Annotated in this window: 107 protein-coding genes and 3 pseudogenes (1 of these 110 only partly in view); 45 read left to right on the top strand and 65 right to left on the bottom strand. The window is 61.5% G+C overall.

What is annotated here, in order from left to right; translation table 11 throughout:
• The 4 genes from ACEN83_RS18490 to ACEN83_RS18475 form a co-directional block, all read left to right on the top strand.
• Positions 1-115 carry the 3' portion of a DHA2 family efflux MFS transporter permease subunit gene (locus ACEN83_RS18490; RefSeq protein WP_495578001.1) on the top strand. The gene continues 1382 nt to the left of window position 1, outside the view, so only the last 115 of its 1497 coding nucleotides appear in the window; the start codon falls outside the window, past its left edge; its stop codon occupies positions 113-115.
• Positions 116-134: 19 nt separating this feature from the next.
• Positions 135-1613 (top strand): efflux transporter outer membrane subunit, encoded by a 1479-nt coding sequence (locus ACEN83_RS18485; RefSeq protein WP_495578000.1) that lies wholly within the window; start codon positions 135-137, stop codon positions 1611-1613.
• Between the two features lie 23 nt (positions 1614-1636).
• Positions 1637-2587, top strand: a complete 951-nt coding sequence (locus tag ACEN83_RS18480) for an aldo/keto reductase (RefSeq protein ID WP_495577999.1) — start codon at positions 1637-1639, stop codon at positions 2585-2587.
• A 64-nt stretch (positions 2588-2651) separates the two neighbouring features.
• A complete protein-coding gene (locus ACEN83_RS18475; protein ID WP_495577998.1) occupies positions 2652-3584 on the top strand; it encodes a LysR family transcriptional regulator in 933 nt (310 codons plus the stop codon).
• A 48-nt stretch (positions 3585-3632) separates the two neighbouring features.
• Here ACEN83_RS18475 and ACEN83_RS18470 read toward each other — a convergent pair whose 3' ends face one another.
• Complete coding sequence (locus tag ACEN83_RS18470) at positions 3633-3905, bottom strand: DUF2790 domain-containing protein (RefSeq protein ID WP_495577997.1); 273 nt, start codon at positions 3903-3905, stop codon at positions 3633-3635.
• A gap of 598 nt (positions 3906-4503) precedes the next feature.
• On the opposite strand from ACEN83_RS18470, the pseudogene ACEN83_RS18465 reads away from it, so the two are divergent.
• The 4 genes and pseudogenes from ACEN83_RS18465 to ACEN83_RS18450 all read left to right on the top strand — a co-directional run.
• A pseudogene (locus ACEN83_RS18465) lies at positions 4504-4593 on the top strand (polar amino acid ABC transporter ATP-binding protein); the annotation flags it as partial.
• A 304-nt stretch (positions 4594-4897) separates the two neighbouring features.
• Positions 4898-6262: an OprD family porin gene (locus ACEN83_RS18460; RefSeq protein ID WP_495577996.1), complete on the top strand. Its 1365-nt coding sequence runs from the start codon at positions 4898-4900 to the stop codon at positions 6260-6262.
• 78 nt (positions 6263-6340) lie between these two features.
• The gene (locus ACEN83_RS18455) at positions 6341-6874 is read left to right on the top strand and encodes a molybdopterin-dependent oxidoreductase (protein WP_495577995.1); all 534 of its coding nucleotides are present in this window, start codon (positions 6341-6343) and stop codon (positions 6872-6874) included.
• A 33-nt stretch (positions 6875-6907) separates the two neighbouring features.
• Positions 6908-7204: a hypothetical protein gene (locus ACEN83_RS18450; RefSeq protein ID WP_116583333.1), complete on the top strand. Its 297-nt coding sequence runs from the start codon at positions 6908-6910 to the stop codon at positions 7202-7204.
• Between the two features lie 12 nt (positions 7205-7216).
• Here ACEN83_RS18450 and ACEN83_RS18445 read toward each other — a convergent pair whose 3' ends face one another.
• Positions 7217-7975 carry a DUF899 domain-containing protein gene (locus tag ACEN83_RS18445; protein ID WP_495577994.1) on the bottom strand — a complete coding sequence of 253 codons (759 nt, stop codon included), beginning with the start codon at positions 7973-7975 and terminating at the stop codon, positions 7217-7219.
• Between the two features lie 84 nt (positions 7976-8059).
• Here ACEN83_RS18445 and ACEN83_RS18440 point away from each other — a divergent pair, with 84 nt between their 5' ends.
• Together ACEN83_RS18440 and ACEN83_RS18435 are read left to right on the top strand one after the other, a co-directional pair.
• The gene (locus ACEN83_RS18440) at positions 8060-9280 is read left to right on the top strand and encodes a helix-turn-helix domain-containing protein (protein ID WP_495577993.1); all 1221 of its coding nucleotides are present in this window, start codon (positions 8060-8062) and stop codon (positions 9278-9280) included.
• A 37-nt stretch (positions 9281-9317) separates the two neighbouring features.
• Positions 9318-9950, top strand: coding sequence for a Vgb family protein (locus ACEN83_RS18435; RefSeq protein WP_116583336.1), 633 nt, complete (start codon positions 9318-9320; stop codon positions 9948-9950).
• Between the two features lie 159 nt (positions 9951-10109).
• Here the strand turns inward: ACEN83_RS18435 and ACEN83_RS18430 are convergent, their stop codons facing one another.
• The 10 genes and pseudogenes from ACEN83_RS18430 to ACEN83_RS18385 all read right to left on the bottom strand — a co-directional run bounded on the left by ACEN83_RS18430 (position 10110) and on the right by ACEN83_RS18385 (position 19877).
• Positions 10110-10511: a GFA family protein gene (locus ACEN83_RS18430; RefSeq protein ID WP_495577992.1), complete on the bottom strand. Its 402-nt coding sequence runs from the start codon at positions 10509-10511 to the stop codon at positions 10110-10112.
• Between the two features lie 800 nt (positions 10512-11311).
• Complete coding sequence (locus ACEN83_RS18425; protein WP_495577991.1) at positions 11312-12172, bottom strand: CAP domain-containing protein; 861 nt, start codon at positions 12170-12172, stop codon at positions 11312-11314.
• Between the two features lie 285 nt (positions 12173-12457).
• Positions 12458-12553, bottom strand: a pseudogene (locus tag ACEN83_RS18420) (RidA family protein); the annotation flags it as partial.
• A 129-nt stretch (positions 12554-12682) separates the two neighbouring features.
• Positions 12683-12778: pseudogene (locus ACEN83_RS18415) on the bottom strand (RidA family protein); the annotation flags it as partial.
• Positions 12779-12907: 129 nt separating this feature from the next.
• Positions 12908-13282, bottom strand: coding sequence for a RidA family protein (locus ACEN83_RS18410; RefSeq protein WP_495577990.1), 375 nt, complete (start codon positions 13280-13282; stop codon positions 12908-12910).
• A gap of 29 nt (positions 13283-13311) precedes the next feature.
• On the bottom strand, positions 13312-14034 hold the full coding sequence (locus ACEN83_RS18405) for a DUF3726 domain-containing protein (protein WP_495577989.1): 723 nt from the start codon (positions 14032-14034) through the stop codon (positions 13312-13314).
• A 1-nt stretch (position 14035) separates the two neighbouring features.
• On the bottom strand, positions 14036-15751 hold the full coding sequence (locus tag ACEN83_RS18400; RefSeq protein ID WP_495577988.1) for a hypothetical protein: 1716 nt from the start codon (positions 15749-15751) through the stop codon (positions 14036-14038).
• A gap of 23 nt (positions 15752-15774) precedes the next feature.
• Positions 15775-17328, bottom strand: a complete 1554-nt coding sequence (locus tag ACEN83_RS18395) for a BCCT family transporter (RefSeq protein ID WP_116583079.1) — start codon at positions 17326-17328, stop codon at positions 15775-15777.
• Positions 17329-17434: 106 nt separating this feature from the next.
• Positions 17435-18421: a dipeptidase gene (locus ACEN83_RS18390; RefSeq protein ID WP_495577987.1), complete on the bottom strand. Its 987-nt coding sequence runs from the start codon at positions 18419-18421 to the stop codon at positions 17435-17437.
• A gap of 13 nt (positions 18422-18434) precedes the next feature.
• On the bottom strand, positions 18435-19877 hold the full coding sequence (locus ACEN83_RS18385) for an aldehyde dehydrogenase family protein (protein WP_495577986.1): 1443 nt from the start codon (positions 19875-19877) through the stop codon (positions 18435-18437).
• Positions 19878-19968: 91 nt separating this feature from the next.
• Between ACEN83_RS18385 and ACEN83_RS18380 the strand changes: the two genes are divergently transcribed.
• A complete protein-coding gene (locus ACEN83_RS18380; RefSeq protein ID WP_495577985.1) occupies positions 19969-20856 on the top strand; it encodes a LysR family transcriptional regulator in 888 nt (295 codons plus the stop codon).
• Positions 20857-20858: 2 nt separating this feature from the next.
• Here ACEN83_RS18380 and ACEN83_RS18375 read toward each other — a convergent pair whose 3' ends face one another.
• From ACEN83_RS18375 to ACEN83_RS18365, 3 genes are all read right to left on the bottom strand, one after another.
• Positions 20859-21497, bottom strand: a complete 639-nt coding sequence (locus tag ACEN83_RS18375) for a helix-turn-helix transcriptional regulator (protein WP_116583076.1) — start codon at positions 21495-21497, stop codon at positions 20859-20861.
• 19 nt (positions 21498-21516) lie between these two features.
• Complete coding sequence (locus ACEN83_RS18370; RefSeq protein ID WP_007975236.1) at positions 21517-22146, bottom strand: hypothetical protein; 630 nt, start codon at positions 22144-22146, stop codon at positions 21517-21519.
• 280 nt (positions 22147-22426) lie between these two features.
• Positions 22427-23329 (bottom strand): LysR family transcriptional regulator, encoded by a 903-nt coding sequence (locus tag ACEN83_RS18365; protein ID WP_495577984.1) that lies wholly within the window; start codon positions 23327-23329, stop codon positions 22427-22429.
• Positions 23330-23483: 154 nt separating this feature from the next.
• On the opposite strand from ACEN83_RS18365, the gene ACEN83_RS18360 reads away from it, so the two are divergent.
• Positions 23484-24881, top strand: coding sequence for an MFS transporter (locus ACEN83_RS18360; RefSeq protein ID WP_495577983.1), 1398 nt, complete (start codon positions 23484-23486; stop codon positions 24879-24881).
• Positions 24878-26152, top strand: coding sequence for a glucarate dehydratase family protein (locus tag ACEN83_RS18355; RefSeq protein ID WP_495577982.1), 1275 nt, complete (start codon positions 24878-24880; stop codon positions 26150-26152). Before ACEN83_RS18360 ends, ACEN83_RS18355 begins: the two co-directional genes overlap by 4 nt.
• 203 nt (positions 26153-26355) lie before the next feature.
• Here ACEN83_RS18355 and ACEN83_RS18350 read toward each other — a convergent pair whose 3' ends face one another.
• Positions 26356-27144, bottom strand: coding sequence for an alpha/beta hydrolase (locus ACEN83_RS18350; protein WP_495577981.1), 789 nt, complete (start codon positions 27142-27144; stop codon positions 26356-26358).
• 129 nt (positions 27145-27273) lie between these two features.
• On the opposite strand from ACEN83_RS18350, the gene ACEN83_RS18345 reads away from it, so the two are divergent.
• Together ACEN83_RS18345 and ACEN83_RS18340 are read left to right on the top strand one after the other, a co-directional pair.
• On the top strand, positions 27274-28218 hold the full coding sequence (locus ACEN83_RS18345) for an aldo/keto reductase (RefSeq protein ID WP_495577980.1): 945 nt from the start codon (positions 27274-27276) through the stop codon (positions 28216-28218).
• A gap of 110 nt (positions 28219-28328) precedes the next feature.
• Positions 28329-28982, top strand: coding sequence for a peroxiredoxin (locus ACEN83_RS18340; RefSeq protein ID WP_495577979.1), 654 nt, complete (start codon positions 28329-28331; stop codon positions 28980-28982).
• Positions 28983-29120: 138 nt separating this feature from the next.
• Here ACEN83_RS18340 and yghX read toward each other — a convergent pair whose 3' ends face one another.
• The 6 genes from yghX to ACEN83_RS18310 form a co-directional block, all read right to left on the bottom strand.
• Positions 29121-30008, bottom strand: a complete 888-nt coding sequence (gene yghX, locus ACEN83_RS18335; protein ID WP_495577978.1) for a YghX family hydrolase — start codon at positions 30006-30008, stop codon at positions 29121-29123.
• A gap of 151 nt (positions 30009-30159) precedes the next feature.
• Entirely contained in the window at positions 30160-30561 is a 402-nt protein-coding gene (locus tag ACEN83_RS18330; protein ID WP_495577977.1) for a heme-binding protein, read from the bottom strand.
• Between the two features lie 19 nt (positions 30562-30580).
• Positions 30581-31798 (bottom strand): glycolate oxidase subunit GlcF, encoded by a 1218-nt coding sequence (gene glcF / locus ACEN83_RS18325; RefSeq protein ID WP_495577976.1) that lies wholly within the window; start codon positions 31796-31798, stop codon positions 30581-30583.
• A gap of 3 nt (positions 31799-31801) precedes the next feature.
• Complete coding sequence (gene glcE, locus ACEN83_RS18320) at positions 31802-32866, bottom strand: glycolate oxidase subunit GlcE (RefSeq protein ID WP_495577975.1); 1065 nt, start codon at positions 32864-32866, stop codon at positions 31802-31804.
• On the bottom strand, positions 32866-34365 hold the full coding sequence (gene glcD / locus ACEN83_RS18315; protein WP_495577974.1) for a glycolate oxidase subunit GlcD: 1500 nt from the start codon (positions 34363-34365) through the stop codon (positions 32866-32868). The genes glcE and glcD overlap by 1 nt, the downstream gene beginning before the upstream one ends.
• Before the next feature lie 242 nt (positions 34366-34607).
• Positions 34608-36371, bottom strand: coding sequence for an L-lactate permease (locus tag ACEN83_RS18310; protein WP_495577973.1), 1764 nt, complete (start codon positions 36369-36371; stop codon positions 34608-34610).
• A gap of 180 nt (positions 36372-36551) precedes the next feature.
• Between ACEN83_RS18310 and ACEN83_RS18305 the strand changes: the two genes are divergently transcribed.
• A complete protein-coding gene (locus tag ACEN83_RS18305; RefSeq protein ID WP_007975246.1) occupies positions 36552-36788 on the top strand; it encodes a hypothetical protein in 237 nt (78 codons plus the stop codon).
• Positions 36789-36826: 38 nt separating this feature from the next.
• Here ACEN83_RS18305 and ACEN83_RS18300 read toward each other — a convergent pair whose 3' ends face one another.
• Positions 36827-37087, bottom strand: a complete 261-nt coding sequence (locus ACEN83_RS18300; protein ID WP_116583065.1) for a hypothetical protein — start codon at positions 37085-37087, stop codon at positions 36827-36829.
• Positions 37088-37521: 434 nt separating this feature from the next.
• Between ACEN83_RS18300 and ACEN83_RS18295 the strand changes: the two genes are divergently transcribed.
• Positions 37522-38586: a hypothetical protein gene (locus ACEN83_RS18295; RefSeq protein WP_116583064.1), complete on the top strand. Its 1065-nt coding sequence runs from the start codon at positions 37522-37524 to the stop codon at positions 38584-38586.
• 17 nt (positions 38587-38603) lie between these two features.
• Positions 38604-38957, top strand: a complete 354-nt coding sequence (locus ACEN83_RS18290) for a DUF1428 domain-containing protein (RefSeq protein WP_495577972.1) — start codon at positions 38604-38606, stop codon at positions 38955-38957.
• Between the two features lie 14 nt (positions 38958-38971).
• Here the strand turns inward: ACEN83_RS18290 and ACEN83_RS18285 are convergent, their stop codons facing one another.
• The gene (locus ACEN83_RS18285; RefSeq protein ID WP_495577971.1) at positions 38972-39166 is read right to left on the bottom strand and encodes a hypothetical protein; all 195 of its coding nucleotides are present in this window, start codon (positions 39164-39166) and stop codon (positions 38972-38974) included.
• A gap of 122 nt (positions 39167-39288) precedes the next feature.
• On the opposite strand from ACEN83_RS18285, the gene thpR reads away from it, so the two are divergent.
• Positions 39289-39837 carry an RNA 2',3'-cyclic phosphodiesterase gene (gene thpR / locus ACEN83_RS18280; RefSeq protein ID WP_495577970.1) on the top strand — a complete coding sequence of 183 codons (549 nt, stop codon included), beginning with the start codon at positions 39289-39291 and terminating at the stop codon, positions 39835-39837.
• A gap of 415 nt (positions 39838-40252) precedes the next feature.
• Here the strand turns inward: thpR and ACEN83_RS18275 are convergent, their stop codons facing one another.
• From ACEN83_RS18275 to ACEN83_RS18255, 5 genes are all read right to left on the bottom strand, one after another.
• On the bottom strand, positions 40253-41350 hold the full coding sequence (locus tag ACEN83_RS18275; RefSeq protein WP_116583060.1) for a polyamine ABC transporter substrate-binding protein: 1098 nt from the start codon (positions 41348-41350) through the stop codon (positions 40253-40255).
• A 206-nt stretch (positions 41351-41556) separates the two neighbouring features.
• Positions 41557-42441 (bottom strand): ABC transporter permease subunit, encoded by an 885-nt coding sequence (locus tag ACEN83_RS18270; RefSeq protein WP_104447517.1) that lies wholly within the window; start codon positions 42439-42441, stop codon positions 41557-41559.
• Positions 42438-43352 (bottom strand): ABC transporter permease subunit, encoded by a 915-nt coding sequence (locus ACEN83_RS18265; RefSeq protein ID WP_007982156.1) that lies wholly within the window; start codon positions 43350-43352, stop codon positions 42438-42440. Before ACEN83_RS18265 ends, ACEN83_RS18270 begins: the two co-directional genes overlap by 4 nt.
• A complete protein-coding gene (potA, locus tag ACEN83_RS18260) occupies positions 43349-44491 on the bottom strand; it encodes a polyamine ABC transporter ATP-binding protein (RefSeq protein WP_007975257.1) in 1143 nt (380 codons plus the stop codon). Before potA ends, ACEN83_RS18265 begins: the two co-directional genes overlap by 4 nt.
• Before the next feature lie 366 nt (positions 44492-44857).
• Complete coding sequence (locus ACEN83_RS18255) at positions 44858-45619, bottom strand: gamma-glutamyl-gamma-aminobutyrate hydrolase family protein (protein ID WP_495577969.1); 762 nt, start codon at positions 45617-45619, stop codon at positions 44858-44860.
• Positions 45620-45902: 283 nt separating this feature from the next.
• Here ACEN83_RS18255 and ACEN83_RS18250 point away from each other — a divergent pair, with 283 nt between their 5' ends.
• The 4 genes from ACEN83_RS18250 (at position 45903) to ACEN83_RS18235 (ending at position 51114) form a co-directional block, all read left to right on the top strand.
• A complete protein-coding gene (locus tag ACEN83_RS18250; RefSeq protein WP_104447513.1) occupies positions 45903-47279 on the top strand; it encodes a glutamine synthetase family protein in 1377 nt (458 codons plus the stop codon).
• A 184-nt stretch (positions 47280-47463) separates the two neighbouring features.
• On the top strand, positions 47464-48954 hold the full coding sequence (locus tag ACEN83_RS18245) for an aldehyde dehydrogenase (protein ID WP_495577968.1): 1491 nt from the start codon (positions 47464-47466) through the stop codon (positions 48952-48954).
• Between the two features lie 52 nt (positions 48955-49006).
• Positions 49007-50305 carry an NAD(P)/FAD-dependent oxidoreductase gene (locus ACEN83_RS18240; protein ID WP_116583057.1) on the top strand — a complete coding sequence of 433 codons (1299 nt, stop codon included), beginning with the start codon at positions 49007-49009 and terminating at the stop codon, positions 50303-50305.
• Between the two features lie 260 nt (positions 50306-50565).
• Complete coding sequence (locus ACEN83_RS18235; RefSeq protein ID WP_007975263.1) at positions 50566-51114, top strand: cupin domain-containing protein; 549 nt, start codon at positions 50566-50568, stop codon at positions 51112-51114.
• Positions 51115-51190: 76 nt separating this feature from the next.
• Here the strand turns inward: ACEN83_RS18235 and ACEN83_RS18230 are convergent, their stop codons facing one another.
• The 4 genes from ACEN83_RS18230 to ACEN83_RS18215 all read right to left on the bottom strand — a co-directional run bounded on the left by ACEN83_RS18230 (position 51191) and on the right by ACEN83_RS18215 (position 55177).
• Positions 51191-52330, bottom strand: a complete 1140-nt coding sequence (locus ACEN83_RS18230; protein WP_116583056.1) for a merozoite surface protein 3b — start codon at positions 52328-52330, stop codon at positions 51191-51193.
• Positions 52331-52411: 81 nt separating this feature from the next.
• The gene (locus tag ACEN83_RS18225) at positions 52412-52732 is read right to left on the bottom strand and encodes a hypothetical protein (protein WP_116583055.1); all 321 of its coding nucleotides are present in this window, start codon (positions 52730-52732) and stop codon (positions 52412-52414) included.
• A gap of 58 nt (positions 52733-52790) precedes the next feature.
• Positions 52791-53918 carry a DUF6384 family protein gene (locus ACEN83_RS18220; RefSeq protein ID WP_495577967.1) on the bottom strand — a complete coding sequence of 376 codons (1128 nt, stop codon included), beginning with the start codon at positions 53916-53918 and terminating at the stop codon, positions 52791-52793.
• A 74-nt stretch (positions 53919-53992) separates the two neighbouring features.
• Positions 53993-55177, bottom strand: a complete 1185-nt coding sequence (locus tag ACEN83_RS18215) for a DUF6384 family protein (RefSeq protein WP_495577966.1) — start codon at positions 55175-55177, stop codon at positions 53993-53995.
• Positions 55178-55516: 339 nt separating this feature from the next.
• On the opposite strand from ACEN83_RS18215, the gene ACEN83_RS18210 reads away from it, so the two are divergent.
• Positions 55517-55948, top strand: a complete 432-nt coding sequence (locus tag ACEN83_RS18210) for a hypothetical protein (RefSeq protein ID WP_495577965.1) — start codon at positions 55517-55519, stop codon at positions 55946-55948.
• A gap of 77 nt (positions 55949-56025) precedes the next feature.
• Here the strand turns inward: ACEN83_RS18210 and ACEN83_RS18205 are convergent, their stop codons facing one another.
• Positions 56026-56319, bottom strand: a complete 294-nt coding sequence (locus ACEN83_RS18205; RefSeq protein ID WP_495577964.1) for a fructose-bisphosphate aldolase — start codon at positions 56317-56319, stop codon at positions 56026-56028.
• A 648-nt stretch (positions 56320-56967) separates the two neighbouring features.
• On the opposite strand from ACEN83_RS18205, the gene ACEN83_RS18200 reads away from it, so the two are divergent.
• Positions 56968-57771, top strand: coding sequence for a hypothetical protein (locus ACEN83_RS18200; protein WP_495577963.1), 804 nt, complete (start codon positions 56968-56970; stop codon positions 57769-57771).
• 33 nt (positions 57772-57804) lie between these two features.
• On the opposite strand, the gene ACEN83_RS18195 is transcribed toward ACEN83_RS18200, so the two are convergent.
• Positions 57805-58542: a hypothetical protein gene (locus tag ACEN83_RS18195; RefSeq protein ID WP_495577962.1), complete on the bottom strand. Its 738-nt coding sequence runs from the start codon at positions 58540-58542 to the stop codon at positions 57805-57807.
• Positions 58543-58732: 190 nt separating this feature from the next.
• Positions 58733-58969 (bottom strand): hypothetical protein, encoded by a 237-nt coding sequence (locus ACEN83_RS18190; RefSeq protein WP_495577961.1) that lies wholly within the window; start codon positions 58967-58969, stop codon positions 58733-58735.
• A 278-nt stretch (positions 58970-59247) separates the two neighbouring features.
• Between ACEN83_RS18190 and ACEN83_RS18185 the strand changes: the two genes are divergently transcribed.
• The 3 genes from ACEN83_RS18185 to ACEN83_RS18175 all read left to right on the top strand — a co-directional run bounded on the left by ACEN83_RS18185 (position 59248) and on the right by ACEN83_RS18175 (position 62520).
• Complete coding sequence (locus tag ACEN83_RS18185) at positions 59248-59694, top strand: anti-virulence regulator CigR family protein (RefSeq protein WP_495577960.1); 447 nt, start codon at positions 59248-59250, stop codon at positions 59692-59694.
• 98 nt (positions 59695-59792) lie between these two features.
• Positions 59793-60317, top strand: coding sequence for a hypothetical protein (locus tag ACEN83_RS18180; protein ID WP_495577959.1), 525 nt, complete (start codon positions 59793-59795; stop codon positions 60315-60317).
• Positions 60318-60600: 283 nt separating this feature from the next.
• The gene (locus ACEN83_RS18175; RefSeq protein ID WP_495577958.1) at positions 60601-62520 is read left to right on the top strand and encodes a tyrosine-protein phosphatase; all 1920 of its coding nucleotides are present in this window, start codon (positions 60601-60603) and stop codon (positions 62518-62520) included.
• A gap of 252 nt (positions 62521-62772) precedes the next feature.
• On the opposite strand, the gene ACEN83_RS18170 is transcribed toward ACEN83_RS18175, so the two are convergent.
• Positions 62773-63720, bottom strand: coding sequence for a helix-turn-helix transcriptional regulator (locus ACEN83_RS18170; protein ID WP_495577957.1), 948 nt, complete (start codon positions 63718-63720; stop codon positions 62773-62775).
• 289 nt (positions 63721-64009) lie between these two features.
• Positions 64010-64462: a hypothetical protein gene (locus ACEN83_RS18165; RefSeq protein ID WP_116583042.1), complete on the bottom strand. Its 453-nt coding sequence runs from the start codon at positions 64460-64462 to the stop codon at positions 64010-64012.
• Positions 64463-64780: 318 nt separating this feature from the next.
• Here ACEN83_RS18165 and ACEN83_RS18160 point away from each other — a divergent pair, with 318 nt between their 5' ends.
• Both ACEN83_RS18160 and ppk2 read left to right on the top strand, forming a co-directional pair.
• Positions 64781-66502, top strand: a complete 1722-nt coding sequence (locus tag ACEN83_RS18160; RefSeq protein WP_495577956.1) for a SulP family inorganic anion transporter — start codon at positions 64781-64783, stop codon at positions 66500-66502.
• 58 nt (positions 66503-66560) lie between these two features.
• Positions 66561-67379 (top strand): polyphosphate kinase 2, encoded by an 819-nt coding sequence (ppk2, locus tag ACEN83_RS18155; RefSeq protein WP_495577955.1) that lies wholly within the window; start codon positions 66561-66563, stop codon positions 67377-67379.
• A 50-nt stretch (positions 67380-67429) separates the two neighbouring features.
• On the opposite strand, the gene speF is transcribed toward ppk2, so the two are convergent.
• On the bottom strand, positions 67430-69613 hold the full coding sequence (speF, locus tag ACEN83_RS18150; protein WP_495577954.1) for an ornithine decarboxylase SpeF: 2184 nt from the start codon (positions 69611-69613) through the stop codon (positions 67430-67432).
• A 426-nt stretch (positions 69614-70039) separates the two neighbouring features.
• Between speF and ACEN83_RS18145 the strand changes: the two genes are divergently transcribed.
• Positions 70040-70822, top strand: a complete 783-nt coding sequence (locus ACEN83_RS18145; protein ID WP_495577953.1) for a DeoR/GlpR family DNA-binding transcription regulator — start codon at positions 70040-70042, stop codon at positions 70820-70822.
• A 177-nt stretch (positions 70823-70999) separates the two neighbouring features.
• Here ACEN83_RS18145 and ACEN83_RS18140 read toward each other — a convergent pair whose 3' ends face one another.
• The 7 genes from ACEN83_RS18140 to ACEN83_RS18110 form a co-directional block, all read right to left on the bottom strand.
• The gene (locus ACEN83_RS18140) at positions 71000-72295 is read right to left on the bottom strand and encodes an NAD(P)/FAD-dependent oxidoreductase (RefSeq protein ID WP_495577952.1); all 1296 of its coding nucleotides are present in this window, start codon (positions 72293-72295) and stop codon (positions 71000-71002) included.
• A 456-nt stretch (positions 72296-72751) separates the two neighbouring features.
• On the bottom strand, positions 72752-74110 hold the full coding sequence (chrA, locus tag ACEN83_RS18135) for a chromate efflux transporter (RefSeq protein ID WP_495577951.1): 1359 nt from the start codon (positions 74108-74110) through the stop codon (positions 72752-72754).
• Positions 74111-74154: 44 nt separating this feature from the next.
• Entirely contained in the window at positions 74155-74643 is a 489-nt protein-coding gene (gene moaE, locus ACEN83_RS18130; protein ID WP_495577950.1) for a molybdopterin synthase catalytic subunit MoaE, read from the bottom strand.
• A 3-nt stretch (positions 74644-74646) separates the two neighbouring features.
• Positions 74647-74898 (bottom strand): molybdopterin converting factor subunit 1, encoded by a 252-nt coding sequence (moaD, locus tag ACEN83_RS18125; RefSeq protein ID WP_095967284.1) that lies wholly within the window; start codon positions 74896-74898, stop codon positions 74647-74649.
• A complete protein-coding gene (gene moaC / locus ACEN83_RS18120; RefSeq protein ID WP_116583034.1) occupies positions 74895-75401 on the bottom strand; it encodes a cyclic pyranopterin monophosphate synthase MoaC in 507 nt (168 codons plus the stop codon). The genes moaD and moaC overlap by 4 nt, the downstream gene beginning before the upstream one ends.
• A 43-nt stretch (positions 75402-75444) precedes the next feature.
• Positions 75445-76272, bottom strand: a complete 828-nt coding sequence (gene fdhD / locus ACEN83_RS18115; RefSeq protein WP_495577949.1) for a formate dehydrogenase accessory sulfurtransferase FdhD — start codon at positions 76270-76272, stop codon at positions 75445-75447.
• A 146-nt stretch (positions 76273-76418) separates the two neighbouring features.
• On the bottom strand, positions 76419-77309 hold the full coding sequence (locus tag ACEN83_RS18110) for a LysR family transcriptional regulator (RefSeq protein WP_218486096.1): 891 nt from the start codon (positions 77307-77309) through the stop codon (positions 76419-76421).
• A gap of 299 nt (positions 77310-77608) precedes the next feature.
• Between ACEN83_RS18110 and moaB the strand changes: the two genes are divergently transcribed.
• A complete protein-coding gene (moaB, locus tag ACEN83_RS18105; RefSeq protein ID WP_007976036.1) occupies positions 77609-78148 on the top strand; it encodes a molybdenum cofactor biosynthesis protein B in 540 nt (179 codons plus the stop codon).
• Positions 78145-79350: a molybdopterin molybdotransferase MoeA gene (locus tag ACEN83_RS18100; RefSeq protein WP_495577948.1), complete on the top strand. Its 1206-nt coding sequence runs from the start codon at positions 78145-78147 to the stop codon at positions 79348-79350. Before moaB ends, ACEN83_RS18100 begins: the two co-directional genes overlap by 4 nt.
• A 127-nt stretch (positions 79351-79477) precedes the next feature.
• On the opposite strand, the gene ACEN83_RS18095 is transcribed toward ACEN83_RS18100, so the two are convergent.
• A complete protein-coding gene (locus ACEN83_RS18095; RefSeq protein WP_015095535.1) occupies positions 79478-80377 on the bottom strand; it encodes a bestrophin family protein in 900 nt (299 codons plus the stop codon).
• A 5-nt stretch (positions 80378-80382) separates the two neighbouring features.
• Complete coding sequence (gene moaA, locus ACEN83_RS18090; protein ID WP_495577947.1) at positions 80383-81381, bottom strand: GTP 3',8-cyclase MoaA; 999 nt, start codon at positions 81379-81381, stop codon at positions 80383-80385.
• A 564-nt stretch (positions 81382-81945) separates the two neighbouring features.
• On the opposite strand from moaA, the gene ACEN83_RS18085 reads away from it, so the two are divergent.
• From ACEN83_RS18085 to ACEN83_RS18070, 4 genes are all read left to right on the top strand, one after another.
• Positions 81946-84270, top strand: a complete 2325-nt coding sequence (locus tag ACEN83_RS18085) for an FdhF/YdeP family oxidoreductase (protein WP_495577946.1) — start codon at positions 81946-81948, stop codon at positions 84268-84270.
• 155 nt (positions 84271-84425) lie between these two features.
• Positions 84426-85847 (top strand): cytochrome ubiquinol oxidase subunit I, encoded by a 1422-nt coding sequence (locus ACEN83_RS18080; protein WP_495577945.1) that lies wholly within the window; start codon positions 84426-84428, stop codon positions 85845-85847.
• A gap of 17 nt (positions 85848-85864) precedes the next feature.
• Positions 85865-86881, top strand: a complete 1017-nt coding sequence (cydB, locus tag ACEN83_RS18075; protein WP_495577944.1) for a cytochrome d ubiquinol oxidase subunit II — start codon at positions 85865-85867, stop codon at positions 86879-86881.
• On the top strand, positions 86868-87023 hold the full coding sequence (locus tag ACEN83_RS18070) for a DUF2474 domain-containing protein (RefSeq protein WP_495577943.1): 156 nt from the start codon (positions 86868-86870) through the stop codon (positions 87021-87023). Before cydB ends, ACEN83_RS18070 begins: the two co-directional genes overlap by 14 nt.
• Positions 87024-87129: 106 nt before the next feature.
• Here ACEN83_RS18070 and ACEN83_RS18065 read toward each other — a convergent pair whose 3' ends face one another.
• Both ACEN83_RS18065 and ACEN83_RS18060 read right to left on the bottom strand, forming a co-directional pair.
• Positions 87130-87510 (bottom strand): hypothetical protein, encoded by a 381-nt coding sequence (locus tag ACEN83_RS18065; RefSeq protein WP_495577942.1) that lies wholly within the window; start codon positions 87508-87510, stop codon positions 87130-87132.
• A 148-nt stretch (positions 87511-87658) separates the two neighbouring features.
• A complete protein-coding gene (locus tag ACEN83_RS18060) occupies positions 87659-88510 on the bottom strand; it encodes a CAP domain-containing protein (RefSeq protein ID WP_495577941.1) in 852 nt (283 codons plus the stop codon).
• A 142-nt stretch (positions 88511-88652) separates the two neighbouring features.
• On the opposite strand from ACEN83_RS18060, the gene ACEN83_RS18055 reads away from it, so the two are divergent.
• The 5 genes from ACEN83_RS18055 to ACEN83_RS18035 all read left to right on the top strand — a co-directional run bounded on the left by ACEN83_RS18055 (position 88653) and on the right by ACEN83_RS18035 (position 93069).
• Positions 88653-89273: a cell wall hydrolase gene (locus tag ACEN83_RS18055; protein WP_495577940.1), complete on the top strand. Its 621-nt coding sequence runs from the start codon at positions 88653-88655 to the stop codon at positions 89271-89273.
• Positions 89274-89472: 199 nt separating this feature from the next.
• Positions 89473-90450: an NAD-dependent epimerase gene (locus ACEN83_RS18050; RefSeq protein ID WP_116582758.1), complete on the top strand. Its 978-nt coding sequence runs from the start codon at positions 89473-89475 to the stop codon at positions 90448-90450.
• Between the two features lie 49 nt (positions 90451-90499).
• Positions 90500-91240, top strand: coding sequence for a glycosyltransferase family 2 protein (locus ACEN83_RS18045; protein WP_104447479.1), 741 nt, complete (start codon positions 90500-90502; stop codon positions 91238-91240).
• On the top strand, positions 91237-91515 hold the full coding sequence (locus tag ACEN83_RS18040; protein WP_116582759.1) for a lipid-A-disaccharide synthase N-terminal domain-containing protein: 279 nt from the start codon (positions 91237-91239) through the stop codon (positions 91513-91515). Before ACEN83_RS18045 ends, ACEN83_RS18040 begins: the two co-directional genes overlap by 4 nt.
• A 3-nt stretch (positions 91516-91518) precedes the next feature.
• Positions 91519-93069, top strand: a complete 1551-nt coding sequence (locus ACEN83_RS18035; RefSeq protein WP_495577939.1) for an ArnT family glycosyltransferase — start codon at positions 91519-91521, stop codon at positions 93067-93069.
• Positions 93070-93420: 351 nt separating this feature from the next.
• Here ACEN83_RS18035 and ahr read toward each other — a convergent pair whose 3' ends face one another.
• Complete coding sequence (ahr, locus tag ACEN83_RS18030; RefSeq protein ID WP_495577938.1) at positions 93421-94452, bottom strand: NADPH-dependent aldehyde reductase Ahr; 1032 nt, start codon at positions 94450-94452, stop codon at positions 93421-93423.
• 199 nt (positions 94453-94651) lie between these two features.
• Between ahr and ACEN83_RS18025 the strand changes: the two genes are divergently transcribed.
• A complete protein-coding gene (locus ACEN83_RS18025) occupies positions 94652-94852 on the top strand; it encodes a YbdD/YjiX family protein (RefSeq protein WP_007981151.1) in 201 nt (66 codons plus the stop codon).
• Positions 94853-94865: 13 nt separating this feature from the next.
• Here the strand turns inward: ACEN83_RS18025 and ACEN83_RS18020 are convergent, their stop codons facing one another.
• From ACEN83_RS18020 to ACEN83_RS17990, 7 genes are all read right to left on the bottom strand, one after another.
• Positions 94866-95633, bottom strand: a complete 768-nt coding sequence (locus ACEN83_RS18020) for a metallophosphoesterase (protein ID WP_495577937.1) — start codon at positions 95631-95633, stop codon at positions 94866-94868.
• A gap of 1499 nt (positions 95634-97132) precedes the next feature.
• Positions 97133-98605, bottom strand: a complete 1473-nt coding sequence (locus ACEN83_RS18015) for an aldehyde dehydrogenase family protein (RefSeq protein WP_495577936.1) — start codon at positions 98603-98605, stop codon at positions 97133-97135.
• Complete coding sequence (locus ACEN83_RS18010) at positions 98598-99425, bottom strand: ABC transporter permease (RefSeq protein WP_495577935.1); 828 nt, start codon at positions 99423-99425, stop codon at positions 98598-98600. Before ACEN83_RS18010 ends, ACEN83_RS18015 begins: the two co-directional genes overlap by 8 nt.
• A 1-nt stretch (position 99426) precedes the next feature.
• Positions 99427-100344: an ABC transporter permease gene (locus ACEN83_RS18005; RefSeq protein WP_046037379.1), complete on the bottom strand. Its 918-nt coding sequence runs from the start codon at positions 100342-100344 to the stop codon at positions 99427-99429.
• A gap of 31 nt (positions 100345-100375) precedes the next feature.
• Complete coding sequence (locus ACEN83_RS18000; protein WP_102702570.1) at positions 100376-101518, bottom strand: ABC transporter substrate-binding protein; 1143 nt, start codon at positions 101516-101518, stop codon at positions 100376-100378.
• A 39-nt stretch (positions 101519-101557) separates the two neighbouring features.
• Positions 101558-102673: an ABC transporter ATP-binding protein gene (locus tag ACEN83_RS17995; protein WP_495577934.1), complete on the bottom strand. Its 1116-nt coding sequence runs from the start codon at positions 102671-102673 to the stop codon at positions 101558-101560.
• 144 nt (positions 102674-102817) lie between these two features.
• Complete coding sequence (locus ACEN83_RS17990; RefSeq protein ID WP_495577933.1) at positions 102818-103054, bottom strand: antitoxin Xre/MbcA/ParS toxin-binding domain-containing protein; 237 nt, start codon at positions 103052-103054, stop codon at positions 102818-102820.
• A 480-nt stretch (positions 103055-103534) separates the two neighbouring features.
• Here ACEN83_RS17990 and ACEN83_RS17985 point away from each other — a divergent pair, with 480 nt between their 5' ends.
• The gene (locus tag ACEN83_RS17985) at positions 103535-103885 is read left to right on the top strand and encodes a DUF6124 family protein (protein ID WP_495577932.1); all 351 of its coding nucleotides are present in this window, start codon (positions 103535-103537) and stop codon (positions 103883-103885) included.
• Positions 103886-104580: 695 nt separating this feature from the next.
• Here the strand turns inward: ACEN83_RS17985 and ACEN83_RS17980 are convergent.
• The 3 genes from ACEN83_RS17980 to ACEN83_RS17970 all read right to left on the bottom strand — a co-directional run bounded on the left by ACEN83_RS17980 (position 104581) and on the right by ACEN83_RS17970 (position 107212).
• Positions 104581-105405 (bottom strand): response regulator transcription factor, encoded by an 825-nt coding sequence (locus ACEN83_RS17980; protein WP_429389787.1) that lies wholly within the window; start codon positions 105403-105405, stop codon positions 104581-104583.
• 158 nt (positions 105406-105563) lie between these two features.
• Positions 105564-105959, bottom strand: coding sequence for a VOC family protein (locus ACEN83_RS17975; protein WP_495577931.1), 396 nt, complete (start codon positions 105957-105959; stop codon positions 105564-105566).
• A gap of 23 nt (positions 105960-105982) precedes the next feature.
• On the bottom strand, positions 105983-107212 hold the full coding sequence (locus ACEN83_RS17970) for an MFS transporter (RefSeq protein ID WP_218504351.1): 1230 nt from the start codon (positions 107210-107212) through the stop codon (positions 105983-105985).
• Positions 107213-107345: 133 nt separating this feature from the next.
• On the opposite strand from ACEN83_RS17970, the gene ACEN83_RS17965 reads away from it, so the two are divergent.
• On the top strand, positions 107346-108119 hold the full coding sequence (locus tag ACEN83_RS17965) for an AraC family transcriptional regulator (RefSeq protein WP_495577930.1): 774 nt from the start codon (positions 107346-107348) through the stop codon (positions 108117-108119).
• A 41-nt stretch (positions 108120-108160) separates the two neighbouring features.
• Here the strand turns inward: ACEN83_RS17965 and phnX are convergent, their stop codons facing one another.
• From phnX to psrA, 4 genes are all read right to left on the bottom strand, one after another.
• A complete protein-coding gene (phnX, locus tag ACEN83_RS17960; protein WP_495577929.1) occupies positions 108161-108988 on the bottom strand; it encodes a phosphonoacetaldehyde hydrolase in 828 nt (275 codons plus the stop codon).
• A gap of 86 nt (positions 108989-109074) precedes the next feature.
• Complete coding sequence (locus ACEN83_RS17955) at positions 109075-109947, bottom strand: LysR substrate-binding domain-containing protein (RefSeq protein ID WP_007980564.1); 873 nt, start codon at positions 109945-109947, stop codon at positions 109075-109077.
• Positions 109948-110001: 54 nt separating this feature from the next.
• Entirely contained in the window at positions 110002-111297 is a 1296-nt protein-coding gene (locus ACEN83_RS17950; protein WP_495577928.1) for an MFS transporter, read from the bottom strand.
• A 129-nt stretch (positions 111298-111426) separates the two neighbouring features.
• A complete protein-coding gene (psrA, locus tag ACEN83_RS17945) occupies positions 111427-112518 on the bottom strand; it encodes an iron-containing alcohol dehydrogenase PsrA (protein WP_493727539.1) in 1092 nt (363 codons plus the stop codon).
• Positions 112519-112725 lie beyond the last annotated feature (207 nt).

The following is a 112725-nucleotide window of genomic DNA, read 5'->3' as shown; positions in this document are numbered from 1 at the left end:
CACCGGCCAGGCCGCGTTCATCGCCGTGGTCGATCAGTTCAAAATCCTGATGGTGGTGATGCTGGTGGTGAGCCCGCTGGTGTTGTTTCTTCGCAAGCCTGTTGCGGCCAATTAGTTTTCGTGGAGTTCGCCAAATGAAATCCTGTGCGCTGGTCATCACCCGATACGTGCTGCAAACGAAGATCGCGGCGCTGTCGCTGCTTTTCTTGCTGACGGCTTGCACCGTTGGCCCCGACTATCAAACACCGCCGGCGAGTACATCGCAGCACTACGACACACAGGCCGAGCAGCGTCTTGCCCAGGGTGCAGCCCCTCGCATCGACCTTGGCAAGAAGGTCAGTGGCGATTGGTGGACGGCCTTTCGCTCGCAGAAACTCGACAACGTGGTGCGTCGTGCCATCGACGGCAACCTGGACCTGGTGGCCGCCGACGCAACGATCCGCCAGGCCGCTTCGTCTGTCGCTGCGGCCCAGGGGGCGTTGTATCCGCAGGTCGATTTCGGCGCCGTGGCCGGTCGTCAACGGGTGCACAACACCAAGGAACCCTCCATTTCCAACTTCTATGCGATCGGACCGCGAGTGGGCTTCGACCTTGATGTGTTCGGCGGCAACCAGCGTCTGGTTGAGCAGCAGCAGGCGTTTGCCGCACTGCAAAAACACCGCTACGAAGCGGCGTACCTGACATTGACCGGCAACGTTGCCAGCCAGGCCTTGCTGTTGGCCTCGGCCAACGCGCAGATGCAGGCCGTGGAAAAACTGCTCGCCAACGATGCGAAAAACCTGGAACTGGTGCGCATGGCGCACCTCAACGGCAGCACCACGCAGATCGATGTGTCGCTGGCCGAGACCCGGCTCGCCCAGGATCGCACGCTGTTGCCGCCCCTCGCTCAGCAGCGCGATGCGGCCCGCCATGCGCTGTCGATCCTGACAGGGAAGGGGCCGGCGGACTGGATCGCTCCCGACTTCGACTTGAGCGAGTTCGCCCTGCCGTCGAACCTGCCGGTCAGCCTGCCTTCGGAAATGGCCCATGACCGCCCGGATGTGCTGCAGGCCGAGGCGCAACTGCACATGGCCAGCGCGGCGGTGGGCGTGGCGACGGCGAACCGCTATCCCCATGTCACGTTGTCGGCCTCTCTGGCGCAGGCGGCCTCGGGCAACGGCGGCGCGGCACTCTGGGGTTTCGCTGCCGGGCTGGCCGGGCCGATCTTCGATGGCGGCACGCTCAAGGCACAGCAGCAGGCCGCCGTCGACGGCTACAAGGCGACGCTCGCCGGATACCAACAGACGGTCATCAACTCGTTCGGGCAGGTCGCCGACACCTTGCAGGCGATCAACCATGACGCCGAAGAACACCTGGCCCAGACCGACGCCTTGCGCGCGGCCGAAAACAGTTTGCAGTTGAACCAGCAGGCCTTCGCGCAAGGCGAGAACAGCATCCTCCAGGTCCTGGAAGCGGAGCGTGCCTATGAGCAGGCACTGCTGGGACAGATCCGCGTGAATACCGCGCAGTACCTCGACACCGTGCAGCTGTTTGTTGCCCTGGGCGGTAACGCTGTCGGGACCTTCGAGCAACGCGTTGCCTCTGGCGACGGGCAGACACCTTCGTATCAATAATGGCTGCGGCCTGGAGTAGACACATGACCTATGAAGCCTTTCACGACGGACTGCGCGATACCCGGTTTGCGCTCAACCATGGAGCGGTCGAGATGCCGGCGGTTGGATTCGGAACCTTGTTCCGTGATCTCGCCACCACGACTGACGCGGTGAAGGAAGCGCTGGCCGCCGGTTTCCGCCATTTCGATTGCGCTGAGCGTTATAGCAACGAAGCCCAGGTCGGTGTGGCGCTGGCGCAGGTGCTGGCCGCCGGCAACGTCCGCCGCGAAGACCTGTTCATCACCACCAAGCTGTGGAACACCAACCATCGCCCCGAGCGCGTCGAGCCCGCGTTCGCAGCCAGTTGCCAACGCCTGCAAGTGGACTACATCGACTGCTACTTGATCCACACGCCGTTTGCCTTTCAACCCGGCGACAACCAGGACCCGAGGGACGCGCAGGGCAACGTCATCTACGACCACGGCGTGACGCTGATGGAAACCTGGCGGGCGCTCGAGCGCCTGGTGGATGAGGGGCGGGCGAGGTCCATCGGGGTGTCGGATATCACGCTGGACGCGCTGAAGGCGCTGGTCGCCGAAGCCCGGATAAAACCCGCCGTGGTGCAGGTCGAGGCCCACCCTTATTTGCCGGAGTGGGAACTGCTTGAGTTCTGCAAGGCGCACGGGATTATCGTGCTGGCGTTTGCGCCATTGGGGCACGGCATGCAGCCCAATGTGCTGGCAGACCCGGTGCTCACCGGCATCGCCCGGCGTCTGCAGAAAACTCCGGCCCAGGTCGCGCTGGCCTGGTCGGTGCAACGCGGGGTGGCGTTCCTGACCACCTCGGCAACGCCGAGCCATATCCGGGAAAACATCGATATCTCGACCTTGCCGCACAGGGCCATGATCGAGATTCAACAAGACATCACCACCCGTATACGCTTCAACTCGGTGGTTGAAACCGGTGTTCCCGGATTCATTGCGCGCAAGCCGTAGTGCCTGAGATCAGGACGGTGCGTCACGGGACCGCCCTGTTCACCTAACCCTTGAGGTGAAACCGATGGATGTTTTCCAGACCCTGCGCTGTTTCGCGGCGGTGGCCCAAAGCGGCAGCTTCACCGCGGCGGCCGCGATGTTGGACACCACCACGACCCACGTATCAAAAGCCGTTTCCAGCCTGGAGGCCAGGCTGCAGACGCGCTTGATCAACCGCACCACCCGGCGCCTGGCATTGACCGAAGCCGGTGTGCGCTATTTGCAGCGCTGCGAGCGGATCCTGGAGGACATGCGTGAGGCCGATGCAGAGGCGGGCACGGCCCAGGTCATGCCCGCAGGCCGACTGAAAATCCACGCCATGTCCGCCATCGGCAACCACTACGTGATCGGCGCCATCGCCCGCTACCGGCAAACCTGGCCTTCGGTGCTGTTTGACCTGACCGTGACCAATCGCCTGCCGGACTTGCTCGAGGAGGGCTACGACATGTCGATCGTGCTGGCGCGGGACCTGCCCGATTCCGGCTTTGTCGCCCAGCGGCTGGGCATCACCTACAGCATTCTCTGCGCCTCGCCCGAGTACCTGAGCCAACGCGGGATTCCCGACTCGCCGGGTGAACTCGCCGGCCATGACTGCCTGCGAATCGTCAACACGGTCATGCCGGCCGAGCACTGGGTATTTGAAGGCCCGCAGGGGACAGAGACATTCAGCACGCCGGTGTCGCCCTTTCACGTCAACACGGCTGACGCCATGACCTTCGCGATCAAGAACGGGATGGGGATTGGCATTCAACCGATTGCATCGGCCGTCGAGGGCCTGCGGGCGGGGACGTTGGTGCGCGTATTGCCGGCGTATCGGCTTGAAGAGTTGAACCTGTTTGCGATCTACCCTTCACGCAAGTTCGTGGATGCAAAAATAAAAACCTGGGTGGAATTTCTCAAGCATTCCATTCCGGGGTTGCTGGCGTCTGATGAAAAAATTGTCGGTGCATCGGTGTAACTGGCGCTGTACCCATGGAGTGTCGACCCTCCATCGTCCATACAGTGCTCACCCGTTCGAACAGCCGGTGCCCATCACTTGATATTCGACGGTACGGCGTTGACCCCGGGAATCTTCATAGGTCATGCGCGCCGGCACCGGTCCGCATTCATTGGCGATTTCCGATACTTCGATGACGCGTTTGATATCGAGCCGGGTGCCGTAGGTGTAGGTTTCAACTGGCGGTGGGCTGGCGGCAGCAGTCGAGTGGCTGTCGTCTGCCAAGGCCTGGGTGCCGGCGCTGGCCAGCGCAAGCAAGAGTGCGATGTTCAACAGTTTCATGATCTTTACCTCGTGGTTTAAACGTTATCCCGGGGATTATTCACTTGGGTGAAGTCGATGTTAGGCGTTTGGCGGGGGCGCAAAAATCGGTCGGTGGGATAAACACTGTTGCTGGATTGATCATGAATCGAGGGGACTTTCAGCGTGGACACAGCCCCCTGTAGGAGCTGGCTTGCCAGCGATGGTCGTTAACGATAACGCGGGCGAACTGGATGAACGCGGCGCACTGGAGTCCATCGCCAGCAAGCTGGCTCCTACAGTTTCAGCATGGGCATGGCGCCTGTAGGAGCTGGCCTGCCAGCGATGGTCGTTAACGATAACGCGGGTGATTTGGATGAACGCGGCGCACTTGAGTCCATCGCCAGCAGGCTGGCTCCTACAGTTTCAGCGTGGGCATGGCGCCTGTGGGAGCTGGCTTGCCAGCGAGGGGCGTTAACGATAACGCGGGCGAACTGGATAAACGCGGCGCACTGGAGTCCATCGCCAGCAAGCTGGCTCCTACAGTTTCAGCGTGGGCGCGGTCCTGTGTGGGAGCTGGCTTGCCAGCGATGGTCGTTAACGATAACGCGTGGAAGCTGGATAAACGCGGCGTACTGGAGTCGAGGAGGGGGCACCCGAAGAGATCCTGCAAAACCCTGTACAGGAGCGAACCCGGTCGTTCTTGAGAAAGCATCTGCACGATAGATAAGGTGCGCTTTCGCTTCTGAACCCGGCAGAGGGCGTGATTTGACGCCCTGTTGGGTTGCCAATCCCGTCAGTTAAATTTATTGACTTAAAAGTCAGCTTCTAGAAAGATGCAGGCCGCCAGACCTGTTTCGATCTTTTCCCAGCCTCAATCACGTAGCACTGACAGCGCCTGCAGACTCGCAGGCGGTAAATTTCGCCTATCGCTATATACAAAAATATATAGCGATAGGCGAAAACGTCAGGTCACGAGGGAATCAGGACCATGGGCACCAAAAAAACAAGAGACCCGCACCGGAGTAAACACAATGAAGCTGCAACCCCTGGCCCTGGCCATCACCCTCGGTGGCTTGACCCACCAGGCCATCGCCGCCGGTTTTATCGATGACAGCAAGGCCTCGCTGAATCTGCGCAATTTCTATTTCAACTCTGACAACCGCGAAAGCCAGGGCAACGTGGGCAATGCCGCCTATGCCAGCCAGGCCAAGGAGTGGGGGCAGGGGCTGCAACTCAATGTGATTTCCGGGTTCACCCAGGGCACCGTCGGCTTTGGCCTGGATGCCATCGCCATGACCGGGCTGAAGCTGGACAGCGGCGGTCGCGTGGGCAAGGCCGGTATCGACCGCACGCCGGGGGCGCTGTTTCCCGTGGACAGCGATGGTCATGCGGTCGATGAATATTCCAAGGGCGGCGTGACCGGCAAGGTGCGCATTTCCAAAACCGAAGCACGTCTGGGCACCCTGCAGCCCAAGCTGCCGGTGATCAACTTCAACGACGGTCGCCTGCTGCCGCAAACCTTCGAAGGCGGGCAGGTCACCTCCAGCGAAATCGACGGCCTGACCCTCACCGCCGGCCAACTGCAAAGCACCAAGACCCGCAGTTCCACCGACGATGTCGACCTGCGCATCAGCGGCGCGACGCGTCCCGCCGGTACGCCGGCCAGCACTGCGTTGGCGGACTCGGACAGCTTCGTCTTCGCGGGTGGCGACTACAAGATCAGCAAGGACCTGACCGCCCAGTACTACTACGGCAGTCTCGAAGATTTCTACCAGCAGCACTTCCTCGGACTGATCCACACCCTGGCCATCGGCCCCGGCGCGTTGAAGACTGACCTGCGCTATTTCAACAGCAGCGCCGATGGCAAGAACGGCAATGCGGCCGGGCGTGCCCAAGGCTATAAAAGCAGCGGCTTCTGGCGAGCGGGGGACACTCACGTCGGTGAGGTGGACAACAACACCTGGAGCGCCCTGTTCACTTACAGCCTGAGTGGCCATGCCTTCAGCGCGGGCTACCAGCAAGTCTCCGGCGACAGCGCGTTCCCGTTCGTCAACCAGGGTGACGGCGCCACCGCGTACCTGATCACCGACCGGCAGATCGGCAAGTTCCTCAGTGCCGGCGAGCGCACCTGGCTGGCCGAGTACGGCTATGACTTCGTCGTGCTTGGCGTGCCGGGTCTCAAGACCGTGGTCACTTATCTCAGCGGCGACAACATCGACTCCGCTGCCGGTGATCGCAAAGAGTGGGAGCGCGACCTGCGCATCGACTACGCACTGCAAAGCGGCCCGCTCAAGGGGCTGGGCATTTCCTGGCGTAACGCCAGCTTGCGTGGCAATGCCAGCAGCGACCTGGATGAAAACCGCCTGATCCTCAGCTACAGCCTGCCGCTGCTTTAAGCACGGCAGAGCGGTCCTTGGCTGCCATTGCGCAGCCCGGGTCCACGGTGATTGGTCAACCACGACAGGAGCATCGTCATGCGTTCCATTTTTTCCACTGTGCAAAGCCTTGTTCGCCCCGGCACCAAACCCCTGCCGTTGCCCGGCACCGCCATCGATGTGGCGCAACAGACACTGGAGGTGGTGGGGCAGGTGCACAATCCCCTGTGCCTGAGCGTGGCCGACCTGCAAGCCATGCCGGGTTACGACTGGGTGAGACTGACCAGCAACACCTGCGAGGGCAATGCGCAAAAAGCCCAGAAAAAGGGCTATCGCGGGGTGCTGCTGCGGGAAATCGTGCTCAAGGCCGGGCTCAGGAGCGACGACCCCAAGGGCTGGAAGCGCGCCTATGTGGTGGCGCGCGCCAGTGACGGCTACGTCGCGTTGTTCAGTTGGAATGAACTGATCAATACCGACGTGGGCGATGCAGTGCTGGTGGTGTACCGACAACATGCCCACGGGCAGACGGCGGCCGGCGAACACCTTTCATTGGTCTCGGGAAGCGATCGCCATTCCGGGGCCCGTCAGGTGAAGTGGTTGCGCAGCATTGAACTGTGCAGCATCTTCGGCTGACTCTCGTACAACACAGCGCCGAGGAAAATGCCGATGCCTGTCTGCAATTCGCTGGGTTGTGATCGACGCCCTTCGGTCGAACAGCTGTTGGCCGGCGAAAAGTGGCCGCCCGAATGCGAAGTGGCCCTGAGGGATTTGCTCGAGCAAATGGCCAACGCCGGCCATGACGTCACGCTGCACAACCTCGGCCGGTTCCTCGGCGACTTTGTGCCGCGCTACACCCTGGACCGTGCCGAGGAATGGCAGGAATGGGCGACCCGACGCTGGGTCTCGCAGACCAAACCTGCGCTGGTGGACAAGCTGGCGGATGTCTTCATCGGCGGTCAGTGACAGCGCCGGCGCTCACCGGTACTCATCATGCCGACGCCACCAGGGCCCCGTTTCATTGCGTCCCCTGGGTGCGCGGTCGAGCCATTGGTACATGCTCCACAACCCGTCCAGGCCCCGCGCGTAGGTGGAGTAGGTGTGATAGATCTCGCCGTCCTCCAGCACAAAGGTACTCAGTCCCGGCCGGTCGCGGGTATAGGTCGGTGCGTCGGTGCCACAGGTCGCGGCGAACTGTTTCACCGGTTCCGGAATGTCACTGGCGTCCATGGCATGGCCGCCGCGCTGGTAGTTGTATTCGACCAGGCCTTCGCGCTGCTGCGCTTCGGTGAAGTAGACGTTGAAGTCGGCGGTGAAATCGCTGTCGGCGGCCGAGGCCCAGGGGAAGGTCCAGCCCATCCGGCGCTTGTAGGCCTGCAGTTGCGCCAACGGTGCGCGGGATATCGCCATCAGGGTCACGTCGTGATTGGCCAGGTGGATGACCACGGGGTCGAAGCCATCGGCAATGGCTGAGCAGGAAGGGCAGCCGGCGGTGTAGTCGGGGCCGAACATGAAGTGATAGACCAGCAGTTGCGAGCGCCCTTGAAAGAGTTCGGCCAGGGTGGCGCTACCGTTGTCGGTAGCGAAACGGTACGTCTTGTCGAGGCGAACCCACGGCAAGGCCTGGCGTTGCCTGGCCAGTTCATCGCTGCGTCGGGTCAGGGCCTTTTCCGCTTCGAGCAGTTGCAGGCGTGCCGCCAGCCATTGGTCCCGGGTCGCGGTTGTGTGCGTGTTCATCGCTGTACGCTCCTGGTGAAAGGTCGTGAATTAGACTAAACCCGGGTATCGAATGATGGGAGTGACAAGCGTGGCGGGATTTCGATGGACTCGATGATCACGGCCGCCGCTCAGGCGCTGGCGGCGGGCAATCCACTGGGGGCACTGGACCGCGTGGCCTTGCGCGACGATGCGCCGGCGCTGGCCCTGCGCGGCATCGCCATGGCGCAACTGGGCGATCTGGTGCGCGCCCGGGCGCTGGTCAAGCGCGCGCAGCGAGCCTTTTCGCCCAGGGAAGTGCTGGCCCGTGCCCGATGCGTGGTGGCCGAGGCCGAAATCGCCCTGGCGTCGCGAGAACTCGGCTGGCCGGTCAAGGCGCTCGAAACGGCGCGGGTCACCCTTGAACACCACGGTGACCGGGTCAATGCCGCTCATGCGCGGTATCTGCAAATCCGCCGTTTGCTGTTGATCGGCCAACTCGATGAGGCGCAGCAGTTGCTGGCCAGTCTCGACCCCGGCCCCTTGCCGCCGGCCTTGCGCGCAACCCATGAACTGGTGCTGGCGGGAATCGCCATTCGCCGCCTGCAATCGAACGCGGCGCGGGAGGCGTTGACGCGAGCCGGGCAGGCTGCCGCTCAGACGGGGATTGCCGCGCTGATCGCTGAAGTCGAACAGGCTGCGCGCCTGCTCGACGCACCCGCGGCACGCCTGATTGCCCGGGGTGAGGAACGCGCACTGCTGCTCGATGAAGTCGAAGCCTTGCTCGGTTCAACGGCGCTGGTGGTGGACGCCTGCCGGTACGTTGTGCGGGGCTGCGGCATGTCGGTGTCGCTGGCGACGCGGCCGATCCTGTTCGTGCTCGCCCGCGCATTGGCCGAAGCCTGGCCCGCCGATGTTGCGCGGGAAACGCTGATCGCCCGGGCGTTCCGTCTGAAGCTCTCGGATGAGTCCCATCGTGCCCGGCTTCGCGTGGAAATCGGCCGCCTGCGTAAGGCACTCAAGCCGTTGGCCGGCGTCATCGCGACGTCCCGTGGTTTTGCCCTGCAAACGTCCGTGTGCACGGAGGTGGTGACACTGGCGCAACCGGTCGAGGAAAAATTTGCCGCGGTATTTGCCTGCCTCGCCGATGGCGAGTCGTGGTCGAGTTCCGCCCTGGCCCTGGCGCTGGGTACCAGCCAGCGCACGGTGCAGCGTGCACTCGATACGCTGGCGGAGCAGGGCAAGGTGCAGTGGTTTGGCCGAGGCCGCGCGCGGCGCTGGATGACGCCGCCCGTGCCGGGATTCGCGACGACCTTGTTACTCCCGGCGCCGCTGCCCGGTGGCTAGGATGAACGCCACCACCCCCCCCATCGAGGAATGCCAGATGAAACACGCAACTGCTGAAGTCATTCGTGAATATGGCCCGTTTGCCGAGGTCGATCATGTGTGCGGCGTCACCTGGGACGGCGAAAAGGTCTGGTTCGCCAGCAACAGCAAAATCAACGCCCTCGACCCGGAAAGCGGCAAGCTGCTGGACTCGATCGATGTCGCTGCCCATGCCGGCACCGCATTCGATGGCGAGCATCTGTTCCAGATCGCCGACGACCGCATCCACAAGATCGACCCCCGCACCGGCCGCATCCTCTCGACGATTCCGGCCCCCGGCGCCGGCACCGATTCGGGCCTGACCTGGGCCGAAGGGACGTTGTGGGTGGGCCAGTACCGCGAACGCAAGATCCACCAGATCGACCCCGAGACCGGCAAGATCCTGCGCACCCTCGAATCCAACCGTTTCGTTACCGGCGTGACCTGGGTGCAAGGTTCGCTGTGGCATGGCACCTGGGAGGGCGACGAGAGTGAGTTGCGGCGCATCGACGCGCAAACCGGTGAAGTACTCGAGAGCCTCAGGATGCCCGAAGGCGTCGGCGTGTCGGGACTGGAGTCCGATGGCGGCGAGCGGTTGTTCTGCGGTGGCGGCGAAAGCGGCAAGGTGAGGGTGGTGCGTCGGCCTTCGTGATGCACGGAACTGTGTACACCCACTTACCCTGTGGGAGCGGGCTTGCTCGCGAAGGCGGTGGATCAGCTAGCATCAATGTCGTCTGATACGCCGCTTTCGCGAGCAAGCCCGCTCCCACAGGGGGCAGTGGGTGTATGCAAAATCTGCAAGCAACCTCACTCAGTCCGCTTGTGGATGCTGATCGTTGATCTCGTACCAATCCGCTTTCGAGCCGACACAAACATGTTTTTGCTTGCCCGTCCGTAGCGGCGTATCCAGCGAGCCGAGGGCAATCGAAACCCACTCGGAAAACGCGCCTGTCGAGTCAGTCCAGAACAGCGAAGATCCGCAGCGGGAACAGAACTGCCGCGTGACACCTTTGGACGATTCATAGGCCTGCAGCGAATCTGCACCGCTCATGATCGACAGCGACGAGGCGGGCGCGCTCGCGTAGGTCGCAAACGCAGCCCCATGGCTCTTTCGGCACTGGCTGCAATGGCAATGGGTGATGGCTTTCAGCTCGCTCGACAGGCGATATTTGACGGCGCCGCAGAGGCAGCTGCCCTGGTGAAACTCATCCATGTAAAGTCATCCCTGTATCAATAGTATTTTTCCGTCCTGCCATGTTTTCTGCTGGTCGAAATCGGTCTAAAAGCGCGGTTGGCAATCGTCCCTGTTTTGCTATCCTCAACTTTGTAGGTGAAGACGCAGACTGATGCGCAAAAGGATAGCAAGGAGACGTGGGGCGCGTTCCGAAGGGTACACGGTTAGAAAGATCCCCGCGCTGGGATCCAGCCCTTATGCCGTGTGAAGCAGAAGAGTTCCATTACGGTTTTACGACTCTTTTGTGGGAGGCCTGATAAACCTTGTAAGCCGGAGACCAGCACCGGCCACCTACTTGTACTCACCCACGAAGCCCGCTCAGTGCGGGCTTTTTAATGCCTTGGTTTTTTCACGATGTGGAGCCAGCGTGGGCATGACCCCCTGTGGGAGCTGGCTTGCCAGCGATGGTCGTTAACGATAACGCGTGTGAACGGGATGAACGCGGCGCACTCGAGTCCATCGCCAGCAGGCTGGCTCCTACAGTTTCAGCGTGGGCATGACCCCTTGTGGGAGCTGGCCTGCCAGCGATGGTCGTTAACGATTACGCGGGTGAGCTGGATGAACGCGGCGAACTGGAGTCCATCGCCAGCAGGCTGGCTCCTACAGTTTCAGCGTGGGCATGGCCCCTTGTGGGAGCTGGCTTGCCAGCGATGGTCGTTAACGATAACGCGGGTGAACAGGATGAACGCGGCGCACTTGAGTCCATCGCCAGCAAGCTGGCTCCTACAGTTTCCCGTCGAGACCTTTTCAATGCCCGCAAGGTGGGGCTGGCCGGCCGCTCAAGGCGCGCCGAACAGCATCGTCCAGTAAACACCGTTGTCACTGCGGGCGTTGGCGGCGTACGCGGCACCGACCTGGGTGAACATCGGGTTCATCAGGTTGGCGCAGTGCCCGGGACTGGCGAGCCAACCGGCCATGGCCTTGCTCGGCGAGCCTTGCCCGGCGGCGATGTTTTCACCGATCTGGCGGCCACGGTAGCCGGCAGCCCTGGCGCGGTCGGCGGGCATGTCACCGTCGGGGTCCTGGTGGGCGAAATAGTTGCCGTAGGCCATGTCCTTGCTGTGATGTTGTGCGGCGGAACCCAAGGCAGCACTCCAGGACAGCGGCCGCGCGGCGGCGAAGCGCTGGCGACCACACAGGCGTGGCTTGGCCCGGGCAGCGTTGACCTGCGCCAGCAACGCCTGGGCGGCGCTACGGGGATCGGCGGTTTGCCGGTCGAGCACCGGCCGCGCCAGCACCACTTGCCACTCGCTCCCGGCGCGGCTGACGCCGATGTCGGCGTATTGGTTGTCGAGCAGTGCGGCGCAGTGCTCGTCCTGGAACATATCGAAGGCTTCTTCGGCATCCCGTGCACCCACCACGCGGATAGAGCGCACCATGGTCGCCTGATAGCCGGAAGCCTTTAACCGGTCCCGCAACCCACCGCCATAGCCAACGGGCAGGGCCAGGTTCGATTTCAGCGTCAGGGGTGACAAGCGTTGCGCGGGGCGCCGATCGCAACGTTGCGGATGGGCGCGATAGTCGTTGATGGCGTCGACCAGTTGCCGTTGCCCATCGGCGTGGGCGGGGCTGGCAAAAACGGGGAGCAGGGGAAGCAGGCACAGCGAAGCAAAGCGCAAGGCAACGACGGTTTGGCGCATGAACGGACAACTCGAATGAGATGACGACGAAAGGAGTGGGGGAAAAACGCAGGGTATGACTGGTGTCTCGACACAAGGTTCACGGCGCGAGCGAACCTGTTTGTGGCCGGAGCCGAATGTCCGACGAAGGGTAGGACTTCTGTGGGAGCGGGCTTGCTCCGGGCGGCGTTCCGACGAAGGCGGCGTGTCAGACGACATGGAGGCTACCTGACACACCGCTTTCGCGAGCAAGCCCGCTCCCACAGGTTTTGTGTACACCAGTAACCCGCAGCGGTCCTGAATCGATCAATCCATGCAGGCGTACAACAACAGCTCCACCAGCATTTCTTCCCGGGCCAGACCCGCCACGACCATGGCGGCGCGGTTAGGGTAGGACTTCTGTGGGAGCGGGCTTGCTCGCGAAGGCGGCGTGTCAGACGACATGGAGGCTACCTGACACACCGCCTTCGCGAGCAAGCCCGCTCCCACAGGTTTTGTGTACACCAGTAACCCGCTGCGGTCCTGAATCGATCAATCCACGCAGGCGTACACCACCAGCTCCACCAGTATTTCTTCCCGGGCCAGACCCGCCACGACCATGGCGGCGCGGTTAGGGTAGGACTTCTGTGGGAGCGGGCTTGCTCGCGAAGGTGGCGTGTCAGACGACATGGAGGCTACCTGACACACCGCCTTCGCGAGCAAGCCCGCTCCCACAGGTTTTGTGTACACCAGTAACCCGCTGCGGTCCTGAATCGATCAATCCACGCAGGCGTACACCACCAGCTCCACCAGCATTTCTTCCCGGGCCAGGCCTGCCACGACCATGGCGGCGCGGTTAGGGTAGGGCGCCTGGAAGTATTCGGCGTAGACCGCATTCACGGTTGCCAGGTAGCTGCGGTCAGTGACGTAGATCAACACCTGGGTGACCGCGTCCAGCGAGCTGCCGGCGGCTTGCAGGGTGTGGCGCAGGTTGTCCAGGGTCTGCCGGGTCTGCGCTTCGATGCCGCCGTTCACCACCTGGCCCTGGCGGTCGATGGGGATTTGCGCGGTGTACAGCGTGCCGTTGCCGACAATCGCCCATTCCAGTGGCGCGCGCGAGGCAAAGAGGTCGGTCTTGATCACCTGTTTCATTGATGCTTCCTGATGCGGGTTTGAGGGGTTTAACGGGCGTCGCTGCCTTCGCCGGCTCCACGGCGACGGGATTCTTCGGTGCTTTCCACCAGCACCCGTTCACCCAGTTTCTTCAACTGGGCCCAGACTTCATCATCGACCTGCAGCCCGCCCGCGGGTGTTGGCTGACTGTGTTCAAAGGACGGGGCCGCGTCTTCGGCACTCAGGCGTGGCAGGAGCGCGAAGTTCCGAGACATCAGCACGTTGATGCTTTGCTCGTCGCCCTGCGCCGGTTGCGGCAGGTCATACACGCGCAAGGACGGGCCGTTGCTCCCGGCGCTGAAGGTGGCCACCAGTTCCTGCCGGGCATCGCGCCAGTACACACAAAAATTCAAACCTTCACCGGCACAGCGCGCCAGGTAGCCCAGCAGCAGAACGCGGTTGTGGCAATGGCGGATGCGGATCAGCGCACTGCCGCCGCGCAAGGCCTTGGCCACCCCCAGTTCGATGGCCTGGGCGGCGCAGCGCAATACGCTCTGGCCATGGGCATCGAGGATCAGTTGCGTGGCGTCTTCGTAGCAGGTTTCGATGGGGCGATCGACTTCATCGTGAAGGAAGTCCAACGCCTTTTTCAGCGCACCGACACCGTCGAGGCCTTGCTGCTGCAGCCTGGCAATCATCTCGGCGGCGTCGTCGCAATCACCGGGTGCAAAACCGATGCCTTCGAAGGCCTTGCGGCAGATCACCTGGATTTCATTGAGCGATACACGCATTTCAGAGTGCTCCGGCAGCGTTGGTCAGTTCAGGCATGACGGCAAAATTCCAGTCGTCGGCGAACGGCTGGCCGATCTCGCTGACCAGCGGTGCCCCCTGGAACAGGGTGATGCGCACCCAGCGGCTGGACTTGGGGTCGAACTTGCCGGCGCCGAAGAACGCCAGCTTGCAGCGCAGCAAGTGGATCGGCAGCATGCTGCGGTCCATCAGGTTGGCGCGGATCTCCCCAAAGGCGCAGCGGGCCATGCCCTGCAGGCGACAGACCGTGCCTTTGAACTGCGGCAGCGCCAGCAGAAAGTGCGCGGTCAATTGCCGTGGGTGTTGCTCGCGATAGGTCAGCAGGGCCCGATGACAACGTTGAATGTTGTGCGCGATCCCCAACTGCATTTCTTTCTCGGCGCCTGGCTCCATGGCCCGTTCACCCAGGCGTGGTTCTTCCTTTTCCGCCGAGCGATACCAGAAAAAGTGGTTGGCCTCGGCGCCGCTCAAGTCGTAATCGAGCGCCCAGCGGTACTGGGTCTCGATGAGATCGCACAGCTCATCCAAGGGCATCTCGGCGTTCAGGCGAAACCCCTCGTTGACCGACATCTGCTCGGCCAGCGGATCGACCTGTTCGGGGTACAACTCCAACAGCAGACTGACCAGCAGTTCCTGGCAACCGGCGCCGACGCTCACTTCGGCCCAGGCTTGCAGGCGCGACCACAAACCCGCGTTGACGGACTGCTCTGCGAACCACCCGGCCAGTTGTTCGAGATCGACCAGTGTCTGCTGGTCGATGGTGCTTTGCCGTTGGTCCTCGGTGCTGGTTTGCTGCAAGTGCCGGCGGGCCCGTAGCAGCAACGCCTGAAAGCGCTGGGCATGAGGCAGGTCAGCCGCTTGCGCCACAACGTTCGCCAGTGCGGTTTCCCTGGCCCACAGCCATTGGTTGACCAGTTGCGGGTGATTGATCAGAAACGGCGCCATGCCTAACCCCGTGGAATTGCCGACCCCAAGGTAACGCTGCAGGGCAGGGTCCAGACCCACCGCCCGCTGCGGGTTGCGCGCCCGGGCCATGTGTTCGATCTGCTCGATGCTGAAATGCCGCAACAGGTACACGGTAAACATCTGGGCGCTGAAGGGTTGCGTGAAGTCTGCCGTGCCTTGCAGGCAACTGAAGTCGGCGATGCCGAACTTGCCGTTGCCGTACACCGCGGTGGTGCGATACAGGTAACCGACCTCGGCCAGTTGCCGCGGGTCTGGCTGACAGCCTTCGGCCAGCGCCTCGAGGAAACGCTCGAAGTTGCGCAGGCTGCGGTTGGCCCGCGACAGCACCAGCACTCGCGAATCAAAACGCCCGGCTTCCTGTAGCGGTACATTGCGTCGCAAGTCGGCCAACTGCTGTTCGTCGACATCACCGGCAAGCAGGACAAAACTGACGTCCCATTGATCGGCGATGACCCGGTCGCTGCGTTTTTCCGGCGGCAGGTACATCGAGAAAATCACGCAGTGATAGTGGGCACTGGCGGTGTCGATGCGGTAGATCGCCGTGCCGAAGCCCTCGGCATCCAGGTCGAAGCAGGTGCGCTGGATGCGCCACTGCTCGTTCATCATCCGCCGCATGCTGCTGCGCACGAAACTCAAGCGGCTTTGAAAGTGGCTGCCCAGCCGCTCCAGGTCCATGACCCGAGCGGCGGGCCGCAAGGCCGAGGTGGTGTCTGTGTCGGTGTGCGACATCATTGCGATTCCTGAACTGTTCATCTTCAGACTGCCTGTTCGCGAGCCATCTGCCGGGCGATGCGCAGTGCATCCCAGAGCGACGGCAGGATCAGCAGCGAAACCGGTACGGCAGTAATCACGATAAAGGATTGCAGCGCCGTGACCCCGCCCGAACCGATGGTGATCAACACCACCGCGGCCAGGCCCATGCCGATCGCCCAGAAGGCCCTCAGCCATGGTTTCGGCTTGTCATTACTGGACATTGCCATTGCCACGGTGAACGCCATCGCATCACCGTTGGTGGCCACGGAAATGAAGCTCAGGAACAGGAACAGCGCCGAGATCAGTCCACCCAGGGGCAGGTTCTGGGTCACGCCCAGCAGCAAGTCTTCGGGCTGCGCGCCGTGGGCGGTGACGATGCCCGGCGTCTGCAACTCCATGCCGATGCCGGCGCCGCCGACGATGGTGAACCAGAACATGGTCACCAGCGGTGCGATGATCGACAGGGTCATGATCACTTCGCGGATGGTCCGGCCACGGGAAATCTTCGCCACATACAGGGCGACCATCGGCGCGTAGCCAATGAACCAGCCCCAGTAGAACACCGTCCACCAGTCGAGCCATTTCGGGTCGGCGCGGAACAGGGTCATCGGAATGAACTGCTCCAGGTGCAAGGCGAACGCGGTGGGAAAGCCGCCGAGAATGAAAGCGGTGGGCCCCAGCAGCACCATGAACACCGCCAGGCCGATCATCAGCCAGACGTTGATCCCGCTGACGAACCGGATCCCCTCCAGCCCGACCAGGCAGGAGATGGTGTACATCACGGTGACCAGCACGATGGTGATGGACTGCACCACCAGGTCATTGGGAATGCCCCACACCGAGTGCAACGCACTGCTGATTTGCAGGCCGAGGAAACCGATCGGGCCGATGGTGCCGGCGACGACGGCGATGATCGAGGTGGCGTCCGCCAGGGTGCCGATCGGACCCTTGAGCGCGCGTTCACCGAACAACGGATAGAGCAGGGTACGCGGCGCCAGCGGCAGGCCTTTGTCGTAATGCAAATGCATCAGCACGATGGCCAGCAGGCTGCCCAGTACCGCCCAGGCGAGAAAGCCCCAGTGCACGAACGATTGCGCGAGCGCAACGTGTGCGGCGGCTTCGGTGTGCGGTTGCACCCCGGCGAACAGCGGTGGCGGACTGGCGAAGTGCATCATCGGTTCCGCTGCCGCCCAGAAGGCACCGCCCCCGGCGAGCAGGGCGCACATGATCACGGCGATCCAGTTGAAGGTGCTGGTATCGGGGCGCTGGTCGACGCCGCCCAGGCGTACCCGTCCGCATTTGCTGAAGCAGATGAACAGGCTCATGGCGAAGGTCGCCAGCATCAGGATCTGCCAGTACAAGCCGAAGAACTTCGTCGACCAGGCGAACAGCGTGTTCACCAGCAGCGATACACCATCGATGTCGATCAGTGCCGCGATCAGAAAGGCGCCGAGGAAGCCGCCGCTGATCAAGAACAGCGGCCAGTCGATGTCTTTTTTCGGCGGTGCAAGGTCCAGTGGCTGGACGTCGGCTTGCAGGGAGTCGGATATTTTCATGATGCCTCCAAAATACGCGCCTGGGGCTGTGCATCGCCGGTCGGGGAGATGAACGGGAGGCTATTGTTGTTATTTTTCATGCTGTCCTCACGGTGTCGATCAAGAGTCAGTTTTGCGCCGTCGTAGCGTTTTCCAGCAGGCGCAACCAGTTGAGTCCCATGATGTTGCGTACCTCGTCCTCGGCGAATCCCCGGTCGCGCAGGCCCTGGGCGATGACCGGGAAATCCCGGCTGTCGCGGAACCATTGCAACGGTGCCGGCCAGTTGGCGTTGTCCTTTGATCCTTCGCCGTAATCCTTGTCTTTGCTCCAGCGCCCGTTGCGCATCCATTCGAGCACTTGCAGGGGTTGTTGCTGGCACAGGTCGGTGCCGATGCCGATGTGTTCGACGCCCATCAATTCCGCGGTACTGGCGACCATGTCGCAGAACGATTCCAGGGTGCAGGCCGACGCTCCCTTGAGATGGAAGGGGTACGTGCTGAATCCCAGCAGGCCGCCGGACTCGGCGATACCGCGCAATACCGCGTTGGACTTGTTGCGTTTGGCCGCGTGGAAACTCGACGGGTTGGCGTGGGAGACGATCACCGGCCGGCTCGACAGTTCGATGGCTTCCAGGGTGCTGCGCTCGGCGCTGTGGGACATATCGATCAGCATCCCGACGCGGTTCATCTCACGGATCACCTGGCGGCCGAAACGGCTGATGCCATTGTCTTCGGCCTCGTAGCAACCGCTGGCCAGCAGGCTCTGGTTGTTGTAGGTGAGCTGCATGATCAGCACGCCGAGCTGGCGGAAAACCTCCACCAGGCTGATGTCGTCTTCAATCGGCGAGCAGTTCTGGAAACCGAAGAAAATCCCGACGCGGCCTTCCTGATGCGCCAGGCGAATGTCCGAAGCCTCGCGGACCGGACGAATCAGCTCGGGCCAGGTTTCGAAGCGGCGGTTCCACTCGCCGATTCGCGACAGGGTTTCCCGGGCGTTCTCGTGGTAGGCGATGGTGGCGTGCACCGCGCTCAGGCCACCTTCCTGCATCTGGCGAAAGATCGCTTCGTTCCAGTGGGAATATTGCAGGCCGTCGATCATCAATAAGTCGTGCATGCCGATCTCCCGTTCAAGGTCGCACGTAGGTGGTCTTGACCACGGTGTAGAACTCGCGGGCGTATTGCCCTTGCTCGCGTGGCCCGAAGCTGGAGGCTTTGCGGCCGCCGAACGGCACGTGGTAGTCGGTGCCGGCGGTGGGCAGGTTGACCATGACGCAACCGGTGCGGGCCCGGCGCTTGAAGTCGCTGGCATAACGCAGTGACTGGGTGATGATCCCGGCGGTGAGGCCGTATTCGGTGTCGTTCAACACGGCGAGGGCTTCTTCGTAATCGCTGACCCGGATCACACAGGCAATCGGCCCGAAGACTTCCTCGCGGTTGATGCGCATGTTGTTGTGACTGTTGATGAACAGGGCGGGGCGCATGTAGTGCCCGGCCGGTTGCAGGTTCAGCAATTGGCCGCCCTCGACCAGGGTCGCGCCTTCGTCTTCGGCCAGTTGCAGGTAATGGAGGTTCTGTTCCAGTTGTCGGGCTTCGGCCACCGGGCCGATCTGCGTGCCTTGTTGCAGGGCATGACCGACCTTCAATTGACGCATGCGCGCCACCAGCGCTTCGACGAAACGGTCATGGATGCCGTCGCAGACGATCAATCGCGAAGAGGCCGTGCACTTTTGCCCGGTGCCGAAGAAGGCGCCGTTCAACGCGCATTCCACGGCGATTTCAAGGTCGGCGTCATCGAGCACCACCAAGGCGTTCTTGCTGCCCATTTCCAGTTGGCAACGCACCAGATTACTGGCGGTGGCAACCGCGACGCGGCGACCGGTCTGCAGGGAACCGGTGAAGGTCAACGCGTCGATGTCGGCGGACTGGATCAGGCTTTCGCCGACTACTGCGCCACTGCCCATGACCAGGTTGAAGGTGCCGGCGGGCAAGGCCTGGCGGCTGATGATTTCAGTCAGGGCCCAGGCGCTGGCCGGCACCAGGTTGGCCGGCTTGAACACCACGGCGTTGCCGAAGGCCAGGGCCGGGGCAATCTTCCACGCGGCGGTGGCCATGGGGAAATTCCATGGCGTGATGATGCCGACCACGCCCACCGGTTCACGCTGGACTTCGATCTCGATGCCGGGGCGTACCGACGCGGCTGTCTCGCCCATCTGGCGCAGCACTTCAGCGGCGTAGTAGTGGAAGAACTGCGCGGAGCGATTGACCTCGCCAATGCCCTCGGCCAGCGGCTTGCCTTCTTCCCGAGAGAGCAGTTCGCCGAGTTCTTCCTTGCGCTCCATCAACTCGTTGCCGATGGCCATCAACACCTGCTGGCGCTGTTCCAGGCCGCTGGCGGCCCATTGCGGCTGGGCGTCGCGGGCGGCGGCGATGGCATCCAGCGTCTGTTCGGTGCTGGCCTGATGGTAATGGCCAATGAGGTCTTGAACATCCGAAGGGCTGTGATTGGCGATGACGCCTTGGCCTTCGCACCAGTTACCGCCGATGTAGTTTTTGCAGGGTTGCAGTGCCATGGGAACCTCCGATTGCGTTGGCCCCATCTTGAGAGTATTACTCTGCAAATAAAAATTAATAATAAATATGAAATGATAAGGAAAACTAACCGTGCTGCCTGAGCTGAAGATTACCCAACTGCGCTATTTCGTCCTGGTTGCCCAGCTGAAAAGCTTTCACGGCGCAGCAAGGCAGGCCTATCGCACGCAACCGGCGCTGTCCCTGGCTGTGCGCGAGCTGGAGCAGAAGCTCGGCCAGCCATTATTCGAAAAGGGCGGTAAAACCGAACTGACGCCATTCGGCGAGCATTGCTTGCCGCTGTTCCAGGATTTGCTGGCGCATCATGACCGCATCGCCCGCGAAGTCATCTTGCTGGCGCGGCATGAAATCGGTCAGGTGAGCATCGCGACGGTGCCGTCGGTGGCCAGTCGGTTGTTGCCGCATCTGCTCGCACGGTTTGTTGGCGAGCACCCGAAAATGCAGATCAGCATGCAGGATGGCAATGCCGACAGCGTCCAGCAGTTGTTGGCCCAGGGGCAGGTAGATTTTGCGATCAGCAGCGTGTGGACGGCGGACGAAAACATTGAGTTCGTGCCGATTCTGAGTGATCGTGTGGGCGTGGTCTGCCGTCACGATCATCCATTGGTGGCCAATGGCGAGGCCTTGCATTGGTCGAGCCTGCAAGCCTACCCACTGGTGCGCAATGGCACCTCGCGCTTGCTCGCAGGCACGGACGCGGCGGGCTTGCTGGACAGCAGTCTGCTGTTCGTCTCCAACATGATTTCGCTGATCGCGATGCTGGAAGAGGGCATCGGCATCACGACGCTGCCGTCCCTGGCGTTCCCGCAGGGCAACGAGAAACTGGTGTTCCTGCCACTGTCCGAACCACGGGTGGAGCGCCAGATCGGCATCCTGTGCCGCAAGGGGCACAGCCTGTCGCCGGCGGCAGCCGAGTTGATGGGGTTTCTCAAAGCGAACATGCAGATGGTCGAGCTGTAAGGTCAGTCTCCGAGTGGCGGCTCCGGGCTTTCTGTCGGTCGCAGCCTGAAGCGACAGACATGCCCGCCACGCACCATGCACTCGCTGTGCTCGACTTCACCGCCGCCCAATGCGCCGATCAAGGCCAGGTCCAGTTCGCAGACCACCGGATGCTCGGCGGCCAGGCGATGGAACACGCAGTTATGCGCGACGATTTCCGGCGTGTCGCCTGAGCGAAAAAACACCTCGGCTTCGTAGCCCGCCTGGTTCATGTGCTGCACGATCCTGGCTTCGTCCACGACTTGTTGCTCACGGTCCAGCGCCAGTTTGCGGCCCATGCTGCGCATCAGCGAGGCCAGGGCTTCGGGGCCGATGATGGCGGCGACTTCATCAATCAGGACGCTGGCCAGTAGCTGATAGTGGCGAGGGAATTGCTCCCGTGCGTGGTCGGTGAGCCGATACAGCTGCTCCGGGCGACGCCCCGTCGGGCGGGTATCGCCACGCAGCACCAGGCCGTCACGCTCCAGCGCCGCCAGGTGTTGGCGGATCGCCGTGCGCGTGACGGCCAGGTGTTCAGCCAGTTCGTCAATGCTCATGCCACCGGCATGGTGCAGCAGCGCATTGAGCAGGTCTTGCTGTGTTCGGCCCAGTCCTTCCAGCATGGGATGTCCTCGCGCGATATCAGAACTTGTCCGGGAATTGCTTGACCAGCGCGCCGGTCAAGGCGTCGGCCAGGGCCAGGATGTGCGTGCGCATCATCGCCCAGGTACGGGCTTCGCCCGCGTAATCATGTGCCGCGAACTCATCGATCTGGGTGATGTGGTGACCGCCATGGGCTGACAACATCGTCACCAGTGTCGCCTCAGGCAGATTGGGGTTCGCCGTGGCCAGGAACGCCGCAATCGCCTTGGCATTGCTGGTCAGCTCGGTGACGGCGGCCTGCTTGCCCTTGGCGTCCTTGGCAACGGTGGCATCGCTGTAGTGTTTCACCGCGCCCCAATGGCCGGCAAGCAACTTGAGCAGTTGATCCGCCGCCGGTTGGCCGTAGAGCGGGGCGATGCTGTTGGCGATTTTCGTGGCGTTGTCGACCACCTGATCGGCCGCGACTTTGGCCTGTTTCTGATCGGCGGATTGATTGGCCAGTGCGTAGTTTCTGATCCAGAAAATGTGTTCGACCCAAAGGTCACGCTCGGCCAGGCGCGTGGTCAGCGCGGGGCTGTCGGCAGCGGCGGGTGAAGCGGCAGGCGTCTGGCTCCAGACCGGTTGCGCACAGAAAGCCAGCAGGAGCAAAGCCAGGGTTTTGATATTCATGACGGCACCCTCTGAGAGTGGGAACGTTCGACAATATCAATATAGGCATAAAAATATGTTTTTATTGGTCGTTGGCGAATTCTCGGATTAACGGTCATATAACCTTGCACGTCTGTTCAGCTCTGAAAGGGCGCTTTTCTGTGGCGAGGGAGCTTGCTCCCGTTGGGTTGCGAAGCGACCCCAGCTCTTTATCCGAAAAGCAGGGCCTGCTGCGCAGTCCAGCGGGAGCAAGCTCCCTCGCCACAGGTGTGTGTCTGATAGAGGGTTGTTCAAGGCTGATCTACACCCCCCATCCGTCCCGCACCGCGCGCCGAATTCCGTCCAGCAACATCGCAAACGCCGGGTTGTCGTTGTTCTCACGCCAGATCAGGTGCAACTCGCTCTGCACGCCTTCGCCCAGATCGATATCGCGGAACACCACGTTCCTGAACACCACGCTGGTCGCGCAACGTGGCACCAGGGCCAGGCCCATGGCGGCGTTGACCAGTGCCAGGATGGTCAATGACGAGCCGAGCCACTGCACGTAATCCGGGGCGACGCGGGCCGAGCGCAGCATGCCGGTCAGCAGTTCGTTGAACGGCGGGTAAGCCGCGTGGGAGTACATCAGGAACGGTTGCCCATCGAGGTCCTGGACGGATACCGATTCGGCACTGGCCAGGCGGTGCGTACTCGGCACCGCCAGCACGAACGGCTCGCGCACCAGGCATTCGGTGGAGTAGCCCGGTTCCAGCAGCGGCGCCCGGGCGATGCCGAGGTCGATGCGGCGGGCGCGCAGGGCTTCGTGTTGCTGGTAGGTGTTCATCTCCGACAGGTCGATTTTGACGTGGGGCTGTTTGAGTCGCGCCTCGGCGATGACCTTGGGCAGGAACTCGTAGACCGCGCTACCGACGAAACCGATATTGACCGAACCGATGTCGCCCTCGGCGAATCGCCGGGCCGTCACGGCCGCTTGCTGGGCGCGCTCCAGCAGGTTCTGGGCTTCGATGAAGAAGGCCCGGCCGGCGGCGGTGAGCGCGACGCTGCGGGTGCTGCGGGTGAAGAGTTCGACGCCCAGGTGATGTTCCAGCAGCTGAATCTGTCGGCTGAGAGGCGGTTGGGTCATGTTCAGCCGTTCGGCGGCGCGGCGGAAATTCAGTTCGGTTGCCACGGTGGTGAAACATCGCAGTTGAGTCAGTTCGAACATTGATCTAATCCAGGTATCAATCGAATGCCAAGTTAGATTAGACGGGATCAATACTCGCGTCCATGATCGGGCCACGTCTCACGCAATGCCCAACGTCATCCCCAAAGCTATCCCTAGAGCTATCCCCAAAAAAACAATGATCGGGAGTCGCCCCTTGAATACCCTCCAGAGTCCGCCAGACCCGAATGTGCTCGCCCGCGCCGCCGCCAAGGTCAAGCGCCATGTACTGCCGCTGTTCGTGGTGATGTTCATCGTCAACTACATCGACCGGGTCAATATCGGCTTCGTGCGCAGCCACCTGGAAACCGACCTGGGCATTGGCGCCGCCGCCTACGGCCTGGGTGCAGGGCTGTTCTTTATCGGGTACGCCATCTTCGAAGTGCCGTCCAACCTGCTGCTGCAACGCTACGGTGCCCGCGCCTGGCTGACGCGCATCATGTTCACCTGGGGCGCCGCCGCGATGGCCATGGCGTTTGTCCGTGGCGAAACCAGTTTCTACGTGCTGCGCTTCATACTCGGCGCCGCCGAAGCGGGTTTTTTCCCCGGCATCATTTACTACTTCACCCAATGGCTACCGTCGACCGAGCGCGGCAAGGCGATGGCGATTTTCCTCAGCGGTTCGGCCATTGCCTCGGTGATTTCCGGTCCGGTGTCCGGTGCACTGCTCAACGTCAGCGGCTTGAGCCTGCACGGTTGGCAGTGGATGTTCCTGATCGAAGGCTTTGCATCCATCGTGCTCTGCGGGTTCGTCTGGTTCTGGCTGCAATCCCACCCACGGCAAGCCAAGTGGCTGAGCGACGAAGAGCAAACCGCGCTGATCGACGCGATCGCTCAGGAGCAACAGGCTCGCGAAGCCACGCAGGGGGTCAAACCCTCGATCTTCAAACTGCTGGCCGATCGACAGATCCTGCTGTTCTGCTTCATCTACTTTTCCATCGCCCTGACCATCTACGGTGCCACGTTCTGGCTGCCGAGCATGATCAAGAAAATGGGCAACCTCGGCGACTTCCAGGTCGGCCTGTTCAACTCGATTCCGTGGATCATTTCCATCGTCGCGATGTATGGCTTCGCGGCCATGGCCAGCAAATGGAAGCACCAACAGGCCTGGGTCGCGGTGACGCTGGTGATCGCGGCGTTCGGCATGTTCATGTCCACCACTGGCGGTCCGGTCTTTGCCTTCGTCGCCATCTGTTTTGCCGCCATCGGCTTCAAGGCCGCCTCGGCGTTGTTCTGGCCGATTCCCCAGGGCTATCTCGATGCCCGGATCGCCGCGGCGGTGATCGCCCTGATCAACTCCATCGGTAACCTCGGCGGCTTCGTCGCGCCGACCACCTTCGGGTTCCTGGAGCAGACCACCGGCTCCATCGAAGGCGGGCTCTACGGCCTGGCCGCCACTTCGCTGGTCGCCGCCATCGTGATTTTTTTCGCCCGCACCGCCCCCCGTGGCGATGCCCTCCGTGCGTTGACCGGCCAAGCGGCCGAAGGCACACCGGCAAAAAAGCCCAACAGTCATCCAGCCCTGAAAACTGATCCAGCGGGAGCCGCTTCTTGAAAATCAAACGAGTCACTGTCACGCCCATCGCCTTCCGTGATCCGCCCTTGCTCAATGCCAGCGGCATCCACGAACCCTTCGCGCTGCGCTCGATCATCGAGATCGAGAGCGACAACGGCTACATCGGCCTGGGTGAAAGTTATGGCGACGCTCCGGCGCTGGCGATCCAGCAGCAACTGCAAACGCAATTGATCGGCCTTGACCCGTTCAACCTCAATCAGTTGCGTGCCATCGTCCAGGCCACAGTGGCGGCGAACAAACCGGCGAGTATTGCCGGTGCCGAACTGGCGCCGGGCTCCCATGCCAGCAAAGCCGTGAGCAATGCTTATTCGGCTTTCGAAGTGGCGTTCCTGGATTTGCAGGCGCACTCCCTGAATGTGCCCTTGGTGGACTTGCTGGGCGGGGCCATTCGCGAGGAGATTCCGTTCAGCGCCTACCTGTTCTTCAAGTACGCGCAGCACGTCGATTCACCCTACAAGCCCGACAGTTGGGGCGAGGCCCTGACCGAAGAGCAGATCGTTGCCCAGGCGCGGCGGATGATCGAGGCCTACGGCTTCAAGAGCATCAAGCTCAAGGCCGGCACCTTGCCGCCCGAGCATGAGGTTTCGTGCATCAAGGCACTGAAGAAGGCCTTCCCCGGTTACCCGCTGCGTATTGATCCGAACGGCAACTGGTCATTGGAAACCTCGATCCGCATGGCCGAACTGCTCGGTGATGACCTGCAGTATTACGAAGACCCGACGCCGGGCCTGGAGGGCATGGCCGAACTGCACAAGCGCACCGGTTTGCCCCTGGCAACCAACATGGTGGTCACCGATTTCGACGAGTTCCGCCGCAGCGTGGCACAGAACAGCGTGCAGATTGTCCTCGCCGACCACCATTATTGGGGTGGCCTGCGCGACACGCAGGCGTTGGCGAAAATGTGCGAAACCTTTGGTCTTGGGGTGTCGATGCATTCCAATTCGCACCTGGGCATCAGCCTGATGGCCATGGCGCATGTCGCCGCTGCGGTGCCGAACCTGGATTTCGCCTGCGACACCCATTACCCCTGGCAGGAGCCCGACGAAGAAGTGATCAAGGGCGGCAAGCTGCCGATTGTCGATGGCTGCGTGAAAATCACCCGCGCCCCGGGCCTGGGGCTGGAACTTGACCACGACCAGTTGGGCAAGCTGCATGACCAATACCTGACGTGCGGCATTCGCCAACGCAATGACGTGAAGCAGATGCAGCGCTACAAACCGGAGTGGAAGGCGGTCAAACCGCGTTTTTGATCTGCAAGTCGCTCGATAACCGGTGTCGAGGGGGGCTGTTGTGGTGAGGGGGCTTGTCGGAACGCCGCATCGCCCCGTTGGGTCGCGCAGCGGCCCCAAAACCTGCAATCGCGGTTACTCAGGCAAACCGCATTGTTCGGGTTTACGACTGCTGCGCAGTCGAGCGGGGGCAAGCCCCCTCGCCACAAAGATGGGTGTTGCCGTTACAGCCCTTCACGCAGACGTTTGAGGTATTCAGGGCTTTCACTGATCGAGTTATGCCCCGTCCCCGGTATCACCTGCAACGACGCCACGCCTTTGGTGAAATGACTCAACAGGCGCTCGGTACTCGAACGCGGAATCACCTCATCATGCTCGGCCGCTATCAAGACCGTCGGCACCGTGATGCGGGCGGCGTACTGCCAGGACGGGTATTTGTCCTTCAGCAACCAGCGCACCGGAAACCAGCGAAACTGACGAGCGGCCAGCCCTTCGAGGCTGTTGTAAGGCGTGATCAACACCAGGCGCGCGGCCGGGCGCTGGCTGGCCAGACGCACGGCAACCCCGGAACCCAGGCTGCGTCCGACCACCGCCACATGCGAGTGGCTGGCATACACCTGGTCGAACAAGGTCAAGGCGTCGCGGGCGATGGCCTCTTCGGAAGGCGACCCGGAACTGCCGCCAAAGCCACGGTAATGCAGCAGATACAGCGCGTAGTCAGGGAACGCCTGGGTGAACCCGGGCAAGTTGCGCGAGACGTCTTCGGCGTTGCCGCCAAAGTAGATCAGCGCATTCGGGCCTTCGTGAGGCCGGATGGACACCAGCACCCGTGCGTCGGCAATCGGCAGGGTGAGCAGCGTCCCGACTGTCCCGATGGCGCGCGGTTGCGGGTAATAGATCAGCGCCCGCTGAAACACGAACAACGCCAGGCACAGCGCCAGGTACAACGCAGCGACGATGACAACGAGTAACACCAGGGTGCGCGACATTCGACTAACGTTAGTGGGCGGCATTGACGGCTCGGGGTTTGAAAGTGGCTGGTGCCGCAGGGCCTTGTGAGTGTAGTCAATCGACCCCTGGCGCGGGTTATCCGCCGTGTCGGTGCAACAGGCCGGACCCGAACGACTGGTGAGAAGCGTTTTATGAGCCATCCTGAGGGTTACACCCGTAGAGCAATACTCACGCTGGCTGCCGGTGCTTCGGCGGTCTTCACGTTCGGTCCGGTGGGTGCGCAACCCGCGCCGTCGACGGGAACAGGAGGCAAGACCATGCAGACTCGCGCCATTCCTTCCAGCAACGAGTCCTTGCCGATCGTAGGCTTGGGCACTTACCGCGGATTCGACGTCGAGCCTTCGCAACCGGCCTACAAGGACTTGCCCGCGGTACTGGATGCGTTGTTCGACAAGGGTGGCAAGCTGATCGACAGCTCGCCGATGTACGGTCGCGCCGAACAGACCACCGGCGAATTGCTGTCGATCCATGAACCGCGCTCGCCGGCGTTCCTGGCCACCAAGGTGTGGACCCGCGGGCGCGAAGAAGGCATCGCGCAGATGGAGCAATCCTTCGCCCTGTTGCAGACCGACCGGATCGACCTGATGCAGATTCACAACCTGCTGGACTGGCAGACGCACTTGCCGACCCTGCGCCACTGGAAAGAACAGGGGCGCATCCGCTACATCGGCATCACCCATTACACGGCGTCGGCCTACGATGAAGTGGAAGCGGTACTCAAGGCCGAGCCGCTGGATTTCCTGCAGATCAACTACGCCCTGGATGATCGCGGCGCCGAGAAACGCTTGCTGCCGCTGTGCCGCGAACGGGGCGTGGCGGTGATCTGCAATCGGCCGTTCGGCGGTGGCGGCCTGCTGGCCAGACTGAAAGACAAACCTCTACCAGGCTGGGCGGCGCAAGTCGGGGTCAAGAGCTGGCCGCAACTGGCACTGAAGTTCCTGCTGTCGCATTCGGCGGTGACCTGCGTGATTCCGGGCACCGGCAACCCGCGCTACATGGCGGAAAATGCCCGGGCCGGTTTCGGCCCGATGCTGACCGATGCCCAGCGTCAGCAACTGATTGCGCTGGTGGACTAGCGCAGCGCGGCGAGTCCCGCAACCTCTCCTATACTGTCCGCGTCCATGCCGTTGAAAGCGCATTCGTTGCCCTGACGGCGTCCCTGTCCATCACTGCAAGGAGATCGAACATGGCTATCCGCATTGGCGACGAAGCACCGGATTTCACCGCCGAAACCACCGAAGGCACGCTCAATTTTCACCAATGGATCGGCGACGGGTGGGCCATCCTGTTTTCCCACCCCAAGGATTTCACCCCGGTGTGCACCACTGAACTGGGCTACCTGGCCAAACTCAAGCCCGAATTCGACAAGCGCAACACCAAGGTCATCGGCCTCAGCGTCGACCCGGTCAGCGACCACAACCGTTGGGTCGGCGACATCGCCGAGACTCAGGGCTGCGCGGTCAACTATCCGCTGATCGGCGATGAAAACCTGGTGGTGGCCAAGCTCTACGACATGATCCACCCCAATGCCAGCGGCGGCGCGCGTACGGCGGTGGACAACGCCACGGTGCGCTCGGTGTTCATCGTCGGCTCGGACAAGAAGGTCAAGGCCATGCTGATCTACCCGATGAGCGCCGGGCGCAATTTCGATGAAGTGCTGCGTTTGCTCGATTCTCTGCAACTGAATGCCAGGCACACCGTTGCCACGCCGGTGAACTGGCGGCCGGGTGAGGATGTGATCATCCCGACTTCGGTGTCTGATGAAGATGCGAAGAAGAAATACCCGGATGGCTTCAAGACACTGAAGCCGTATTTGCGGACGGTGGCTCAGCCGAAGTAACCTCGGCAGCCCTGAAGCCGCCTTCGCGAGCAAGCCCGCTCCCACAGGGGCCGAGTCGAAGCACATTTCTGTGAACGACTCAGGACCCTGTGGGAGCGGGCTTGCCCGCGAAGGGGCCGGCCCTGCTGGCCCAGGACTTCAAACCAGATACTTTCTAAACCACCCCAACGTCCGCTCCCACGCCAGCTTCGCCGCCGCCTCGTCATAACGCGGCGTCGAGTCGTTGTGGAAACCATGATTGCAGCCCGGATAAATGTAGGCCTCATAGGTCTTGCCCCCGGCCTTCAACGCTTTCTCATAGGCCGGCCAACCCTCGTTGATCCGCGTATCCAGTTCGCCGTAGTGCAGCATCACCGGTGCCTTGATCCGGGGCACTTCCTCGGCTGTTGGCTGACGGCCATAAAACGACACGGCGGCGCCCAGTTCCGGATAGGCCACGGCGGCGGCGTTGGTCACGCCACCGCCGTAGCAGAACCCGGTGATGCCGACTTTTCCGGTGGCGGCAGGGTGTTTCATCATCCACTCGACGGCGGCGAAAAAGTCGTTCATCAGCTTTTCCGGGTCGACCGTGGCCTGAAGCTCGCGGCCCTTGTCGTCATTGCCGGGATAACCGCCGACCGAGGTCAGGCCGTCCGGGGCCAGGGCGATGAAACCGGCCTTGGCCACACGCCGGGCCACGTCTTCGATGTAGGGGTTGAGCCCGCGGTTTTCATGCACGACCACCACCGCCGGCACCTTGCCGGTGGCCTTGGCCGGGCGCACCAGATAAGCCCGTACCTGGCCGTTGCCCTTGGGCGAAGGGTAGGTGACGTACTCGGCAATGATGTCCGGGTCGGTGAACTCGACTTGCTCGGCCAGCGCGTAGTTGGGGCTTAGCGCGGCGAGCAGGGCACCGGCGGTCATGCTGCCGAAGGTGAACAACGCCGCGCGGTCGAGAAACTCCCGGCGATTGATCTTGCCGTGGGCGTAGTAGTCGTAGAGTTCCAGCAGTTGCGGGGAAAAGTCTTTGGCAGTTAGACGGGTCATCGGTGCAACTCCTCTCGGCTGTTTGAACACGGCCCTTGTGGGAGCGGGCTTGCTCGCGAAAGCGGTGTGTCAGTCGAAGACATTGCCGTCTGACACACCGCTTTCGCGAGCAAGCCCGCTCCCACAGGGGTTAAAGGGTGAGGCTGAAACCTCATTTCAGGCACTGCGCCCCAGCCTTCGCCACTTGCGCATCCTGCCCGGGCTTGACGCCCGACACCCCGACAGCCCCAATCACCTGGCCATCGAAAACAATCGGCACGCCACCCTCGAGCGAAGTCAGCAACGGTGCTGACAGAAAAGCGTAGCGCCCTGCGTTGACCATGTCCTCATAGCTTTTCGATTCGCGCCGCCCGAGGGCGGCGGTGCGGGCCTTTTCGGTGGCGATATACGCACTGCTGGGTGCGCAACCGTCGAGGCGTTCGAGGGCCAGCGGGTGGCCGCCATCATCGACCACCACTATGGTCACGGCCCATTGATTGGCCTGTGCTTCGGCACGGGCGGCTTTGATGATCTGCTGGACTTCGGTCTGGCTCAGCACGGCTTTGCGGTTCATGGGCATCTCCGGGAATCGGTTAAGGCAGGGCGGCTTCGACCAGTTCGATCCAGTGCCGCACCGGGGTCCGGCCCGCACCGTCGAGGTGCGACTGACAGCCGATGTTGGCCGTGACGATGACCTCGGGATGGCCGCTTTCCAGGGCATTGAGCTTGTTGTCGCGCAGTTGTCGCGACAGCTCGGGCTGGGTCAGCGAATAGGTGCCCGCCGAGCCGCAGCACAGGTGCCCGTCGGGCACGGACGTCAGATTGAAACCGAGCCCGCTCAGCAGCGCTTCCACGGCGCCGCCGAGTTTCTGCCCGTGCTGCAAGGTGCAGGGGCAATGGAAGGCCAGGCGCTGCGAGGCGTGGATCCCGAGTTTTTCCAGCGGCTCGTCGCGCAACACCTCCACCAGGTCCCGGGCCAGTTCGCTGACCTTTTTCGCCTTGTCGGCATAGGCCGGGTCGCTGGCGAGCAGATGGCCGTAGTCCTTGATGAAGGCGCCGCAACCGCTGGCGGTCTGCACAATCGCCTCGGCGCCTTTTTCGATGCCCGGCCACCACGCGTCGATGTTGCGCCGGGCGCGATCGAGGCCGGCGGCCTGGGCGTCCAGGTGGTAGTCCACGGCACCGCAGCAACCGGCTTCGCGGGTCGCGATGACGCTGATCCCCAACCGGTCCAGCAACCGCGCCGCCGCGGCATTGGTGTTGGGCGACAGGCCCGGCTGCACGCAGCCTTCGAGCATCAGCACCTGACGCTCGCGCAGGGTCATGGGCCGCGGCTTGGCCGGGTAGATACTGCGCGGTAACTTGCTTTGCAGCGGGCCGGGCAGCAGCGCACGGAATACCTGGCCGCCACTGACCAGGCTCTTGAACAGGTCCGGATGCGGCACGGTCTGGCGCAACCCTTCGCGCAACAGGCGCTGGCCAAGCGGACGCGGCACCGCCGCATCGACCACCGCCCGACCGATGTCCAGCAGGTTGTGGTAGTCGACGCCCGACGGGCAGGTGGTTTCGCAGTTGCGGCACGACAGGCAGCGATCCAGGTGTTGCTGGGTCTTTTGCGTGACGTCGTTGCCCTCCAGCACTTGCTTGATCAGGTAGATGCGGCCCCGGGGTCCGTCCAGTTCATCGCCGAGCAATTGATAGGTCGGACAGGTCGCATTGCAGAAACCGCAGTGCACGCAGGTGCGCAGGATGCTTTCGGCTTCTGCGGCGCGGGGCAGATGGCGGGCGCTTTCACTCAGGGTCGTCTGCATGGTTCAAAGCTCCGCGTACAGGCGTCCGGGGTTGAAGATGCCCCGTGGATCGAGTTGTTGTTTCAGGTTGCGGTGATAGCGCATCAGGGCCGGGGGCAGGGGCTGGAACGGGGTGTCGGTGAGGCCGTGGCTGAAGCAGGTGACATGGCCGCCGACCTCGTCGACGACCTGGCGGATGAACGCCGCTTCGGCATCGGATTTCAACCAGCGCTGGGCGCCGCCCCAGTCGATCAACTGGCGCCCCGGCAGCGACAGGCGCGGTGTGTTGTGCGGCAGTGACAGGCGCCAAAGCGGCTGGTCTTCATCGAAGAAACTCAAGCGCTGTTCGTTGAGATCTTCCCAGTACGAAGCGTCCAGCCGTTCGCCACCGAGGCGCTCGTGGGCCGCCGCCACCGAACCTTCACCGCCCTCGAGCCGCAGGTGCAGGCGTGTACCGTCGTGACAGGCCGCGCTGATCGGCAACGGTTGCTGGCCCCACTCCGCCAGGCGCAGCAAGGCGCGTTCAGGGTCCATTTCCAGGCTGATGCTCAGGACTTTCCGGGGTTTTGGCAGCACTTTCAGCGAGACTTCGGTGATCAGCCCGAGGCAGCCGTAACTGCCGGTCATCAGGCGTGACAGGTCGTAGCCGGCGACGTTTTTCATCACTTCGCCACCGAAGCGCAACAGCTTGCCATGCCCGGTGATGACCCGCGTGCCGAGGACGAAATCGCGCACCGAGCCGGACCACGGGCGCCGTGGTCCGGACAGTCCGCAGGCGATCATGCCGCCGACCGTGGCGCCCTCGCCAAAGGACGGCGGTTCGCAGGGCAGCATCTGTTGCGCGGCATCCAGCGCCTGCGTCAGCTCCGACAACGGCGTGCCGCAACGGGCGGTGATCACCAGCTCTGTCGGGTCGTAACTGACGATGCCCCGGTGCGCGCGGGTATCGAGAATTTCCCCGGCCGTGGTGCGGCCAAGAAACCCCTTGCTGTTGGAACCCTGGATGCGCAACGGCGTAGCGTTTTCCAGCGCCTGATTGACCTGCTCCAGGAGCAGTTGGCTGTCATCGAAATCTGCAGGGCCGTGCATCAGAAACGCTCCAGCTCGGGGAAGGGCAATTGACCGCCATGTATGTGCATGGCGCCGAATTCGGCGCAGCGGTGCAGGGTCGGAATGTTCTTGCCGGGGTTGAGCAGGCCGCTCGGGTCGAAGGCGGCCTTGATGGCATGGAACAGGGTCAGCTCATCGCTGTTGAATTGCGCGCACATCTGATTGATCTTCTCGCGACCCACGCCGTGCTCACCGGTGATGCTGCCGCCGACCTTCATGCACAGCTCCAGAATCTTGCCGCCCAGGTTTTCCGCACGCTCGAGTTCACCGGGTTGATTGGCGTCGAACAGAATCAACGGATGCATGTTGCCGTCGCCGGCGTGGAATACGTTGGCCACCCGCAGGCCGTATTCGTTCGAGAGCTCGGCGATGGCGTGCAGCACGCCGGGCAGTTCGCGACGGGGGATGGTGCCGTCCATGCAGTAATAATCCGGCGAGAGACGGCCTACTGCCGGGAAGGCGTTCTTGCGCCCGGCCCAGAAACGTACGCGCTCGGCTTCGTCCTTTGCCTGGCGCACCTCGGTCGCACCGGCCTGTTGCAGCACCTGGCGCACCCGGTCGCAGTCATCCGAGACATCGGCTTCAACACCATCGAGTTCGCACAGCAGAATCGCCTGGGCCTCCACCGGATATCCGGCGTGAATGAAGTCCTCGGCGGCGCGGATGGCCAGGTTGTCCATCATTTCCAGGCCTCCGGGGATGATGCCGGCGGCAATGATGTCGCCGACGGCGCGCCCGGCTTTTTCCACGGAATCGAACGCCGCCAGCAAGACTTTGGCGGTCTGCGGTTTGGGCAGCAACTTGACCGTGACCTCGGTGATCACCCCGAGCAGGCCTTCGGAGCCGGTGAACAGTGCCAGCAGATCGAAACCGGGGGCGTCGAGGGCGTTGGAGCCCAGGCTCAAATGCTCGCCGTCGACCGTGAGGATGTCGACCTTGAGCACGTTGTGCACGGTCAGGCCGTACTTCAGGCAATGCACGCCACCGGCATTTTCCGCGACGTTGCCGCCGATCGAACAGGCAATTTGCGAGGACGGATCCGGCGCGTAATACAGGCCGAACGGTGCCGCCGCCTGGGAAATCGCCAGGTTGCGCACACCCGGCTGGACCCGCGCGGTACGGGCAGCGGGGTCGATGCCCAGGATGTTGTTGAAACGCGCCATCACCAGCAGCACGCCTTTTTCAAGGGGCAGCGCACCGCCGGACAAACCGGTGCCGGCGCCACGGGCGACGACCGGGACGTGCAGCTCATGACAGACCCGCAGCACCCCTTGCACTTCGTCGATGTGCCGGGGCAGCACCACCAGCATCGGCGTGGTGCGATAGGCCGACAGTCCGTCGCATTCGTAGGGCTTGAGTTCCTCCTGCTGATGCAGGATTTCCAGGCCCGGCAAGCGGCTCTGCAGGGCCTGCAACAGTGCCTGTCTGTCGACGTCGGGCAAGGCGCCGTCAACGCGTTCATCGTAGAGAATGTTCATGGGATCACGATTCTCGCTGGAGACCACTGACCTTCATCATTGGCCTGAGACGGCCGGCTGTCCATGGGATGTTTGTCCGCACGACGGACCAATCATTCAAAAAAACCACTCGCCACTGTGGGAGCGGGCTTGCTCGCGAAGGCGGTGTGTCAGACGGCAATGTCTTCGACTGACACACCGCCTTCGCGAGCAAGCCCGCTCCCACAAGGATGAGGCTTAAGCAGAATTGCCTGGTATTCGATTCAATGCCCGCCCACCACCATATGGCTGAACGGCGCGACGTAGGCCTGCAGCGTCACCAGCCCGCCGACCAGAATCGCCAGCACAATCGAGTGGAAGAACACGTAGCGCAGGATTTCCCCTTCATGGCCGTACCAGCGGGTGGCGGTGGAGGCGACCACGATCGACTGGGCGTCGACCATCTTGCCCATGACCCCGCCGGAACTGTTGGCGGCGGCCATCAACACCGGGCTGATGCCCAGTTGCTCGGACGTCACCCGTTGCAGGCCGCCAAACAGCACGTTGGACGCGGTGTCCGAGCCGGTCAGCGCCACGCCGAGCCAGCCGAGCAGGGTGCCGAACATCGGGTAGAAAATGCCCGTCGCGGCGAAGGCCAGGCCCATGGTCGCATCCAGGCCGGAGTAGCGTGTGAGGAAGCCCAGGGCGAGCATCGCGGCAATGGTGATCAGCGAGTAACGCACCACCCACAGGGTGCGCAGGTATTGGCGAATCAATTGCGGGATCGAGTAACCCATCAACAAGCCGCCGACGATTGCCGCCAGCAGAATGCCGCTGCCGGTGGCGGTGAACCAGGTGAACTTGTACACCGCCTCTTCGGTTTTCGGCGCCGGCACCACGGGCGGGACTTTTTCGACTTGCAGGTGCAGGGTGGTGAAGGTCACGACCGGCGCGAACACCGGGTTCGCCTCGCGCATCGGCTTGCCCTGCGGATCGAGCTTGGCGGCACTGGTTTGCGGGTCGATGGCCGGGCGGGTATCGAAGGTGTTCTTGAAGCCTTGCGTACCCCAGATGAACACGAAGATCGTGAGGATGATCCACGGCATCCACGCCCGCATCACCGCCGGTTTCGCCTCGTTGGCAAAGGTGGCGGTCGGTACGGGCTTTTCGTCGTGCTCGGCGTCGATCTTCGAGTTGTCGACCCGGCCGGACAGGGCGGCGGAGGTATGCACCGTGGCCGGTTTCCAGACCTTGAGGAAACCGGTCAGGCAGGCCATGGAAATCAGCGCGGCGATCACATCCACCAGCATGGGCCCGTGATAGTTCGACACGAGGAACTGCGGAACGGCAAAACTGACCCCGGCCACCAGGATCGCCGGCCAGATCTCCAGCATCTTGCGCCAGCCGGCGAAGGCCCAGATCAGCCAGAACGGCACCAGCACCGAGAAGAAGGGCAACTGCCGGCCGACCATCATCGACAGCTCCATCTCATCCAGCCCGGTGACCTTGGCCAGGGTGATGATCGGCGTGCCAAGGGCGCCGAATGCCACCGGCGCGGTGTTGGCGATCAGCGCCAGCCCCGAGGCGGCAAGCGGCGAAAAACCGAGCCCGATGAGAATCGCCCCGGTCACTGCCACCGGCGTACCGAAACCGGCCGCGCCTTCGAAAAACGCACCGAAGCAGAAGGCGATCAGGAGCAATTGCAGGCGCCGGTCATCGGTGATGCGCGCCAGGGAATCTTGCAGCACCTTGAACGAACCGTTCTCGGTGGTCAGGCGGTGCAGGAAGATGATGTTCAACACGATCCAGCCAATCGGCAGCAAACCGTTGGCTGCACCGAACAGCGCCGCGGAACCGGCCATGTTCGCCGGCATGCCGAAGGCGAAGATCGCAATCAGCAAGGCCGAGGCCAGGGCGAGCAGCGCCGCCAGGTGCGCCTTGACATGAAAAAACGCGAGGGACGCCAGCATCACCACCACCGGCACAGCCGCCATGAGCGTTGAAAGCACCGGGTTACCGAACGGATCGTAGACTTGCTGCCAGACCATGTTCCACCTCTGCTTTTTATTGTTGGACGTGCAGATCCCCTGGGGGGAGGTGGCCTTGAGTATAGGTGGCATTGCGCCGCTGTCAGGCCAGGCCCTCCGGTCCAGCGGGGCGGCGCAGTTCCGGGGCCTGAGCTAGCATGGCCAGTAGGGTTTGAATCCAGTCAGGGGAGCAATGCAGTCATGACCGAGCGCCACATTGAACACAAGGAGACGTTATCGAATGGATGCAAAATCAAAGTCACCGCCGAGATATTGAAAGACGGTTCGTTGGGCATGTTTATCGGTGTCTACAAGCCGGACGGCTCGGTCATCGACGAAAACCACGACCCACGGCCGCACATGCTGGACATGGAGGCGGCGATGGATTGGGGAATCGATATTGCGAGGGGCACTGGCAATAGTCAGCGTACATTGTGAGCGGTTCGCGTCCATGCCCGGTTGACCGGTGGTCGCCGTCAGAATCCGAACGCGCGGGCCGAGCTTTTTGCCAGCTCGACATCCAATAGATGCTCGGCCAGCACGTCATTCAAAAAGCGGAACTGATCATTGAGCCCGACCACTTCATTGCTGAAGTGATGATCGGCCGAAGGGATCAGCAATGCTTCGAACTTCTCGTCGAACAGCAGAGTCAACTCTTTACGTGATTCGAATTTCTGCGCGTAGAAATTGCTGCCGAACAGCGGAAAACGCACGGCGAGGGAGACGGTGTGCATCATGATGTTTGCTCCTCGCTCAGGACGTACCAGGCAAACACACTCAATGTGAACGCCGTCAGGGCCAGGCAGGTCAGCAGATGGATCAGCATGAGGTTTCCCTCCGATTCGGGATTTCGTGTTGGCTTGGGATCGATCCTACGCTGACGGTGTGCAAGCGGAAGGCAATCGCGGCGATGGTGAATATCGACGCCAGTGATGGTGGTTTTTTTGCTGTCTGCTCTGGCCCCTTCGCGAGCAAGCCCGCTCCCACACTGTTTTGTGCTTGCCACATGATCCGGGCACGACACGCAACCTGTGGGAGCGGGCTTGCCCGCGAAGAGGGCACTCAAAAGTGCCGCCGACCGTCGGCCAGGCACATGCCGCGACCTATACTTGAATCATGGTTTTCGAGTGCTGGACATCCCGCCCGGTGCACACTTCTGGAAGCCGCCATCTTGAACCTGCGTTCGCTGATCATTGCCGTGCTGGTGGTGTTGGCAGGGTGCGCCACGCCGCCCCGTGCGCCGGTGGAAGTGGCCCCGGTCATCGTTCCCGCCAGTACCTGGCAACAGGTGGACCGGGAGATCGTCGCCGCGTCGCAGTCGGCCACCGAACAGACCCGAATCTACGCCCGTGGCGCCATGGAATACTGGCGCACGCGGGTCTATGAACTGACCGAAGAAAATTTCATTCCGTGGTTCAGCAGCTACTGGACCCAGGAATGGCTGTCGATGAAGGTCAGCTGGTACACCATCAGCGCCAAGGGTGAGCAGGATGCCTCGGCCAAGCGCCTGGCGGCGTACCTGCTCGAGGCCTATCAGGAGAAGGTCCTGGCCCCGGTGGCGGCGGAAATCGATCCCGATGCGATTCTTGGCCTGGCAGCGGCATTCTACGTCGACATCCTCAAGGAAGAACTACAGAAAATCTCCACCCGCCACGGCGTGCCGATGGCCCAGCTCAACGGGCGCATCCAGAAAATCCCGGCCATTGCCCTCGGGCCACCGCCGGCGCGGGACGCCTCGTTGTACCAGGTCGTGCACACTGAATCATTGACCACATTGCCGGCCTACGCCGCGTTGCTCGACAAAATCCACAAGGCCGGCGGTGACCGGGGCGTGGGGTCGACCGACACCGCGATGGCGCCGGTGGCCAAGCGTGCCAGCCAGCGCATGGAAGCCGAGATGGCCCCGCGCGGGGCCGCCAGTGCCGTGGCCGCCGCTGCCGGGAAACTCGCTGGCGGATTGATCACCGTCGGTGTGGCGGGCATTCGCGCGATCATTCAGGCCAATGACAGGCCCGACAGCGAGGCACTGATCCGCAGCAGCCTGGGCAACACCTTCGACAAGGCCTGGATCAAGCTGGTGCAGAACCCGACCACCGGCGTCATGGCTGGCACGCTTTACATGGCGGGGCAGATCGAAGGGAGTCTGGGCGGCGGCGCACAACCGCCGGTCGGTTTGAGTGCCGGCACTGTCGATTTGACGCCGGTGCAACCGACTACCCAGCAGAACACCCCATGACCCAAGGAGAATCACTCATGTCTTATGTCGATGGTTTTATCGCTGCCGTACCCACCGCCAACCGTGGGCAATACCTCAAACACGCCGAAGTCGCCGCCTCGGTCTTCAAGGAAAACGGCGCCTTGAGCGTGGTCGAATGCTGGGGCGAGGACGTGCCGGAAGGCAAGGTCACCTCGTTCCCGATGTCAGTGAAGCTCAAGGAGGGCGAAACCGTTGCCTTTGGCTGGATCATCTGGCCGGACAAGGCCACCCGCAATGCCGGGATGGACAAGATGATGCAGGACCCGCGCATGAAGCCGGACGTCAATCCGATGCCCTTCGATGGCCAGCGCATGGTGTACGGCGGGTTTGAAGTACTTCTCACGGCTTGATGCCGGACACGGGATCACTCCGGCGTCGGGGTGATCCTGCAACTCTTGCGCTGGCGGATCTCGTCATCCGTCGGCCGCTCGTGGATGAACTCGAAGCGCGGCTCACCTTCGCTGTAATGCACCAGCCAGCCCCACTCCAGCTGGAGTTCATCCTGACCAGGCACGGGCGGTCTGGCCCACCATGGCTCTTTGCTGATGATCTGTCGCATGGTCCCCCTCCGGTCTGCAGGATGCCAAAACTATAACGCGCCTGCCGGACGTTGCCAGAAATCCGCTGGCCGGCAGGCGGCTGTTGAGTACACTCAGACAGTCTTCCCACAAGGAGTGCGGCATGAACGACGAAACCCGCGAGCCGATCAAGCGACTGTTCTTTGCGCTGGACTGCGCCCCGGCCCAGCGCCGGGAGATCGCCCAGTGGCGCAGCGCGCTGCAGCTGCGCAACGGACGACCGGTGCCGGCGGACAACTTTCACCTGACGCTGAAGTTTTTGGGCGCGGTGGGTGTGGCGCAGATCGCCGAGCTCTGCACCGCAGCGGGGGCCATCCGCATGCCGGGCGAGCGCTTGACGGTGGTGCTTGACCGGCTGGACGTATGGCGCAGGGCAGGGGCGTTGGTGCTCGCGCCGCAGCAGGCGCCCCCGGCATTGCTGCGTCTGGTCTATGCCCTGGAACAGGCGATGTTGCCGTTCGGGCTGGAGGAGGCCCCAAAGGAATATCGACCGCACCTGACCCTGGCGCGGGACTATCGGGCGCCAGTGCCGGAGTCCCCGACCGCGCCGCAATTCTTCCTGCGTGCCGAGCGCTTCACCCTGTTCGAATCCCACAAGGGCCGTTATCGGGCGTTGGCCGAATGGCCGTTGATTGATCCCGACCGCCGATAAAAAAGTCCTTCACGCAATCCCGGAAACTGTAGGAGCCAGCTTGCTGGCGATGGACTCAAGTGCGCCGCGTTTGTCCAGCTCACACGCGTTATCGTTAACGACCATCGCTGGCAAGCCAGCTCCTACAGGGGACCTTGCCCACGCTGAAAAAAACCAGTGAAGGCCCCATAAAAAAAGGCGCCCGAGGGCGCCAAATTCACCTGAACCGAGGGAGCCAGGTGAGGCCGTTCTACTTGCAGGAGAGGCAGCGGTGGTAAGGCGCTGCGTGAACGGAAAAGGTTTGAACATCCAACACATCAATCTGTGTAGGAGCTGCCGAAGGCTGCGATCTTTTGACCTTGCTCTTCAAAATCAAGATCAAAAGATCGTCCGAACGCGGCCCGAGCCTGCGGCAGCTCCTACAAAAGCGGGTGGATTACTGGCCGAGTTTCACCTTGGTCCAGCCACGGGTCATGATTCGCTGGATGGCGATCGGCTGGTCCGGTACGGCATAGAGCGTGGCCATCACCGCTTCCGACGGGTAGGAACCCGGATCGTTGCGGATCGCTTCATCGACCAGTGGCGTGGCCGCCGCGTTGGCGTTGCTGTAGCCGATGTTGTTGGTGATGTCGGCGATCACGTCGGGGCGCATCAGGAAGTTCATGAACAGGTACGCGTTCTCGACGTTGGCGGCATCGCGCGGGATCGCGAGCATGTCGTAGAAACTGGCGGCGCCTTCTTTCGGGATGCTGTAGTCGATCTTCACCTTGTCCCCGGCTTCCTGAGCGCGGGCCTTGGCCTGCAGCACGTCGCCGGAGTAACCGACGGCCACGCAGATGTTGCCGTTGGCCAGGTCCGAGATGTATTTCGACGAATGGAAGTACGCCACGTTCGGGCGAATCTTCATGAACAGCGCCTCGGCTTGGGCGATGTGCTGTTTGTCCTGATCGTTCACCGGGTAGCCCAGGTAGTGCAGGGCGGTCGGGATCATTTCGGTCGGCGAGTCGAGGAAGCTGATGCCGCAGGCCTTGAGCTTCTCGGCGTTTTCCGGTTTGAACAGCAGGTCCCAGGAGTTGGTCGGGGCGTTGGCGCCGAGTACTTCCTTGACCTTGGCCGGGTTGAAACCGATGCCGATCGAGCCCCACATGTACGGGATGGCGTGAGCGTTGTCGGGATCGCTCGCGGAGGCGTTTTTCAGCAGCACCGCATTGAGGTTGTTCCAGTTCGGCAGCTTCGACTTGTCCAGCGTCTGGTAGACGCCGGCCTTGATCTGCTTGGCCAGGAAGCTGTTGGACGGCACGACGATGTCGTAGCCGGATTTGCCCGCCAGCAGGCGCGCCTCTAGGGTTTCGTTGCTGTCGAACACATCGTAGGTCACCTGGATGCCGGTCTCGTCTTCGAACTTCTTGACGGTGTCCGGGCCAATGTAATCCGACCAGTTGTAGACGCGCAGAACCTTGTCATTGGCCTGGGCGCCAGTGGCGATCGCGCCCAATAAGGACAGTGTCAGCAGAGTCCTGCCAAACATTTTCATCGGTACAACTCCATTTCTTTTTTATTCAAAAACACAAAACAAAATCACAGTGAATCTGTGGCGAGGGGGCTTGCCCCCGTTCGGCTGCGCAGCAGTCGTAAAACCAGCGAGTGCGGTGAAACTGAAACACCGCGGTTTCCGGTTTTGGGGCCGCTTCGCGACCCAACGGGGGCAAGCCCCCTCGCCACAGTTAATTCAGCAGCGGCTTAGGCGGTGGCCGCCGCCATCTGCTTTTTCGGTTGTTGCCAGGATTCGCTGGCGGTCTGGTCCATGGCTTCCTGGATCGCGCGTTTGCGGGTGGCTTCGGCACGGCGGCTGAAGTACCAGACCATGAAGGTCACGATCGACACGGCCAACAGGATCAGGCTGGCCACGGCGTTGATCTCGGGCTTGACCCCCAGACGTACCGCCGAGAACACTTCCATCGGCAGGGTCGTGGAACCCGGGCCGGAGACGAAGCTCGCCAGCACCAGGTCATCCAGCGACAGGGCGAACGACATCATGCCGCCGGCCGCCAGCGACGGCGCGATCATCGGGATGGTGATCAGGAAAAACACCTTGAACGGTTTCGCACCCAGGTCCATGGCCGCTTCCTCGATGGACAGGTCCAGCTCGCGAAGGCGGGCGGAGACTACCACCGCAACATAAGCGGCACAAAACGTGGTGTGGGCGATCCAGATGGTGACGATGCCGCGTTCCTGCGGCCAGCCGATCAACTGCGCCATGGCCACGAACAGCAGCAACAGCGACAGACCGGTGATCACCTCAGGCATCACCAACGGCGCGGTGACCAGGCCACCGAACAGGGTGCGACCCTTGAAGCGGGTAACGCGGGTCAGCACGAACGCTGCCAGGGTACCCAGCGCCACCGCCGCGATGGCGGTGTAGCAGGCGATTTCCAGCGAGCGCACCACCGAGCCCATCAGTTGCGAGTTGTCGAGCAGGCCGGCGTACCACTTGAACGACCAGCCACCCCACACCGTCACCAGCTTCGAGGCGTTGAACGAGTAGATCACCAGGATCAGCATCGGCAGGTAGATAAACGACAGGCCGAAAATCAGCATGAACTTTGAAAATCCGAAGCGTTTCATCCCCGTGCCTCCATCTCTTTGGCCTGACTGCGGTTGAACAGCAGAATCGGCACAATCAGGATCAACAGCATCACCACCGCCAGGGCAGACGCCACCGGCCAGTCGCGGTTGTTGAAGAACTCTTGCCACAACACACGGCCGATCATCAGGGTTTCCGGGCCGCCCAGCAGTTCCGGAATCACGAACTCACCGACCACCGGAATGAACACCAGCATGCAGCCGGCGATGATGCCGTTCTTGGCCAGCGGCACGGTGATTTTCCAGAAGCTGTTGAAGGTGCTCGAACCCAGGTCCGACGCGGCTTCCAGCAGGCTCTGGTCATGCTTGACCAGGTTGGCGTACAGCGGCAGCACCATGAACGGCAGGTACGCATACACCACGCCGATATAAACAGCGGTGTTGGTGTTGAGGATCTCGATCGGTGCCGACGTCAATCCGGTCCACATCAGGAACGCGTTGAGCAGGCCGTTGTTGCTGAGGATGCCCATCCACGCATACACGCGGATCAGGATCGCGGTCCAGGTCGGCATCATGATCAGCAGCATCAGCACGTTCTGCGCTTCCTTGCTGGCCTTGGTGATGGCGTAGGCCATCGGGAAACCGATCACCAGGCACATCAGGGTGCTGAACAGCGCGACCTTCAACGAACCGAGATAAGCCGAGAGGTACAGCTCGTCCTGGCCCAGCAAGGTGTAGTTGCCGATGTTGAGCAACAACTGGAATTTCTGCTCGGCGTAGGTGTAGATCTCCGAGTAGGGCGGAATGGCCAGGGCTGCTTCCGAGAAGCTGATCTTCATCACCAGGAAGAACGGCAGCATGAAGAACAGGAACAGCCAGATGAATGGAATCCCGATGACGAACTTGCGCCCGCTGGGGACCAGTCTCAGAAATTGCTGATTGAAGGTTTTCATGCGCGCAGTACCACGCCGCTGTCGTCTTCCCACCACACGTAGACCTGATCGTCCCAGGTCGGACGTGCACCACGGCGTTCGGCGTTGGCCATGAACGACTGGACGATCTTGCCGCCAGGCAACTCGACGTAGAACACCGAGTGGCCGCCGAGGTAGGCAATGTCATGCACCTTGCCGCTGGACCAGTTGTAGCGGTTGTCCGGCTTGACGGTGCTGACCAGCAGTTTTTCCGGGCGGATCGCGTAGGTGATCGACTTGTCCTGCACCGAGGTGCTGACGCCGTGACCGACGTAGATCTTCTGCTCCAGATCCGGGCTGTGGATGATCGCGTGACCTTCCAGGTCTTCTACCACTGTGCCTTCGAAAGCGTTCACGTTGCCGATGAATTCGCAGACCATGCGGCTGACCGGTGCTTCATAGATGTCGACCGGGCTGCCGATCTGGGCGATCCAGCCCAGGTGCATGATCGCGATGCGCTGGGCCATGGTCATGGCCTCTTCCTGGTCGTGGGTCACCATCACGCAGGTCACGCCCACGCGCTCGATGATTTCCACCAGCTCCAGCTGCATTTGCGAACGCAGCTTTTTATCCAGGGCGCCCATCGGTTCGTCGAGCAGCAGCAGCTTCGGACGCTTGGCCAGGGAACGGGCCAGGGCCACGCGCTGACGCTGGCCGCCGGACAGTTGGTGCGGCTTGCGCTTGGCGTACTGGGTCATGTGCACCAGGCGCAGCATTTCCTGCACCCGGGCTTCGATCTCGGCCGCTGGCAAACGGTCCTGCTTGAGGCCGAAGGCGATGTTCTGCGCCACCGTCATGTGCGGGAACAAGGCGTAGGACTGGAACATCATGTTGATCGGTCGTTCGTAAGGCGGCATGTCGGTGATGTCGACACCGTCGAGCAGAATCCGGCCTTCGGTCGGGCGCTCGAAACCGGCGAGCATGCGCAGCAGGGTCGATTTGCCGGAGCCGGAACCACCGAGCAGGGCGAAGATTTCACCCTGGTGGATTTCCAGGGACACATCGTCCACTGCGGTGGTTTCGTCGAATTTCTTGGTGACGCGATCGACTTTCACCAGGACCTTCTTCGGTGCCTGGTGACCTTCAATAGCCTTCCTGTAAATGCTGGAGGCGTTTGCCATGTGAAACTCCCAACAGGTTTCAGTCGCCCGGCCAACACGGCCCGGCTTAATAGTGGATTGCAAACCCGTACCGGGGACTTCGGTCAGAACGCAGACCCTGTGGGAGCGAGCTTGCTCGCGATGAGGCAGCCACATTCAACATTGATGGTGACTGTTCTACCGCTATCGCGAGCAAGCTCGCTCCCACAGGGATTTGCGTTTGCTGATCGAACTCACCCATACCGTTCGGGTTTATTCGGCGCCGCCATCCTGGCTGCCTGGTCGTACTTGTTGTTATTGCAGTGTGTTGTTATCGCGAACGGGACGCGCAAAAGCGCCTGCCCGCTCGCGTTGGGCAGCTAATCGTTGAATGTGGGTTCCGGGTCGTCAGCGCGAGTGACGCAGCGCCGCCCGTTGCCGGCAGGCTTCGCCGAACGCCTGGAAAATACTCAAGTAAGGCGGGTTGTTCAGAACCTGCCATTCCGGGTGCCATTGCACGCCAAGGGCGAAGGCCTTGCTGTGCTCGACCGAGATCGCTTCGATCAGGCCATCGGGTGCGACGGCTTCGGCGCGCAGGCCGGGCGCGAGTCGGTCGATGCCCTGGCTGTGAATCGAATTGACCTGGAACACCGCAGGCAGGTCCAGGGCTTCGAACACACCACCGGGCTGCACATTCACCGCATGGGCGGGAGCGTATTGCACGGCCAGGTCCGGGTGGTTGGCCTCGCGGTGGTCGAGGAAGCCGGGAAGTTCATGGACTTTCTGATGCAGGCTGCCACCGAACGCCACGTTCATTTCCTGGAAGCCGCGGCAGATGCCGAGCACCGGAACGCCGGCAGCGATGGCTGCGCGGATCAGTGGCAGGGTGGTGCGGTCCCGTTGCGGATCGTGTTCCGTGCCGGGGGCGCTGTCGGGGCCTTGATAGTGGAAGGGTTCCACGTTCGACGGCGAGCCGGTCAGCAACAGACCGTCGAGCTGCGGCAGCAGGTCATCGATTTCGGTCAGTTCGCCTAAGGAAGGAATAACGACAGGCAGCCCCAGCGCCGCAACGCTGACAGCACGCAAGTACTTGTCGCCGCTGATGTGGTAGGGGTGCAGGCCAATCTGTTTGACGCATGCAGTAACGCCGATCAATGGCTTGAATGCCATTTTTATCACCTCGAAGTTTCACACTTGAACGAGCTTTTCCGGAGCTTAGCCTTGTTGATTTTAATTAACAACTCTCATGTAAAAAATTCTAAACGCCGCACGTCCGATCTTCAGGATTTACGCGTGTTTGAGGGCGTATCTGGCACTCTCGTCCTTCTGAGAGGCCCGAAAATAAACGTTGAAAGGCCAGGTGTTCGCTATTGACTTCACTTTGCCTTTCGGATTGACTGGGCTCGTGAAAGGGCGGTGAACATAATAATTAACAGTAAAAAATAGGTGCATCATGTCGGTCCCTCTGCGTACCGTTCAACTCAACGAAGCAAACGCATTCCTTAAGAAATATCCTGAGGTTTTGTACGTCGACCTTCTGATTGCGGATATGAACGGTGTGGTGCGCGGCAAGCGCATCGAGCGCACCAGTCTTCATAAGGTTTACGAGAAAGGCATCAACCTGCCGGCGTCTCTGTTTGCTCTGGACATCAATGGCTCCACGGTGGAAAGCACCGGCCTGGGTCTGGACATCGGCGACTCCGACCGGATCTGCTACCCCATCCCGGGCACCCTGAGCATCGAACCCTGGCAGAAGCGCCCGACTGCGCAACTGCTGATGACCATGCACGAACTCGAAGGCGAGCCCTTCTTCGCCGACCCGCGTGAAGTGCTGGCCAATGTCGTGCGCAAGTTCGACGACTTGGGCCTGACCATCTGCGCCGCGTTCGAACTGGAGTTCTACCTGATCGACCAGGACAACGTGAACGGTCGTCCGCAATCGCCGCGTTCGCCGGTATCGGGCAAGCGTCCGATGTCGACCCAGGTGTACCTGATCGACGACCTCGACGAATACGTCGACTGCCTGCAAGACATCCTCGAAGGCGCGAAAGAGCAGGGCATCCCGGCTGACGCCATCGTCAAGGAAAGCGCCCCGGCGCAATTCGAAGTCAACCTGCATCACGTGGCTGACCCGATCAAGGCCTGCGACTATGCGGTCCTGCTCAAGCGTCTGGTGAAGAACATCGCCTACGACCACGAGATGGACACCACCTTCATGGCCAAGCCGTATCCGGGCCAGGCGGGCAACGGTCTGCACGTGCACATTTCGATTCTCGACAAAGAAGGCAACAACATCTTTGCCAGCGAGGATCCCGAGCAGAACGCCGCGCTGCGACACGCGATCGGCGGTGTGCTCGAGACCCTGCCGGCGCAGATGGCGTTCCTCTGCCCGAACGTCAACTCGTACCGTCGTTTCGGCGCACAGTTCTATGTACCGAACTCGCCGAGCTGGGGCATCGACAACCGCACCGTGGCCGTGCGCGTACCGACCGGCTCGAAGGACGCCGTGCGCATCGAACACCGTGTGGCCGGTGCCGACGCCAACCCGTACCTGCTGATGGCCTCGGTATTGGCCGGGGTGCACCACGGCCTGACCAACCAGATCGAGCCGGGCGCCCCGGTGGAAGGCAACAGCTACGAGCAGAACGAGCAGAGCCTGCCGAACAACCTGCGCGATGCCCTGCGCGAACTGGACGACAGCGAAGTCATGGCGCGCTACATCGACCCGATGTACATCGACGTGTTCGTGGCGTGCAAGGAAAGCGAGCTGGCCGAGTTCGAGAACTCCATCTCCGACCTTGAGTACAACTGGTACTTGCACACCGTCTGACAAGCAGCCACCCGCACGGGTGGCTAACCCTGTAGGAGCTGCCGAAGGCTGCGATCTTTTGACTTTTGCTTTCAAGATCAAAAGATCGCAGCCTTCGGCAGCTCCTACAGGGATCGGGTTTCAAGTTTTTGATTGAGGGCATTCAGCCCGACGGTCACCTATTCCCCTGCGTCGAGTCACAACCATGACAAACACTCGCAGCGATTGGGAGCAACGCTTCCAGTCCCTCTCCATTGAAGGTCGTGCCTTCATCGACGGCCAATACTGCGCGGCCGCCAGTGGCGCCACGTTCGAATGCATCAGCCCCGTGGACGGCCGCTTCCTGGCGAACGTCGCCAGCACCGACGAAGCCGACGCCAATGCGGCGGTCGCCGTGGCGCGCCGCACCTTCGAATCCGGTGTGTGGGCCAACCTGGCTCCGGCCGAGCGCAAGCGCATCCTGATCCGTTTCGCCGACCTGATCCTGGCGAACCAGGAAGAACTGGCCCTGCTCGAGACCCTCGACATGGGCAAGCCGATCAGCGATTCCATGAGCATCGACATTCCGGCGACCGCCAACGCGATCCGCTGGACCGCCGAAGCCATCGACAAGATCTACGACGAAGTCGCCGCCACGCCCCACGATCAACTGGGCCTGGTGACGCGCGAAGCGGCCGGAGTGGTCGCGGCCATCGTGCCGTGGAACTTCCCGCTGATCATGGCCAGCTGGAAATTCGCCCCGGCCCTGGCGATGGGCAACTCGTTCATCCTCAAGCCTTCGGAAAAGTCGCCGCTGACCGCGATCCGCATCGCGCAGCTGGCACTCGATGCCGGCATCCCGAAAGGTGTGTTCAACGTCCTGCCGGGCTACGGCCACACCGTGGGCAAGGCGCTGGCCTTGCACATGGATGTCGATGTGCTGGCCTTCACCGGCTCCACGGCGATTGCCAAGCAGCTGATGATCTACGCCGGGCAAAGCAACATGAAACGCGTCTGGGCCGAAGCCGGGGGCAAGAGCGCGAACGTGGTGTTCGCCGATGCGCCGGATCTGCGCGCGGCAGCACAGGCAGCGGCCAGCGGCATCGCCTTCAACCAGGGCGAAGTCTGCACCGCCGGTTCGCGCCTGCTGGTGGAGCGTTCGATTCGCGAGCAGTTCATGCCATTGCTGGTAGAAGCCTTGCAAGCCTGGAAGCCGGGCCACGCGCTCGATCCTGCGACCACCGTTGGTGCGGTCGTCGACCAGCGTCAACTGGACAACGTGCTGCGCTACATCGGCATCGGCAAGGAGCAGGGCGCCGAACTGATCGCCGGCGGCAGCCGCACCCTCGAAGACACCGGTGGCCAGTACGTGCAGCCGACGATTTTCGACGGCGTGACCAACGCCATGACCATCGCCCGGGAAGAAATCTTCGGCCCGGTGCTGTCGGTCATCACCTTCGACTCTGCCGAAGAAGCCCTGGCGATTGCCAACGACAGCATCTTCGGCCTGGCCGCCGGCGTCTGGACCCGCAACCTGAGCAAGGCCCACACCTTCGCCCGTGGCTTGCGTGCCGGCAGCGTCTGGGTCAACCAGTACGACGGCGGCGACATGACCGCGCCGTTCGGCGGGTACAAGCAGTCGGGTAACGGTCGGGACAAATCGCTGCACGCGTTCGACAAGTACACCGAGCTCAAAGCGACCTGGATCAAGCTCTAACAACAATAAAGCGGCGGTCGCCGGCAATCTGCGGCGGCCATCGGAGAAACTTATGAAACACAGCTCCAGCAATCAACAGCATGTAAACAGCTACTACGCCGCCACCCGCAACTTCACCGGCGATTTCCCGGTGCTGGAAGGGGCGGTGGACTGTGACGTCTGCGTGATCGGCGCCGGCTACACCGGCCTGTCCTCGGCGCTGTTCCTCGCCGAAGCGGGCTACAGCGTGACCGTGCTCGAAGCGGCCAAAGTCGGCTTTGGCGCCAGCGGTCGCAACGGCGGCCAACTGGTCAACTCCTACAGCCGCGACGTCGATGTCATCGAAGAGCGCTACGGCGACAAGACCGCCGAAGTGCTCGGCAGCATGATTTTCGAAGGCGCCGACATCATTCGTCAGCGCATACAGCACTACGACATCCAGTGCGATTACCGTCCCGGCGGCATCTTCGCGGCGATGAACAAGAAGCAGCTCAAGGGCCTGGCCGAACAGAAGAAAAGCTGGGAGCGCTATGGCAACAAGAACCTGACACTGCTCGGCGAAGCCGACATCAAGCGCGAAGTGGGTTCCGATGCGTACGTCGGCGGCCTGCTGGACATGCAGGGCGGTCACATTCACCCGCTGAACCTGGCCCTCGGCGAAGCCTCGGCGATCATCGGCCTGGGCGGCAAGATCTACGAGCAATCGGCGGCGGTGGAAATCACCTACGGCGAGCCGATCACCGTGCGCACTGCCAAAGGCGTGGTGAAGGCCAAGTACCTGCTGATCGCCGGTAACGCCTACCTGCCGCAGGGTCTGGACAACCGCGTGACCAGCAAGAGCATGCCGTGCGGTTCGCAGATCGTCGTCACCGAGCCGTTGTCGGAAAAGCAGGCCCGCAGCCTGATCAAGAACAACTACTGCGTCGAAGATTGCAACTACCTGCTCGACTACTACCGCCTGACGGCGGACAACCGCCTGCTCTACGGCGGTGGCGTGGTCTACGGTGCGCGCGAACCGAACGACATCGAGCAGTTGATCCGCCCGAAAATCCTCAAGACCTTCCCGCAATTGAAGGATGTGAAGATCGACTACCGCTGGACCGGCAACTTCCTGCTGACCATGTCGCGCATGCCGCAATTCGGCCGTATCGAGAAAAACGCCTACTACATGCAGGGCTACAGCGGTCACGGCGTCACCTGCTCGCACCTGGCCGGCAAACTGATCTCGGAAATGATCCGTGGCGACGCCGAGCGTTTCGATGCGTTTGCCTCCTTGCCGCACATGCCGATGATCGGCGGGCGCACCTTCTCGGCACCGCTGACCGCCATGGGCGCGGTGTACTACTCGCTGCGCGACCGTTTCGGCATCTAAGCTTTACCTCGCCGGCGGCCATCCCCAGGGATGCCGCCGGATTTTTCAAGCACTGCAACCTTTGTAGGAGCTGCCGAAGGCTGCGATCTTTTGATCTTGCTTTTCAAGATCAAAAGATCGCAGCCTTCGGCAGCTCCTACAGCAACACCCACAAACGTGATTTAATAGCCGCCTTTCACGGTTCAGGGACAGGAGAACGGCAAGATCAGCGCCTGTTTTCCACCCCCATTACCCTTAAGTCGTTCTCACATAAGGCTGTCATGGACACGGGCTCACGACTCAAATTAGTACGCGAAAGCTACAAACTGTCCCAGCGCGAGCTGGCCCGGCGTAGCGGCGTCACCAATGCAACCATCTCCCTGATCGAACAGAATCGGGTCAGTCCTTCCGTCAGCTCCCTGAAGAAACTGCTGGAGGGCATCCCCATGTCCCTGGCCGACTTCTTCACCTTCGATCAGCCACCCCGCGAACACCAGTACGTTTTCCGCGCCAACGAACAGCCCGACCTCGGCCGCCACGGCCTGCGCCTGCTGCTGATCGGCGCGTCCGTACCGAGCCGGCAGATGCGCCTGCTGCGCGAGCAATACGCACCGGGCGCCAGCTCCGGCGAAGAGCCGATCGTGCATTCCGAAGGCGAGGAGTGTGGGCTGGTGACGCGGGGTACGGTTGAGTTGACCGTGGATGGCCAGGTGAGTGTGCTGAACGCCGGGGATGGTTACTATTTCCCGACGACCTTGCCGCACCGGTTTCGCAATATCGGGGCGGATGAGGCGGAGATCATCAGCGCGAATACGCCGGCGAACTTCTGATCAGGGTCAGAAACGCTTCATTGGTCGTGGCCAAAGAAATCCGATGCCTGCTCAGGCATCGGATTTTTTTATGCCATCAGGCAGCCTTGGTCAAAAGCGCAGCGAATTTACGCTTGGCATCCTCGACTGCGTCGGCAATGTCACGGGCGGCATTGCTCGATTCGGTGCGATAGGTTTCGGTCAGTTCGTTCATGTCGGTCTGGAAGCTCAGGGTCGCATCGGCCAGCGCGCGAACCGAGTCGACCTTGATAGTCGAACCGTAGCTGGCCTTGACTGCCGCTTCAAGTTGCTGATTACCGGTTGCTCCCAGGGCTTCCAGGGCCTTGCCAATACCGTCGGTAGTGGCGTTCAGCGTGTGGGTGGCCTCAGCCAGGCCGCTGTTGCTGGTGAAGGAAACGGCAAGGCCGGTCAGCACGACTTCGTTGGTGGAGAAGAACGAGACCATGCGCTGATACTGGCGCTCCTTGATGACATGCACCTGGTTGATCCGGGCGAAGACCATTTCGGCGGTGTTGTAGCCAACCTTGAGGTCATCGGCGATGTCCTTGACGATCTGGTAGCGCTTGTCTTCGTCTTGCAAGGCGCGAACGGCTTCGTCACGGCGCAGCTCCAGGGCGGCGCGCCGGGCGGGCTCCTGAGCCTCGGCAGCGGTCACTTGAGTATTGGCCTCGTTCAACGCCAGAGTCCGTTGCTCCAGGGCCTTGCCGGCCAAGGCGAGAACCTGCTGGGCATCGACCTCGGCGGCTTTCATGGCCATCCGGAAGTCCATGTAAGCCTCCAGGATCACGGTTTCACGGGCGATCTGGTCGTTGGCCGACTCGCACACCTGAAGGTAGTTCGTGCGGATGTCATTGAAGCGGTCGGGGATGGAGCCACGGCGCAGATTCATCCAGCTCAACTTGAGCTTTTCCGTGGTGTCCAGGCGCCCGTCGTCCATCCACCCGGCCATCGCGGCCGCGTCTTCACGAATCGAGGTGAAACTCTGGGTGATGTCCATGAACCGCGTGGAGATGTCCATGCCCTCGATCTGTTCCCGGACCATGCTATTGAAGGCCGTTGACTGCTGCAGGACCGAAGCGATGGACGTGACTTTAGTGGTGTCGTACTCGGCCACACGGTCCAGAAGCACCAGCACCGGCGCATTCTGCACGGGTTGAAAGAGATTGATGCCGATGGTGCGCAGGCCAGTGAGCGCTCGTTCCAGGTAATTGCTCATCGAATGTCCTTTCGTGATGTTTTCAGTACAAATCAAAATGAGGGACGGCATGCAGGCGCATCCAGCCAGGCGCTGCAAATCCTAACGGGGGCGTTTGCGCCGCAGTTCCTCGTTGCGTTCCTGCATCGCCAGCAGCATCAGTTCGTTCTGGCGGTTGGCCGCATAGTTGATGCGCTTGGCCAGCATGCCGTCCAGCCAGCGCTGGTAGAAGTTGTAAGGGTACTGCTCGGTGCCAAAACCCCGCTCGCGCAGGAATACATAAGCTTCGTTGGCGTTGTAGGCGCTCAGTTTTTCCCGGCATTCCTGGCGTATGTCTTCATAATCTTTTTTTGTTTGCTGCGCAGGTTCTTTCGAGGCCGGAACATCCTGGCGCGATGCCTGATCGTGGCTGGTAAATGTCATTGCATGACCCTTTGAGTATCATTTGAAGTTGGCTGGCAACCCGCATTGGGTGTGACCATCAATACCGCGACCAATAACCTGCCACCTTGAGTCGCTTGATCAGCAGGCTGATTTTTTTCTCGGCGGCGTCCGAGTCGCCACGCTTTAAATCCGCCTCGATATCGTGGATGTTCCCCTGCAATTCAGTGCGTACTTCATTGGGAATCGATGAGTCTTCCACGCGCCTTTTCACGGTGTAGTAACGCGAGGTCTGGAGCTTGAGCAGATCGGTGGTAGCGAACAGTTCGCTACCGAGGTCCATTTTGCTGGCGAACGCGGCCTGGAAGCTGTCATAGCCGTCAACGCGTGCCAGTTGCTGGTCGAGTTCAGCCAGGCGGTCATCCAGGCCGCTCGATTGCGCAATCGCGGCTGCCCGACCCGGATCCTGGAGCATTGCCTTGATCTCCTGGCGTATGTCGAGAACCCCGCTTGCGTATCCCATGTCTCTCTCTGCTGCGTACAGTGCACGGTTGATCCTGAGTTTTTCCTGCTCCAGCGCCTCGACTTGTGGTGCGAGAGTGTCCACGTTGTCGCGGGTAATCGGTTCGGCTTGACCGATGTCCGTGCGTATATCGCCTACCGGCAGTGTTTGTTCGGCGCGATGAAGCAGCCGGCTGGCGTTTGCGTCCGGCTCTGCTGCATTCCTTCTCAGCAAATCCACCAGCTTTTTGCGCTGAACGTCCAGTTTTTTGGATGTTTCGTTTAGATCCTGCCGCAGGATGTAGGCAGCGTTGGTGACTTCGCGCACTTTTGTATTGGAATCAATAGTGGAATTGCAACTCTGAACCAGCGTGGTGATCCCTGCCGCCAGCGCCACAGCGATCACCCATCGCCGCGAGAATAATTTTTTTCCATGCATGGACAACAGAGGGCGATTGGCAAGCGTGCGGACCAACCAGGTGTCGAAGCTGTTGAGCTGCGGGAGTTCAAACATCAAGCGATGGGCGAAGAATTGATGAACACCTTGCTCGATCAGCTCATCATCGAATTCAAGATTGTTGCTTTGATAGTAAGCGCGGATGTGTCCGGCGATGTCCGCACGACGCCGTGGAAGGTCGAGGTGTTCCTGAACCTGTTTCTGTTGATGGCGCAACTCATCGACCAGTGCCATCGCCCCCATTTGATCGGTGAGTGAAATGTTGCTCATCGAGTGTCCTTTCGTGATGTATTCAGTACCAGTCGAAACCAGGTGTTTGGACTGCAGGGGTACTTTTTGCGGATCTAGCTGTGTGCCTGCGTCGACACGACTGCCCGCTCTGTGATGTGGTTGCGTTCAGTTTGACCGAAGCGAGTGCGGTAGCCGGCGCTTTTCGTGGTTTCAATCAACGCATTGATCTTCTTCTCCGCGGCATCTGCGTCGCTTCTTTCGAGGTCGGCCTCGATCTGGCTGCTGATCCTGTCCAGTTCCCGGCGGATATCACTCGGGATGGACTGGGACGCAAGGAGGCTTTTCAGTTCTTTGTAGCGACGGGTCTGGAGCTGTAGCAAGTCTGTGCCGGACAGGTCACGCCCCAACTCACTGTAGGTCGAATAGGCATCATCGTAAGTGGTCTGATTGTCGACGCGTTCGAGCAACTGATCGAGTTCAGCCAAGCGTTGATCCAGGTTGCTGGATTGCTTGATGGCTGCTGCCCGATTCGGGTCCTGCAGCATCTGCGTGATCCCAAGGCGAATCCACAGGACTCCCCGGGCCAGCTTCAGGTTTTCCTGTACAGCGGGGAGGGCGCCCCAGATCGCGTCCCGTTTTACATGGAGTGAATCGAGCTCTGACAAGAGGGCATCCACGTTGTCGCGAGTCACCGGTCCGGCGATATTGATGTTTGTCCGGATATCGCCCGCAGGGAGAGCGTTTTGTGCGCGCTGAAGAAGGCGACTGACGGTTTCGTCCGGTTTTTCGGCGTTGCTTTTCTGCAATTGCTGCAGTTCAGCGCGCACCTTCTCTACTTGCCTGTAAAGCTCGTCGTAACTTTGGTCGATACCGATGGAGTCAAGGGTAACGTTTTTAAGTTTCTCCTGATAATCAATAAAGCTGCTGCAGCGCTGGATCAGCAGGGCGACCGCTGCCAGTGCAGCCAGCTTGATCAGCCGTCGCCGAGGGAGCAGCGCCTTGATGCGACTGCGCTTGAGGTCACGGTTGGTCAGGTTTTTGACCAGCCAGGCATCGAAGCCTGTGAGTTGCGGCTCATCGAAAGCCAGGCGCCAGGAGAAGAATTGGTGAACGCCTTGCTCGACCAGGTCATCATCGAAGGCGATGTTGTTGCTCTGGTAATAGGCGCGAATACGCTTCTGGATTTCCGCACGGCGTCGCGGCAGATCGAGATGATCCTGGACATGCCTTTGCTGACGACGCAGTTCATCGACAAAGGCCATGGCTGCCATTTGCTCTGAGAGTGGAATGCTGCTCATCAGGCGCAGGCCTTGTGCGGGTGACCCTGGCCATGGTGTCTGATGTTGTTGCAGCCGGTATGGGTGTGCCCGTCAGGTGCCCGCAAAACAGCAACGATCAGTCTCATTACACACGTCCTTGATAAGCCAGGAAACAGCCAGGCATTGATTGATTTCGGTTGTTGGTTGGGGGTGATGTCATGTCGACATCAAATTATACGGAAGTTCCAAGGCAGCGTATTGAATTTAGCGCCGGAACTTTTCGCGAGGTTGATGTCAATTTGATGGCGTGTGATGCGCCGAAATACCCAGGGGTCAATCAGTGTCAGGCTGTTTCCTGACAAATCATGGATGTGTGCGATGAAAAGCCTGGTTGCGGTGTTTTTGATGTTCGTCCTTGGTGGGCAGGCTTATGCGGGGTGCTCCGGTATCAGCAACAATGACCAGCGCAAGTTGTGTGAAGCCAGGACAAACGGTGGCAGTTGCGGGAGCATCGACGACCGGGATCTGCGCTACACCTGCAATGCCGAAACGGGGCACGGCAGTTGTGGCAGCATCGATGACAGCGACCAACGCAAATTGTGCGAAGCCAGGACAAACGGTGGCAGTTGCGGGAGCATCGACGACCGGGATCTGCGCTACCTGTGCAATGCGGAAACGGGTCATGGCGGTTGCGGCAGCATCGATGACAGCGACCAGCGCAAACTGTGTGAGGCCAAAACAAACGGCGGCAGTTGCGGCAGTATCGATGACAACGACCTGCGCAATCAGTGTGACGCGCTCAAGCGCTGATTGAATGGTTCATCGGACAAGGAATCTAGCCCCGATGCCTGAGAATGGACATCGGGGTTCTTACGCCTCAGAGGGGATCACTGCTCTTTGGGCAACTCAAACCCCCGCTGCTCGATTACCCCAAACACATCCCGTACATCCTGCAGCAAAATCCGCGAAATGTTGGTCACGGTATTGATGTCGTTTTCGGCGTAGTCGGGGAGGCTGGTGCAGGCCATGAGGTTGAGGTATTGCAGGACGGCGTTGAGGCGTTCGGCGGCGCAGTTGTGGAGTTCGCGCAGCGGGGCGTCGTTGTCGATGAGGAGGACGGGGTAGCTGGTGGCGATTTGTTTCATGGGGGTGAAGCGGCGATCCGGACTGTTAGTCGTCATAAGTAAAACTTCCTCGTATCTGTAAGAAGAGCTACTCCCGGTCGCTGCGAATCGAATGGGGTGGTAGCCATGTGCGGGTTCGCAGACCGAGGATACGAGGAACCCGGCAGACCCGAAGATCTCCCACACACAGCCACCATAAAGCGACACGCGGGCGCAGATGCGACCGTCATCGGATTGATGGACTGCAAGGTTACTACACGTATCTACAGGGCTGCGAAACCCTGTCGCCAATTCAAGTCAGCGACGGGCGCACATTAGGCGTCGATTTCCAGCGCTGCAACCGGCCTGTAGGACGCCCAATACCCCCTGTGGCGAGGGAGCTCGCTCCCGTTCGGCGGCTCTGCCGCCGTAAAACCGGGCACTGCGATGGGTCTGAGGAAATGAGTTGCAAGGGATGAGGGCCGCTTCGCAGCCTGGCGGGAGCAAGCTCCCTCGCCACAGAGAGGCAAGTCCTACAAGTTTTTCGGACGTCAGGATTGAACGTTCGTCGGCTGGCGGGTTGCTACCATCGCAATTGCCTGCCGATATCAACACGGCTGCTAAGCTTGGTCGTTGCAGTGCCCGAGCCCCATTCCTGCTCACGCTGCAAGGGTAATCACGGAGTACGACATCCATTCCTGTCGGCAACCTGCACGGAGGCAGGCGATGGTGATCATGAGCATGGCCGATTCGACGGCGGCGGGGGTTCCCGAGCCGCTCGATCGGGAAGAAATCGAGCGGGTGCTGGCGCTGTTGCTGGTCAGCCCGTTGTTTGCCAAGTCCAGGCGCATGGGCAGTCTGTTGCGCTTTCTGGTCGAGCACGACCTTCAGGCGTGCAAAACGCCGCTGACCGAACACGCCATCGGCATCGCGGTGTTTCGTCGTGACCCGGCAGTGTATTGCACGGGTGACGATCCGGTGGTGCGAGTGCAGGTGGGGCGCTTGCGGCGCAAGCTCGCAGCGCATTACGCCGGCAACGGCCAGCAGGACCCGGTGCGCTTCAGCATCCCACCCGGGTGTTATCGCTTGACCTATCAGCGGTTGCGGCCCAAGGGCGTCGGCACGCGCCATCCTGTGGTCCAGATCCAGCCGTTTACCTGCCTCACCCGCGATGGCAATGACTTTGCCCGAGGCTTGTGCGAGGAGTTGAGTTGCCGCCTGTTCGAGTCGTTCGAGCAGGCGCAGACCGGGACCAATCATGTGTTGATGCGGGTGGCACGCAACAGTGAGCCGGTAGCGGACTTCAAGCGTGGCGGGCGTTGCAGCTATTGCCTGGAGGGCAGCGTGCGGGTCGAGCCTTCGCGGGTGCGCGCGTCATTGCGCCTGGTGGATGTGGCGCAGGGGCGGATTCGCTGGTCGGCACAGTTCGATCGTGATCGACCCTATGGCATCGCCACCCAGGAGGACCTCGCGCAGTCGATCTGTCGCTCGCTGACGGGCTACTTCGCCAGGGCGGGTAAAGAGAAGTGAAAGGGCAACCGCAAGGTTGCCCTGGCATGACGCTTACACGGTTTTCCACTGACCGCCTTCGTAAAGGCGACCTGCGGTGTTATCGAACGTCAGGTCGATTTCGATCGCCTTGGAGCGTGAGGTACTGAACATGGTGCTGGTCTGCACGTTCTGTTCGAACCACACGAGGATGGTTTCCACCGGTGTCAGCACGGTTTCACCGGTGACCACTTGATCCACCGCAACGTAAATGGGGGTGCTGACCTGATTGCCATCAATGCCGGTAGATAGCTGGTTGATACCCGGATGGATGGGGCCGTAGTCGTTTACAAAGGTCATGGAAATGTTCGGCCCCCCGGTAACCGCCGAACTCAGCAGACCGTGCTCATCGAGTGTCGATGTTTGCCCCAGGCCGATATTGACGATGTTGGTCGAGACTTTGACCTGCACATTGGCCTTGAACAGGTTGGAGGCGAACAGCTGATACTGCGGTGTCCAGCTGAACTCGTTGTTGCTCAGGTAAGCGTCATAGGACTGCCAGACCACGTTGTAGTCGGCGTCACCCACCTTCTTGGCAAAGCACAGCTTGTAGCCGGACTTCTTCAGCAGCGTCAGGTCGCCGGGGGCGATTTCGATGGTGACGGTTTTTTGCGAAGCCGCCAGGGCCGACCTCAGTACCCGGCCGTAATCCGCCGCCTTCAGTTGCGTTGCACCCATGATCGACTTGACGGCTTCTTGCACATCATTGTGAAGCTGCTGGCTCTGTTGGCTGACAGCGATTGACTTGCTCATGGTTTCCCTCTTCCTTGGTGGTGTGTTGGGCAAACAATGGGCTGCTGGCGCTTGGCGCTGCAATCCATTGACGGCTTCACTCTAGGAGCGAGGGGCAGGGCGGCTAAGTGTCTTGGTGTTACAAGCGGGTATCGGGGTTGTATCAGGGGCCGGGTCAGCGGGGCAGCCGATCGGCCGCCCCGCCTTGACCTCAGGCGGCCTGGGCATCGGCCCAGACGAAGTTCCAGCTGGTGCGTTTGCCCTTGGCGATCTCGATCAGCTTGTTCTCGTACACCGTGTGATTGACCACGCCGGTGTAGGTCAGGGTGCGGGCGGCATTGTTCCCGGTGACCTCGCCCGGCGTGCCACCGGACTCGACCATGGCTTTTTTCATGTCGGCATCCGACGGGGCGCTGCTCTGGTTTTTTTCCACTTTGACGAAACTCATGATTCACCTCTTCCGTGATGGGGGGATCGGTGCCAGCGAGGGCCGACAAGTCGACGACCCTGTTCCACACCGACGGCCATACTCTATTGGCCAGTTCGGCGGCGCAGAAGTGACAACTGCGGCGCTGAGGTAACAATCGGGAAACAGCGCCACGCATTGAAGTATCTGCGACGTATCAAGCGGGATGAGCGGATCGTTGCGTTCGATGACTCGATGGAACCAACATCGAAAATGGCGTCTAAATTTCAGGGAACATTCCCGCTACGAAGGAACGACTCATGAACAAGTCTCGATCGTTGATTGCAGCAATCACCTGCCTGGCCCTGGTCAGCGGCTCGGTGACCGCGCTGGCTGACCCAGGAAACGGCCAGGGCAACAACAAGGCCAGCCATGGCAACCAGGGCAGTCATGGCAACAAGAACAAGAATTCCGGCGGCGGGGACTGGAGTCATGGCCCCAGCATCAATCGCGGCAGCGTGCTCGAGATCGTTGGCGCCAACACGGGCTACTGGAGCCCCGGGCCTGCCTTGCCACCGGGTATTCAAAAGAACCTTGCCCGAGGCAAGCCGCTTCCACCGGGCATTGCCAAAAAACTGGATGGCCGGCTGGTCGGCAGGTTGCCCCACTATGACGGTTACGAGTGGCAGCAAGTCGGCACGGATCTGATCCTGGTCGCGTTGGCCACCGGGCTCGTTTATGAAATTCTCAATGGTGTGTTCGATTGATGTGTGAGTGGACTTCCAGCCGCCTGTCGTCGGGCTGGAACTGTTTGAGGGATATCGCGTCATAGGTCACGCGATATCAACCACCTACGGAAGCAATCATGCTTTTCAAAAACAAGAGTCTCGTTGCTGTAATGTCATGCGCCATGATGCTTGCAGCCGCCCCTTTGCTGCCTGATGGCCTGTCGATCATGGGTTCCGCCTACGCGAAGGACGGCGGTGGCGGTGGCGGTGGCGGTGGAAACGGTGGCGGCGGCGGTGGAAACGGCGGTGGTAATGGCGGCGGAAACGGTGGAGGCCACGGCGGCGGAAACGGCGCAGGCCACGGCGGCGGCATGGGTGGCGGACACGCCGGCACAGGCCACTCCGGCAGTAACGGCCGCGGCAACGGGCTGGACAGCGACCATGCCGGCAAATCCGTGCGCGACCATGGTCTGAGCGGCAACCACTACGGTAGTGAGCGCAACGATGACAACGGTCATGGCACCACGACCTCAGGCATCGCCCACTCCAAGGATACTCGCGGCCTCTCCAAGGCCGGGGCTATCTCGGCCACGACGCCGGGTGAGCACAACACCAAAGGCTTGAGTAAAGCCGGGCTGTCGACCTCGAAAAAAACCCATTGAGTTCACAGCAGTAGCGAGCCGTTTCAGAAAGCCCAAAACCCGCTGAAAAGCGGGTTTTTTGCGTCCGGCATTTGATCGCCGGACATTGCGCAGCACGTTTCCCACCCGGCCTGTCATGGGTTTTCGGCACTGAAGCTGGCCGCACCCCGGGCCATGCACGGACAGAAAACGAGCCACCCGGACACATCGCGCAGTGATTTGCATTTGCAGGCGATTTGTCATGTTCAGCGTCAATGCAATGTAGATATTGGTCAGCCCAACGTGATTCCAATGAGGCTGCACTGTGTTCCAACGACTTGTGAGTTCGCTGTCTGTTTTGAGCCTGTCCATCGCTGCCGCCCAGGCGGCCGAGACGGTCCCCCTCAACACCCCACGCCTGAAGAGCATCGACAACTTCCGCGATGTCGCCGGTCTCACCACGGCGTACACCACAGCCAACGACGGTACGATGCGTGGCGGGGTGTTTTACCGCTCCAACGCGTTGACCCCGTCGGCGGCGGACCTGGCGACCCTCAACGGCCTGGGCATCAAGGCGGTCTACGACCTGCGCACGCCCACCGAGATCGCCGCCACGCCCGACACGATGCTCACGGGCGCGACCTACAGCAACATCGACATCATCGGCGGCTCCACGTCTGGCGCCAACGTCACCAACGTCGCGTTCCACAGTGCCGCCGAAGCCACCGCGATGATGCAGGACACCAACCGTGATTTCGTCAGGAACGCGGGGATGCGCAGCGAGTTCAACCAGCTGTTCAATGAACTGGCCGCGGTCGACGGTGCCGCGCTGTTCCATTGCACCGCCGGCAAGGACCGCACGGGCTGGACCGCCGCTGTGCTGCAAAGTATCGCCGGGCTCGACGATGCCACCATCATGAGCAACTACCTGGCCACCAACGACTACACCGCCGCGCGTATCAAGGCGACCCTGGCGGCGATGCCACCGGGTATGGCGACCATCTATGGGCCGCTGATCGGTGTGGAGGCCAGTTACCTGCAAGCCGGCCTGGACCAGGTGACCGCGCAGTACGGCACTATGGACAACTACCTCAAGCAAGGCCTGGGCCTGTCCCAGGAAACCATCTATGTGCTGCGCGGCAAGATGGTGTTCTACAACAGCCTGCCGGGCGCGGCGGACCTGGCCGGCAACGCCGCGGCCGGCGCGCAGCTGTTGCAACAACTGCAGAACAGCAACCTGTCGGGCACCTACAGCGCCTACAACTACTACCTGCAATCGGCCATCGATGCGCGCAGCCTCGGGGGCGTCGAGTCCACCGTTGGCGGCCAGGTGCATGCCGACGCTGCCAGTTACCTGCTGCGCCAGGGCGCGATGATCGATCAGGCCGCTGCGCCCTTCACCAGTGGCACCGACCTCAAGACCGGGCAATATCGCCTGTGGAGCACCGCCCTGGCGGGGTATCTGGGCACCGACGGCTCCTCTCAGGCCTCCAGCAGCAATGAGCATAGCCAGGGCCTGATGATTGGCCTGACCCAACGCTTTTCCGAACAGCTCAGCGCCCATGCCGGCTTCGGCTACAGCCGCGGCAATGTCGGTGGCGCCGGTGGCGAGGCCGATACCGACCTGACCTTCTTCAGCGTCGGTGCCCGCTTTGCACCGAACGGTCTGGAGCGCGGCCTGTTTGTGGATGCCGACGCCAGCGCCGGTTATCTCGATTACGAGAGCAAGCGCGAACTCGGCGGCGGCCTGGGCACGGCCAAGGGCGACAGCCATGGCAACCTCACCGGCGCGACCCTGGCCGTGGGCTACCGGGTTCCGGTGAACGGCGTGACCCTCGAGCCAAGCCTCGGTGTGCGGATCAGCCACGTCAATCTGTCGGGCTTCCAGGAAAAAGGCAGTGAGCTGGCGCTGGACGTCGATGGCATCCACGAGACCCGCAAGAGCGCGGTGGCCAACCTCAACGCATCCTTTGCACCGGTCAGCCTGGGCGCCTGGCAACTGGTGCCGGGGGTGCAAGTGGGCTACGAGCATGTGCTGGGCGACGCTGAAGTCGACAGCGAAGGGCACCTGCTGGGGCTGGACATCGAGCAACAGGCTGCCTTCGACAACCGTGACCAGTTCACCGGTGGCGTCAACGTCATGGCCAACCTGGGGCCGTGGAGCGTGGGGGCAGAAATCGGCGCCAGCGGTGGCGGCGACAGCCACGGCTTCAATGGCGGGCTGAAGGCCAGCTATCTGTTCTGACGATCAGTCAAGGCAAGCTGTGGGAGCGGGCTCGCGATAGTGATTTGACCGGCAATATTGATATTGAGTCTTCCGGCCCCTTCGCGAGCAAGCCCGCTCCCACCCTTTGATCGGTGTCGAACACAATTCCCGCGTACGACAAAAAAAACACTGTGGGAGCGGGCTTGCTCGCGAAGGCGGACTGACAGTCGACGAAGAGGTGGCAGATAAACCGCTTTCGCGAGCAAGTCGCACCGCCGCTCCCACAAACCCTCAATGGGTCGCCATCGGCCGAGTTCGCACACCCTTTCTCACGTCTGCGGGACTGATGCCGTAGGCGCTCTGGAAATACTGGCAAAACCGCCCGACGTTGCTGAAGCCGTATTGCAAGGCCACGTCTGTCACCGACGGCGCCACCCCTTGGGACAGCGCGGCAAAGGCGCGCTCCAGGCGTACCTGGCGCTGATAGGCAACGATCGAAGTGCCCATGAAACGCTGAAAACCTTCCTGCAAGGCGCGCAGGCTGACATGGGTCAGTTGCGCCAGCTCCGTGCCGCTGGCCAGGTGGTCGGGGTGCGCCTGGATGTACTCGACCGCCAGCTTCACATGCCGTGGCGCTATCAGTGGGGAGGGGCGCCGGAGGGCTTCGGTGAAGTTGTGCGGCCAGGTTTCCAGCACTGCATCGACCAGCATTTCGCGAAGGCGCGAAGGCATCAGCGAACCGCTGTTGATCAGCAGGTCGAACTCGCTGCCCGTGGCCAGGTCGATCAATGCCCGGATGCCCTGCAAGGCCGATGCCTGCAGATCCACCACCGGTTCGAACTGCACCTTTTGCAGAATGGGTTTGCCCAGCAACGTCGACAGGCGCTCGGTGATCAGCCGACGGCTGATCGAAATCCCGTGCTGTGCGTGGTTATCGACAAAGCGCGCCGAGCGGACCTCGGCCTTGTCGATCGCCAGGCCGATCTGCGAGAACCCTACCGACTGGGTGACATGGTTGAAGATGATCTTGCCGGCTGTAGGAATGACGAAAGTGATTTCATCCATAGGCGCGGGAAAATCCACGGTGAAGTCGCCGCGATAGTGCATGCGCCGAAAACTGACACCCTCGTGCCGGCCGTAGACCCCGCCGATGATGATGTTTTTCGGCGGCGGCGCCGAGTCGGCATACAGGTTGCCGAACAGGTTCGAGAACAACGCGCCGAAGTCGTCGCAGCTCATGTCGTTGGACCTGATGATGATTTGCTTGCGCGTCGTGCTTGCGTACACCTGAAGTGTCACCTTGAGCGGATGGGCAAAGCCCTGGTACAGGGAGCTGGCGATCGGAGATCGAGCGGATGCGGTTCGGGAAAGCGTCAGGACGTTATCAGTGAGTAATGACAGGTTTGTGACCGGTTGTGGCTGCTGGCGTCGCCGGCCCCCGGTTCCGTTCACCCGACGCCACCGCTCGCACCGGACAACCGGTGGCACGAGCGGTACCGGGGCGTGGGCTGGCCTGCACTGGCCGGGGCTATTTCACCGGCTCTGTCGCCTTGATGTCCCCGCAAAAGATATCGACGTTGCCATCGGTCGGAGCCGTTCGCACGACCACCGAATATTTGCCGTCAACCAGGGTTTGCAACGGCACGGGCGCGGTTCGGGTAAAGGACCAGCCGCGTATGGGTTGGCGTTCGGTGTTGACGGTGTCGTTCATCGCGTAGGCGACTGACCCGGGTTGCGCGCAGGTGCCGTTATTGATGAACGAGTAAAGGCGCAGGGGCAGGGTACCCCCGGTTGGAACACCGCTGATGAAGAAGCTGAGCCCGGTTTTCTTGTCCCAGTCGGTCAAGGTGACGGTGCCGATCTGACCGGCGTTTTGCCGGGTGGCGACCAGGTTGACGTTCACGCCGTGGTGCGAGGAAGTGGCGCAGCCGAAAAGGCTGGCCGCGACCATGAGTGCTGCCAGAGAGGTCTTGAGCTTCATTGCCAAACTCCTGAGTTGAAGAACTGCAATGGGGGGAATTAGCGGGTATAGCTCATTTATCGCCCTCATGACGTCGTCCATATAAGGCTTTCCATTTTTGCGCGCAGATGCTGGGGCGTCTTACTCCTTCTTCAACCAAGTGGCGGCGCGGCGGTGCAAACCGGCTACATTTGTAGTCGAGTCCGCGTGGATTGGTTGCGGGCACGCGCACTTCGATGCCGATGAAGGTTTGCAGTGGTTACGCGTGCAGTTAACGGATTGTGCGGTCAGTTGAGCCCACTCATCATCCGCACGGACGATTTGCGACTGGAGTGACTGATGAATCAACTAGGCAGCGATCCGCAAGCGCGGAACCCTGGCGCTCTACAGCGGGGTACCTTGCGCAGCCTGTTGATCCCGGAGTGGCTCGACAGCTATCGCCCGGACTGGCTGCGGGGCGATGTGGTCGCCGGGCTGACAGCAGCGGCCGTGGTCATTCCCAAGGCGCTGGCGTACGCCACGATTGCCGGCCTGCCGGTGCAGGTCGGGCTGTACACGGTACTGGTACCGATGGTGATCTATGCCGTGCTCGGCACGTCGCGTCCGCTCAGTGTCAGCACCACGACCACCCTGGCCATTCTCGCCGGTTCCGCGCTGGGCCAGATCAGCCCCGATGGCGATGCGGCGACCCTGCTGGCGGGCTCCGCCACGCTGGCCTTGATGGTGGGTGCGATCCTGATCGTCGCGGGGTTGCTGCGCCTGGGTTTCGTCGCCAATTTCATTTCCGAACCGGTGCTGGTGGGGTTCAAGGCCGGCATAGGCGTCGTCATCGTGCTCGACCAGTTACCCAAGCTGCTGGGCACCCACATCGACAAAGGCGGCTTCCTGCACAACCTGGTGGCCACGGTTCAGAGCATCCCGCATGCCTCGCTGCCGACCGTGGCGGTCGGGGTATTCATGGTCCTGCTGCTGGTCGGCATGAAGCGCTTTACACCGCGCCTGCCCGCACCCTTGATTGCGGTGGCGCTGGGCATCCTCGGCATGCGCCTGCTTGGCCTTGAGAGTCTTGGTGTGTCCGCCGTCGGCGTGGTGCCGATCGGATTGCCGGCGCCGACCCTGCCGCTATGGTCGCTGGCCGAAACCCTGTGGCCTTCGGCGATGGGTATCGCGCTGATGAGTTTCACCGAAACCATCGCCGCGGGACGCGCGTTCGCCCGCAGTGACGAGCCTGCGCCACAACCGAACCGGGAGCTGCTGGCCACTGGCGTTGCCAACATAGGCGGTGCGTTTCTCGGGGCCATGGTCGCGGGTGGCGGGACCACGCAAACGGCGGTCAACCGCCTGGCCGGCGCCCGCTCGCAACTGTCCGCACTGATTACCGCTGCACTGGCATTGGGCACTTGCCTGCTGCTGGCGCCGCTCATCGGGCTGATGCCCAATGCCACCCTCGCCGCCGTGGTGATCGTGTATTCGATAGGCTTGATCGAGCCGGCGGAGTTTCGCGAGATCCTGTCGGTTCGCCGTACCGAATTCGCCTGGGCCGTGGTGGCGATGATCGGCGTGATGCTGCTGGGCACGCTGCAAGGGATCGTCGTGGCGATCATCGTCTCCTTGCTGGCCCTGGCCTATCAGGTCTCGGATCCGCCCGTGCATGTCCTCGGGCGCAAGCCCGGCACCAATGTGTACCGGCCGCCGTCTGCCGAACACGCCGACGACGAACACTTTGACGGGCTGCTGTTGCTCAGGCCCGAGGGGCGGGTGTTCTTCGCCAATGCCGAACGCATCGCCGAGAAAATCCGGCCGCTGATCGATGCGGCGACACCCAGGGTCGTGGTCCTGGACCTGCGCAGCGTGTTCGACCTGGAATACACGGCCCTGAAAATGCTCACCAGCGCCGAGCAGCGCATGAGCGAAAAAGGCATTTCACTGTGGCTGGTGGGCATGAGCCCCAGCGTATGGGACATGGTCATCAAGGCACCCTTGGGCCATACGCTGGGTGAGGCACGCATGTTCCTGAACCTGGAACTGGCGGTTGAACATTACCAGCGCAGTCGACGCTGAATGAACGCGGCCGGGTGCATCCCGGACGCTGTGTGACGCATTGAAGGAGGTAACGGATATGGCAAAGAAGAAGGCTGCAACGAAGAGCAAACCGGTTGAAAGCGGCAAGCTCAAGAACAAAGTGTATCTCGAGGAACTGGCGCGGCTGCATGTCGAGATGGTCAAGCTGCAGGAGTGGGTACAGCACTCGGGCGCCAAGGTCTGCATCGTCTTCGAGGGCCGTGACGGCGCCGGCAAGGGCGGGACCATCAAGGCGCTGACCGAACGGGTCAGCCCGCGGGTGTTCCGGGTGATCGCGTTGCCGGCACCGACCGATCGGGAAAAAAGCCAGATGTATATTCAACGTTATCTGCCACACATGCCGGCCGCCGGTGAAGTGGTGATCTTCGATCGCAGTTGGTACAACCGCGCCGGTGTCGAGCGGGTCATGGGGTTTTGCAGCGAGGAGCAGGTGCACACCTTTCTCACCGTGGCGCCGCGCGTCGAGCATGCACTGGTCGAGTCAGGCATCATCCTGATCAAATACTGGCTTGAAGTGAGCCCGGAGGAGCAGACCCGACGCCTCAAGGCGCGCATCACCGACGGGCGCAAGATCTGGAAGCTGTCGCCGATGGACCTCAAGTCCTATAACCGCTGGTACGACTACTCCCGTGCCCGGGACGACATGTTCGAGGCCACCGACACCGAGTTCGCCCCGTGGCGGGTCGCCAACTCCAATGACAAGCGACGGGCGCGACTGAACATCATCAGCGATGTGCTCAGCAGCATTCCTTATAAAGAAGTACCGCGGGCGAAAGTGAAACTGCCCAAGCGCCAAAGTCCTGGCAACTATCGGGATCCGAACTATCCGTTCAAGTACATCGCGGAAAAATTCTAGAACGATGCATTGAGCAGGAGCCGGCCCACGCCAGCTCCTGCCGCATGCCATCAAGCCTTGATCACATACCCATACGCCCGGGTACGACCGTCTTCCTGCTTCAGGTACACCCCTTGCAACTCCGGCGTGAAGCCGGGCAAGCGGTTGATGCCTTCCTCCAGCGCCAGGAAGTATTTCAGCACCGCGCCCCCCCAGATTTCACCCGGCACCACGCAGAGCACGCCCGGTGGATAGGGCAGCGCACCTTCAGCGGCGATACGCCCGTCCGCATCGGCCAGCGCCACCAGTTCGACGTTGCCGCGGATGTACTCGATTTGTGCTTGCTGCGGGTTCATGGCCTTTTTCGGGAAGTGTTCCTTGCGGAACATGTCCTTCTGCAGTTGCTGCACGTTGTGGTGGCGATACAGGTCGTGCATTTCCTGGCAGAGCTGGCGAATGGTGTAGTTGCGATAGCGCTCCTGATGCTGCGCGTAGATGGCCGGCAGCACCCGGCTCATCGGCGCGTCGTCGCTGATGAAGCGTTCGAAGCGGGCGATCTGGGCGGCCAGGTGGGTCATCTTCGCCCAGTCTTCGGCCGGGGTGAGCAGGAACAGGATCGAGTTGAGGTCGCATTTTTCCGGGACGATGCCGTTCTCGCGCAGGAAGTTGGCGAGTATGCCCGCGTGAATGCCGAAGTCGGTGTAGCTGCCGTCCACCGGGTCGATGCCTGGCGTGGTGAACAGCAACTTGCACGGGTCGATGAAGTACTGCTTCTCGGCGTAGCCGGCAAAGGCGTGCCAGCGGTCCTTGGGATGGAACTCGAAGAAGCGGATGTCGCTGGCGATGTCTTCCGTTGGGTAGTCTTCCCAGGCGCGCCCTTCGATGGTGTCCGGCACGAACGGGCGGACCATGGTGCAGGCTTCGAGAATCAGCTTGCGCGCTTCGATGCCGAACTTCACGCAGTCTTCCCACAGGCGCAGGCCGCTGCGGCCGGAGTGGATGCGCGCATTCACATCCAGCGAGGCGAACAGCGGGTAGAAGGGGCTGGTGGAGGCCTGGGCCATGAAGGCGTTGTTGAGCCGGTGGTGGTTGCAATAGCGGGCCTGGCCCTTGATGTGCCGGTCTTTCTTGTGCACCTGGGAGGCCTGGGAAAAACCGGCCTGCTGTTTGTGCACCGATTGGGTGACGAAGATGCCCGGGTCGTTTTCGTCAAGGTCGAGCAACAGCGGCGAGCAGTCTTTCATCATCGGGATGAACTGCTCGTAGCCGACCCACGCCGAGTCGAACAGGATGTAGTCACACAGCTTGCCGATGCGGTCGACCACTTGCCGGGCGTTGTACACGGTGCCGTCATAGGTGCCCAACTGAATGATCGCCAGGCGGAATGGCCGTGGCAGTTGGGCCTTGTCCGGAGCGACTTCGGCAATCAGTTCGCGCAGGTAGTCTTCTTCGAAACAGTGGGCGTCGATGCCGCCGATGAAGCCGTAGGGGTTGCGCGCGGTTTCCAGATACACAGGCGTGGCTCCGGCCTGCAGCAACGCGCCCTGGTGGTTGGACTTGTGGTTGTTGCGGTCGAACAGCACCAGGTCGCCCGGGGTCAGCAGGGCGTTGGTCACCACTTTGTTCGACGCCGAGGTGCCGTTGAGCACGAAGTAGGTCTTGTTGGCGTTGAACACTTGCGCGGCGTGTTTCTGCGCCAGTAGCGCCGGGCCTTCGTGGATCAGCAGGTCACCGAGCTTGACGTCGGCGTTGCACATGTCGGCGCGAAACAGCGTCTCGCCGAAGAAGTCGAAAAACTGCCGGCCGGCCGGGTGCTTGCGAAAGAACTGGCCGCCCTGGTGACCGGGGCAGGCAAAGGTCGCGTTGGCCGCTTCGGTGTACTTCTTCAGTGAGTCGAAGAAGGGCGGCAGCAGGCTGTCTTCATAGGCTCGGGCCGCTGTTTCCAGTTGGTTGCCATGGTACTCGGCGTTGGCACGGGTGAGATCGAAAATGCCGTTCACCTGCAGCAGCACGTCCGTCAGGTGCTTATAGACTTCCCGGGGACGGTTGGCTGAATCCGGCGAGGCCACCAGGAATATCGGAATGTCGAAACCGGTGCGCTGAATGGCACCCAGGGCGCCGGCCATGACGTCATTGACAGACACCACCGCCACGGCGACGTTGGTGAAATCGGTCTGGCTGAGCGCTACCACTTCCCGAGCGTTCTTGAAGCTTGCGGCAGCGCCATCGCTGGCGGCTATTTTCAGGGGTTTCATCGTGGCGTCTCCAGGCGGGCACTCAATTGTCCGCAACTTTTTAAGAGATCAACTTCCGAGGGAGCCTTCCAGTTCCCCATCATCGGAAATCGTGTCACCACTGGTTATAGAGCATTTTCCTGATCTGTCAGCCTTTTACCGCGACCTTGCACATCTTGACGCCTCACGACCTGTCGGTCAGGCGTGTACCAGCGCAATGGTGAACGAGACCACGATCATGCACGCAAAGGCAAAATTGATATTCATGAGGTTTCCATCCAGGACATGAGCGATGGCGCCATCTTGAACAGCTCAGGGGAAAATAAAAAATTCGCTGTAATGATTTGAAAGATCGAAAAAAATGATACCGGGCCGGTTCGTTGTTTTTGCCGGGGGTTGCGGATACTCTCATGCAACACGCAGTTACACGCATAAACGGGCAAAAACATGCAAGACAACCATTCGGCTGCCGAAATGCCGTCAGTGCGCCGGCAAAAAATCCTGTTGATCCTCGAACGCGACGGCAAGGTCATGGCCTCGGAGTTGAGCCAGCATTTCGCGGTGTCCGAAGACACCATCCGCCGCGATCTGGCGGAACTGGCCAGTGCCGGCCTGGTGCAGCGGGTGCACGGCGGGGCGTTGCCGCGGCCCAAAGACACGGGCAAGGACTATTTCACCCGGATCAGCGAAACCGATGAGGTGAAGACCCATCTGGCGCAACTGGCTGCGCAACGGGTGCAGGACGGCCAGATCGTGGTGTTCGATTCCGGCACCACCACCTTGCAGATCGCGCGTTCGCTGCCGGCGGAGGTCGCCATCACCGCGATCACCGCATCGCCGATGACGGCCATTACCCTGTCCGAATACAAAGGCATCAAGGTGATTCTGGCCGGCGGCCAGCTCAACCCGGCGACGATGTCGGCCAGCGGCCACGAAACCCTGCGGCTGTTGGCGGGCATCAAGGCCGATCTGCTGTTTACCGGGGTCTGCGCGATTCATCCGCAGGTGGGCTTGAGCTCACTGCACTTTGATGAAGTGCCGGTGAAGCAGGCGATGCTCGATTGTGCGTCCCATGTGATTGCCGTCACCACCGCCGATAAGCTGGGCGCGGTGGAACCCTTTGTCGTCGCGCCTTGCAACCGTGTGCACACGCTGATCACCGAACGGCATGTGGCGTCTGGCAATGTCGAGGACTACCGGGTGTTGGGGATTGAGGTGGTGCAGGCTTGAGCATTTTTTGCTGGCAGGTGTGTTGAATGTGCCGGCCCCTTCGCGAGCAAGCCCGCTCCCACAAGGGTTATTTGTCAGCCTCAAAATTTGTGGTCGACATAAATCCCTGTGGGAGCGGGCTTGCCCGCGAAGAGGCCAGTACAAACAACATCAATGCCGGATTGTGCAGCCAATGCCTCAGCGCAATCGCTCAAGCATCTGGTAGTACCACATCCCGGCAGCCAGCATCGGGTTGCCCAACAGGTCGCCCATGGGCACGCGGATGTGCTGGCAGGCGGCGAAGGTGTCGAACTGCTCCATTTGTCCTGTGATCGCGCGGCCCATGATTTCACCCATGATGTGGGTGGTGGCGATGCCGTGGCCGGAGTAGCCCTGGCAATACCAGACGTTGTCCGACAGCTTGCCCAGTTGCGGGATACGGTTGATCACGATGCCCATCGCGCAGCTCCACTGGTAATCGATGGCCACGCCTTTGAGCGCCGGGAAAGTCTGCTCGATGCACGGGCGCAGCTCGGCGGCGATGTCCCGTGAGTCCTTGCCGCTGTAGTTGGCGCCGCCACCGAACAGCAGGCGACCGTCAGCGGTGAGGCGGTAGTAATCGAGCACGAAGCGGCAGTCGTAGACCGCCAGGTCTTCGGGGTTGATCTGCCTGGCCAGATCGCCCAGCGGCGCGGTGGTGACGATGCCGCCCATGGCCGGGAAAATCTTGCCCTTGAGCTTGCCCGGTTCCAGCTTGTGGTAGACGTCGCCGGCCAGCAGCACCTGGTTGGCGTCGATGTGCCCGTGGGCGGTGCGTACGCCAGGGCTCTTGTGAAGGCCATCGCCGTGGATGATCTCCAGCACTTCGCTGTTTTCGAAGATCAACGCACCCAGGCTTTCGGCAGCGCGGGCTTCGCCGATGCACAGGTTCAACGGATGCAGGTGCATGTTGCGGGTGTTCTTGATCGCGCCGTGGTAGAGGTCGCTTTGCAGCAGGTCGCGCACCTGGCTGCGGTCGAGCAGGCTGACTTCATCACCCATGCCACGGCGCACCGCCTCGTCGTAATCCTTGCGCAAGCCGTCCATGTGCGCGGGTTTGTACGCGGCGTGCAGGTGGCCGTGCTTGAGGTCGCAGGCGATGCCGTATTTTTCCACGCGCTGCTTGATGATCTGATGCCCGCGCCAGCGCAGGTTCCAGATGAAATCGTCGACTTCATCGCCGATGGAGCGGCGCATCTGTTTGCGCATGGCTTCGTCGCCCGACAGGCTGCCGGTGACCTGGCCGCCATTGCGCCCGGTGGCGCCCCAGCCGATCTTGTGGCTTTCGACGATGGCGACCTTCAGGCCTTTTTCCGCCAGCTCGACGGCGGTGGCCACGCCGGTGAATCCGCCGCCGATGATCACCACGTCAACCTTGTGCCGGCCTTGCAGCGTCGGGTAATCGGTGTCCTGGTTGAGGGTGGCGGTGTAGTAGGAATTGCAACGTTGAGTCATGTCGGTGTCCACGCGAAATTGAAAGAAACTCAATGCCGGTCAGGCGAGCGCAGTCATTGTGGGAGCGGGCTTGCTCGCGAAGAGGCCCGCACATCCAACACATGTGGTGACTGACACACCGCCTTCGCGAGCAAGCCCGCTCCCACAGGTTCTGTGTATGGCTGAGGAGGGTGAAAGAAGGGCGCTCGCCGATCAGGCGAGCCGGGCGCTATCCGGCGGACGTGCGGAGTGACGCAACTTGGAACGGCGCAGGGCCATGGGCAGGTTGACGATGCGCTTCATGCAATGCCGTCCGCAGCCAGCAGCGAGGTGGCCTGGATCGAAATGTTCAGCAGTGACGGCAAAGTACGCATGGCGCAGGTTTCCGGCGGCGGAAAATCGTCGGTGGCGAGTAGTACAAGCCATCCGGGGATGGCTGGATACTAGGGAGGATTGGGGCGCGTGTAAATGTTTGATTCAGAACATCAGGTGCACCACCAGCCCGATCAACCCGCAGCCGATCAGCACCTCGATCACTCCGCGCTTGAACCGCAGCAAGGCAATGCCCGCCACGATGGCGATCAGCAGCGAAGGCCAGTCCAGTCGTCCTTCGAAGCCTTTGGGCCACAGCACGTGATAGGCAAAGAAGCACGCCAGATTGAGAATCACGCCCACCACGGCGGCCGTAATGGCCGTCAGTGGCGCGGTGAAGGTGAGTTCGTTGTGCGTCGATTCCACCAAGGGCCCGCCGGCGAGGATGAACAGGAACGAAGGCAGGAAGGTGAACCAGGTCACCAGCGTGGCGGCCACGGCACCGGCGACAAAGGCTTGATCCGGGCCGAAGACTTGATGCACATAGGCGCCGATGAAGCCGACGAAGGCGACGACCATGATCAACGGACCTGGGGTGGTTTCACCGAGCGCCAGGCCGTCGATCATCTGCGTCGGCGTCAGCCATCCGTAGTGACCGACCGCGCCCTGGTACACATACGGCAGCACCGCGTAGGCACCGCCAAAAGTCAGCAGCGCCGCCTTGGTGAAGAACCAGGCCATCTGGGTCAGCGTGCCTTCCCAGCCGAACAGGGCGGTGAGCGTGGCCATGGGCAGTGTCCACAAGATCGCACCGATCACCGCCAGACGCGCCAGTTTCAAACCGTTGAACCGGGCGTGTTCAGGGGACGGGGTGTCATCGTCGATCACCGCCGGGCCGTAGGATTTTTTCGTTGCGCCATGGCCACCGGTCCTGAATTTTTCCGGTGCCAGTCGCCCGCCGAAGTAACCGATGACCGCCGCCCCGAGCACGATCAACGGAAACGGCAGGTTGATCACGAAGATGGCCACGAAGGACGCGGCGGCGATGCCCCATAACCAGGCATTCTTCAGCGCCCGCGAGCCGATCCGGTGAGCCGCCTGCACCACGATGGCCGTGACCGCCGGCTTGATCCCGTAAAACAGTCCGGCGACCACGGGCACCTCGCCAAAGGCGATGTACACCCAGGACAGGGCAATCAGGACGAACAACGACGGCAGCACAAACAGCACACCAGCGATCACGCCGCCCCAGGTCCGGTGCATCAGCCAGCCGATGTAGGTCGCCAACTGCTGAGCCTCGGGCCCGGGCAGCAACATGCAGTAGTTGAGGGCGTGCAGAAAGCGTCGCTCGGAGATCCAGCGCCGGCGTTCGACCAGTTCCTGGTGCATGATCGAAATTTGCCCGGCCGGCCCGCCGAAACTGATGAAACCAAGCTTGAGCCAGAACAGGAAGGCTTCGCGCAGGCTGATGGTCCGGGGCTGGGGCACAGCCTGTTGCGTGATCGGGGAGGGCGTGGGGCTCAAGCGCGGGTTCCTTGTGCAGGGAAACGTTGAGCCCGTGACTGTAGCTATGCCGGAACGCGTTGCATAGCCGCCTCTTGTGGCGTATCTGCCCAGCGCTCGACAGCGGATCGGTCGCTGTCCCGGGCATCGACCCAGCGTGCACCGCCCGCCACGTTTTCGCGCTTCCAGAACGGCGCGTCGGTTTTCAGGTAGTCCATGATGAACGCACAGGCCTCGAAAGCGGCCTGGCGATGCGGGCTGCTGACGCCGACAAACACGATCGGCTCGCTGATCGACAACGGGCCGATCCGATGCACGATCTGCACGGCCCGCAGTGGCCATCGGGCCCGGGCGTTGTCGATGATCTTTTGCAGCGAGCGTTCGGTCATGCCCGGGTAGTGCTCCAGAAACAACCCGGCGACCGCCTCACCCTGATTGATGTCACGCACATAGCCGACGAAGTTGACCACGGCCCCCACGCCCGGATCGTTGGCCTGCAGGCTGGCGATCAGCCGGCCGACGTCGAACACTTCACGCTGGACCCGAACCGTCATGTCTCAGCCCCCGGTGACCGGTGGAAAAAAGGCGATCTCGTCAAAGTCCTCGATCACCCGGTCCGGATGGCACAGCTCCTGGTTCAGCGCACACATCAGGTTGTTTTCACCGAGCACCTGGCGCCACAGCTCGCCGCGAGCCATCAGCAAGCGGCGCACGTCTTCGATGGTCCTGAGGCTGTCGGTCAGGGGCAGTTTTTCACCGCCCAGGTTGAGCTGCTCGCGGTAACGGGCGAAGTAATTGATCAGGATCATTGTGCGTCCTCGAACTTGAAATGACCTGAGCGGCCACCCTGTTTACTGAGCAGGCGGATGTCATCGATGACCATGCCCCGGTCCACGGCCTTGCACATGTCGTAGAGGGTCAGGGCCGCCACACTGACGGCGGTCAGGGCTTCGAGCTCGACCCCGGTCTGGCCCTCGACGCGGCAGGTGCCGAGGATTTTCACGCTGTCCGGTGTGCAGGCCTTGAGTTCGACATGGATCGAACTGAGCAACAGGGTGTGGCACAGCGGGATCAGCTCATGGGTCTTTTTCGCCGCCATGATTCCGGCGATCCGCGCCACGGCAAAGACGTCGCCCTTGGGGTGGCCGTCGCTTTGAATCAGCTTCAGGGTTTCCGGGCGCATCCGCACCCAGGCCTGGGCCTGGGCTTCACGCTGCGTCGGGGGTTTTTCGCTGACATCGACCATGTTGGCGCGACCCTGGTTGTCGAGGTGGGTCAGGCCGTTGGGCGATGCATTTGAAATGTCTGTCATGGGAGGTTCCTGCGCTGGCCGGCGCGGTGATCAGGTGAAGGCATCATGCCGGGCTGTAAATGCGTGGCGCGTTGCGGTGGGGGACGTGAATCAGGTTGAGGCGATGCTTGATCGCCCATTGCACGGTCAGGGCGGTGGGCGCCGACAGGCTGACGAGCGTGCCGAGCCGGGCCCTGACCGCCTTGTGGATCAGCTCCAGGCTGCAACGGCTGGTGACCACGGTGAAGCCACTGCGGCTGTCGATGCCGGCGTGTTGCAGGGCACCGATCAACTTGTCCAGCGCGTTGTGGCGGCCAATGTCTTCGCGGCAAATCAGCGCGTTGCCTTCGCTGTCGAAGTACAGTGCTGCGTGCAGGGCGCCGCTGCTGCGGGCCATCTGTTGGGCCTGTTCGATGCGGTGGCGGATGTCGATGAAATGCTCGGCGGGCGGCAGGGCAACCGGCTCGAGAATCTCCAGTTTCGGCAGGGCCTGCTCCAGCGCCTCCACGCCGCACAGTCCGCAGCCACTGGTGCCCGCCATTTGCCGACGATGGTTCTTCAGCGCCCAGAACGCGCGGCTGGAGATCTGCACATCGGCTTGAACGGCCTGGTCGAAGTGGGTGAGGCGCAGGTCGTAGATTTCACTCTGGTCCTCTACGATGTCGTTGCTGACGCTGAACCCACGGATGAAATCTTCGAGGTTGCCCGGCGAGACCATCATCACGGCCTGGCTCAAACCGTTGTAGGTGATCGCCAATGCGATCTCTGCGGCCAGCGCCGCCTGACAGACTGATGCGCCTTTGTCGTACTCGCGAAAGTTCACACTCAAGGGTTTGGGGGCGGGTGCGTTAGTGTCGCTTCGATCATCGGTTTGTTCAACTTTGCACAACATGAAAAGAACCTCGAAGCGCTGAATTAAGTTCAGGCTACGGGTAACTTTTCAAAGCGTCCAATCGCTTGTTCCGATGCGCCGATTGGTGATGTCTATCACGCCGGGCAAACATGCCCGGTGCGGTTTTATATAAAACCGAAACTTGATCAGTCGGTCCGGCTGAACAGGGTTCGTGCTTCGGCGAAACACTTCTCGGCAATCGCCGAACGTGGCTCGGTCTTGCGCATCACCAGGCCCAGGGGTGCGAGCACGCTGGCATCGGGCAATTCGATGAACGACAGGTGTTCGATGGGCTCTTCCAGGCCACTGTCCAGCGGCATGATCGCGCAGCAGAAACCTTCGTGGATCGCCTGCAGCAACTGGTAGGTCGAATCGCTTTCGAGGATCGGCTGCGGGTCCAGTCCGCGGCTGCGAAAGCTCAGGTCGATGGATTTGCGGTAGTGCATGCCGTTGCTGAGCATCCCCAGCGGCAGTTCGGCGGCGTCCTCCCAGCTCATTTGCGTGCCGTCGAAATGGAAGTGGCGGGTGTCGTACAACAGGCCGACGCGGGTCTCGCCGATCTCGAAATACTCGAAATAGCTCGGGTTGACGTGGTCGAGGTAGCACACGCCCAGGTCCAGCTGATTGTTGCCCAGACCCTCGATGATCTGGTCGGAACTCAGGGACGACAGGCTGTACTTGAGCTCGGGAAAGCTGCGGGACAGGCCCTGGATGTAGGTGACCGGGTTGAAGCTGCTGAGCGGCACCAGCCCCAGGCGCAGGTTACCCACGAGCTGGCCCCGGCACGCGGCGGCCTCGGCGAACAGCCCGTCGTGGGCAGCCAGCAGGGTCCTGGCCCAGGCCAGTACACGCTCGCCGGCCTCGGTAAAACCTTCGAAGCGCTGGCCCCGGGTGACCAGTACCAGGTCCAGTTCATCTTCCAGGTTGCGCAGGCGCATCGACAGGGTGGGCTGGGTGATGTGGCAGCGCGCGGCCGCCTGGCCGAAGTGGCGGGTCTGCTCCAGGGCGATCAGGAACTTGAGTTGTTTGATGTCCATGACGGCACCTGCTGGCGGGGGAGTGAGGGGTTAAGTATTGACTCAGGTGTGCAAGACACAAGGCGAGGCGCAAACATGAGGTGCGGACGATCTCACTGTCTTTGGCGTGCGTCCAATCACTGTTGTTTAAGGGGTTATCGATGGGCTCTATCACTGATGCTTTTTTCCGGTCTTTTTATATTGATAGAGCGCCTCGATAGTCTGGTTGGTTAGAGTGATTAGACACGGCTTGATTTATAGAATTAGTCTCCGGAAGTCATCTAACTTAGCTATCTAATTCATGCCTGCCGGAGAACCCCATGAGCGTCAAACCGGATGCCTTGTTTATACCTTTGAATATTGCCGTGCTGACGGTCAGCGATACCCGCGAATATGCCAATGACACTTCCGGCCAGCTACTTGTCAGCCGTCTGCTGGAAGCCGGCCACACCCTCAGCGAGCGCAACCTGCTCAAGGACGACCTGTACAAGATCCGCGCCCAGGTGGCGAACTGGATTGCCGACGACGGCATCCAGGTGGTGCTGATCACGGGCGGCACCGGGTTCACCGGCCGCGACAGCACCCCCGAGGCCGTGGCCTGCTTGCTGGATAAACAGATCGATGGCTTCGGTGAGCTGTTCCGGGCGATTTCGATCCTCGATATCGGCACCTCAACTGTGCAGAGCCGGGCGCTGGCCGGGTTGGCCAATGGCACGCTGGTCTGCTGCCTGCCGGGTTCCACGGGCGCCTGCCGCACCGCCTGGGAAGGCATCCTTGCCGAGCAACTCGACGCGCGTCACCGGCCGTGCAATTTCGTGCCGCACCTCAAGCCTGTGCAAGCCTGCGGGACGCGCGGATGAGCGCTTCACCCTTGATGCCGGTAGAGGACGCCATCGACCGTTTACTGACAATGGCCGAGGCGCAGTGGATTGAAGACAGCGAAGCCGTGCCGCTCAGTGCCGCCAGGCAACGGGTATTGGCCAATGACCTGCTGGCGACCCTCGATCTGCCGCCGTGGCCCAACAGCGCCATGGACGGCTATGCCCTGAATGTCGAGGGTTGGGACGGGTCACCGCTGGCCGTGTCGCAACAGGTGTTTGCCGGTCAGGCTCCCGAAGCCCTGGCGCCGGGAACCTGTGCGCGCATCTTCACCGGCGCACCGGTTCCGCCGGGTGCCGACTGCGTGGAGATGCAGGAGAACACGCAGGTACTGGATGACGGACGCATCCGCTTCAAACAGCCCCTGAGTGCTGGCAGCAACATCCGTCCGCAAGGCCAGGAGAACCGCGTCGGCGATGTGCTGCTGCGTGCCGGCAAGCGCCTAGGTCCGTTCGAACTGGCGGTCGCTGCGGCACAGGGCTGCACCCATGTGCAGGTGGTGCGCCGACCACGGGTGGCGTTGCTGTCCACCGGCGATGAACTGGTCGAGCCGGGCAATCCCCTTAAGCCCGGCGGCATCTACAACAGCAACCGGACATTGTTGAGCCATTGGTTGAGTGCCTTGGGTTGCGAGGTCATCGATGCCGGCATTCTTCCCGACGAACCCCGCCAGACGCGGCTCAAGCTCGAACAGCTGCAACACACGGCAGACCTGATGCTCAGCACGGGCGGTGTGTCCGCCGGTGACGCCGACTGCCTCGGCCAGGTGCTGCGCGAGTGCGGCAAGCCGCTGCTGTGGAAACTCTCGATCAAACCCGGCAAGCCATTGACCGTGGGCCACTTCGGCCGCGTGCCGGTGATTGGCCTGCCGGGTAATCCGACATCGGCGTTGGTCACTTTCGGCCTGTTGGCCCGGGCTTATCTGTTGCGGATTCAGGGTGTGGAAGAGGTCGAGCCGTTGAGTTTCCCGGTCAGTGTCGGCTTTGCCTGGCCCAAACCCGGGAGTCGCCGCGAATACCTGCGGGCGAAACTCGAAGGAGGGAGAGCGGTGCTCTATCCGAACCAGAGTTCAGGCGTGTTGCTGGGTGCATCCTGGGCGGACGGGCTGGTGGAAGTGCTTGAGGGCTGCGCACTGAAAGTGGGCGACACAGCGCGGTTCATACCCTTCAGCGAACTGTTCTGAATTCAGCAAACATACTGTGGGAGCGGGCTTGCCCGCGAAGAGGCCGGCACATCCAACAGAGACGTCGACTGACCTGACGCCTTCGCGAGCAAGCCCGCTCCCACAGGTTCTGTGTGTTTCTTTAGTGTCAGTTCAACACGAAATCCACCGGTTCCAGTTGCGGCGGCAACTCCGTCACGCCCAGTGCCGCCAGCACATCGCGCTCGATGTTGCGCACGATGGCGTCGGTGGGCAGGTCGTTTTCGTCGCGGCCGAAGGGGTCTTCCAGTTCGTCGGCAATCGCATCCAGGCCAAAAAAGGTGTAGCTGACAATCGCGGTGAAGATCGGTGTCAGCCAGCCCAGGGGTTCGGCCATGGCAAACGGCAGGAGGATGCAGAACAGGTAGATGGTGCGGTGCAGCAACAGGGTGTAGGGAAACGGCAGCGGGGTGTGCTTGATCCGCTCACAGACCGCCTGGGCGTGGGTCAGGCCGGCCAGGTGGTTGGCCATGAGCGTGTAGCGCCAGTCGTTGATCGCCCCGGACTCGTTGAGTGTCGAGCACTGCTGACCGACCTGCATCAGGATCTGCCCGCTGATGTCCGTGGTGTTGCCCTTGGGCATCGGGTGCAGCCAGTCGCCACTGGCGGCCAGTTCGTTTTCCTGGCGCAGCCGCGCGTTGAGGGCATGGGCGAAGCCGCACAGGTTGCTGAGGATCGTATGCCGCTCATCCGTGTCCTTGATCACCAGGGTTTCACGAATCATCGAGCGGACTTCGACTATCACATCGCCCCACGCCTTGCGCGCTTCATACCAGCGGTCGTAGCAGGCGTTGTTGCGAAAGCTCATGAAGATCGACAATGACAAACCCAGCAGTGTGAAGGGCGTTGCGCTGACCTTGGAAAAGTAGCTGGGGTGCAAGGTTTCGATGAGCACGATGGCCGAGGCGAGCAATGTCACCATCAGGCTGCGCCAGGCAATGCGCTTGGCAATCGAACCCTTGAGGGACGTCAGCACGCCGATCAGGTTGGGTTTGGGTCTCACGATCATGGGGTTCAGCCGCCCGTCATGTTCATGAAGCGAATGACCTGGACATCGTCGTTCACTTCGAAGTTGTGTCGATAAGGCTTGAGTTTCATCGCCTCGATAATGGCTTGCTCCAGGCGCTCGGGCTGTCCGGGGTGGCTGCGCAAGACAGCCTTGAGATCCACCGAGTGCTCATTGCCCAGGCACAGCAGCAGGCGTCCTTCCACGGTCAGCCGCACCCGGTTGCAGGTGCCGCAGAAGTTGTGGCTGTGGGGGGAGATGAACCCCAGGCGAATCTGCGGCGCCTCGGCCAGGCGCCAGTAGCGCGACGGACCCTGGGTCGACTCGGCGGAATCAATCAAAGTGTAGCGTTCGGCGATGCGTTCGCGGACCTGGGCGCTGGCGAAAAACGATTCGGCGCGGCTGTGCTCGTCGATGGTGCCCAACGGCATTTCCTCGATGAAGGAGATGTCGAGGTTGCGGTCGATGGCGAAGCTCACCAGATCATTGATCTCATGGTCGTTGCGGCCCTTCATCACCACGCAGTTGAGCTTGGTGTTGCGGAAACCGGCCTGGTTGGCCGCGTCGATGCCCTTGATGACCTGCGCCAGGTCACCGGTGCGGGTCAGTTCGCGAAAGCGTTGCGGGTCCAGGCAGTCGAGGCTGATGTTGAGGCGCTTGACTCCGGCCTCGAACAACGGCCCGGCCAGTCTGGCCAGTTGCGAACCGTTGGTGGTCATGCACAGTTCACGCAGGCCGGGCAGGGCGGCGATCTTTTCGCACAACTGCACCACGCCCGGACGAATCAGCGGCTCGCCCCCGGTCAGGCGGATCTTGCGGGTGCCCAGCGCGACGAAGCTTTGCGCCGTTTGATAGATCTCTTCCAGGGTCAGCACCCGTTGGCGTGGCAGAAACTGCATGTCCTCGGCCATGCAATACACGCAACGGAAATCGCAGCGGTCGGTGACCGACATGCGCAGATAGTCCACGCGCCGGGAGAAGCCATCGATCAAGACTCGTTCTGACATGACACCCTCGCTTGGTACTGCATGCGTTGAATGGACATTCCGTTAATCGTGTTTTGCCTTTGTAGGAGCGAGCCTGCTCGCGATGGTCGTTAACGATGACGCGTGCTTACTGGCTGAACGTGGTGCTCTTGAGTCCATCGCGAGCAAGCTCGCTCCCACAGGTATTGCGCAGATAACGGATCTGTTGAGCTCTGCTCGCGATGGTCGTTAACGATTACGCGTGCTTACTGGCTGAACGTGGTGCTCTTGAGTCCATCGCGAGCAGGCTCGCTCCTACAGGTATTGCGCTGTTAATGGATCTGTTGAACGCAGGCTAAGAGCAACTTTAACGGGTGTCCAATCACTATTGACAACCGGGTGATCGAGCGGGTCGATGATGAACTTTGTTTTGTGGTTTAAAGGGCTTTAAGTGATTTCAAGTAATTGATAAACAAGGATAAAAACCCGTGATAGAGCGTTTCGATAATGTGGTCGTAAATAGCGATTAGACAATAATTAACCCCTGTTCATATGCTTTTCTCCGTCAAACGATCAATGGCCTGAATCAGGTCACGGAGAAGTACCATGTCTCAAGTCGACCGCTACAAACCCTACAAAGGTGCCGCCGCCGGTTGGGGTGCACTGATTGCTGTTACCCGGAACTGGCTGGGCAGTGAAAACGCGCTGAAGAACATTCGCGCCATGCTCAAGACCAACCAGAACGGCGGCTTCGACTGCCCCGGTTGCGCCTGGGGCGAGTCGCCGGAAAACGGCATGGTCAAGTTCTGCGAAAACGGCGCCAAGGCGGTTAACTGGGAAGCCACCGGCCGTCTGGTCGACCCGGCGTTCTTCAACAAATACAGCGTCTCGGCGCTGGCCGAGCAAAGCGATTACTGGCTGGAGTATCAGGGTCGCCTGACCCACCCGATGCGCTATGACGAGGCCACCGACCGTTACGTGGAAACCACCTGGGACGAGGCCTTCGCGACGATCGCCCGGCACCTCAATGCGCTGGAATCGCCGGACCAGGCCGAGTTCTACACCTCGGGTCGGGCCAGCAATGAGGCGGCATTCCTCTATCAGTTGTTCGTCCGGGCCTACGGCACCAACAACTTTCCGGACTGCTCCAACATGTGCCACGAAGCCAGCGCGGTGAGCATGATCGAAAGCCTCGGCGTGGGCAAAGGCACCGTGGTGTTCGACGACCTGGAACATGCCGACGCGATCTTCGTCATTGGCCAGAACCCCGGCACCAACCACCCGCGGATGCTCGAACCCTTGCGCGAAGCGGTCAAGCGCGGGGCACAGGTGATCTGCATCAACCCGCTCAAGGAGCGCGGGCTGGAGCGTTTCCAGCATCCACAGCACCCGATCGAAATGCTCATGAATGGCTCCGAGCCGACCAATACCGCTTACTTCCGCCCGGCCCTCGGTGGTGACATGGCGGTCATGCGCGGCATGGTCAAGTTCCTGCTGCAGTGGGAGCGCGAAGCACAGGTGAGCGGTGGCGAGCCGGTGTTCGACCATGCGTTCATCGCCGAACACACTTCGGGAATGGGCGCCTACCTGGGCGAAGTCGACGCCACCAGCTGGGAGCACATCGAGCAGCAGTCGGGCATGCCTTTGGCTGACATCGAACTCGCCGCCCGCATGTACGCCCGGGCCAAGCGCGTGATCATGTGCTGGGCGATGGGCCTGACCCAGCACACGCACTCGGTGCCGACCCTGCAGGAAGTCATCAATCTGATGCTGCTGCGCGGCAACGTCGGCCGTCCCGGCGCGGGCCTGTCGCCGGTTCGCGGCCACAGTAACGTGCAGGGCGACCGCACCATGGGCATCAACGAACTGGCGCCCACCGAGTTGCTTGATGCCCTGGAAAAACGCTTCTCCTTCAAGCCGCCGCGTGAGCATGGCCACAACACCGTGATGGCGATCGGCGCGATGGAGCAGGGGCGTTCGAAAGTGTTTATCGCCCTGGGCGGCAACTTCGCCCAGGCCACCCCCGACACGCCGCGTACCCACGCCGCGTTGCGCAAGTGCGACCTCACCGTGCACATCGCCACCAAGCTCAACCGCAGCCATCTGGTCACTGGCCGTGAAGCGCTGATCCTGCCGTGCCTGGGCCGCACCGACATCGACATGCAGGCCGAAGGGCCGCAAGGCGTCACCGTGGAAGACACCTTCAGCATGATCCACATCTCCCACGGCCAACTGAAACCCAAGTCCAAACACCTGCTGTCGGAACCGGCGATCATCGCCGGCATCGCTGCCGCGACACTGGGCAAGCACCCGATCGACTGGAACTGGGCCATCGGCGACTACGGCCGCATCCGCAACATGATTGCCGACACCATTCCCGGCTTCGAAGACTTCAACCGGCGCTTGCTGCACCCGGGCGGTTTCCACATGCCCAACGATGCAGCCAAACGCATCTGGAAAACCGCCAGCGGCAAAGCCCAGTTCACCCCGAGCGTGCTGCCGGAACATCTGATCAGCGAAGGCGTGCGTAACCTGGCGGTCAAGCCGCACCTGATTCTGCAGACCATGCGCTCCCACGATCAGTACAACACCACGCTCTATGGCCTGGATGACCGTTATCGCGGGGTCTACGGCATGCGCGACGTGGTGTTCGCCAACGAGCAGGACATTCGCCGGCTGGGTTTCGAACCGGGGCAGAAGGTCGACCTGGTGGCGCTGTGGGACGACGAGCGCGAGCGTCGGGTCAGCGGTTTCACCCTGATCGCCTACGACATTCCGGCCGGTCAGGCGGCGGCGTACTACCCGGAGACCAATCCGCTGGTGCCGCTGGAAAGTTACGGTGACCGCACCTTCACCCCGACTTCCAAGTTCGTCGCCATCCGGCTGGAACAGGCCAGGGCCAGCAACCTGATTTCGACGTCCGCCGCCTAGCACTGGGGCGCTCACCGTTCACTGTGACTGTAGGAGCCGGCTTGCCGGCGATAGCGGTTCGTCAGGCGACACCTGTGTCGATGGCCATTGCGCAATCGCCGGCAAGCCGGCTCCTACAGGTTTATCTCCTTTAAAGCCTCGATGAGGATTTCGACATGTTCAATCTGGAGGCACTGGACCTGGCGCGGATGCAATTCGCGTTCACGGTTTCGTTCCACATCATCTTTCCCGCCATCACCATCGGGCTGGCCAGTTTCCTGGCGGTGCTCGAAGGGCTGTGGCTGAAGACCCACAACGACACCTACCGCGATCTCTACCATTTCTGGTCGAAGATCTTCGCCGTCAACTTCGGCATGGGCGTGGTCTCGGGGCTGGTCATGGCCTACGAGTTCGGCACCAACTGGAGCCGCTTCTCCGACTTCGCCGGCAGCATCACCGGGCCGTTGCTGACCTATGAAGTGCTCACGGCGTTCTTCCTCGAAGCCGGTTTCCTCGGGGTCATGCTGTTCGGCTGGAACCGGGTAGGGCGCGGCTTGCACTTCTTTTCGACGGTGATGGTGGCCATCGGCACGCTGATTTCGACCTTCTGGATTCTCGCCTCCAACAGCTGGATGCAGACGCCCCAGGGTTTCGAGATTGTCGACGGGCGCGTGATGCCGCTGGACTGGCTGGCCATCGTGTTCAATCCATCGTTCCCGTACCGCCTGGCGCACATGGCGATTGCCGCGTTCGTGGCCACTGCGTTCTTTGTCGGCTCGTCGGCGGCGTGGCACCTGCTGCGCGGCAACGACACCAAACAAGTACGCAAGATGCTGTCGATGGCGCTGTGGATGGCCTTGATCGTCGCGCCGATCCAGGCCGTGGTCGGTGACGCCCATGGCTTGAATACCCTGGAGCATCAACCGGCGAAGATCGCCGCCATCGAAGGGCACTGGGAAAACAACGGTAGCGAAGCGACGCCGCTGGTGCTGTTCGGCATCCCGGACATGCAGGCCGAGAAAACCAAATACGCCATCGAAATCCCCTACCTGGGCAGCCTGATCCTGACCCACAGCCTCGACAAGCAGATCCCGGCGCTCAAGAGCTTCCCGAAAGAGGATCGCCCCAACGCGACGATTATTTTCTGGAGCTTCCGCGTCATGGCCGGGCTGGGCATGTTGATGGTGCTGGCCGGCGTGCTCGGCCTGATCCTGCGCCGCAGCGGTGCCATCTACCGCAACCGCTGGTTCCTGCGCCTGATGCTGTGGATGGGCCCAAGCGGCCTGATCGCCATGCTCGCCGGCTGGATCACCACGGAAGTGGGGCGCCAACCGTGGGTGGTGTATGGCCTGCAACGTACTGTGAATGCCGCGTCCAATCACAGCGTCACCCAGTTGAGCCTCTCGTTGGCGTTGTTCGTGGTGATCTACTTCTCGGTCTTCACGGTGGGTATCGGCTACATGATGAAACTCGTGGCCAAGGGGCCCAAACCCCATCACGAGCATACGCCTGCGGGGCATTCCGATCAGGTCATCACACCGCGCCGGCCGCTGTCCGCCGACGCCGAAATCCTCGAAACCGGCGCCCGCGTCAATTGAAAGAAGGGAGTTGAGTCATGGGTATTCAAGGTATCGATTTATCGCTGATCTGGGGCGTGATCATCGCCTTCGGCGTGATGATGTACGTGATCATGGACGGCTTCGACCTGGGGTTGGGCATTCTGTTTCCGCTGATCCCGGATGCGCAGGAGCGCGATGTGATGATGAACACCGTGGCACCGGTCTGGGACGGCAACGAGACCTGGCTGGTGCTGGGCGGCGCGGCGCTGTATGGCGCGTTCCCGCTGGCCTATTCGGTGATCCTGGAGGCGCTATACCTGCCGCTGATCCTGATGTTGTGCGGCTTGATCTTCCGTGGCGTGGCGTTCGAGTTTCGCTTCAAGGCCAGCCCTGAAAAGCGGCATGTCTGGGACATGGCGTTCATCGGCGGCTCGCTGTTGGCGACTTTCTCCCAAGGCGTGGTGATCGGCACTTACATTGCCGGTATCCCGGTGGTCGACCGCCAGTTCGCCGGTGGTTCGCTGGACTGGCTGGCACCCTTTCCATTGTTCTGCGGAGTCGGCCTGATCGTCGCCTATGCCCTGCTCGGCAGCACCTGGTTGCTGGTCAAGACCGAAGGCATGCTCGAATCGCGCATGCGCCTGTTCACCCGGCCCCTGGCCTGGCTGCTGTTGGCGGTGATCGGCGTGATCTGCGTGTGGACGCCGATCCTGCATCCGGACATCGCCACGCGCTGGTTTGCCCATGCGCACCTGGCGGTGTTCGGTGGCCTCGCGGTGCTGGCCTTGCTGGCGATGTTCGGCTTGCTCAAGACCCTGCGCCAACGCCACACCCATTGGCCGTTCGCCTTCACCCTGATGCTGGTGTTCCTGGGCTACATCGGTCTGGCGTTCAGTATCTGGCCGAACATCGTGCCGCCGTCGATCAGCCTGTGGGCCGCGGCGTCACCACCGACCAGCCAGTTGTTCATCCTGATCGGCGCGCTGTTCATCCTGCCGATCATCCTGATGTACACGGTCTGGAGCTACTACGTGTTCCGCGGCAAAGTGAGGATTGGCGATGGCTACCATTGAGACCCGTGAACCGGCACCGGCGCCTTGGTACAAGCGCCTGGGGTGGCTGGTGTTGATCTGGCTGGGCAGTGTGGTTGCGTTGGGGGTGGTGGCGGGGGCGTTGCGGATGTTGATGCAGGCGGCGGGGATGAGTAGTCACTGAGGTTCACTGCGAAAAAAGAAACCCGGAGCTCATGACAGGGCTTCGGGTTTTTTGTTGGACAGGCTGTGTGATTTTCTCCGATACGGACTTGATTCTTCAGTACCTTTCAATGGCTCTCAATGAAGTAGGCTGAAACCCTGAGTGCGATCAGGGAAAAAAACAAAACGAACAAAATAATCACCGGAATTATCAAAAGATTCTTGTAGTGCCTTGGAAGGTTTTTCACTTCTTTGGCATCAACAACGCCTCTTCGAGCGCTGAGTGCGGGCACCATCAATACCATGGCAATAACGCCGCCGCGCATGACCTTGCCGATCAGGCCGCCCGCTGAAAATGCGTCTCTGGTGGTTTTTATAAAAGAGCAATTGGGTAGACGTTCTTCGATGGCGTCAACGTACTTGTGTGCGATGAAGGCGACAGCGAAACAAGTGAATATCATCGGCGCCAGTATCAATCCGGCAATCAGGCCTATCGGGATGCTTGTCATTTTTTAACCGCTCCATTTTCCTGTTTCCGTCCTGCCCATCACCAGCGGCAACTTCAACCTATCTTGTCAGTGTGAAGTTACTCCGCTCTCCGAAGTGTTCATTGACCAAAAAGAACCCCCAATGCAATCGCTTCGGGGGCTATGGCACTCACTGCGCCCCAAACATCGCCGTCCAGTAAATCCCCGCATCGCTCTTCGGATCGGTCGCATACGCCGCGCCCAGTTCGCGGAATTGCGGGTTCATTAGGTTGGCGCAGTGGCCGGGGCTGGTCAGCCAGCCTTCGACCACCTTGTGCGCGGTGTCCTGCCCGGCGGCGATGTTTTCGCCGATCTGCTGGAAGTCGTAGCCGGCCAGTTCCGCGCGGTCGCCCGGGGTGCGGCCGTCGCGGTCCTTGTGGTCGAAATAGTTGTTGTTGGCCATGGAACGCGAGTTGCCTTCGGCGGCGCTGGCCAGTGTGGCGTTCCAGGTCAGCGCTGGCGCGGCGGCGAAGGATTGCGCGCCGCACTGGCGTGGGCGGGTGCGTGCGGCGTTGAGTTCGGTGAGCAGCTTCTGGCCTTCGGTCTGGGCATCGCCCAGGCGTGCGCTCAACAATGGCCGAGCGACCACGATGCGCCATTGCCGGTCCTGGCGGCTGACGCCGACATCGACGAACTGCGGGTCGAGGACGATCTGGCAAAAACTCTCCTGGATCGCCTTCATCGCCGCGGCTGCATCGCGAGGTCCGGACAGGCTGATGGCCTGCACGTTTTTCATCGGATAACCGGCAGCGGCCATGGCCTGTTGCAGATCACCGATGCTCGGGGCGCTCAGCACCAGGCGCGGGTCGGCCGACAGCGGCGGCAGTTCCGATGACACCTGGCCGGCACAGCGCTGCAGTTGGCTGCGGTAGAGGTTGATCGATTCGATCAATTGCGCTTCGTCCGCCGCCATGGCGTTGGCGGCACATACCAGGCCCAGTGACAAACCGGCCAGGCGCATTGCGGATGAGATGAATCCCATGAAAATCCCCCTTGAGCAGATGGCGCTCATGATGCGCGAAGTTGGCCCATTTAAGACAACGGATTTATCCAGAGTGTAGTGGGGTGGGCGAAATCATTTCACTACTACACTGAATCGAATCGCTCACCGAGTGACACCGACCATGCGCTTCGACTGGATCGCCACCTGCCTTGCCCTCACGCTGCTTGCCGGCCCGGTATCGGCTACGGATCAAGATCAAAAAAAGGAATCGGCCGAGAACAAGGCCGAGGTGCTGGAGCAGAAGGCTGCCGAGAATAAAAACCCCGCAACGGAACCCAAGGTCGAAGCCATTACCCCGTCCGAGGTCCAGGCCGTTGACCCGGCGGGTGCCGCACCGCTGGACGATGCGATCACGTGCCTGGCCCGTTCCATTTACTGGGAAGCCAAGGGCAAGGACGCTGCCGACATGGAGGCGGTGGCCAATGTGGTCATGAATCGCCTGGGTCACGAGGGCTTTCCGGACACGGTGTGCAAGGTGGTCAAGCAGGGATCGGAAACCAGGAGCTGTCAGTTCTCCTGGTGGTGTGACGGAAAATCCGATTCGGTCCAGGAGGAGGTGCCGTATGCGATGGCCAAGGAAATCGCGCGCAAGGCCCTGAACAAGGAGTTGCCGGATCGCACCCAGGGTGCCTTGTATTTCCATGACCGTACGGTCAAGCCGGATTGGGCCAGGGAATACATCAAGACCGTGGATATCGGCTTGTTCCGCTTTTACAAACCCCATGACGGATCGGCCAGATAGCAGCGGTGATTTCGGCCAAATATTTTATTTTTTTTAAAGTCGCGCGAGGTGTTATCGAAACTGAAATGTTTCTGTTTTATAAGCTTCATAACGTAACCGTGCGCGAATGACGCGATAAGCAGGAACTACACATGCAGCGGATGAGGGTCTGGATCAGTAATCTCGCGCCGATCAAGGCGCTGTCGACGGCGTGCCTGCCATGACCGTCCTGGTCACCGGTGCCGCCGGTTTCATCGGTTTTCATACGATCCAGCGCTTGTGCCGCGAGGGTCAGGACGTCGTCGGTATCGACAACCTCAACGACTACTACGACGTGGAACTCAAGCACGCACGTCTCAAGGTGCTGGAGACTTTGCCGGGTTTTCGCTTCCGGAAACTGGACATCGTCGACAAACCGGCCCTGATGGACCTGTTCCGCGACCATGGTTTTACCGAGGTGGTGCACCTGGCGGCGCAAGCCGGGGTGCGATATTCGCTGGACAACCCGGATGTCTATGCCCAGTCGAACCTGGTGGGTTTTCTCAATGTGCTGGAAGCCTGTCGGCACCATCGCCCCGAGCACCTGATCTACGCCTCGAGCAGTTCGGTGTACGGCACCAACAGCAAGATGCCGTTCAGTGTCGAGGACCCTGTCGAACATCCCGTATCGCTGTACGCCGCCAGTAAGCGTGCCAATGAACTGTTGGCCGAAAGTTACTGCCATTTGTATGGCTTGAAAGCCAGTGGCCTGCGCTTTTTTACCGTCTACGGCCCGTGGGGCCGCCCGGACATGGCGCTGTTCAAGTTTACCGACGCCATCCTCAAAGGCCTGCCCATCGACATTTACAACCAGGGCCAGATGTCGCGCGACTTTACCTACGTCGACGACATTGTCGAAGGCATCGCCCGACTGCGTCCAAAGCCTCCGGTGCCGGAAGGCGGCGCCGCTGGCGTCAACCGGCTCTTCAACATCGGGCGTGGCAAACCGGTGGCGTTGCTGGATTTCGTCGAGTGCCTGGAGTCGGCCCTGCATCTGCAGGCCCGACGCAACTACCTGCCGATGCAGGCCGGTGATGTGGTCAAGACCTGGGCCGATGTCTCGGCACTGGCCGAGTGGGTGGGCTTCAGCCCGCAGGTGACGCTGGAAACCGGCGTCGCAGAATTTGTGCGGTGGTATCGGCAGTTCTACCGGATTTGAAGCGTTCGCCTCTGATCTCGAAAAAATCATAAAAGGCGAGAGGGACCCCATGAGCCAAGACATTTTTGTATCCGTACTGATTCCCGCCAAGAACGAAGCGAACAACCTCAAACCGCTGCTTGAGGAAATCCGCGTGGCGTTGGCCCATGAGTCGTACGAAATCATCGTGGTCGACGATGGCAGCACCGATGCGACCCTGCAGGAACTGCGGCAGATCCGCCACGACGGCTTGAACACCCTGCGCATCCTCCATCACGAGCGGTCGCTGGGGCAGAGCACGTCGCTGTACCACGCCGCCCGCGAGGCCCGCGGGCAATGGCTGGCGACCCTCGATGGCGACGGCCAGAACGACCCGGCGGACATCCCCGGGATGCTGGCGCTGGTGCGCGGCGAACCGGGCAAGGTCGATGTGCAACTGGTCGCCGGGCACCGGGTCAATCGCCGCGACACTGCGAGCAAACGCTACGCCTCGCGGTTCGCCAACAACCTGCGCCGGCGCCTGCTCAAGGACGCCACCCCGGACACCGGTTGCGGACTGAAGCTGATCGAGCGCGCGGCGTTCCTGCGCTTGCCGTACTTCGACCACATGCACCGCTTCATTCCGGCGCTGATCCAGCGTCACAACGGGCGCATGATCGTGCACCCGGTCAACCACCGGCCGCGCACGGCCGGGGTGTCGAAATACGGCAACCTCGACCGCGCGCTGGTCGGCATTCTTGACCTGATCGGTGTCTGGTGGCTGATCAAGCGCACGCGGCTGAACACCATTGCCCAGGAGCTCGAAGGATGATGCTGACCCGTGAAACCCTGTGGCTGGTGGTCGGTTTTGTTGGTCAGATCGCCTTTACCGGGCGGTTTGTCCTGCAGTGGCTGTACAGCGAGTACAAGAAGCGCAGCGTGATCCCGACCAGCTTCTGGTACCTGAGCATCGTTGGCAGTTCCTTGCTGCTGGCCTACGCCATCTACCGTCAGGATCCGGTGTTCATCGCCGGGCAGGCCTTTGGCTCCATCGTCTATTTTCGCAACCTGCAATTGATTGCCAAAAGCCGCAGCGTGAAGGAATAAACCATGCGTAGATCGTTGTCGCCCCGGGTCGAGTGCCTGGGGCTGATGCTGCTTGCCCTGTTGTTGATCGGCGCGGGGCTGGGGCTACGCCAGGCACAGAACGTGGATGAGGAGCGCTTCCTCGGCGTCGCCCTGGAGATGCTGCAGAACGGCTCGTGGTTGATCCCGCACCGTGCCGCCGAGATCTACGGCGACAAACCGCCGATTTTCATGTGGACGGTGGCGTTCTTCACCTGGCTGACCGGCAAGCCCAACATCGCGCTTTACCTGCCGGGACTGTTTTCGGCCGTGACGGTCACGGCGATGGTCTATGACCTGGGCCGTCGATTGTGGACTCAGCGTATCGGGCGCAACGCTGCGCTGTTGTACCTGGCGACCTATCAGACCTACAGCATCCTGCGCACCGGTCAGATCGACAGTTTTTTGATTCTGTTCACCTCGCTTGGCCTCTACGGTCTGGCGCGGCACCTGCTGCTCGGCCCGACGTGGCGCTGGTTTTACGCCGGCTGCGCGGCCATGGGTATCGGCGTGATCACCAAGGGCGTGGGATTTCTGCCGGCGCTGTTGCTGATTCCGTACGCCTATGCGGTGCGCAAAGGCTGGCCCGGTGTGGTGGCCATGCCTGGCGAGGCCCGCAAGTGGTTGCTGGGGTTGGCCGTGATGCTCGCGGCGATTGCGATCTGGCTGTTGCCCCTGGCCTTAGCCATCGCCTTCAATGGCAGCGCCGATGAAATTGCCTATGCGCGGGAGATCCTCCTGCACCAGACCGCAGGCCGCTATGCCGCTGCGTGGCATCACCGCGAACCGTTCTGGTACTTCTTTACCAACGTGATTCCGCAGTACTGGCTGCCGTTGGTGCTGGTGCTGCCATGGCTGGTGCCGGCCTGGCGCCGTCAGTTGCAAAAGCGTGACGGCCGGGTCCTCGTGTTGCTCGGTTGGGTGGTGCTGGTGGTGCTGTTCTTCTGCATCAGCACGGGCAAGCGCAAGCTGTACATCTATCCGGCGCTGCCTGGGCTGGTGCTGGTCGCCGCGCCGCTGATTCCATGGCTGCTCAAGCGCTGGTTCAAAAAGCACTCGCGTTTGCGTCGAGTGTTCCCGGCACTGGTGGCGACCTGGTTCGCGCTGTGGTTCGCCCGGGGTTTCATCGAACCGCTCAAGGACGGCACCAACATCGATCAGGTGCTGATGGCGCAGGCGGCGACCATGACCCAGGGCGCCGATCTGGTGCTGGTCAACTGGGAGGAGGGGCACTGGTTGTTCGCCCGCCAGCCGATCGTGCATTTCGGCATGGATAATTCGTCCATCGAAAAGGCCGCGCTGTATCTGCGCGAACACCCCAAGGCCTACGCCTTGGTGCCGGATGACGTTTTGAACCAGTGTTTCAAAGCCGAAGCGGCCCGTGAACTGGGTGAAAACTCCCGGGCGAACTGGTCGATCGTGGGCGTGGATGCCGACAACGGCAAATGCCAGCCGCCAGAAGCCGGCAAAGCCTATCGGTTCAGCTGGAACGACCCGCACATGGCAGTGGTGCCGGCGCAGGTAGCCAATCCCTGAGGGTAAAAAAAGGTCCTTCACTCAACCCCGGGAACCTGTAGGAGCCAGCTTGCTGGCGATGGACTCCAGTGCGCCGCGTTTATCCAGATTGCACGCGTTATCGTTAACGACCATCGCTGGCAAGCCAGCTCCCACAAAGGACCGTGCCCACGCTAAAACTGTAGGAGCCAGCCTGCTGGCGATGGACTCAAGCGCGCCGCATTCATCCGGTTCACCCGCGTTATCGTTGACGACCATCGCTGGCAAGCCGGCTCCTACAGGGGATCGCGTTCATCCGGTTCACCCGCGTTATCGTTGACGACCATCGCAGGCAAGCCAGCTCCCACAGGGGGCTTCATCGTTCGTCACCTGTCACTGGCTGGCGTCCAGCACCACGCGGTAGCGCGCCTTGCCACTGCGTAAATGATCAATGGCCTCGTTGATCCGGCTCATGGGAAACATCTCGACCTGAGGCAGGATCTGATGGCGGGCACAGAACTCCAGCATCATCGCGGTGTTGGCCGGTGAACCGACCGGTGAGGCGGACATGGTTTTTTGCTGGGGGATCAGGTTGAACACGTGCACCGGAATGGCGTCGGGCACGACGCCGACAAAGTGCAGGCGCCCCTTGCCGCGCAGGGTGGCGAGCATGGCGGTCCAGTCGAGGTTGGCGTTGGCGGTGACCAGGAGAAAATCCAGGGTGCCGGCAATGGCGTTGAGCGCATCGGAGTCGGTCGAGGCGACCACCTTGTGTGCGCCCAGGCGCCTGGCTTCGTCCTGCTTGCTCAGCGATGAGGTGAATGCCGTGACTTCGCAGCCCCAGGCGTTGAGAAAGCGCAGCGCCAGGTGACCAAGACCGCCGATGCCCACCACGCCGACCCGGTCAGTGGGCTTGATGCCGAATTCCACCAGCGGGTTGAACACGGTCGAGCCGGCACAGAACAACGGCCCGGCCATCGCCGGATCGAGCCCCACCGGGATCGGCAGGGCCCAGGCCCAGTGCGAGCGAATGCGGTCGGCAAAGCCGCCATTGCTGCCGATGATGGTCGGTTGCACCGTGCTGCACAAGTTGTGCGAGCCTTCGATACAGGACGTGCAATGCATGCAACTGCCCTTGTACCAGCCGATGCCCACCCGTTGCCCCAGTTCCAGGCCACGCACCTGATCGCCCATCCGCACGATACGACCGACCACCTCATGGCCGGGAATGAACGGGTAGTGGCTGATGCCCCAATCGTTGTCGATCAGCGACTGGTCGGAGTGGCAGACGCCGCAATATTCGACGGCGACTTCCACTTCATCGTTGCCCAACGGGCCGGGCTCGTAGCTGTAGCGCTCCAGTGGCGCGCCTGCTGCCGTGGCGGCCCAGCCGGTAAAGGTGGTGAGTTCGCTGCTGTCGCTCATGGGATACCTCCAGATCAGAAGTCAGGGGTCGTGGCCGCTCGGGTGCAGCGGCGGAGCGAGGAAAGTGTAGCGGGTTGCCGGCGGTCCATCGGGCGCGAGCCTGGATACTTGAAAATACAAAGGCGCCCGATCTGGACACAATGCCGATACATGAGCGCGGTTTCATGGGCCAGGTCCCACGCCCACAGAGAGATCCGCCATGTTCCGCAAACTGCAGCAGGTTGCCAGAATGTTCAGCCAGAGCGCCCGATTGATGGTCGGCGTTCCCGAGTACGACAACTACGTGGCACAAATGGCCCGCAACCGTCCGGGTGAGCCAGTGATGAGTTATGAGATGTTTTTCCGCGAACGTCAGGAAGCGCGTTTTGGCCGGGGGAAATGCAATACGCGGTGCTGCTGACCCGAGCGTTACCTCAGAAATCCAGATCGATCACGAAGGCATCATCGAAATCAGGATTTTCATTGATGCCGTTCTTGGCATAGCCCCGAGGGTTGCAGACCACCCGGGTGTTGCCCACCCGATAATCAAAACTGCCATGGGTGTGCCCATGCAGCCACAGTGCCGGCTGCCAGTCCTTGATCCGCGCTTCGAGGTCCGAGACAAAACTCGAGTTGATAGGCGAACCGGCAAAGGTCGGGCTGATGCTCGAGCGGGTCGGGGCGAAATGGGAAACCACCACCGTGGGCGTGCGGCAGTCGCGGGCGAAGCAGTCTTCCAGCCAGGCGACTGTCTGTAGAAACACCAGCTGGGAAATGGCCGGCGTGAACAGGTCGGGAAAATCGGGGGCGATCTTGATGTGGCTGAAGTCACGGATCAGCTGAGTCGCCAGGTCGATACCCAGCGCTCGATCCTCGGGGCTGTCGAGCAGGCGATAGTCAGACCACAAGGTGCAACCGAGAAAACGCACGCCGTCGTGGACGTACTCCGAACGTTCCAGCACGTGGATCTGCGTGCCTTGCGCCAGGCTGTTCAGTTGCTCGTAGGTGGAGACCAGGTCACTTCCATAGAACTCATGATTGCCCGCCACGTACAGCAGCGGAACCGGGCACGCCCTGGCCCACTCAATGGCCTTGGCGGGGCGCGCGATGTCCCCGGCTAGCACGACAATATCGGCCTCCACGGCGGGAAACGGGATCGCGTTGACGGACAGGTGCATGTCGGACAGCAAGGCGATGCGCATGGATCAACTCCGGCGTGTCTTGGAGGGCAGGTCAATCAAGTTACGCGTTGATAACCCATTGTCACAAGCCTGCTGGTCAGCAAAAAAATGGCGGGAACGGATGTACGCCAATGCCGTGCTCACCGCCGATCCATTGTGGGAGCGAGCCTGCTCGCGAAGAGGCCGGCACATCCAACAGAGATGTCGACTGACCCACCGCTTTCGCGAGCAAGCCCGCTCCCACAGTTTTGATCTTCAGTGAACGCCAATCCCACGGCTGGCCACAATCCCTGTGGGAGCGGGCTTGCCCGCGAAGAGGCCGGCACATCCAACAGAGATGTCGACGGACCCACCGCTTTCGCGAGCAAGCCCGCTCCCACAGTTTTGATCTTCAGTGAACGCGAATCCCACGGCTGGCCACAATCCCTGTGGGAGCGGGATTGCCCGCGAAGAGGCCGGCACATCCAACAGAGATGTCGACTGACCCACCGCTTTCGCGAGCAAGCCCGCTCCCACAGTTTTGATCTTCAGTGAACGCCAATCCCACGGCTGGTCACAATCCCTGTGGGAGCGGGCTTGCCCGCGAAGAGGCCGGCACATCCAACAGAGATGTCGACGGACCCACCGCTTTCGCGAGCAAGCCCGCTCCCACAGTTTTGATCTTCAGTGAACGCCAATCCCACGGCTGGCCACAATCCCTGTGGGAGCGGGCTTGCTCGCGAAGAGGCCGGCACATCCAATAGAGATATTGGCTGAACTACCGCCTTCGCGAGCAAGCCCGCTCCCACAGTTTTGATCTTCAGTAAACGCCAATCCCACGGCTGGCCACAATCCCTGTGGGAGCGGGCTTGCTCGCGAAGAGGCCGGCACATCCAATAGAGATATTGGCTGAACTACCGCTTTCGCGAGCAAGCCCGCTCCCACAGTTTTGATCTTCAGTGAACGCCAATCCCACGGCTGGCCACAATCCCTGTGGGAGCGGGCTTGCTCGCGAAGAGGCCGGCACATCCAACAGAGATGTCGACTGACCCACCGCTTTCGCGAGCAAGCCCGCTCCCACAGTTTTGATCTTCAGTGAACGCCAACCCCACGGCTGGCCACAACCCCTGTGGGAGCGAGCCTGCTCGCGAAGAGGCCGGCACATCCAACAGAGATATTGGCTGACCCACCGCTATCGCGGGCAAGCCCGCTCCCACAGTTTTGATCTTCAGTGAACGCCAATCCCGCGGCTGGCCACAATCCCTGTGGGAGCGGGCTTGCCCGCGAAGAGGCCGGCACATCCAACAGAGATGTCGACTGACCCACCGCTTTCGCGAGCAAGCCCGCTCCCACAATTTTGATCTTCAGTGAACGCCAACCCCACGGCTGGCCACAATCCCTGTGGGAGCGAGCCTGCTCGCGAAGAGGCCGGCACATCCAACAGAGATGTCGACTGACCCACCGCCTTCGCGAGCAAGCCCGCTCCCACAGTTTTGATCTTCAGTGAACGCCAACCCCACGGCTGGCCACAGTTGACCTGTTTACTTCAAATACCACCCCCACGGCTGGTCACTGACGTACTCGGTCACCTGCTTGACCTCGAGATAATTATGCAACCCCCATTGCCCCAGTTCCCGGCCGATGCCGCTGTGTTTCATCCCGCCCCAGGGTGCTTCGACGAAGGTCGGTTGCGAGCAGTTGACCCAGACGATCCCGGCGCGCAACTGGTTGGCGACCCGGGCGGTGCGCTGCAGGTCGGCGCTCATCACGGCGGCGGCCAGGCCGAAGCGGCTGGCGTTGGCCATTTGCACGGCTTGTTCTTCGGTCTTGAAACGCTTGATGCACAGCACCGGGCCGAACACTTCTTCGCGCCACAGAATGCTGCTGTGGGCGGGCTCATCGAAGATCGCCGGCTCGATGAAATACCCTTCAGCCAGATGCGTCGGTCGCCGTCCGCCGGTGAGCAAACGGGCGCCACTGGCCAGGCCCTGGTCGATGAAACCGAGCACCTTGTCGTACTGGCCCTGGCTCACCAGCGGACCCAGCAGAACCCCGGGCTGCATACCGGGGCCGATACTGATCCTGCGGGTTTCCTCCACCAGCCGTTCGATCAGGCGTGGGGCGATGGATTCCTGCACCAGCAGGCGCGATGTGGCGCTGCACACCTGGCCCTGGTTCCAGAAAATCCCGAACAGAATCCACTCCACGGCGGCTTCGACATCGGCGTCATCGAAGACGATGAAGGCCGACTTGCCACCCAGTTCCAGGCTGATGTTCTTGATGTCCCGCGCTGCCGCCGACATGATTTTCGCCCCGGTGGGCACGCTGCCGGTGAAGGCCAGTTTGTCCACGCCCGGATGCTCGGTGAGCGGGCTGCCGCCGTCGGCGCCCAGGCCGGTGACCAGGTTCAATACCCCCGCAGGCAGGCCGATACGATCGGCGGCGGCGGCCAGTTCCAGGGCGGTCAGCGGCGTCAGCTCGGACGGTTTCAACACCACCGTGGCCCCGGCGGCCAAGGCTGGCGCCACCTTCCACGCGGCCATCAGCAGCGGGTAGTTCCAGGGGATGATCTGCCCGGCCACACCAATCGGCTCGTGGCGGATGCGGCAGCGGAAACGCTCGTCCGGCAAGGCCAGCGGCTGATCCTGTTGCTGGTCCAGATCGCGGGCCAGACCGGCGTAGTAACGGAAGCAGGCAATGGCATCGCCGATGTCCCACTGCGCCTCGGGCAGCGGTTTGCCGTTGTCGCGCACTTCCAGTTCCGCCAGTGCCTGTTTGCCGGCCTCCAATTCATCGGCCAATGCCTCCAGCCACTGCGCACGTTCAGCGCCGCTGGTCTGACCCCAACCGTTGTCGAAGGCCCGGCGCGCCGCGCGTACGGCATGGTCGACATCTTCTTCAGTCCCCGCCGCCACCCGGTGGAAGACCTGTTCGGTGGCCGGATCGATCACGTCCAGATAGCCGCCCAGGTCCGGGCTGACCCATTCGCCGTTGATGTAGAGCTGATCACGCATGGTGCGACTCCTGGACGCCGGTGCGGCGGTTTTGCAGATGGCGGGAAGTGAACAGCAGGGCCAGCGACACGCAGATGATCACCGTGGAAATCGCGTTGATCTCCGGCGTCACGCCGCGGCGGATGGAGGAAAAGATGTAGATCGGCAACGTCGTTTCGGAACCGGCGACGAAGAAGGCAATGATGAAATCGTCGAAGCTGAAGGTGAAGGCCAGCAGGAACCCGGCCATGATCGCCGGGCTGATCTGCGGCAGGGTCACCCGCCAGAAGGTGTCCATCGGTGGCGCGTAGAGGTCCGCCGAGGCTTCCAGCAAGGCCTTGTCCAGCGAGTCGACACGGCTGCGCACGATCACCATCACCAGGGCCATGGTGAACAGCGAATGCGCGGCGATCACGGTGAAAAAACCCATGTTCAACTTCGGCAGAGTGGGCAGCCAGCTCGCCAGCAGCGGGTTGATCAGGTCGAACAGGCTGATGAAGGCGATCAGCGTCGAGATGCCGATGACGATGCCCGGCACGATGATCGCGCAGTAGGTCAGCGCATCGAACAGCATCCGCACCTTGGCCCCGCAGCGCTGCAAGCCGAACACCGCCAGGGTGCCGAACAGCGTGGCGATCACCGCGGAACTTGCGGCAATCAGTGCGCTGTTGCCCAGGGCTTCCATGATGAACGGGTTGCCGAACGCGGTGCCGAACCATTGCACCGAGCAGCACTGGAAGGCCAGGCCACTGCGCCCGGCGTTGAAACTGAACAGCACGATCAAGGCAATCGGCGCGTAGAGGAACAGGTACAGCGATGTCGAATAGCTGCGCAGCCACATGTCACAAGCCTCCATCGGCAGGGCGGCCGCCGTAGCGCGCCACCAGTTTCAGATACACGCCGATGATCAGCAGCATCATCGCCACCAGCGTCATGGCCAGCGCACTGCCGAACGGCCAGTTGCGCGATTGCAGGAACAGGTCGACCAGCGCATTGCCGACAAAGAACACCTTGCCGCCGCCGAGAATGGCCGGGATCAGGAACTCGCCCATCAGCAGGATGAACACCAGCATCACCCCGGTGATGATCCCCGGCGCCGACAGCGGCAGGGTGATCCGGCGAAAGCTTTCGAAAGCGCTGGCGCCCAGGTCGGCGGACGCTTCGAGCAGGCGCTTGTCGAGTTTTTCCAGGCTGACGTAGATCGGGAACACCATCAGCGGCAGGTAGCCGTAGACGATGCCGATCAGCACCGCCCACGGCGTGTTGATCAGCCGCACATCCTCAAGCCCCAGGCTGGCCAGCAGCGCCGGAATGCCTTTGCCGCTGAGGATGAAAATCCACGCGTAGGTGCGGATCAGAAAACTGGTCCAGAACGGCACGATCACCAGGGTCAGCAACAGCGAACGGTTCCTGCTGACCTTGACCGCGAGGAAGTACGCCAGCGGATAGGCCGCCACCAGACACACCAGAGTGCCCAGCGGCGCGAGCATCAGCGTATTGCTGAACGCTGCGCCGCGAGAACCGAGGTTCAGGTAGTTGGCCAGGGTGAAGCCACCGGCGTAACCGCCCACGGCGCTGCGCTCGCCGAAACTGAAAACCAGGATGATCACCAGCGGCATCAACAACAGCAGCAGGAACCACAGGGTCGAAGGCAAGAGCATCAGCAGGGTGATGCGCCGGCCGAGGCTGCGCCGTTGGCGAACCTCGACCGACAGGGCATGGCCCGGCTGCACCGTTTGCGGGTGGGCGGCGGCATTCATGGGTGGCTCCTCATTGGCCATGGTCAGGCGATCAGGCGGACTTGAAACGCGCCATCAGTTCGGCACGCGCCGGGCTGGTCAGCGTCGCGGCGGCACCGAACTCCAGCGGGCTCAAGGCCTCGGCGGCCGGGTACATGATCGGGTCGTCGAGCATCGCCACAGGCAGCAGCGCGTCGACGCGCTTGTCGCCGCTCGGGTAGCCGTGACTCAGCACTTCCAGCTTGTTGTGCTGCGGATCGAGCAGGTAGTTGATGAACGCGTAGGCGGCATCCTTGTGCTCCGAGCTTTTCGGAATCGCGAAGAAGTCGCTCCACAACTCGCCACCTTCCTTGCCCAGTTCGAACTGCATTTGCGCGTTGTCGCGGTGCAGTTGCGAAGCGTCGCCGGTCCAGGACATCGCCAGCCAGGCATCGCCGCTGCGCATCGACGGTTGAATGTCGGAGTTGATCGCGAACAGGTGCGGCTTGACCTCGATCAGCAGTTTTTCCGCGTCGGCCAGTTCTTTCGGGTCCAGGGAGTTGAAGCTGTAGCCGAAGCTTTTCAGGGCGTTGCCGATGGCGGTCAACTGGTAGTCGTGGACCATCGTCCGGCCGCTGGCCGGGCCTTGGGCGGCGACCCAGAATTCCTTCCAGCTGGTCGGGCCGTTTTTCAGCTTGCCGGTGTCGTAGAGCATGCCGGTGGTGCCCCAGTTTTTCGGCACCGCGTAGACCTTGCCGTCCACCGTGCCCTGGGCCATGAATTTCTGCTGGAACGCCGAGGCATCGAAGTTGGGAATGCGCGACAGGTCCAGCGGTTCGATCAGGCCCAGCCCGACGTAGGTGCTGATGGTGTAGTTGGTCGGCACCAGCACGTCCCAGCCACTGCCACCGGCTTGCAATTTGGCGAGCATTTCTTCGTTGGAACCGAACACGCTCATCGACACCCGGGCGCCGGTGGTCTTGCCGAAGGCGTCGAGGTTTTCCTGGCTGTGGTAGTTCGGCCAGGTCGCCAGCGACAGGCGATCACCGAGCTTGGCCTGCTCGGCAGCCTCGGCGCTGGAGGTCAGCAGGCCGGGCATGTTGGTCGCGACCACGGCGGCGGCAATGCCGAGGCCGGTGCGGCCAAGAAACTCGCGGCGGCTGATCGAGCCGTTCTGCCAGCTGCGCAGGGTTTTGATAAAGGTCTTCTGGTCCATAGCACGCTCCACATCCGGTTGATGAAACGAATCGATGATTTACAACGCCATGGCCAGGCCATTGGCGTGATCCCAGCCGACGCGAACCGCTGCGCCGTGTTCGAAGGCATTGGCGCCGTGATCCTGCTGGCGCGGCACCCGCACGCAGACCACGCCGAAGGCCTGGGTGCGTACGCGGTATTCGGTGGAGTTGCCCAGGTAAATGCGGTCTTCGACGCAGCCCGGCAGCTTCACTTCGCGGCTCATGTCGGCATTGGCGCCGGCGATGCTGATCAGCTCCGGGCGCACCGCAATGCAACCGGCGGCGTTGGCGCTCAGGGCTTTGCCGGTAGGCGTCAGCGGGCTGGTCAGTTCCAGCCCTTGCTCGGTACGCAGCACCACCGAATTGCCGTTGAGCTGGCGCACGGTGCCGTCGAACAGATTGGACTCGCCGATAAAGTCAGCGACGTAGCGGCTGGCCGGGGCTTCGTAGAGTTGCTCCGGGGTGGCGGTCTGGATGATCGAACCGTTGTGCATCACGCTGATGCTGTCGCTCATCGACAGGGCTTCTTCCTGGTCGTGGGTGACCAGCACGAAGGTGATGCCGACCTCGCGCTGCAAACGCAGCAGTTCCGATTGCATCTCCTTGCGCAGCTTGCGGTCCAGCGCGGCCAGCGGCTCGTCGAGCAGCAACACCGTCGGCTTGTTCACCAGTGCGCGGGCGAGGGCGACACGCTGTTGCTGGCCGCCGGAAAGCTCGCTCGGCTTGCGCTGGCCGAAGCCGCTCAGGCGGACCATTTCCAGCGCTTCATCGGCCATGCGCAGTTGCTGTTTCTTGTCCGGGCGCGGTGTGCGATAGCGCAGGCCGTAGGCAATGTTCTGCGCCACGGTCAGGTGCGGGAACAACGCGTAATGCTGGAACACCATGTTCACCGGCCGCTCGAACGCCGGCACCCCGGCCACGCTTTTACCGGCCAGACGGACCTCGCCGCTGGTGGGCTGCTCGAAGCCGGCGATCATGCGCAGGGTGGTGGTCTTGCCACAGCCCGAACCACCGAGAAAGGAATGAAACGAGCCACGCCGCACCGCAAAATCCAGACCGCTGACGGCCTGCACCTCGCCATAGCGTTTGACCACATTGCAGAATTCGATATCGCTTGGCGGGGTGTTGTTCACGAGGCGGGCTCCCTGGCAGTGATGAATCAGTGCGTCGGGGGCCAAACTAGCAATGGGGGTTTTGCGGTGTATATATCCCTTGGGGGATAGGAGCAGCGGCAAGCTGCAAGCTACAAGTTTTTCAGTAGACGTATGACGTAACGATCATTGATAAACCCCGAGTTCAATCCGGGTCAGATAATTTTCAACCTTCTGGTATCCAGGCGAGTTGCTGATCAGTTCCAGCGGGATGTTGCCTTCCAGATACTTGCAAGGTCTCTTTAGCCAGTCCTTAGCCAATTGCTGATTGCCAAACACGTTAATGGCGTGTTTCAAGGTCTGCGCATATCGGACTGAATTTTTCTGCTGGTTTAGACGCACCGATTTGGTCTCCTTCGCCATCGCATGTACTTGCCTGGGGCTGCAAAGTTAACCTTCGAACTTCCGATGACCAACCTTAAAAATGGCGTCGGATATTTCCTGCATTTCCCTGATGTTTTCAACGCCTGTAGGGCGTGAAAACCCATTGTTGGAGCGTGGTGTTTAAGCGCTGTCAGCGTTACTTCCCGCAAGCTACAACGGCTTGCGTCATTGCCTACAGGTACGCCAGAATCCGCCGGCTTGTGCGCTTCGGGCCTGGGTTTTATCGTTTGCCGGTCGCTGGAAAACAACAGTGATCGGGTTTGGTAGCCCAGGTATGCGAGGTGCAATGCTTCATCATTTGCAGTGTTTTTCTACTCTGCTCTATGGTGGCCATGCACAGGGCGCCTTCGGGCGCGCCGGTCTCCTTGCATCCCGGTCTACCAACCTGCGTATGGCCACCACCCTACGTTTGGTAGCGTGAGAGTGATGGCTCCTTTTTACGATGCGAGGAGTTTCACTATGTTCAAAGTCACACCCAACCCGCCGGACACTGATCCGGCATTCCCGTACGAAAGCATCGATTCAAGCAAGCTCCACGAAGCCGCCGAGCGCGAGCTCAACCCAGGCCCCCACATCATGGCCACCCCTCACAAACCCAGCACCATGTTCATCGTCAATCCCGAACTCAATACCGAAACCTTGCTGGTGCACGCCTGCGAGTCGCTGGCATCGGCCAATGTCATGGCCAACGATCTGGTGGATCATCTGGAGGGCACGAGCCGCAATGCGCTGCTTGGCATCGCGCAAGTGATCATGCTGGGCGAACTGGCGGTGAACCGCGCACTGGATCAACTCGATCCGCCTGCATAACCGCGACCTGTAGGAGCTGCCGAAGGCTGCGATCTTTTCTGATCTACTTGGGATTGCCAGGAATCAAGATCAAAAGATCGCAGCCTTCGGCAGCTCCTACAGGGGAAGGTGGTGGTTGGTTGATCGAGCCTGCAACGGGTCCTCCGTCAGCTCTCGAATGAACAACCCCAGCAACTCCGACCGGCTGCCAATGCCCAGTTTGGCGTAGAGGTTCTTGCGGTGCCGATGTTGAGTTGTTCGGCCACCGAGGCGCTGGAGTGGCCGCGCACTGGATCAACTCGATCCGCCTGCATAACCGCGACCTGTAGGAGCTGCCGAAGGCTGCGATCTTTTCTGATCTACTTGGGATTGCCAGGAATCAAGATCAAAAGATCGCAGCCTTCGGCAGCTCCTACAGGGGAAGGTGGTGGTTGGTTGATCGAGCCTGCAACGGATCCTCCGTCAGCTCCCGAATGAACAACCCCAACAACTCCGACTGGCTGCCAATGCCCAGTTTGGCGTAGAGGTTCTTGCGGTGCCGATGTTGAGTTGTTCGGCCACCGACGCGCTGAAGTGACCGCGCACTGGATCAACTCGATCCACCTGCATAACCACGACCTGTAGGAGCTGCCGAAGGCTGCGATCTTTTTTTGAGGGAATCAAGATCAAAAGATCGCAGCCTTCGGCAGCTCCTACAGGGGATGGTGGTTGGCTGGTCAGGCTTGCAGCCTGAGGCCGGGCGCCTGCAATGGATCCTCCGTCAACTCCCGAATGAACAAGCCCAGCAACTCCGACTGGCTGCCAATCCCCAGCTTGGCGTAGATGTTCTTGCGGTGAATTTTCACCGTGCCGGGGCTGATGTTCAGTTGTTCGGCCACCGAGGCGCTGGAGTGGCCGCGCAGCAACAGCTGGACGATCTCCTGCTCGCGCCCGGTGAGGATGTGCGCGCCGAAGTGGTCGAAGGCTTCGCGGATCTTGAAGTCCAGGTCTTGCGCCGGTCGCGGTTGTTGGGCCTGGCGCAAGCGCCAGGCTTCATTGATGACTTGCTCGACCACCGCTTGCGCGCACTCGACGAGCTGCATTTCGTCCCGGCTGAAGGCGCAACTGGCACTGGAGCGCATCAGCGATAACACCGCCATGGCACCACCACCGAGGTCGACGAAAAACGCCACTTCCTCGGCCAGCCCCGTTTGCTGGTAATAGGTCAGGAAGTATTCGCCAAGGTAGAAATGGTCGGGGGCGAACTGGCGCAAACGCCACAGCCCCGGCGCCTGCCCGCGTGTACAGGCCAGGTAGAAGGGATCGAGCAGGTAAGGCCCGCACTGGTAGTCGTCGACATACACCGCGCGCTTGTCCGCCGAAAACGTATCGAACAACGCCAGTGGCCGGTGATTGCCTTCGTAGACAAACAACACGAAATGATCGACCGGGCAGATTTGTCGAAGCCAGTGGCTCAACCCCGACAGCCGCGCATGCCCGGCAGGCAGGTCGAGCAGGTGGGCGACTCCGGTGGTCCAGAGTTTCAGTTCCTTGGGGCGCATGGCGGCTACAGGCAGAAGAGGATGGCCTTTGGATGCACAAAGTACGCCATGGCGGGTGGCCCCCTGTGGAGCGGGGCGGCGCACGGTAAGGCGTTTAAAAGACGCACCGCATTGGGGCCTGGTGTTACCGAGTGCTACAGGGCTGGTAGCAGAAATGATCAGGCGGTCGAGTGGTGCTGGACGATCTGGATGAGGTTACCGCAGGTGTCGTCCAGTACCGCGAGGGTGACCGGTCCCATCACCGTCGGCGGGCGGGTGAACTGAACGCCGGCGGCGCTGAGCCGGGCGTACTCGGCCTGCACGTCCTCGACACCGAAAAACGTGCAGGGAATGCCGTCCTGCTTGATCGCGCTCTGGAAGGTTTTTGCCGCGCCGTGGGCATTGGGTTCCAGCAGCAGCTCGACGCCATCGGGATCGCCCGGGGACGTCAGCGTCAGCCAGCGGTGTTCGCCGATGGGAATGTCGTGCTTGAGTTCAAAGCCGAGTACATCCCGGTAGAACGCCAGGGCCTTGGCCTGATCATCGACGAGTACGCTGGTGACTACGATTTTCATGGGGGTTTCCTCCTGATGGCTATTCACGCTCCCGACGGGCGTTGTCCAGTAGACGGCAACAGTATGGTCAGAATTCCCAGCAGCGGCAGGTACGAACACAGCGTGTACACGTACTCGATGCCATGGATATCCGCCAGATGCCCCAGCAGCGCGGCACCGATCCCGCCGAAACCGAACATCAGGCCGAAGAACACCCCGGCGATCATGCCGACGTTGCCGGGCACCAGTTCCTGGGCGAAGACCACGATGGCCGAGAATGCCGAGGCGAGGATGAAGCCGATGATCATGCTCAGCACGCCCGTCCAGAACAGGTCGACGTAGGGCAGGGCGAGGGTGAACGGCGCTGCGCCGAGGATCGAGAACCAGATCACCCGCTTGCGGCCGATCCGGTCGCCGATCGGGCCGCCAAAGAACGTACCCGCCGCGACGGCACCGAGGAACAGGAACAGGTACAGCTGCGAACTGGCCACCGACAGGTCGAATTTCTCGATCAGGTAGAAGGTGAAGTAACTGGTGAAGCTGGCCATGTAGAAGTATTTGGAAAACACCAACAGCGCCAACACCACCAGGGCGAAGGTCACCCGCCGTTTCGACAGTCCGTGGGTGGCCTTGCTGCCTTGCTTGAGCTTGAACAGGTTCAGGTGATTGCGATACCAGCGGCTCAGGCCGTATTGCACGAGGATGGCGAACACCGCGAACAGGCCGAACCAGGCGACGTTGCCCTGGCCATAGGGAATGATGATCGCGGCGGCCAGCAAGGGGCCGAAAGCGCTGCCGGCGTTGCCACCGACCTGAAAGGTCGACTGCGCCAGGCCGTAGCGACCGCCCGAGGCCAGGCGCGCCACCCGCGAGGTTTCCGGGTGAAAGGTCGACGAGCCAACCCCCACCAGTGCCGAGGCCACGAGAATCGCCGGGAAGCTGCCGACCATCGACAGCATCAGGATACCGATCAGGGTGCAGACCATGCCGGCCGGCAGTAGCCACGGTTTGGGATGACGGTCGGTGTAGAAGCCTATCCAGGGTTGCAGCAGTGAGGCGGTGAGCTGGAAGGTCAGGGTGATCAGGCCGACCTGGGTGAAGCTCAGGCCATAAGTGGCCTTGAGCATCGGGTAGATCGACGGCAGCACGGCCTGGATCAGGTCGTTGATCAGGTGCGCCAACGCACAGGCGCCGATGACGCGCATGACCAGCGGGCTGGCCTGGCTGGCGACCGAGACGGTGGGTGAGGGCGAGCTGAGGGTGGTGGTCGACATGGGCGGTTTTCCGGATAAAAACGCGAGCCGCGAACGCAAGGCGCAGCCAATTTCAGGGTTCGGCGTTATCCTATGGCCCACAAAGTCGCCCGTCTCGCGCAACTCGGGCACCGACCATCGCAAAAAGGGCGTCATGATCAAGCCATTGCAGACATTTCTTGCGGAGATCGACCAGGGCGGCTGGAGCGTTCGCAGCAGTGCGACCGACTACCCGGAAAACTGGTTTATCGCGCCGCATTCTCATGAGAAACATCAACTGATCTATGCCATCGAAGGCGTGATGGTGGTGCACGCCGCCACCAGCCAATGGACAGTGCCGCCGAGCCGTGGCATCTGGATGCCGAGTGGGGAAGTGCACTCGATTCGCTGCGTGGGGCCGATCAAGATGCGCAGCGTGTTTGTGCATCCCGGCGCCAGCCCGGACCTGCCCGGCGAAACCCGCGCGGTGAGTGTGTCCGCGTTGCTCAGTGAGCTGATCAAGGTCTCGGTGGATTTTGATTTCAATGGCGATCCGGATTCGCGGGAAGCCCGGGTGCTGCGGTTGATCCTGGATGAACTGACGATACTGCCGACCTTGCCATTGAACCTGCCGCAGCCCACCGATCAACGGATCAGCCAGATCTGTAGCGCATTGCAGCAGGACCCGGGTGATGACTCGACCTTGTCGGACTGGAGTGCGCGGTTGAGTCTCGACGCCAAAACCATCCAGCGCAGGTTCCGCAAGGAAACCGGCATGACCTTCGGCCAATGGCGCCAGCAAGCGCGCCTGCTGTTGGCGCTGGAACGCATCGCCGTCGGGGAGAAGATCATCGACATCGCCGGGGCGCTGGGATACGACAGCCCGAGCGCGTTCACCACCATGTTCAAGAAGCAGTTCGGCAAGACGCCGAGTGATTTTTTCAGGTGAGGCGGCCGCCCGTGGGACGGCCGCTTGACGCTTGAATCCGTTCAGGATCCTTGCGGTGTTTCACCCCGCGCCAGTCGGGCATTGATGTCTTCGATGACCGCCGGCAGATCGACGATGGTGTCGATCAGGTAGTGCGGGCGGGAGCCTTCGAACATCTTGACGATGCGGGCCCGCTCACTGTCCAGCCTGTCGGAAGGCAGGGCCTTGTATTGCTCGTAGGTCAAGCCCAGGGCATTGCCGGAGCAGGTCAGCGCGACCGTCCACATCCCGCCGGCACGACCTTCGAGAATGCCGGGCCAGGTGTCGTCGACCTTGACGCAGGCGGCGACGTCGCTGATCCCCAGGGCAATCACGTTGGCCAGGGCCTGAGCCGGGTAGGGGCGGCCGTTCGGCACTTCGTCGGTGGCCACCACATGGTCCGCCACGTAGCCATTGTGCCGCGCCAGTTCGACCACCTTTTCCATGACCACGGCCGGGTAACCGGAGCAGGAACCGATTTTCAGGCCCTTGTCGCGCAAGGCATCGATGGTGTTCAGCGCGCCGGGTATCAGGGCCGAGTGCAGGGCAATTTTCTCGATTTGCAGCGGCATGAAGCGCTCGTAGAGTGCGGTGACATCGTCATCGGTCGGCAGGCGGTCAAACACGGCACGGTAGCGCTCGGCGATCTGCGGCTGATTGCACAGGGTGCGGATGTGATCCCACTTGCCCATGCCCATCGGGCCCCGCGCTTCTTCCAGCGAAACGGCGACGCCGAACTCGGCAAAGGCTTCGACGAAAATCTGCGTGGGGGCGAAGGAGCCGAAATCGACAACGGTGCCGGCCCAGTCCAGGACCACGGCTTGCAGTTGGGTCGGTTGTTGGTAATTCATGGTGTTTCTCCATTTTTTGTTGTGGGCAGGCCGTCCCTCCTGTCACCAGGAAGTAGGCCTGTGGATTGCTCAAGGGTGAGAGGAAATCAGGTGGCCGGCGTTGGGCTCGAGTCGAACAGCTCGGCGATCATCGGCCGGTTTCGGCGAATGCCCAGGCAGCACAGGTGGTAGTCGATGGAAAACGGGTGATTGACGAAGGTGATCGGTTTGGTGCCGGGCGTTTCGGCGTACTCGACGGCCGAGACGAAACCGATACCGATGCCCTTTGCGATGGCATGGACGATGGCCTCGCGGCTGTTCAGCTGCATGACGCAATTGAGGGCGACGCCCAGGCGCTTGCAGCTTTCCTCTACCAATTGGCGAGTGCGGGAGCTTTTTTCCCGCAGCACCCATTTCTCTTCGCTGATCTGCTCGACGTGTACTTCTTTCTGCCGGGCCCAGGGATGGTCCTCGCGCACCACCGCAATGATCGGGTAGCGCCGGTAAAGCTGCGTGTCAAAACGCTGGTCGAATTCGGACAGGGCCAGGATCGCCACATCGATATCGAAGTTGAACAGGCGATCCAGGGTCTCTTTTTCCGGAGAAAACGAGGTTTCCAGCTCGATGTCCGGGTGCCGCTGCATCAGTTCGTAGGTCAGGTTCATCGCAATGGGCGGGGACACCGCGCCCAGGCGCAGCATGCCGGTCTTGCGTTGCTTGAAACTCTGCAGCAGTTGCACGGCTTCATCCTCCTGGCCGAACAGGCCCTGGGTGATCGCATAGAGTTGGTGCCCGGCGGCACTCATTTCGATAAAGCGGCCGCGGCGATGGAACAGCTCCACGGAAAACTTCTTCTCCAGGGCATTGACCTGCTCACTGACCGTGGGCTGGCCGACGCTCAAATACTCGGCGGCGAGGGTGAAGCTGCCGGTCTTGGCCACCGCATGAAATGAACGTAGCCACTTGTGGTACTGGTACATAGACGATCCTGTTCCTGAGCCGCTGCCACTGATTCAATCTGTCCAGCCAGGCAATCAACGCCTGATGAACAGCGCTACCGACGCGCTGCAGAGACAGGCAGCGGTGACCACGATGAAGATCAGCGAGGTGTTGCCGGTACTGTCGAGCATACTGCCGATCAGCGGTTCCGCCAGGCCGGCGAACAGATAGGACGAGAAGTTCATCACCCCGGTCGCCGTGCCGGCGCGCTTGGCGCCTACCAGGTCCGGGCACAGCGCCCAGAAGCTGGAAGCGGGGCCGTACACGAAGAAACCGCAGAGGAACAAGGCCACAAGGCCGGTCGCGCTGTGGGGGGCAAGGGTCCACATCCACAAGCTGGTGGCTGCACCGAGGAACATGTAGAGCATGATCGCCAGGTAGCGCTTGGAGCCGAACAGCTTGTCCGAGATCCAGCCGTTGCTCAGCGCGCCGATGGCCATGCCGACCGGAAGGGCCACGGTGATCCATTTCGGATCGATCATGCTGTCGCCGCTTTTCCAGTTGGCGCCCAGGAAGTGCACCGGCACCCAGACGATCAAACCGTAGCGGGCTGCGTTCTGGAAACCCAGGGACACGGCGGCGATGATCAGGCGAAAGTTCTTCAGTACCGCTTTGTAGCGTTGCGCCGATGTTTCGGTTTCACCGTGCGCCACCTCATGGTTCTTGTCCTCGGCATTGGCCACACCGGTGTCGGCCAGCGGTTCGAATCCCAGGTCTTGCGGACGCTCGCGGGCCACCAGGTAGAAGATGATGCCGCCGGCCAGCATGAGCAACACGGGCAGGCGGAAGATCCAGCGCCATTCCAGATGCATCACTTCCAGTACGACGATCGAGGTCACGTAGGAAAGAACGGAAGCGCAACCGGCCGCGAACACGTAGAAGCCGTAGACCTTGCCGCGTTCACCCGCGCTCCACCAGTTGGAGATCAGCCGGCTGCCAGGTGCCCAGCCCAATGCCTGGAAGTAGCCATTGATGCCCCAGGGCAGGATCAGCCCGGCGAAGCCGCTGGCGAAACTGGTCACCCAGTTGGCGCCACAGGACAGCACGGCGCCCAGGGTCATGATGCGTCGGCCACCGAATTTGTCGGCGAGGTTGCCGTTGATGGCCTGGCCAATGGCGTAGGCCCAGAGCATGGCGGCCGATGCCCAGCCAAGATGCTCTTTGGTAAAGCCGAACTCGGCCTGGATACCGGGGATGGCGAAACCGAACGTTTGTCGCCCGGTATAGAAAAACAGATAACAAAACATGGCTGCCAGCAGCATGCGCCACTGGGCGACGCGAAACGATGCGCTGTGTACGGCGAGACCTGGCATGGTTTGGGCACGATTCATGATCTTTTCCTTATTCTTGTTCGTTCCCTGCGAGTTGCGTCGCAGGGTGCACTCTTTCTCAGGTGCGGCAGGAAATCGTCGCGGCTCGTTACGCCGCTGGCAGTGTAGTGTCTTGGGGGCTGTCGAGCCCTAGGCCGCTCGTGAGCCGATGAAGTTCTTGCCGCGTGCACCCTGCAGGGCGAAGTCGATCATGGCTTGTGCTTCTTCGGCCGTTACGCCGTAGTCGGCGAACTCGGTTTTCACATCCAGGCTGTGCAGGAAGGCGCGCAAGCGGGCCTGGGCTTTATCCAGGTCTGGCCCGAAAACCCGTTGCAGGGTCTTGTCGCGCGTTGCGTCGTGGCCCCAGGCGAGGCCCAGTACCAGTGGCAAGGTGAAGGAGCAGGCGATGCCATGGGGCAAGCCGTAGTGCAGGGTCATCTCATAGGAAATGGAGTGGGCCAGTGCGGTCTTGGTGTTGGAGAACGCCATGCCGGCCTTGAGTGCGGCGAGGGCCATCCGTGAACGCAGTTCCTGGTTGGACAGGTCACGCCGCAGCAAGGGCAGGCATTCGAGGATGTCTTCGATGGCAGAGATGGCGAAGGTGTCGGAAAGCGGGTTGGCGTTGATGTTCCAGATCGATTCCAGTGCGTGGGACAGTGCATCCAGGCCTGTGGACACGGTGACGCTGGCCGGCACCGTGAGCATCAATTGCGGATCGATGATCGCGACCTTTGGCCAGGTACAGTCCAGGTGCAGGGAATACTTCTTGTGGTTGGCCGCGTCCCAGATCGTCGCCCAGGGCGTGACTTCACTGCCGGTGCCCGCCGTGGTCGGGGCTGCGATCAGCTGTTTGCTGCGTACCGGAACGAAGGGTTTGCCGCTTGCCAGCAAGGCCAGCAGCTCATCGAAGCGGCCTGACTCGGTGCCGACAATCAGCGCCTTGGCGGTGTCGATGGCACTGCCGCCTCCAACGGCAATCACCGCATGGCAATCGCCGGCTTCCTGCCAGAAGCGTTCATAGGTCGCGCGCAGTTGCGCGACATCGGGATTGGGCTGGACATCTTCGATCACGTAGACCAGACGTTCGCCCAGCAACGCCTGGAGACGATCCACCAGCCCCAGGTCACGGGCTTCGGGAAAGGTCACGACGGCAACGTTCTGGTGTTCGGTGATGGCGGCCAGCTCTTGCAGGCTGCCCCAGCCGAAACGGGTATCCACTGGGTTGTGAAATCGGGCGGTCATGGCGGGTCCTTGGTTTTTGTTGTTGGAAGTGACGCCATGCTCGCGGTCCACGGACTGCTGCACAAATCGATAATTCGCAGGTTTGAATCGGCTGGACCGATAACGACCTCACAATGCAAAACACCGGCACTGGGCCGGTGTTCTGTTCAGCTAATAGTTTGAACACCGCACCTCCTGTGGGAGCGAGCTTGCTCGCGATTGCAGTCG

Source organism: Pseudomonas sp. Pseusp49, from assembly GCF_059491875.1.
This window is presented reverse-complemented; position numbering and strand designations above follow the sequence as displayed.

Bases quoted from the DNA above. Each gene is read 5' to 3' on its own strand.
- thpR (WP_495577970.1), top strand. From the start codon at position 39,289: ATGAACGACGAAACCCGCGAGCCGATCAAGCGACTGTTCTTTGCGCTG.
- ACEN83_RS18215 (WP_495577966.1), bottom strand. From the start codon at position 55,177: ATGAGCAGCATTCCACTCTCAGAGCAAATGGCAGCCATGGCCTTTGTC.
- ACEN83_RS18300 (WP_116583065.1), bottom strand. From the start codon at position 37,087: ATGATGCACACCGTCTCCCTCGCCGTGCGTTTTCCGCTGTTCGGCAGC.
- cydB (WP_495577944.1), top strand. From the start codon at position 85,865: ATGGGTATTCAAGGTATCGATTTATCGCTGATCTGGGGCGTGATCATC.
- ACEN83_RS17965 (WP_495577930.1), top strand. From the start codon at position 107,346: ATGATCAAGCCATTGCAGACATTTCTTGCGGAGATCGACCAGGGCGGC.
- ACEN83_RS18230 (WP_116583056.1), bottom strand. From the start codon at position 52,330: ATGAGCAATTACCTGGAACGAGCGCTCACTGGCCTGCGCACCATCGGC.
- ACEN83_RS18185 (WP_495577960.1), top strand. From the start codon at position 59,248: ATGAACAAGTCTCGATCGTTGATTGCAGCAATCACCTGCCTGGCCCTG.
- ACEN83_RS18255 (WP_495577969.1), bottom strand. From the start codon at position 45,619: ATGGCATTCAAGCCATTGATCGGCGTTACTGCATGCGTCAAACAGATT.
- ACEN83_RS18040 (WP_116582759.1), top strand. From the start codon at position 91,237: ATGATGCTGACCCGTGAAACCCTGTGGCTGGTGGTCGGTTTTGTTGGT.
- ACEN83_RS18365 (WP_495577984.1), bottom strand. From the start codon at position 23,329: ATGTTCGAACTGACTCAACTGCGATGTTTCACCACCGTGGCAACCGAA.
- ACEN83_RS18400 (WP_495577988.1), bottom strand. From the start codon at position 15,751: ATGATGTCGCACACCGACACAGACACCACCTCGGCCTTGCGGCCCGCC.
- ACEN83_RS18200 (WP_495577963.1), top strand. From the start codon at position 56,968: ATGGTGATCATGAGCATGGCCGATTCGACGGCGGCGGGGGTTCCCGAG.
- ACEN83_RS17970 (WP_218504351.1), bottom strand. From the start codon at position 107,212: ATGTCGACCACCACCCTCAGCTCGCCCTCACCCACCGTCTCGGTCGCC.
- ACEN83_RS18330 (WP_495577977.1), bottom strand. From the start codon at position 30,561: ATGAACCGCAAAGCCGTGCTGAGCCAGACCGAAGTCCAGCAGATCATC.
- ACEN83_RS18190 (WP_495577961.1), bottom strand. From the start codon at position 58,969: ATGAGTTTCGTCAAAGTGGAAAAAAACCAGAGCAGCGCCCCGTCGGAT.
- ACEN83_RS18195 (WP_495577962.1), bottom strand. From the start codon at position 58,542: ATGAGCAAGTCAATCGCTGTCAGCCAACAGAGCCAGCAGCTTCACAAT.
- phnX (WP_495577929.1), bottom strand. From the start codon at position 108,988: ATGAATTACCAACAACCGACCCAACTGCAAGCCGTGGTCCTGGACTGG.
- speF (WP_495577954.1), bottom strand. From the start codon at position 69,613: ATGAAACCCCTGAAAATAGCCGCCAGCGATGGCGCTGCCGCAAGCTTC.
- ACEN83_RS18140 (WP_495577952.1), bottom strand. From the start codon at position 72,295: ATGACTCAACGTTGCAATTCCTACTACACCGCCACCCTCAACCAGGAC.
- glcE (WP_495577975.1), bottom strand. From the start codon at position 32,866: ATGCACGGCCCTGCAGATTTCGATGACAGCCAACTGCTCCTGGAGCAG.
- ACEN83_RS18410 (WP_495577990.1), bottom strand. From the start codon at position 13,282: ATGAAACAGGTGATCAAGACCGACCTCTTTGCCTCGCGCGCGCCACTG.
- ACEN83_RS17990 (WP_495577933.1), bottom strand. From the start codon at position 103,054: ATGGCGAAGGAGACCAAATCGGTGCGTCTAAACCAGCAGAAAAATTCA.
- ACEN83_RS18180 (WP_495577959.1), top strand. From the start codon at position 59,793: ATGCTTTTCAAAAACAAGAGTCTCGTTGCTGTAATGTCATGCGCCATG.
- ACEN83_RS18285 (WP_495577971.1), bottom strand. From the start codon at position 39,166: ATGCGACAGATCATCAGCAAAGAGCCATGGTGGGCCAGACCGCCCGTG.
- ACEN83_RS18455 (WP_495577995.1), top strand. From the start codon at position 6,341: ATGCGTTCCATTTTTTCCACTGTGCAAAGCCTTGTTCGCCCCGGCACC.
- ACEN83_RS18045 (WP_104447479.1), top strand. From the start codon at position 90,500: ATGAGCCAAGACATTTTTGTATCCGTACTGATTCCCGCCAAGAACGAA.
- ACEN83_RS18010 (WP_495577935.1), bottom strand. From the start codon at position 99,425: ATGTGGCTGCGCAGCTATTCGACATCGCTGTACCTGTTCCTCTACGCG.
- ACEN83_RS18110 (WP_218486096.1), bottom strand. From the start codon at position 77,309: ATGGACATCAAACAACTCAAGTTCCTGATCGCCCTGGAGCAGACCCGC.
- ACEN83_RS18310 (WP_495577973.1), bottom strand. From the start codon at position 36,371: ATGGTCTGGCAGCAAGTCTACGATCCGTTCGGTAACCCGGTGCTTTCA.
- ACEN83_RS18475 (WP_495577998.1), top strand. From the start codon at position 2,652: ATGGATGTTTTCCAGACCCTGCGCTGTTTCGCGGCGGTGGCCCAAAGC.
- ACEN83_RS17980 (WP_429389787.1), bottom strand. From the start codon at position 105,405: ATGCGCCCCAAGGAACTGAAACTCTGGACCACCGGAGTCGCCCACCTG.
- yghX (WP_495577978.1), bottom strand. From the start codon at position 30,008: ATGACCCGTCTAACTGCCAAAGACTTTTCCCCGCAACTGCTGGAACTC.
- ACEN83_RS17955 (WP_007980564.1), bottom strand. From the start codon at position 109,947: ATGTACCAGTACCACAAGTGGCTACGTTCATTTCATGCGGTGGCCAAG.
- moaE (WP_495577950.1), bottom strand. From the start codon at position 74,643: ATGACGGTTCGGGTCCAGCGTGAAGTGTTCGACGTCGGCCGGCTGATC.
- ACEN83_RS18430 (WP_495577992.1), bottom strand. From the start codon at position 10,511: ATGGATGAGTTTCACCAGGGCAGCTGCCTCTGCGGCGCCGTCAAATAT.
- ACEN83_RS18485 (WP_495578000.1), top strand. From the start codon at position 135: ATGAAATCCTGTGCGCTGGTCATCACCCGATACGTGCTGCAAACGAAG.
- ACEN83_RS18305 (WP_007975246.1), top strand. From the start codon at position 36,552: ATGACCGAGCGCCACATTGAACACAAGGAGACGTTATCGAATGGATGC.
- ACEN83_RS18270 (WP_104447517.1), bottom strand. From the start codon at position 42,441: ATGAAACGCTTCGGATTTTCAAAGTTCATGCTGATTTTCGGCCTGTCG.
- moaB (WP_007976036.1), top strand. From the start codon at position 77,609: ATGAGCGTCAAACCGGATGCCTTGTTTATACCTTTGAATATTGCCGTG.
- ACEN83_RS18385 (WP_495577986.1), bottom strand. From the start codon at position 19,877: ATGGCACTGCAACCCTGCAAAAACTACATCGGCGGTAACTGGTGCGAA.
- ACEN83_RS18445 (WP_495577994.1), bottom strand. From the start codon at position 7,975: ATGAACACGCACACAACCGCGACCCGGGACCAATGGCTGGCGGCACGC.
- moaC (WP_116583034.1), bottom strand. From the start codon at position 75,401: ATGACAGACATTTCAAATGCATCGCCCAACGGCCTGACCCACCTCGAC.
- ACEN83_RS18470 (WP_495577997.1), bottom strand. From the start codon at position 3,905: ATGAAACTGTTGAACATCGCACTCTTGCTTGCGCTGGCCAGCGCCGGC.
- ACEN83_RS18275 (WP_116583060.1), bottom strand. From the start codon at position 41,350: ATGAAAATGTTTGGCAGGACTCTGCTGACACTGTCCTTATTGGGCGCG.
- ACEN83_RS17950 (WP_495577928.1), bottom strand. From the start codon at position 111,297: ATGAATCGTGCCCAAACCATGCCAGGTCTCGCCGTACACAGCGCATCG.
- moaA (WP_495577947.1), bottom strand. From the start codon at position 81,381: ATGTCAGAACGAGTCTTGATCGATGGCTTCTCCCGGCGCGTGGACTAT.
- ACEN83_RS18440 (WP_495577993.1), top strand. From the start codon at position 8,060: ATGGACTCGATGATCACGGCCGCCGCTCAGGCGCTGGCGGCGGGCAAT.
- ACEN83_RS18235 (WP_007975263.1), top strand. From the start codon at position 50,566: ATGGACACGGGCTCACGACTCAAATTAGTACGCGAAAGCTACAAACTG.
- ACEN83_RS18035 (WP_495577939.1), top strand. From the start codon at position 91,519: ATGCGTAGATCGTTGTCGCCCCGGGTCGAGTGCCTGGGGCTGATGCTG.
- fdhD (WP_495577949.1), bottom strand. From the start codon at position 76,272: ATGTTGTGCAAAGTTGAACAAACCGATGATCGAAGCGACACTAACGCA.
- ACEN83_RS18070 (WP_495577943.1), top strand. From the start codon at position 86,868: ATGGCTACCATTGAGACCCGTGAACCGGCACCGGCGCCTTGGTACAAG.
- ACEN83_RS17985 (WP_495577932.1), top strand. From the start codon at position 103,535: ATGTTCAAAGTCACACCCAACCCGCCGGACACTGATCCGGCATTCCCG.
- ACEN83_RS18265 (WP_007982156.1), bottom strand. From the start codon at position 43,352: ATGAAAACCTTCAATCAGCAATTTCTGAGACTGGTCCCCAGCGGGCGC.
- ACEN83_RS18450 (WP_116583333.1), top strand. From the start codon at position 6,908: ATGCCTGTCTGCAATTCGCTGGGTTGTGATCGACGCCCTTCGGTCGAA.
- ACEN83_RS18370 (WP_007975236.1), bottom strand. From the start codon at position 22,146: ATGAATATCAAAACCCTGGCTTTGCTCCTGCTGGCTTTCTGTGCGCAA.
- ACEN83_RS18080 (WP_495577945.1), top strand. From the start codon at position 84,426: ATGTTCAATCTGGAGGCACTGGACCTGGCGCGGATGCAATTCGCGTTC.
- ACEN83_RS18020 (WP_495577937.1), bottom strand. From the start codon at position 95,633: ATGCGCATCGCCTTGCTGTCCGACATGCACCTGTCCGTCAACGCGATC.
- psrA (WP_493727539.1), bottom strand. From the start codon at position 112,518: ATGACCGCCCGATTTCACAACCCAGTGGATACCCGTTTCGGCTGGGGC.
- ACEN83_RS18245 (WP_495577968.1), top strand. From the start codon at position 47,464: ATGACAAACACTCGCAGCGATTGGGAGCAACGCTTCCAGTCCCTCTCC.
- ahr (WP_495577938.1), bottom strand. From the start codon at position 94,452: ATGAGCGACAGCAGCGAACTCACCACCTTTACCGGCTGGGCCGCCACG.
- ACEN83_RS18350 (WP_495577981.1), bottom strand. From the start codon at position 27,144: ATGCCGCCCACTAACGTTAGTCGAATGTCGCGCACCCTGGTGTTACTC.
- ACEN83_RS18225 (WP_116583055.1), bottom strand. From the start codon at position 52,732: ATGACATTTACCAGCCACGATCAGGCATCGCGCCAGGATGTTCCGGCC.
- ACEN83_RS18390 (WP_495577987.1), bottom strand. From the start codon at position 18,421: ATGCACGACTTATTGATGATCGACGGCCTGCAATATTCCCACTGGAAC.
- ACEN83_RS18240 (WP_116583057.1), top strand. From the start codon at position 49,007: ATGAAACACAGCTCCAGCAATCAACAGCATGTAAACAGCTACTACGCC.
- ACEN83_RS18395 (WP_116583079.1), bottom strand. From the start codon at position 17,328: ATGAAAATATCCGACTCCCTGCAAGCCGACGTCCAGCCACTGGACCTT.
- ACEN83_RS18085 (WP_495577946.1), top strand. From the start codon at position 81,946: ATGTCTCAAGTCGACCGCTACAAACCCTACAAAGGTGCCGCCGCCGGT.
- ACEN83_RS18005 (WP_046037379.1), bottom strand. From the start codon at position 100,344: ATGAATGCCGCCGCCCACCCGCAAACGGTGCAGCCGGGCCATGCCCTG.
- ACEN83_RS18060 (WP_495577941.1), bottom strand. From the start codon at position 88,510: ATGGGATTCATCTCATCCGCAATGCGCCTGGCCGGTTTGTCACTGGGC.
- ACEN83_RS18095 (WP_015095535.1), bottom strand. From the start codon at position 80,377: ATGATCGTGAGACCCAAACCCAACCTGATCGGCGTGCTGACGTCCCTC.
- ACEN83_RS18435 (WP_116583336.1), top strand. From the start codon at position 9,318: ATGAAACACGCAACTGCTGAAGTCATTCGTGAATATGGCCCGTTTGCC.
- ACEN83_RS18345 (WP_495577980.1), top strand. From the start codon at position 27,274: ATGAGCCATCCTGAGGGTTACACCCGTAGAGCAATACTCACGCTGGCT.
- ACEN83_RS18480 (WP_495577999.1), top strand. From the start codon at position 1,637: ATGACCTATGAAGCCTTTCACGACGGACTGCGCGATACCCGGTTTGCG.
- ACEN83_RS18025 (WP_007981151.1), top strand. From the start codon at position 94,652: ATGTTCCGCAAACTGCAGCAGGTTGCCAGAATGTTCAGCCAGAGCGCC.
- ACEN83_RS18375 (WP_116583076.1), bottom strand. From the start codon at position 21,497: ATGCTGGAAGGACTGGGCCGAACACAGCAAGACCTGCTCAATGCGCTG.
- ACEN83_RS18340 (WP_495577979.1), top strand. From the start codon at position 28,329: ATGGCTATCCGCATTGGCGACGAAGCACCGGATTTCACCGCCGAAACC.
- ACEN83_RS18055 (WP_495577940.1), top strand. From the start codon at position 88,653: ATGCGCTTCGACTGGATCGCCACCTGCCTTGCCCTCACGCTGCTTGCC.
- ACEN83_RS18065 (WP_495577942.1), bottom strand. From the start codon at position 87,510: ATGACAAGCATCCCGATAGGCCTGATTGCCGGATTGATACTGGCGCCG.
- ACEN83_RS18145 (WP_495577953.1), top strand. From the start codon at position 70,040: ATGCAAGACAACCATTCGGCTGCCGAAATGCCGTCAGTGCGCCGGCAA.
- ACEN83_RS17975 (WP_495577931.1), bottom strand. From the start codon at position 105,959: ATGAAAATCGTAGTCACCAGCGTACTCGTCGATGATCAGGCCAAGGCC.
- ACEN83_RS18210 (WP_495577965.1), top strand. From the start codon at position 55,517: ATGAAAAGCCTGGTTGCGGTGTTTTTGATGTTCGTCCTTGGTGGGCAG.
- ACEN83_RS18160 (WP_495577956.1), top strand. From the start codon at position 64,781: ATGAATCAACTAGGCAGCGATCCGCAAGCGCGGAACCCTGGCGCTCTA.
- ACEN83_RS18170 (WP_495577957.1), bottom strand. From the start codon at position 63,720: ATGAGCTGCGACGACTTCGGCGCGTTGTTCTCGAACCTGTTCGGCAAC.
- ACEN83_RS18165 (WP_116583042.1), bottom strand. From the start codon at position 64,462: ATGAAGCTCAAGACCTCTCTGGCAGCACTCATGGTCGCGGCCAGCCTT.
- ACEN83_RS18290 (WP_495577972.1), top strand. From the start codon at position 38,604: ATGTCTTATGTCGATGGTTTTATCGCTGCCGTACCCACCGCCAACCGT.
- ppk2 (WP_495577955.1), top strand. From the start codon at position 66,561: ATGGCAAAGAAGAAGGCTGCAACGAAGAGCAAACCGGTTGAAAGCGGC.
- glcF (WP_495577976.1), bottom strand. From the start codon at position 31,798: ATGCAGACGACCCTGAGTGAAAGCGCCCGCCATCTGCCCCGCGCCGCA.
- ACEN83_RS18205 (WP_495577964.1), bottom strand. From the start codon at position 56,319: ATGACGACTAACAGTCCGGATCGCCGCTTCACCCCCATGAAACAAATC.
- potA (WP_007975257.1), bottom strand. From the start codon at position 44,491: ATGGCAAACGCCTCCAGCATTTACAGGAAGGCTATTGAAGGTCACCAG.
- ACEN83_RS18460 (WP_495577996.1), top strand. From the start codon at position 4,898: ATGAAGCTGCAACCCCTGGCCCTGGCCATCACCCTCGGTGGCTTGACC.
- glcD (WP_495577974.1), bottom strand. From the start codon at position 34,365: ATGAACATTCTCTACGATGAACGCGTTGACGGCGCCTTGCCCGACGTC.
- ACEN83_RS18425 (WP_495577991.1), bottom strand. From the start codon at position 12,172: ATGCGCCAAACCGTCGTTGCCTTGCGCTTTGCTTCGCTGTGCCTGCTT.
- ACEN83_RS18250 (WP_104447513.1), top strand. From the start codon at position 45,903: ATGTCGGTCCCTCTGCGTACCGTTCAACTCAACGAAGCAAACGCATTC.
- ACEN83_RS18015 (WP_495577936.1), bottom strand. From the start codon at position 98,605: ATGCGTGATCAGCTCTACATCAACGGCGAATGGGTCAGCCCGGACCTG.
- ACEN83_RS18100 (WP_495577948.1), top strand. From the start codon at position 78,145: ATGAGCGCTTCACCCTTGATGCCGGTAGAGGACGCCATCGACCGTTTA.
- moaD (WP_095967284.1), bottom strand. From the start codon at position 74,898: ATGATCCTGATCAATTACTTCGCCCGTTACCGCGAGCAGCTCAACCTG.
- ACEN83_RS18405 (WP_495577989.1), bottom strand. From the start codon at position 14,034: ATGCGTGTATCGCTCAATGAAATCCAGGTGATCTGCCGCAAGGCCTTC.
- ACEN83_RS18050 (WP_116582758.1), top strand. From the start codon at position 89,473: ATGACCGTCCTGGTCACCGGTGCCGCCGGTTTCATCGGTTTTCATACG.
- ACEN83_RS18220 (WP_495577967.1), bottom strand. From the start codon at position 53,918: ATGAGCAACATTTCACTCACCGATCAAATGGGGGCGATGGCACTGGTC.
- ACEN83_RS18000 (WP_102702570.1), bottom strand. From the start codon at position 101,518: ATGGACCAGAAGACCTTTATCAAAACCCTGCGCAGCTGGCAGAACGGC.